Consider the following 112813-nt stretch of genomic DNA (forward strand, 5'->3'; position numbering starts at 1 on the left):
TTGTCGAGCGGATGGCGCATCAGCAACTGCGGATCGGGGTTGTCGACGTTCATGCTGACCCACAGCATGATCGCGGCGCCGTGTGAGTAGGCGACGGGATTGTCGTCTCCGCTGTCATAGATCTGCTGGACTGCCTCGTCGAAGCGACCGTCGAACTCGTTGCCGTCGATCGATCCAGGAATCCGAGCGGCCCGGTTTCCCTGCAGCCACTGCTGCGGCGCGGCGAAGTAGGTGGCGGCGCTTGCCTCCGGTTGGCCCTCATACACGCCGGCTTCGACTTCGCGGAGCCCGGACAGGACGGTGACCGGCTCGCGCAGGGCGTCGGCCATGGGTTGGGCGGTCTGCTGCGTCCGGATCATCGTGGAGGCGAAGATGCCGTCGTAGCGGTTGCCTGCCAGCTTCTGCGCGCTGGCGACCGCCTGTCCGCGCCCCAACTCGGTGATCGGTGGCCCCGGCGTCGAGCTGTCGATGAGGCCCGACGCATTCCCCGCCGATTGGGCGTGCCGCACGAACGTGAGGGTAATGGTCCGGTAGCCGCCAGCGGCCGCTGCAGGTGCGAGACCGAGTCCGGCCAGCACCGCGGCGACCACCGCAACGCATAGCAGTTGCACAGCTTTCCCTCGGCCCATGTTCATCCCGTCCGCGTAGTTTCGTTAGCGTGGCTACCCTCAACGATGACAGAGTCTCCGGCGTCCTGGACCGGCTGTACACCGCGGCTGACGAACAGCACGCGAAGGCGCGTGAGGCGGGCCCGCGCGATTTCGCCCGGCTCGCCGATGCGACCGCACAGGAGCGGGCCGACGCGCTGCGAGATGTCTACATGCCGGTGACCCGCGAGGCGGGCCGCCTGCTGTACTCCTTGGTGCGGGCAACCAGGCCCCAGGTCGTGGTGGAGTTCGGGATGTCTTTCGGCCTGTCCGCGCTGCACTTGGCCTCGGCAGTGCGCGACAACATCACCGGCCGGGTCTTCACCACCGAACTGAGCGCCGACAAGGTCGCCGCCGCGAAGAAGACCTTCGTCGAAGCCGGCCTGGACGACGTCATCACCGTGTTGGATGGTGACGCGCTGGAGACGCTCAAGGCGGTCACGGGCGACGTGGGATTCGTCCTGCTCGACGGGTGGAAGGAGCTCTACCTTCCGGTGCTCAAGCTGTTGGAGCCGCGACTGGTTTCGGGTGCGCTGCTGGTTGCCGACAACACCTCGATGGCCGACACCCAGCCGTACCTCGACCATGTGCGCGACCCCGGCAACGGATACGTGAGCGTGAACTTCCTGGCCCGCGACAGCGACAGCATGGAGATCAGCTGCCGCTCCTGAGCCGGGGGTTGACGCGATTTCCTACAAGCTGTAGGAAAGTTCCTACACAGTGTAGGAAGGTTGTGGGGCCATGAGCATGCGTGAGTGGTTGTCCTTGCCGAAGGCCGAGCCCGCCGAGGATTACGGGTTCTTCGGTCCCGATTCGGTGACGTGGAAGGTGTGGAGCTACCCCACCTCGCTGTCGATCGGATTCCAGCGCGCCGTGGTGATCGAGGAGCTCGACCCCGCACTCGTCGCGGCTGTCGACAAGACCCACGAGATCTACGCGCGGCCCCGAACCCGCTATGACCGAACCTTGCGCTACTTCGCCATGGTGGCGTTCGACGACAGCCGATCGACCGCCAAGGCCGCCGATGTGCTCGTCAAGATCCACTCCAAGGCCATCGGCGTCGACCCGGTCACCGGCACGACGTACAACGCGAACGATCCGGCTTCACAGCTGTGGATCCACCTGACCGCCTGGCACTCGATCTTGGTCGCGTACGAAAAGTACGGTCCCGGAAGGCTTGCGGCCGAGGAGGAGGCGAGGTACTGGGAGGAATGCGCGCGCGCAGCCGAGCTGCAGACCATCGATCCCGCCGATGTGCCGCTCAGCCGTGCGGGTGTGCAACGCTACTTCGAGGAGATGAGGCCGCAGCTGATCGGCTCCGATATCGCGAAGCAAGCGATGCGACACCTGCTGCGCGCCGAGGTGATGCTCCCGCAAATGCCGCTGTTGCTGCGGCCGTTCACCCAGGTGATCACCGCGTTCCTGCGGCGCGGCACGTTGGCGACGATGCCGCGATGGATGCGGGAGATGGCCGGGCTCAACATATCTCGTGTTCTGGATGCGGCGGTGGTACCGCCACTGCGAATGGCATTCACGGTCATCGCGATGAGCAAGCGCCTCCAGCTGCTTCTGCTCAGGCTGATATCCCCGGCCACCCTGCCGATCGGCGCGCGCGTCCTGCTGTCCACCCAGCCGGACAATCCGGTCACCATGACACCGCGTGAAGCGCAGGCGCGCTACGGCTATGACGCACCGAGCCAGGCGCACTTCGAATTCCGCGAGAAGCAACTGGTCCGCGTGTTCGGCGAGGGCGAGGCGCCCAGCGACGAGGGCATCGTCGAGTCTCAGCCGATCCTGGGCTCGATCGGCCGATGACACTGCCGCAGACCACCAAACACCATCGAGCCGAGCACCTCGGCCCCGAACGGCGACGCCCCCAAGTCCTCGACACCGCATTGAGCATCGCCGCCGAGGAAGGCGTCGCGAACGTGACGATGGGCGCCATCGCCACTCGTCTGGGGGTCACCCGCCCGGTGGTCTACGCCTGCTACGGCGGACGCGGTGAGGTGTTGACCGCCCTGCTCGAGCGTGAAACGGGCTTGGTGCTGACGAGTCTGGCCGGCATGCTGCCCCCGCCCCGCACCGGGTCGGTCGAGCAGATCTTCATCGACGGCTTCCGCGTCCTTCTCACCACCGTTCGTGAGCGCCGGGCCTCATGGGAGATCATGTTCGCCTCCGACCGAGATCCCGTCGTTGCCAAGGCGTTTACGCGCGGTCGCGCGCAGATCGGCAGTCAGGTCGAACTGGTGATGCGGCCCCTGCTGGAGAAATGGCAGGTCGAAGATGTCGATCGGGTGCTGGGCCCACTCACCGAGGTGTTCCTCGCGATCGGTGAGGCCGCTGTGCGCATGATGCTCGACGCCGATCAGGACCCAGAGGGCTTGGCCGACGTCTTCGGCAGCGCCGCCTACCGAGCGATGCGGGCCACGCGAAGGCAATCATGACCAACAAGGGATTGTTGATCCTCAGTGCCGGGATCCTGCTGTTGATCGGAGGCCTGATCGCGCTCTGGATGCCCGTCTTCATCGATTCCTACGATCAGTGGGGCTTTCAGATCAAGTGCGGCAACGGGTTTGGCTCCGCCCTCACGCAAGCTGCGATAGCCGACGAAGCATTGCACAGTGGATACGTCGGCGAGTGCAACAGCGCGCTGGCGGTGAAGCGCGCCTGGGCGATCCCGGTGACGACGATCGGTGCGCTCATCCTCGGCTGGGTGGTGATCGAACTGTGGCGGCACGCAGCAATCGTCACTGCGGATGACGACCGTCAGGTCTGACGTGCGCGAGCCCGGTACGCCGACGGCGTCTGCCCGCAGAACTGCGTGAAACACCGGGTGAACGCGCTGAGGCTCTCGAACCCGACCGCCGTCGCGGTCGCCTGCACGGACTGGTCCGGCGCCGCCAGCAGCGCCATGGCCCGCAACATCCGAGCGTGCAGAAGGTAAGTGCGCCAGGATAATCCGAGCGTCTCAGCGAACAGCCGCCGCAGCGTCCGCTCAGAGACCGACACCGCGCGGCTGACCTCGTCGGCGGTCACCGAGGCCAGGTTCTCCTTCGTGTAGGCCAGTGCGGCCGCCACGATCGGGTGCTCGGAGGTCGGCAGGCTCAACGGGGCCTCGTGGTCGAGCGCCTCGGCGACCAGGCTGGCCAGGGTCGAAAAGAATCCGTCGGAGATGTCATCACCGTGCGCCCGGTCGATCGGCCAACGCAGCGCGTAGATCATCATCTCCCGGATCAGCGGTGAAACCGCGATGATCCTGGCTCGGTCGCCGCCCGGGATCAGCCGCGGATCGAACATCACCGCGACGGTCTTGACGTCGGGGTTCATCACCGCCTGATGCTCGAGGCCTGCGGGGATCCAGGCGGCCTGCTGCGGCGGAAGCAGGTAGTGGGCGCTGTCGGTTTCCACCTCGACCACTCCATGCAGGGCGTATTCGATCTGGTGCACCTCATGGGAGTGCCAGCCGGTGATCAGCCCTTCGCCCTCGTAGAGGTAGCTTCCGGCCGGGGCACGACCGCCACGGCGCAACTCGATCACCGGTCTGGCCGATTCGACGCTCAAACTGCTGTTGGCCGTTCCGGCAAAATGTCTGTCCGAAAGCGCAGAGACGGTCACACCGCTAGACGGTACTACTGAACTATGAGAACCGACGACCTCATCCTGGTGAGCATCGACGACCATGTCGTGGAACCCCCCGACATGTTCCTGAACCACGTGCCGGCCAAGTACAAGGCCGAGGCGCCGATCGTCGTCACCGACGAGAAGGGCGTCGACCAATGGATGTACCAGGGGCGCCCGCAAGGGGTCAGCGGGCTCAACGCCGTGGTGTCCTGGCCGGCCGAGGAGTGGGGCCGTGATCCCGCCGGCTTCGCCGAGATGCGGCCAGGCGTCTACGACGTGCACGAGCGTGTGCGCGACATGAACCGCAACGGCATCCTGGCCTCGATGTGCTTCCCCACCTTCACCGGGTTCTCCGCACGCCACCTCAACATGCACCGCGAAGAGGTCACACTCGTCATGGTGTCGGCCTACAACGACTGGCACATCGACGAATGGGCCGGCTCCTACCCTGACCGGTTCATTCCCATCGCGGTCCTGCCCACGTGGAATCCCGAAGCCATGTGCAAAGAGATCCGCCGGGTGGCGGCCAAGGGCTGCCGCGCGGTGACGATGCCGGAACTGCCGCACCTGGAAGGGCTTCCGAGCTACCACGACGACGAATACTGGGGCCCGGTGTTCCGGACCCTGTCGGAAGAGAACGTGGTGATGTGTCTGCACATCGGCACCGGGTTCGGCGCGATCAGCATGGCGCCCAACGCACCGATCGACAACCTCATCATCCTGGCCACCCAGGTCTCGGCGATGTGCGCGCAGGATCTGCTGTGGGGTCCGGCGATGCGCAGCTACCCGGACCTGAAGTTCGCGTTCTCCGAAGGTGGAATCGGTTGGATTCCCTTCTATCTGGACCGCAGCGACCGGCACTACACCAACCAGAAGTGGCTGCGCCGCGACTTCGGCGACAAGTTGCCCAGCGACGTGTTCCGTGAGCACTCACTGGCCTGCTACGTGACCGACAAGACCTCGTTGAAGCTGCGTCACGAAATCGGCATCGACATCATCGCGTGGGAATGCGACTACCCGCACTCGGACTGCTTCTGGCCCGACGCCCCCGAACAGGTGCTGGCCGAGCTGAACGCCGCCGGCGCAGACGATTCCGACATCAACAAGATCACCTGGGAGAACTCCTGCCGGTTCTTCGGGTGGGATCCGTTTGCACGCACGCCACGCGAGGAGGCAACCGTGAAAGCGTTGCGTGCCAAGGGCGCTGATGTCGACGTGTCGATCCGCCCGCGCGCCGAGTGGGCCCGGCTCTACGAACAGAAGCAGCTCGCCAAGGCCTGATCACCCTTTCCCCACGAGCCGGCCGAGGCGAAGTTCTCGGTCAAGCCCACCGCGGGCGACGGAAAACCGGCTGCAGCAAGGGCTTGCGCTTTGAACGCTCGCCCGGCGGTGCTCAGCCGATGCTCGAACGAATGGTCAGTCTCCGGGGCACCACCCCAAACAAGCACCTCGGCCCGCTGGGACAACAGACCACGTGTATCACCCGACGCTGCGTCGGCGTAGCGCTTCGCGTCGATGGCCAGCACGCAGCGGTCATCGTCGAGCTCCGCCTCGGCCTCGGCGTCGAGCAGTTCGACGCCGAGGATCCGCAGCGTTCGGGTGTCGGACGGGTCTGCGAGTGCGGCGGTCACGCGCCAGCCGCCCATCACCCGGTCCACGATCAGGCCCGCGGCGTGGGCGGCGACATCCGCGGCGTTGGCCGCGACGACGTGCAGCCGGTAGGTCATCGCACCACCCGCACCGGCACGTGCGACCAGCCCGCGACGTTCTGCATGCTGACGCGTTCACATCCGGCCCAGTCCACCTCGTACCGGGGCATGAAGTCGAGCAGCTTATCAAGGGCGACAGTGCATTCCAGCCGAGCCAGCGCGGCGCCCAGGCAACTGTGAATGCCGTAGCCGAACCCGAGGTTCTGCGCCTTGGTGCGGTCCCGGTCGATGTCGAAGACGTCGGGATCCGTCCACGCCTGCGGATCGCGGTTCGCCGAACCTCCCACCAGGAATACCGGTTTGCCTTCGGGAATCGTGACGCCGTGCAGTTGGACCTCGCGCTGTGAACGCCGCACGTTGTACTGGGCCGGCGCCTCGTAGCGCAGCAACTCCTCGATCGCGGCGGGGATCTTGCTGCGATCCTCATACAGCATCTGCCACTGCTCGGGATGTTTGGCGAACATCACCGCCGCGTTGCCCACCAGCTTGGTCACGGTCTCCGCGCCGGCCCCACCGAGAAGCGTTGCAAATCCTGCGATCTCGGAGTCGCGCAAGCGGGTCGTCTGACCGTCCTCGCGCTCGACCTCTGCGGCGACGAGCCGGCTGATCATGTCGTCCCGAGGCTCGGCGCGGCGCTGTTTGATCAGCTCGTAGTACATCACCCAGGCCTGAGCCATCGCCTCGACGCCGGCTTCGGACATGTCGATCTGGCCCGGCTCCCGGTGCAATGAGGTGTCTATCCACAACCGCACCTGCTGTCGATGTTCGGCAGGGACACCGAGCATCGTGGTGATGATCTCAACCGGAAAGAACGCCGAGAAATCCTGCACCACATCGAATCCATCTGGATCCACCGCGCTCAGGTAGCGTTCGATCTGCTCCTCGACCATGTCGCGCATCGCGGCGATGGCTCGCGGGGTGAAGACCTTGTTCACCAGGCTGCGCATGTGGCGATGTTCGGGCGGGTCGATGGAGATGAGCATCTTGGCGGGCGCCTTCTGCCCGGTCCGCACCAAGCCGAGGTCGACGCCGTAGGCCGACGAGTACGTCTCGAAGTCCTTGAACGCAGCGGCGACATCGGCATGCCTGGTCAGCGCATAGAAGTCGTACTCGGTGCTGTAGTAGACCGGCGCTTGGACGCGCATGCGGCGGTACGTCTCGTACGGACCATTGAAGAAATCGGCCGAGAACGGATCGAACACCACCTGTGCCGTCGTCACCTGACCTCCGCTCGCCAACCAGCCGTCACCATTGCGGGACGACTAACTGTAATAGTTACAGTAGCGCAGATTCAAGTGTTGGGTTCAGACGGCTCCGGTGGGCCGCCTACCTGATCAGCGGATCGCGTGGCATCCCGAGGATCCGCTCGGCGATCTGATTGCGGGTGACCTCAGAGGTGCCGCCGGCGATCGCCATCGCCCGAGCACCCATGGCCATCTGGGCGGCGATCGCCGCGGGGCCATCCATCAGGGCCACGTCCGGCCCGAGCAGCGCACACCAGATCGCCGCGAACTCACCCATGTGTTCGGCGAGCTTCAGCTTGGTGATGTTGCCTTCCGGGCCGGGTCCCGCGCCCTCGATGCTGCGCACCGCGCGGCGCAGGTTCAGCAGCCGCATCGAATGGTCGTTGGCGATGAAGTTGCCGACGCGAATCTGGGCCCCTGCCAACGAATCTGGGTGCTCGGCGAGGATCGGGATGAGTGCGGTGGGGTCGACGCCGACGACGCCGGACCCGCTGCCGATGCTGACGCGCTCGTTGCCCAGGGTCGCCCGTGCCACCGTCCAACCGCTGTTGGGTTCACCAACCACGTCCTCGTCGGCGACGAACACGTCGTTGAAGAACACCTCGTTGAACTCCGAACCACCGCTGATCATCCGCAGCGGACGCACTTCGACGCCCGGCGCTTTCATGTCGATCAGCACGGTGGTGATCCCGGCGTGCTTGGCCGCATCGGGATCTGTGCGCACAGTGGCCAGGCCGCGGCGGCAATAGTGCGCCCCGCTGGTCCATACCTTCTGTCCGTTGATCTTCCAGCCACCGTCGACCCGCGTGGCCCGGGTCTTGATCGCCGCGGCGTCGGATCCGGCGTCGGGTTCGGAGAACAGCTGGCACCAGATCTCCTCCTTGCGCAGCGCCTTGTCGACGAATCGGTCGATCTGCGAAGGGGTTCCATGTTGGATCAGCGTGAGGATCACCCAGCCGGTGATGCCGTAATCCGGTCGCTTGACGCCTGCGGCCCGGAACTCCTGGTCGATGACCAGCTGCTCGATGGAATCCGCGGCGCGGCCCCACGGCTTCGGCCAGTGCGGCATCACGTATCCGGTGGCGATCAGCTTGTCGAGCTGGGCCGCCTCGTCGAGTTTCGCGATCTCGGCGACATCGGCTCGCACCGTCGCCCGCAGCGCCTCGGCCTCGAGCGGCAGATCCAGGCTGTTGGCCCGGCGCGCGCCCGCCACGGTCAGATCGAACACATCGGCTGCCGGCCCGTCACCACCCAGCACCGCGCGCACCGTCATGGCGCGGCGCAGGTGCAGATGCGCGTCGTGCTCCCAGGTGAAGCCGATACCGCCGTGCACCTGAATGTTGAGTTCGCTGTTGCGGACATACGCCGGAAACGCCTGGGCCGCAGCGGCAGCGGCCATCAGCTGGAACTGCTGTTCATCGTCCGAAGCTGCCCGCGCGGCGTCCCAGACCAGCGCCACCGCGGATTCGGCCGCCACGATCATGTTGGCGCAGTGATGCTTGATCGCCTGGAACGTCGCGATGGTGCGGCCGAACTGCTCACGCACCTTGGCATATTCGACTGCGGCGTCAACGCAGTCCGACGCGCCTCCGGCGGCCTCCGCGCCCAGCAGGACCCTCGCCCGGGCGATCGCCGCGGCGCGGGCGCCGGGCAGGATGTCGGCGTCGGACACCGCGACGCCGTCGAATGCGATACGGCCCGAGCGCCGGGTCAAATCCAGATTCGTCGGAACCTCCACCGACACACCGTCTCTGGCCCGCTCGACCACGAGCACGTCGTCGCCGCTCACCAGCACGAACAACTCGGCAGAACCACCGCCCAATACCACCCGCGCACTACCGGTGGCGACTGAGCCGTCGACCGCGATGCCGTCGGCGATACCGAAGCCGGCCGTCACCGTGCCGTCGATCAGACCGGGCAACAGCCGCGTCTTCTGCTCCGCAGTACCGGCCTGGTCGATGATCGACGAGGCCACCACGGTCGGCACGAACGGCCCGGGCGCGGCGGCGCGGCCGAGTTCCTCGACGACCACGACGAGCTCGGGCAGTCCGAACCCGGACCCACCGTGCTCCTCGGCGATGTGCAAGCCCAACCATCCGAGTTTGGCGAGATCGCCCCAGAACAGGGGCCGGGTCTCCTCCGGAGCGTCGAGCAGTTCCCTGGCGGCGGACCTGGCTTTCTGCGCGGTCAGAAAGGAGCGGGCGACCTCAGCGAGTTCGCGGTGGTCGTCGGTCAGTGCGATTCCCATGTTCAGCCCCTTCCGGCCATGACGCGTGTCACAGGATCAGCTTGACGTGTCGCCACACGAGGTCGACAACCGGGTCAGTGCGTGATCCGCCAGTCGGCAGCCTCGTGTTGCTGACGCCAGAACTCGTCGAATCGCCCGCCTGCGGCAAGCAACTCCTCGATCCCGCCGTCCTCGATGATGCGACCACCATCGAGGAACAGCACCCGGTCGGCATGACGGATGCTGGCCAGGCGGTGCGCGACGATCACGCGGGTGCGGGCCTGCAGGTCCGCGGTGAGGGCGTCGACCACGGCCGCCTCGTTCTCGGTGTCCAGTGCGCTGGTCGCCTCGTCGACAAGCAGCACCGGCGCGGGCTTGACCAGTGCACGCGCGATGCTGACCCGCTGGCGTTCACCACCGGACAGCGCCGCACCCGCCTCGCCGACCTTCGACAGCTCGCCGTCGGGCAACCGGCCGGTCAACTCGTCGACCCGGGCCAGCCGGACCGCGCCGGACAGCCGCTCGGCGTCGGCGGCCGGATCGCCCACCAGGATGTTCTCCCGGATCGACCCGTCGAACAGGTACGGGTGTTGGAACACCACACTTGTTGCGGCTCGCCGACTTTCAGGATCGAGCGTGGCGGCGTCCACGCCGTCGATCAGGACCCGGCCGGCAGTCGGTTGATGCAGCCCGGCGATCAGCGACAGGATCGTGCTCTTGCCCGATCCGGACGGTCCCACGATCGCGGTGGTACCGCCCGGCTCCAACACAAAACTGACGTCGGACAGCACCGGGGTGTCGCCGTAGCCGAAGCTCACGTTGTCGAACTCGATGCGCGGCGCGGACTTCGGGTCGCCCAGCCCCGCGGTGCCGGCGGTGAGCGCAGGGGCGTCCAGAACTTTGCGGATCCGGCCCAGGGTGGCCCGAGTGGACTCGATCGCCGGTGCCAGCTCGCTCAGCGCGCTGAAAGGTTCCAGGTAGCGGGCGATCACGACGATCAGCGCGATCGCCTCGGGCACACTCAACGACCCCTGCACGGTCAGCATCGTGGCCATGCCGGCGAGGAAGATCAGCGCCAACTGGCTGGCCAGGCTGAACAGCAACTGTCCGGGAATCTGCATGCCCAGCAACCGAACACTGGCCCCGTGCTGGGCGGCCAGCGCCCCACCGACCATGCTGCGGGCCGGCTCCACCCGGCGGGCTGCCCGCAACGCCTGCTGGGTGCGCGCGAACTCGATGATCCGTTCGGTGAACGCACTGTTGGTCTCGTCGGCGACGCTGTCGGCTTTACGACTCAGCCGGCCCGACGCCCACAGCGCACCGAGGAGCACCACCACACCGGCCAACGCCGCCAGACCCAGCGGCAGCGACACCGACAGCAGAGCCAGCGCGATGGCGGCCGGCAGCAGGATCGCACCGATCAGCGGGGTCAGCAGGTTGACCACCAGGCCGACGAGTTCCGGCCCGGTCGACGCGATCGCCTGGCGGGCTGTCGAGGTGTTCTCGGCCGTCAGCCAGTCCAGCCGAATGTTCGGCAGCCGGTCGGCGACGTCGTGCTGCGTGTTGTCCAGCATCGCGAAGCCCAGATCGAAGCCGAGCCGCGAGGTCGTGGTGTCGACGACCCAGCCGATCACGGTGGCAGCGGTCAGCCAGCCCAGCCACGGCCACGCGTCCTGGGGCGTATCGCTGAACAATGCGGCAACCAGCGGCACCAGTAGTACGGTGCCGACCGCGCGGATCAGCACCGAGAACAGCGTCAAAGCTGAATAGAGGCCCACCTTGGGCCGCATCGCAGCGGGTACGAGGGTGATCAGCGTGCGGATCATCGGGCAGCCTCCCCGGCAGTGACGGTGTCGCGGCGTCCGGTTTCCCACAGCTGGTGGTAGCGCCCGGCTTTGGCGAGAAGTTCCTCATGCGTTCCGGTTTCGACGATCCGGCCGCCGTCGAGCACCACGATCTGGTCGGCGTGGGTGATCGTGTGCAGCCGGTGTGCGATCACCAGCACCGTGCGATCTCTGGTCAGCCGGTTGAGTGCTTGTTGCACAAGGTATTCCGATTCGGGATCTGCGAAAGCGGTTGCCTCGTCGAGGATCAGCACCGGGGTGTCTGCGAGGATCGCCCGCGCGATGGTGAGCCGTTGTTTCTCACCGCCGGACAGGCTGGCCGCCGCTCCGAGCGGGGTGTCGTAGCCCTCGGGCAGCCGCAGGATGCGGTCGTGGATCTGGGCATCGCGCGCGGCCGCCTGGATCCGGTCGATGCCGGCGTCGGGATCGGCCAGCGCGATGTTCTCCGCGACGGTGCCTTGTACCAGCTGGGTGTCCTGCAGCACGAAGCCGACCCGACGATACAGTTCGTCGGCGGTGAGGGATCGAATGTCTTTGCCGCCCAGCCGGATCGCTCCGTCACCGACGTCGTGGAAGCGAGCCAGCAGCGCAGCCAGGGTGGACTTGCCCGAACCCGACGGCCCGACCAGTGCGGTCACGGTGCCCGGTTTCAGAGTCAATGAAACGTCGTGGATCACCGGGACGCCCTGCCGGTAGCCGAAGGTCACGCGATCGAAAGCAACGTCACCTGGGGCGTCGGGCACACTTTCCTCGGTGCGCACCTCGAGTTCGGACTCATCGAGCGTGTTCTGGATACGACGGGCGGCCAGCATGCCGCCGCGGATCCCGCCGAGCCCGTATCCGATGCCCAGCAGCCGGACCCCGAATGTGGTGCCGAGCAACAGGAACGGCAGCAGGCTGACCGGATCCATGGCACCGGCGATGATCATCGGGGTGCCGACGACAACGATCAGCCACACGAAGGTGGCCGGCCGCGTCACCAGATCCATCAGGGACTTCTTGCCGGTGAACGGGCGCTGCCACGCTACGAGGAAACCGATGTACTCGTCGAGCCTGCGCCGGAAGCTCGACGACGCCGCGCCGCCGAACACTCGCACCACCGGCTGTCCTTCGAGGTAGGCACCTGCCTCACCGCTCATCCGCTCGGCCCAGCGTTGCGACTGCCCGATCTTGGGTCCGGACTGGATCGTCATCACCGACATCAGCACGAGGTAGGTGAGCACCGGGATGAACAAGACCAGCGCCAACCGCCAGTCCACGGTGAACAGGTAGACCAGCACCGCAACCGGGGCGACGACGGCCGCGACCGCATCCGGGATGGCATGGGTTACCAGGTAGTGCAAGGACAGCGTGTCGTCCTGCACCAGTTGCTTGATCGAGCCCGATCCGCGTGCGGTGAACCAGCCCAACGGCAGCCTGGCCATCTTGGTGAGCAGCCGGGTGCGCAGATCGCGGGCGAAGCGGGCATCGATCCAGTGCAGCCACAGCGTGAGCGCGGCGGCCAGGAACGTGCCGGTGCCGAGCAGGCCGACGGCGGTGAGGCCGAGGGTCCACAGTCGGTCGGAGTCGGCACCCGACAGCAGCAGCCGGGCCAACTCGACCAGTAGCACGAACGGCGCCAGTTGGACGAGCGTGATCACGGCCTGCAGCACGCCGGAGATGATGAGTTGACTCTTCAACGGCGCCAGCAGCCGGCCCGCGGCTTGGGCTCGCCAGTTACCGCGGGCTGGCTGGACCGCGGCCGGCTTCGAAACGGGTTCGGCCGCAGCGGGTTCAGTCGGTTTGGCGGCTTTGGCGGTTTCGGCGGTTTCGGAGGAAGTGCTGTCGGCCGGCTCGTCGTCGCGCTTGGTGCCCATCGCGCGGCCCTCGGTCCAGTAGGCCTGGGGGTGCAACTCGGTCTTGGGAAACCCGAACTCGCCCTTCAACCTGGCGCGCAGATGTTTGAGGGAGCCGGCCTCCGGCGTCACCCAGCAGTACCAGTCCGACCAGTCCCGCGCTTCGATCGCGGCAGCCAACGACGTGGTGTCTTCACGGACCACCCAGTGCAGGCGCATCAACGGATGCTCGGCGATCGGAATGAGCAGGTCGCTCTCGTCATGCTGCTCGAGGTACACCTCGATCGGAATGTCCCGCGGGACAGCGCCGATGATGCCGTTGATGGCCGGGGTGGCCGCGGCGTCGCCGATGAGCAGGTAGCCGGCTGGGGGTTCCTCCGGAACGGTGAACCCGGGCGAACCGAGAGCCACCACCGGGACGGTGTCGCCCGGGTCGGCGGCCCGCGCCCATTGGGACGCCGGGCCCGACGGCTCGTGCAACACCACGTCGATGGTGAAATGCCCACTCTCGGGGTCTATTTCGGTCATCGTGTAGGCCCGCTGGAATTCAGTCTTGGAGCCTTCGGGGTCCGGTATCCAGAACCGGAGATAGGACGTCGGCTCGGCCACCGCATCTTCGAACACCGTGGGTGAGACCATCCGGATCCGCAGCAGATTCGGTGTCACCTGCTCCCTACTGACCACGGTTGCCTGGTGATCGCGCGCGCCGAAGCCGCGCAACATCACTCCCTGGAATCCGCGTGCCATCAGCGGTCCTCTCCCGTGGCGGTCAACTCCGCCACGATGTCGTCGATCTGTCTGTCCGGTTGCGTCGCGGTCAGCAATCCCCGGATCAAAGCGTTCAGTAGAAGCTCCACGTACTGCCTGCTGCTGAGCTGCATCCCGGCGGTGTGCACCGGACCGAGGGCGGCGTCTCCTGCGAGGCGTTCGGCGACCGTGTCGCGCTCGCGGACGAAACCCGCATCGGTGTGGCTGGCTTCGGCCTTGATCTCGTGCTGGGCCGCGAGCGCGATGGCCAGGACGGCCACCGAGCTGCTGAGCAATGCTGCGGCCTCGGCGGTGTAACCGCGTCGACCCAGAAGGGAAACCTCGTCGGCGAGCAGCCTCGCACCGGCCTCACCGCGCGGAAACAGCAGCTGCAGATAGGCCGCCAGGCCGGGGTGCTCGCGCGCGAACCCGTGCAACTGCATCCCGAAGGACAACAGATGTTCCTCGATGGTTTCATCGGGATCATCGGCGATTTCGAGTTGGGCAAGGAGGCTTTCCCCGACCAGCCGCTCAAGCTCCCACCGGCCGCCGATGTGTCGATACAGCGCGGTCGCCGAGACGCCGAGACGAGCGGCGACGGCGTTGACACTGAGCCGTCGCATACCCAGCTCACGCCCGGCCTCGACGATGTCGGCCACCGCGATGAGCGGCGGACGACCGCCGACGCGCGATGCGACATCGTGAAGTGCCACGGCTTACCCCCAAAAGGAAAGTTACCCCCACAAACTAAGGGTCACCTTACCGGTCGTCAACCTCCACCTATTCATAACGGAGCAATTGCTCTGTTATCGTGACGGCATGCCACGGCCGCGCCTCTACGAACCGGACGTCGTCCTCGACGCCGCCGAGTCGTTGGCCGTCGCCGCCGGGCCCGCATCGGTGACGGTCCGCGCGATCAGCGCCGCGGTGGGGTTGTCCAACGGCGCGATCTACCACACGTTCGGATCCCGGGCCGGCCTGCTGAGTCGTGCGTGGTTGCGGGCCGGGCGCCGGTTCCTGGCGCTGCAGCGCGAGTTGGTGGACGCGGCCCGGCCGGGCACCGACGCGATAGCCGCCGCTGCCCAAGCACCGGTAGCCTTCGCCGAACGCCACCCGGCTTCGGCCACCCTGCTGCTGCGGATGCGCCGCGAAGAGGTGCTCGACACCGAACTGCCCGGAGATCTGGCCGCCGAGCTTCAAGAACTCGAAAAGAGATTGGTGGAGTTGATGATCCACCTTGCCGACGGCGCCTGGGGACGCCGGGACCGGGCAGCCGTCGACACGGTCACCACCTGCATCGTCGACCTGCCGACGGCAATCCTGCTGCACCGCAACAGACTTGCCGACACCACCGCACGCCGCCATCTGTGCGCCGCGGTAGAAGCCGTACTGGCCGTCGGGCCACCACCACAGGGCACCTGGAGAAAGGGAACACCATGACACCTACACTGGATTACGACGGCGACATCGCCGTGCTCGACCTCGGGGACGACGAGAACCGCTTCTCGCCCGAGTTTCTCGACGAGGTCGACGCGCTGCTGGACGCGGTCCTCGACAAGGGCGCACACGGTCTGGTCACCACCGCGGACAGCAAGTTCTACTCCAACGGCCTTGACCTCGATTGGCTCGGCGCCCACAGCGATCAGGGCGCCTGGTATGTCGGCAAGGTGCAGGGCCTGCTGGCGCGGATCCTGACGCTGCCCATCCCGACGGCCGCGGCGGTGGTGGGGCATGCGTTCGGCGCCGGCGCGATGCTGGCCATCGCGCACGACTACCGCGTGATGCGCGCCGACCGCGGCTACTTCTGCTTCCCCGAGGTGGACATCCACATCCCGTTCACACCGGGGATGGCCGCGCTGATCCAAGCCAAGCTGACCCCGCAGGCCGCGGTCGCCTCCATGACGACGGGTCGCCGGTTCGGCGGTATCGAGGCACGTGAGCACGGCCTCGTCGACGCCACCGCAGGCGAAGGTTCGGTCACGGTGACGGCGACCGAACTGCTGCGCCCGCTGGGCGGCAAGGATCACGGCACGCTCGGCGCGATCAAGAAGACGATGTTCGGCCAAGCCGTTACGGCGCTGCAGACGACCTAGTGCGCACGTCTGTGCCACAGCGTTACTGGCGCACTTAGGGCCATCCATCGTTACGTCGAGGATGTGGGTCAGTATTGAGCTGCAATCCTAGGCGTAGATGCTGCGTCAGACCGGGATGGTCGTCCCCGTCTCACGTTCGGCGAATTGCACCACTTCGGCGGCGATTTCGTAGTCACAAGCGAGTGCTGACCGGCCGATCAGCACCGGACTACCACGCAGTCCGAACTTGCCCTCGACACCGACATAGCTGCCGGGTGGGATCGGCTCACTGATGCAGTACAGCGTCGGCGCTGCCCCGGCATCGATGTCGTTGGCGAGCATGTCGGCTACCGCGTTGACGCCGCGCTGCACCACCGACATCAGCGGCTTGTCCGAAACATTGGGCAGGTTGGAGGCGACCCAACCCGGGTGGGTCAGTTGAGTGACGATGGGCGACTTCGCTTCTCGCAGTCTGCGGTCCAATTCGAGGCCCCACAGCATGACCGTGAGCTTCGATCGGGCGTACGCGCCCAACACCGTCCACTTGTGGCGACGCAGGTGCATATCGTCCAGCCGCAGGGTGGCCGACCGGTGCGCGTCGGAGCCGACGTTGATGATCTGCGAACGAACGCGGTCGAACAACAGATTGGTCAGCGCGAACGGGCCTAGCAGGTTGGTGCCCAGCGTCATCTCGAAGCCGTCGACGGTGTCGGTTCGGGTCTGGCTGAGCGCGCCCGCGTTGTTGATCAGGATGTCGACGGGTCCTTCGAAGAGGGTCGGAAACGCCCGGACCGACGACAGGTCGGCGAGATCGAGCTTCACCACTTCCGTGGAGCCACCGATCTCGGCCGCCCGCTGTGCTCCCAGTTCGGTGTTGCGTACCGCGAGGATGACGTGCGCGCCTGCCCGCGCCAGCGCCCGGGCGGTGCCAAGCCCCACCCCGTTCGTCGCGCCGGTCACGATGACGCGCTTGCCGGTCAGATCGCCGAGCCGACTCGGCGACCATTTGCTTGTCTGCGGTGTCACAGGGGTGAGGCTAGCCGCCGGTTGTGAGCATTGACACACCCCGCCCCCGGCTGGTTAATTAGCAGTTCGAACCAGATGGGCAATCACCTTGGGTAACAGCGCGCGTGACATCGAGAACCTCATCTACACCTACGCCGAGCTGCTGGATGCAGGCGACCTGGACGGGGTCGCCGAGCTGTTCGCGCACGGCCGGATCTGCGGTATCGAGAACGGCCCACCGGAGACCGTCTTCACCGGAACCGCAGGCGTGCGGCAGATGTACGAGCTCGCGACCCGGATCCACGACGACGGGACACCCAAGACCCGGCACCACACCAGCAACGTGCGCATCGAGGTCGACGACGATCAGGGGACGGCCACCAGCCGGTCCTACTACCTTGTCACCCAAGCGACAGCCGAATTGCCGCTGCAGGTCATCGTCACAGGCCACTATCACGACACCTTCCACCGCATCGATGACGTGTGGTGGTTCGACTCCCGGACGATGTTCGTCGATCAGGTCGGCGACATGAGCCACCACCTCAAGTGGTGACTGCGCAGCGCGCGGCTTTCGATGCGGCGCAGGTGCTGTCGGCGGCGCAGCAGAAAGAAGGTCTCGAAGACTGGGGCCCGGTCCTGTTCGAGACCCCGCTGACGCATCTGCTGGCCGACTACGCGCGGGCCGACCTCAACGAGGTGGGCGTGCACATCCTGCGGTCCGGGATCGTGCACAGCCTGCGGATGAGACTCCGTGCCCAGGAATGGATCCGGCGGTTCCCGGCGATCGTGGAAGAGAAGATCGTCGCGCCCGTCGTGGTCGTCGGCATGATGCGCAGCGGCACCACACTGGCACAGCGCCTGCTCGCCGCCGACCGCCGCTTTCACTGCGCGTACGGGTGGGAGGTGGTCGAGGCGGCACCCAAACTCGGCTACCCCTTCGACGGCGAGGACCCCAGGATCGCGATCAGTCTGGCCAGGGAAGCCAAGTCCCGTGAACTGGCGCCGGAACTGTTCGCCATCCATCCGATGTATGCGCTCGAACCTGAGGAAGAGATCGTCTTCCTCTCCGATGCGTTTCTGTCCCACGTGCCGGAGTCAGGTGCACAGGTGCCCGCATACCGGTCCTGGATCGACGCACAGGATTTCACGCCCGCCTACGAATATCTGCACCGGATGCTGCAGTTTCTGCAGTGGCAGAAGCGCCGGCACGGCGATGCGACCCGCCGATGGGTGCTGAAATCGCCTGCGCACCTTGGCTATCTGGATACGCTCCGGCGCCAGTTCCCCGATGTTCACATCGTGCACATGCACCGCGATCCGCGCGACACCATCGCATCGGGTGCCAGCCTGAACGCAACGTTGCACGCGATGCATTCCGACATGGTCGACCGGCACGCGGTCGGTGCGCAGTGGCTGGAGAGGATGGGATGGGCGGTCGACCGCGCGATGACCACCCGCGACAGCTGGCCCGACGACTCCGCGCGGGTCACAGACATCGAATTCGCCGATGCCGTCGCCGACCCCATCGGGCAGATCGCCAGGGTTTACGACGCCATCGGACTGGAGTTGACCGCCGATGCTGAAGCGGCCATGCGACGCTGGCTGGTCGAGCGTCCCCGCGAGGCCACACGCCCGGTCTATGCGCTGCACAGCTATGGACTCAGCGATGCCCAGGTCGACGAGCGATTCGCGGCGTACACCGCGCGGTACCGCACTGACGCCCAGACCTCAAGGAGGAGCTAGTTGTCCGAACATCCGATCGCGTCCGCCGAACAGCACGAACAGGAGTTGGCGGCACTGGAGTTGACCGAGCACCCCACCGTCAAGGCCGCCTACCGCAGTGTCGCCGACACCTGGTTGAGCCGGGCCAAACCATCTGATGCGATGCGGGCGCGGTTCGCGGATGCCTTTGCCGAGGTGATGTTCTCGGCAGCGGTGTGGTCGTCGAACCAGGACAAGCTGCGGCCGAAGGTCAGCTGCATCACCCGGCTGGCTCATCCGGTGGATGGCCGGGCCATCCCCGGATCCCGTTGGGGCATCGACAATCCGGACAGCGTGTACCGGGTGATCCCCATCTCCGGCGATGAACGGTACGAGATCCGCGGCCGCGTAGGGGATCACCGGATGACGGAGAATTACTTCACGCTGTGGGACGCGAACATGGGAACGGTCGACGTGCTCAACGGCCGGACCATGGCGGTGGATTCCGACGGATCGTTCACCATCACGGTCGACTCCGAACCCGCCAACGGCCGGCCCAACCACGTGCAGTCCACGTCGGCTGCGCACGAGTTCTACATCCGGGACGTCCTGCTGGACTGGGCGCGTGATGATCCCAACCACTTCGCGGTCGAACGTCTCGGTGCGCCACCGGTGTCGGCGCCCCGCACGCTCGACGAGCAGGCCGAGGCCACCGCCGCCATGATGGCCTATTTCGCCGATTTCACCGGCAAGCTCAGCCACGGGGCCTACAAGATGCCGGCCAACCGTTTCAACCTGGCCTGGTCGGCCGACAGGGCCGGGGCCATGCGCAACCAGGTGTATGTGATGGGCCGGTTCGACCTGCTGCCCGACGAAGCCTTCGTCGTCGACGTGAACGACGGCGGCGCAGAGTATTTCACCGTGCCGCTGAGCAACATCTGGGGCACCACCTTGGACATCGTCGACCGCACCGGCAGCCTCAACAAAGCTCAGTCCACCCCGAACGCGGACGGCAGTTACACCTACGTCATCTCGGCCAGCGATCCCGGCGTGCGGAACTGGATCGACACCGACGGACTGACCGAAGGCATTCTGACGCTGAGGATGGCGGAGTTCGGGCCCGACGGTCCCCGGGAGGATCTCGGTGCACATGGCCGGGTGGTTCGGCTCGAGGATCTGACCGCCGAGGACCTGCAGCCGGTGACCACGCAGGAGCGTGCCGCCGAACTTGCCGCGCGACGCAGCGCGTATCTGCGCCGGCTACCCGAAGGGACAATCTGAGATGGCACGCTGGTTGGTCACCGGCTGCTCGACCGGTATCGGGCGGGAGATCGCCCACGCTGCATTGGAATCCGGTCACCAAGTAGTCGTCACTGCGCGGCGCGTCGAAACAGTGCAGGACCTCGTCGACGAGTTCGGCGAGCAGGCACGTGCCGTCGGGCTCGACGTCACCGACATAGGCCAGATCAGCGCTGCGGTGCAAGCCGCCGACGAGGCGTTCGGCGGGATCGACGTGCTGGTCAACAACGCAGGCCATGGCTACCTCTCGGCGGTCGAGGAGGGCGAGGACGCCGCGGTCCGGAAGCTGTTCGACACCAACTATTTCGGTGTCGTGGACATGATCAAAGCGGTACTTCCGGGCATGCGCGAGCGCCGCGCGGGCCACATCGTGAACATTTCGTCCATGACCGGGCTGGTCGCCAACCCGCCAAACGCCTACTACTCCTCGACCAAGTTCGCGCTCGAAGCATTGACCGAAGCACTGGCAGCCGAGGTCAAACCGCTGGGAATCAAGGTGACGGCCATCGAGCCGGGCGCCTTCCGCACCGACTGGGCGGCCCGCTCGATGCAGGAAACCCGCTCGGAAATCGACGATTACGCCGAGAATGTCGGCGCCCGTAAGACGCTGATCAAGCAGTTCGCCAATGATCTGCCCGGAGACCCGCGCAAGGTGGCCGCGGCGGTGCTGATGGTGACCGGCCTCGACGAGCCGCCGTTGCGATTGCTGTTGGGCCGCGACGTGCTCAAGGCTGTGCGCGACAAGCTTGCGGCGATGTCGGCGTCGATCGACGAATGGGAAGCTGTGACCCGCGACGTGAACTTTCCTAAAACATGACACCGGGGCTGGATGGCCGCGTCGCGTTCATCACCGGCGCCGCCCGCGGCCTCGGCCGGGCCTACGCGCTGGCGTTGGCGAGCGCGGGCGCCGACATCCTCGCCGTGGACATCTGCGCCGAGTTCGAGTCCACCGACTATCCCGGTTCCACTCCGGACGATCTGGCCGAGACGGTCAAACGAGTTGAGACCCTGGGCCGCCGGATCGTCGCCCAGCAAGCTGACGTGCGCGACGCCACCGCCATCGAGACCATCGTCGGCGAGGGTGTCGCCGAATTCGAACGCCTCGACATCGTCATCGCCAACGCGGGGATCATCCGGCTGACCGACAGCGACAAGCCGCATCAGGTTTTTCAGGACATCGTCGACGTGAATCTCGTCGGCGTCTGGAACACCGTGGAGGCGGCCATCCCCGCACTGATCGACGGTGGACGCGGTGGATCGGTGGTGCTGGCCAGTTCAACCGCAGGGATCAAGGCCGCCGGGACCGACCGGGCGGGTCTACAGGCCTACACCGCGTCGAAGCGCGCGCTGGTGGGACTGATGCAGGGCTGGGCCAATCAGCTTGCACCGCATTCGATCCGGGTGAACACCATTCACCCGAGCGGGGTCGCCACCGACATGATCCTCAACGAGACCACCATGGCGCTGGCCGCCGCCGAGGATCCGTGGCTCGCGGGCATGCAGAACGCGCTGCCGATCCCGTTGCTACAGCCCGAGCAGGTGGCCGGCGCCGTCGCGTGGCTGGTGAGCGACGCGGCGTCGTTCATCACCGGAACCACCTGGCCGCTCGACGCCGGCTTCACCGTGCGTTGAGCGCCGCAAAGTCGACGGGTGGTCAGTTACCCCAGCCGCGCTGGCCGTCCCAGCCACCGCAGATGCCGTTGATGCAGCCATGGCCCCAGCCACCCTGAACCGGGTTCCAGCCGCCGCAGCCCTGCCAGCCTGGTCCGCTGTCGCAGCCACCGCCGCCGCCGGCGTCGCCGCTGCCGCTCGGACTGGCGAGGACGACCTGATTGGTTCCGGTCAGGTCGGTGAGAGTGGTAGGTGCGTCAGCAAAAAGCGCCGCTGTCGGTCCGGCTGCAATCGCGGCTGCGGCTCCTGCTACGAAGACTGACCCCACAAGTTTCCGTATGGTTAGCATGACTCCATAATCCTCCGCTGTGAGCCTTCTGCCAAGTAATTTGTGAGGGCAGCCACTAGTTTTCGAGAAAGTAGTGGTCAGGCGGGTGTGTAGCGCAGCATCGTGACGGCGCTGTCGGGATAGTCGTGAAACACCGGACGCACCCGCATACCGATGCGCAGATCCTCGGCCGCCACATCGACCATCTCGGTGGAGAAGCGCGGGCCTTCATCCCATTCCACGACAGCAAGCATTTGCGGGACGGCGTCGGCGAAATGCGGGCCGACCGGTCGGCGCGCCACCGTGAACGTATACAACGTGCCCATCCCGGAGATCTCTCGCCACTGCAGGTCCGCGGCCAGCGTGCGCGGCGCCAGGACCCGCGGGTAGAACACCCACGCATCGGTGGACGGCGAGTACTGGATGACGATGCGATGTTCGCTCAACGCATCCCAGAACGGCGCGCTGGTAGGTGTTTTCACCGGCATGGGCCGGGCGAATCCGGTCATCAGTCGCCTTCCAGGATCAAGGTCGTCTGTTCGGAGAGGATGCCGCCGTTGCCGGAGACGAACGCCCGATCGCAGTGGGCTACCTGGGCAGCACCGGCACGACCCATGATCTGGCGGGTGGCGTCGCACACGTGATGCATGCCGCCTGCGAGTCCGGCCTGACCGAACCCGAGTTGCCCGCCCGCAGTGTTCAGCGGGAAGTCACCGCGGAAGGTCAGGTCATGATCGGATACGAACGCCATGCCCTTGCCCTTCTCGCAGAAGCCGGCATCCTCCAGGCTGAGCAACACCGTGATGGTGTAGCAGTCGTAGATCGACACCATGTCCATCTGGCCTCGGGTGAGCCCGGTCATTGCGAACGCCGTATCGGCTGCCCGCCGGATCGGGGTGTCGAGCAGGTTCTCGGCGTAGGTAGGGGTTTTGAACGGCACATGTTCGCCAAAACCTTTGACCCACACCGGCCGGTTGCGTGCGCGGGCGGCGACATCGGCGTTCGCGACGACGACCGCGGCGCCACCGACGCACGGCATCACGATCTCCAGCATGTGCAGGGGGTCGGCGATGACGGGGCTGGCCAGGACGTCTTCGATGGTCAGCGGTTTGTCTTTCCAGATCGCACCGTCGGTGTGGTTGGCGTTGACGCGCTGATCCACCACGATCTTCGCCATCGCCCGCTCGTCGTAGCCGTACTCGTGGGCGTAGCGCTGCGCGACCTGGCCGTACGGGCCGTTCTGACCGAGGTTGCCGTACGGGATCTCGAATTCGGCCTGCGGAGAACCGTATTGGTTGCTCGATGAGCCGAAGAACACCGCGTCGGTCAGCGGCTTGGGCTTGCGCTCCGAGGTCGCGGTGATATATCTGGCGGGCAGTGCGCACAGCACGACGTCGCAGATGCCGAGTTCGACGGCTGCGGCCGCGCGCCACACCATTCCCGCGGCACTGGCCCCGCCGAGGTCAACCATCTCCGCGAAGTTCGCCCGCACGCCGAGGTATTCGGCGACAGTCGAGGGTACGAAGATCTCCGACTCGCCCAGGTGCGAGGTGACGATGCCGTCGACGAGCTCGGCCGAAAGCCCCGCGTCATCGAGAGCAGCCGCCGCCAGCAGCGCCCACTGTTCGAGCGTGAACGGCGCCGGAGACGCTGCGCTCATCCGCTCGGGCGGCAACTCGACATAGCCGACGATCGCGGCCTCACCCTTTAATCCCATAACCGGCTCCTCATTTACGGGGCAAGCCCAGAATCATCTGGGCGATGATGTTGAGCTGAATCTCGGTGGTACCGCCGCCGATCAGCTCGGCCGGCAAGTCCAGATATGGCGCCACGACAGCTGGCTCGCTGTCCTGTTCGAGTGCCAGCCGCCCGGTGAGGCCCAGCGTGAGGGCCGCTGCTCGGCGGAGCATCACGTTGGTGGCGACCTTGGCGATGCTCGACGCCGGGCCGGGTGCCTGCCCGTCCAGCAGGCGCAGCGTCTCTCGCATACCGAGCGCCTTGAGTGCATTGGTGTATGCGTCGACCTCACCGATCGCGTGCAGTACCGGATCGCGATCCGCGCTCACCTCGGCGAGTTCCCGCAACGCACCAACCCGGTCGATGTGCACGTAGCCGCTTATCGCGACCCGCTCCTGGGCCATCGTGCTGATCGCCAGCTGCCAACCCGCCGTTGGCTCGCCGAGCAGCATCTCGTCGGGGATGAAGACGTCGGTGAGGAACACCTCGTTGAAGTCCGCACGCCCGCTGGACTGGATGATCTGGCGGAATTCCACTCCGGGCGAACGCATGTCGAGGATGAAGTAGCCGATGCCGCGGTGCTTGGATGCGGCTGGGTCGGTCCGCGCGAGCAGGGCTCCGTAATCAGCCCGGTGCGCAACCGAGGTCCAGATCTTGTGCCCGTTGATGATCCAGCCACCGTCGACGCGGGCCGCTCGCGTGGTCAGCGACGCGAGGTCCGAACCGGCACCGGGCTCGCTGAACAACTGGCACCAGGCCAGCTCGCCACGCAACGTCGCCGGTACGAACCGCTGCCGCACCTCGTCGGTACCGGCGGCGATGATGCTCGGCAGAATCCATTCCGCGATACCGATCGACGGGCGCTGCAAAGCACGCTTGCCGAATTCCTCATCCACGACGAGCTGTTGACGCACGGTGGCGTCGCGTCCCCACGGCGCCGGCCAGTGCGGGGCGATCAGGCCGGCGCCGGCCAGAAGGTCGCGTCGCGCGCCGGTGGCGAACTCCGGGCGGTCGTCCTGCCGGCCCGCTCCGTCGTCCACCAGTGTGAGCGCGGTGTCGAGGACGTCGCTCACGGAGGCTCGGAAGTCCGCGTCGGCATCCCCGAGGTCGACTGTCATATCGCGCGTGGCGATTCCGGACAGTTCACCCAACTGGCGGGTCCAGCGTGACACCGGACCGATCGAGGCGGCCAGGCTCGTGGCCCGGCGCCAATAGAGGTGCAGATCGTGTTCCCAGGTGAAGCCGATCGCGCCGAGCATGGTGAGCGCTTCGAGCACCAGACCGGGTGCGGGCGTCACCGCCATGACGGCGGCCGTGGCGGCCGCCAGCCGGTGCTGATCGGCGCTATCGTGTCCGACGGCACGTACCGCGTCCCAGGCCGCCGCGGTCGCCAGCTGGCTGTTGACCAACAGCATGGCGGCCTTGTGTTGCAGGGCCTGGAACGTGCCGATCGGCTTTCCGAATTGTTCACGGGTGCAGAGGTGTTCGGTGACCGACCGCACGCACCACTGCATGACGCCGGCGGCCGCGCACGCGGTCAGGGCGACGGTGAGGCTGACGATTCTGTCTTCGTCGAGTCCGGACAGTACCGCTGTGTGCGGCACCGGGTGGTCCTGCAGGTGCAGGATGCCGAGATCCGTGGTCAGGTCGGTGCCGGTGCGCGCCTCGAGATCGCATCCGGCGGGATCAAGCACCGCCCACAGCAGTGCACCGTCGGCACGGCGGGCAGGCACGATCACGCGCTGTGCCGAACAGATGCCCAGCGTCAGACCGGAGGAGCCGCTGATGCGCCAGCCGTCACGCTCGGCCACCGCGCTGAAATCGGAGTGCTCCGGCAACACCACGGTCGCGGTGGCTCCGGCCGCGATCTCTTCCAGAAGTGCTGTGGCGGGGTCGCTTTCATCTGCAATCGACACCACCGCGCCGGCGATCGCGGTGGCAGGCAGTGGTCCGGGCAGGAGTGCGGACGCGGCGGCTTCCAGGACACAGGCCATGTCGGCGAGTTCGCCACCCTGACCGCCGACGCTCTCCGGCAGGTGGACCGCGTGAAACCCGTTACCCACCAATTCATCCCACCAGGACGGTAGCTTGCCCTTCGCAAGCCCGTCGAAGTCGGCGCGGGTCGTGGCGACCGGCGCGTGGCGGTCGGCGAACCGGCGGACCGCTTCGCCCAGTTGTTCCTGTTCGGGAGTGAGTGCGATGGTCATGCGCGCCTCCTGGAGACGAAGAACCGGGCGGCCTCTGCGATGGCGTCCGGTGTCGGGCCGGGTTGCCAGCCGAGCTCCCGCACCGCCTTGCCGTGATCCATCGGCGACATCAGGTGCATCAACCGCACGGTCAGCGGACTCAGCTTGGTGTCACGACGGGCCAGACGCGCCACGCGCTCGGCGACAGCGCCGGCGGCTGCCAGTACCCGGATCGGCACACCACGCTGTGGCGGTTCGACATCGACTGCTGCACATGCGGTTTGATAGATCTGCTGGGCCGTCATGAAACGTTCCGACACGATGTAGCGTTCGCCGGGCCTGCCGTGTTCGCCGGCCAGGATCAACGCATCGGCAGCGTCGGCGATTCCGACAACCTCGGCGGCCGCCCCTTTGACATAGAACGGCAACTTGCCGCGCACCGCCGCGGCGACGAGCCCGCCGTGTGGTGTCGGAAGCCAATCCCCCGGGCCGTAGGTATTCGAAACGCACATCGCCACCGCGGGCAGTCCGTGTTCCCGGTGATATCGCAGCACCATCTGCTCGGCGAGCACTCGGGTGCGCACGTACTCACCGCCGACATCGAGCCAGTTGTTCGGCATCTCCTCGGTGGCACAGCCGGATTCAGCCAGCCCGATGGTGGCGATCGAGCTGGTGAACACGAACTTGCGCAAGTTTGCGTCGACAGCTACATCCAGGACGCGTTGCAGCCCTTCGACATTCGTGCGCCACAACGGTGCCGGATCGCGCAGCCAGGCCCGCGCGTCGACGACGCAGTAGTACACCACGTCACAGCCGGCCATCGCGGCGCGCACCGAGTCCTCATCGAAGATGTCGCCGTAGCGCCGCTCGACCGGCAGGTCGTCGATGCCCCGGGTGGAGCTGGTGCTGCGGATCAGCACCCGGACGTCGTCACCACGCTCGACCAGCCGCCGGGTGACGTGCGCGCCGAGGAAACCGCTGGCCCCGATGACCAGTTTCGTAGCAGTCATACGCCCTTGCGTTCATCCTCGTCCGCGATTCGCGAGACGGTCCGTCTCGTCTTGTGGGAGACTACGGTGCGTAGCTGTTGGTGTAAAGACACCCGAGGACGCCCAGATGACCACCGAAACCCAGCCCCCGCGCCGGCGTAACGAAAGGTCTCGGGTGGCTATCATCGAGGCCACCCGAGAATTGTTGCTGGACCGCGGTTTTGACGGGCTGAGTATCGAGGCGGTTGCGGCGCGGGCCGGGGTCGGTAAGCAGACCATCTACCGCTGGTGGCCGAGCCGGCCCGCCTTGGTCGCCGACGTCCTGCTCGAGGATGCCGACAAGATCCTGGCCACGATGCCGACCACCGACGACGTCACCGCAGACCTGGTCTCCTGGGCGGGAACGCTGGCCGCGGCGCTGACCACCAAACGGGGCTATGCCATGCTGCGCACCCTGACGGCCGCGTCACTCGAACACGAGGACACCGCGGCCCGGCTGCGCGCGGGTTTCAGCCGGCCACTGCTCGACTCCGTTCGGAGCCGACTGCTTGTCGAGGAGGTCGACGCGGATACCGCGCAAGCGGCCGCCGACGCCGTGTTGGGCGCGGTCGTCTACGCGATCCTGTCGGAGGGCCGAAGCTACTCGAAGCAGCGCGCCGAAGACACCGCCCGCATGATCGTGGCCAGTCTGCGCATAAGCCGTTAGGCCGGGGGGACCGCTCCGGGCGCGCGAACCACCATCGGGACCGCGGGAAAGTACGAAGCCATCTCCGAACGACACTTGCGCAGTGCCGCGGTGCCGTAGCCGCGCTTGCGGAAGTCGGGGTGAATCCAGATCCGGACGTTCACCTCGCCGCCGACAAGCTCGCCGAACACCATTCCGACCTTCTCGGTGCCCTCGACGGCCACGAACCACGCCGCCTCTTCGGCATTCACCCGGCCCAGCGCCGCGCCGATCTCGTCGTCGAGTTCGGCGGCGGGCGCTCCTGAGCCGTCACCGCTGGCGCCGACATCAGCAGTGCGAGCCGCAAAGATGTCGCGGTCGGCGGCGGCCGAGAACGCCCGCAACTCCAGCGTGTCCCCCGAGCTCGCCGGGCGTTCGCCCACCGTGAAGCTCAGCTGGCTGTTCAGGTCGTCGAGTTCGGCCGCGATCTGACGGCGGGAATCCTTGGTGATCTGCGCGAAGGACAACCCGATCACGGCCTCGGCGGCGGCCTGGGAGGTGCCGAGCAGGTCGGACACCGCGTCGATGGCGCCTCTCCGATCCTCGGCCTCCACGATCACGTCGAGCAATTCGTGCCGCCGGTTGAGGGCATTGAGCAGAGCGTCGGCAATTTCGCGCCGCGCCGCGGCCTTGTCGTGATCGGTCATAACTGTGAGCGTAGAACAGCGACCCGCTACGCACCTGAGGCCCGCTTCTTGACGGCAACGACGGCGTCGACAATCAGGAAAGCCAGCAGACTGAGCCCGAACAGCGGCAGGCACCAGCCGATCGCGACGGTCACGAGCGCCACAGTCGCGATACCCAGCGGCGGGAGCCGTCGGATCGAGCCACGCAGCGGGGGGCGCCCCACCGCCCATGCCGAGCCCCGGGTGGGACGGCGCTGCCACCACATCCGGTAGCCACGCACGATCACGGTGATGAGGCCGATCATGGTGAGCGCCAGGGCGATCTGGTTGGCTAGGCCGAACAGGAGACCCATATGGGCTTCGATCGTCCATTCGGTGAGCTTGGCCAGCAGGGGCCAGTCCGCGAAGTCGACCCGGTCGGTGATCGCCCCGCTGTGCGGATCCACGGCGATGGAGTCGTAGCGGGTCGGCCAATTGCGCTTGCGCTCAGCGACTTTCCAGGCTTCGCCCGATTCTGCCGGTGGGTTCAGCCACATCGGGCCTTGCAACCCGGCCGCTTCGGCGGTGCGCAGCACGGTGTCCGCGCCGTGCAGTGCGGTTTGGCCGCCGGCGTGACCGTGATGGGGCGCGGCCGCGGTACGTCCGCCGGCCAACGCGGTCTCGACGCTCGGTGCGGTGGTGTTGAGCTGGGTCTGAATGCCGTTGACCGTCTCACCCGCATACCGCGACCAGGTGATACCGGACACCGACAGGCCGAGCAACACCACGACCGTCCACACCCCGACCGCACCATGCCAGGACATCGTGCGTCGTCGGCCGGTGACCGCGCGGTCCGGTACGACGAGGCGACGCCCACTGTCGCGCCGCTGTAGGAGCCACAGTGCCAGCCCGGCGAGGGCGATCACCCACATCCAGCTCGCCGCGAGCTCGCTGTAGTTGCGTCCGAGCGCGCCGAGGTGGAGGTTGCGGTGCAACTCGTCGAACCAGGCCCGTACCGGCATCCACTGGCCGTATGTGGTGAGGGCACCCCGGACCTCACCGGTGTAGGGGTCGACGAAGACCGTGCGGGAGTAGTCGGGTGGCACGTCGTCGACGATCAGGCGCACCTGGGTGGTCTCGTCGGGTTCGACGGGTGGCCGGATGCTTTCGACGGAACCTTCGGGGTGCGCGGCGCGGGCCGCGACGAGTTGATCGGCCAGCGGCAGACGGTGCTCGCCGACCTGGTCGACGGTCAGCTCGTGGCGGAAGACCATGTTGTCGATCTGCGGGATGAGCGCATACAGCAGGCCGGTGACAGCCGCGATGAGAATGAACGGGCCGACGAAGATGCCCGCGTAGAAATGCAGCCGTACGAGCAGGGGGCGGATGGCGTTGGGTTTGACGGGTGGGGGTTCGGTGCGTAGTTGATCGTCAGGGGTCGTGGTCATGGGAAATGCCTTCGCTCAAGGGAAGCGCGCAGCCGGGCGCGCAACGGGCAACAGCCCGTCGGCAATCCGGCGGGCTTTAACGGAAGCGAGCGCGCGCTAAACGCGCGCAGCGGGAAAACGCGGGCGGTGCCCGCATTCCCAGACCGGTGCGCAGCAGAACAGGCCGCGCCACCACCACGTTCGACGGCCACCAGACCGCTCGGCCGGAAGGCCGAATCCGGGCCGCAGTGAAGATCCGCAGCCAGCACAACACTGAGCCGCAGACCACATAGAGGTATTCGACGGCGCCGATCAACAGGCCAAGCCCGATCGCAGCGCCGATGTGCAGCGCCAGCATCGGCGCGGTCAGCAGCGCGGTGGCGTGATGGTGACCGCCGGTCATGGAAAGCGCCAGGTGGCCGAGGGTTTGACCGGCACCGAGACCCGCGATCAGCAGGGCCGCCTTGGCGGGCCGCGTCTGCGGGCTGAATCCGGCCACCGCTGCGCCAAGCGTCGCGCACAGCGTCAACAGCACGACCAACGGACTACTGGCCGGCGCTGCACCACCGGCCGCGGTGTGCGCCACCGCCGCGGTCAACGCCGAGCACGCACCGACCAGGCCGCCGCGCATGCGCGCAGCGTGGTCGACAGGCGTGCTCACCTGCGGAACTTTACCTGCCAGGCACGTTGGCTATCACGGCGAGCGCTTCGGCCACCTCGGCGAGCGGTCGTGTGGTGTCCAGTTCATGCGTCGCACCCGCACGCAGCAGTGGTTCGGTCTCGTCGATGTCACGGAAGATCTTGGCCAACTCGGCGGCGGTCTTGCCGAAATCGTTGCCGGTGCGGGTCCGTACGCGGTGAAGTATCACCTCTCGAGGTGCGGTTAGGAGCACGACCGCAGTAAACCTCGGATAGAAGACAATCTGATTGGCCACCGTTCCCTGGACGAACAGCGGGCCGGTACGCGGCCGGTCGAGCAGCGCGTGGATGTACGACTCACGCCACATCGGTTCACCGTCGACCGTGTGTATCCAGTCCCCATAGTCGGTGTCGACGGTTTCGTAGCCACGCGTGGCCAGCTCGGCCAGGACGGTGGACTTCCCCACGCCCGACATGCCGGTGATCAGGATCGCGGTCACGTCCGCAGTGTCGCATCCGGTGGTGTCGTGCCCCCGGCCTAGTGTGACCCCTCGTGTACGACCAATACGAGCTGATCGCCGCCGAGTATGCCGAGACCTTAGTCGACGACTTCGATGCCAGACCTTTTGATCGACGCCTGGTGGAGTCATTCGCCGACCTTGTTCGCCAATCTGGCGGCAGCGACGCTCTGGACGTAGGCTGCGGACCCGGCCCGGCCGCCGCCGAACTCAGCCGCTGCCTGAACGCCCAGGGCATCGACGGATCCGCAGCGATGGTTTCCATTGCGCAACAGCGGTATCCGCAGATTCGCTTCCGGGTGGCCGACATGTTCGCGCTGCCCTTTCCTGACCGCACGTTCGACGCAGTGTGTGCCTGGTACTCGATCATTCATACGCCGACCGATCGACTCCCCCAGCTTTTCGAGGGTTTCAGCAGAGTGCTGACCGACCCGGGCTGGCTGTTGCTGGCCTTCCAAACTGACGCGCCCCCTTCGGTTTACGATGAAGCATTCGGTCGTCAGGTGGACATGACCTTCTTGCGGCACGATACATCCGCGGTGTGCGATGCCCTGCACACCGCCGGGTTCACCGTGTACGCAACAGCGAGGCGTGAGCGCCAAGAGCAGCTCAACGAGATCACCGCTCAAGCCTTCGTCATCGCACACCGGACGGCGTATCAGGTTGGTTGACAGTCGGTTTCGCCGTCGTCCTTGTTGGGTTCGGTGAGGTAGGTCTGCGGGTGATGGTAGTTGTTGATGCGGGATTGGCCGATGTCCAGCAGGGGTGGCGGGATCCATTCACAGCGCCCGTTGTGGGTGATGCGGGTGGTCCACTTGCCGGGCCCGACCAGACGCTGATCCGGCCCACACCCCAGGGCAAGTTCAGTGATATCGGTCAGCCCACCCTTGGCGAAATCGGTATCGGCATGATGGGCCTGACACTGATAACCACCCGCAGTACACCCCGGCCGCGTACAGCCCCGATCCCGCGCGAACAACAACAACCGCTGCCCCGGGGTGGCGATCCGTTTGGTCCGACCGAAATACAACGGCACATTCGACGCCGCGTCGAACACCGCCAGATAATGCCAGGCGTGGGCGGCCAGCTTGATGACGTCGGGGATCGGCAGTTTCGATCCGCCGGCGGTGACCGCGATCCCCGCCCCGGCTTCCAGTTCCTGCAGGGTGGTGGTGACGATGATCGACACCGGCAACCCGTTGTGCTGCCCCAACTCCCCCGACATCAACGCATGACGCCCCACCGCCAGAAACGCATCATGAGTGCGCTGCGGGATGCTGCGGGTATCGGCCTGGATGGCTTCCTCGGACGGCACCCCACTGATGCAGGGGGTTTCATCGTCGGGGTTGCACATCCCGGGCGCGGCGTATTTGGCGCGGGCCGGTTCCCACGTCGCACGAAACTCCGGGGTCACCCACCCCGACACCTTCGACAACCCATCGGGCTGCTGCGGATGAAACGTCAGGCCCCGCTTGCGCTCAACCGGAACATCGATCGGCTTGTCGCCATCCTGATCCAACAAATACAACGCCTCATTGACCGTCTGACCCAGCGTCTCCGGGGTTTCGCGGGCGGCGACCGCCACCAACTTCTCCTCAAACCGCTCCCGGCGTTGCTGGTCGACCCAGTCCGGGCATTTGGTGAAAAACTTCTCCAACTCCTCCACATGATCGGGGGTCACCCAACCCCCCGCCTGCGCCGCCGCGGTCGCCGCACGCCGCGGCGCCAGCACCTCACCGGTCACCGACGTCCGCGGGCCCAGGTTGATCGCATCGCGAAACCGCCGCCGCGCCTCATCCCCGGAAATCCGCAACCGGATCCGCATCACCTCCGGCCAGGACTTCGCCCCGATCACCGCCGGGGTGGTCTGCTCGGCCAACGCCGCGATCGCCGCATGCTCGACCACCGGCACCACATTGCGCACATCCTGAACCCCGGCACACACCTGAAGCAGATCGGCCGCCGACAACGACCCCCACGGCAGGCCCCGCACACCCTCTATCGCTGCGCTCAACGCGGCGAGCCTGGCAGCCACCGTGGAATCCATGCATCGAACACTAGTTCGAACTACTGACAGAATGCGCGGGAAACTCGCGAGCGTGCGCAAAATGCCGCTCCCACACGGCATGTCGACCAACAGACACGCACGCTCGCCGGAGAAGGTCACCGGAGAAAGTAGCAAGAGAAAGTTGCTTCTGGCCCAGGTCGACCGGCCCGCTCCGGCCGGAGCCGTACGCTGGCGATGTGGTTGACCTCCGTCCCGACCTCCATCCCGGCATAGCCGTCCTGGCTCCCCTGCTGGGCACGTGGGCGGGCCCCGGCGCCGGTGAGTACCCGACGATCGAGCCGTTCGACTATCTCGAGGAGATCACCTTCGGCCACGTCGGCAAGCCGTTCTTGAGCTACAGCCAACGCACCAAAGCCCGCGACGACGGCAGACCCCTGCACGCCGAGGCCGGATACCTCCGGGTGCCGGCTCCAGATCGGGCCGAATGGGTGCTGGCGCATCCGACCGGCATCACAGAGATTCAGGAAGGCACTCTGACGGCCGACGGAGACAGCATCGCGATGGAGCTGACGGCGACCACGATCGGCCTCACCGGGACAGCCAAGAACGTGACTGCGCTGGCCCGCTCGATCAGGGTGGTGGGCGACGAGTTGACCTACACCGTGCGGATGGGTGCGGTCGGGCAACCGCTGCAACACCACCTGGCCGCGACGCTGCACAGGAAGCAGGCATGAACCAAATATGAGCACTGACGGCACGATCGCCGTCCCCGCTGATCTCGACGCGGTAACCGCGATCGGCGACGAGGACCACTCGGGCATCGACCCCTATTCGATCGAGCGGATCTGGCAATCGGTGCGGTACTGGTACCGCGCCGGCATGCACCCGGCCATCCAGGTGTGCCTGCGGCACAACGGGAAGGTTGTGCTGAACCGTGCGATCGGACACGGCTGGGGCAACGGTCCCGACGACCCGCCGGACGCCGAAAAGATCCCCGTCACAACGGAAACCCCGTTCTGCGTGTATTCGGCGGCCAAGGCGATCAGCTCGACTGTGGTGCACATGCTCGTCGAGCGTGGGCATTTCTCCCTGGACGACCGCGTCTGTGATTACCTGCCCAGCTACACCAGCCACGGCAAGGATCGCACCACCATCCGGCATGTGATGACGCACAGCGCCGGCGTACCGATCCACACCGGACCGCGCCCGGACGTCACACGAGTCAACGACAGCGCGTACACCCGTGAGCAACTGGCCGCACTGAAGCCGGTGTACCGGCCCGGGCTGGTGCACATCTACCACGGGCTGACGTGGGGACCGCTCATCCGGGAGATCGTCTCGGCGGCCACCGGCCGCAGCATCCGCGACATCCTGGCCGAGGAGATCCTCGACCCGCTCAAGTTCCGGTGGACCAATTACGGCGTTACGCCAGAAGAGGTTCCGTTGGTCGCGCCGAGCCATGTCACCGGCAAGCCACTGCCTGCGCCGATCGCAGCGGCCTTCCGGGCCGCGGTGGGCGGCACCCCTGACCGGATCATCCCGCTCAGCAACACTCCGCTGTTCCTGACCAGCGTCGTGCCATCGTCAAGCACCGTATCGAATGCCGAAGAAATGTCTAGATTCGCCGAAATCCTGCGCCGCGGAGGCGAACTCGACGGCGTTCGCATCATGACCCCCGAAACCCTGCGCGCTGCAACCACCCCGCGCCGCAGGATGCGGCCGGACGTCGCGACCGGCCTCAAGCCGATGCGCTGGGGCACCGGTTACATGCTGGGGGGCAAACGCTTTGGGCCGTTCGGCCGCAACACGCCCTCGGCATTCGGCCACACCGGGCTGGTGGATATCGCAGTGTGGGCCGATCCCGCACGCAGCCTGTCCGCCGCAATCGTCAGCAGCGGCAAGCCCGGCGCCCACCGCGAGGCCAACCGCTACCCCGCGGTGCTCAACCGCATCGCGGCCGAGATCAACTGAATCAGCGCAGCTTCTCGCCGTAGACCCGCTCGACCGTAAGGGCCATCAAAACCCGGCGATCGGACACCATGACCGATCGGTACTCGTCCCAGTCGGGGTGTTCGCCGGCAGCCTTGCGGTAGTAGTCGACGAGCGCCTCGACCTCGGGGCCGTGCGGGTCGGCGCCGGGCCCGGTCAGCGTCACCGGACCTTCGGCGGTGGCCCATGCCCAGCCGTCGGCACTGGTCACCTCGAGCGCGGCGCGCGGGTCGCGACGCAGGTTCACGGTCTTGGCGCGCCCCTCGGTCATCGACACGTAGATGACGTCGGACGCCGGGTCGTATGAGGGCGTCACCGGCGACAGCTGCGGGACCCCGTTGGCTTTAATGGTGGCGAGTATGCCCAGCCGGGCCTCGGCCAGCAGCGAGCGCGGATCGAATGAGGTGGCAGTCACATGTGTGGGCAACTCTCGACAGTGGGCCGCTATTCCGAACGGAGTCGACGATGACTGACGAACCCATCCGCGACGACCTCGCGGAGATGTTGCGGCGCCGGGCGTTGACGCAGGACGCGGCCCGCCCGGATGCGGTAGCGCGCAGACATGCCGCCCACGGCAGAACCGCGCGCGAGAACATCGCCGACTTGATCGACCCGGAATCGTTCGTCGAATACGGCCGGTTCGCCATCGCGGCGCAGCGGCGACGCCGCGACGAGACAGACCTGATCGAACGCACCCCGGCCGACGGCCTGGTGGCGGGCACCGCGCGCATCGACGGCCACGCCTGCGCGGTGCTGTCGTACGACTACACGGTGCTGGCAGGGACCCAGGGCGCGCTGGGTCACCGCAAGAAGGACCGGCTGTTCGAGATCATCGAACAGCTGCGGCTGCCCACGGTGTTCTTCGCCGAGGGTGGCGGTGGCCGCCCGGGCGACACCGACTATCCGACGGTGTCCTCCCTGGAGGTGCGTGCCTTCAAGTTGTGGGCCGCGTTGTCGGGCGTGGTGCCGCGGATCGCCGTGGTCAAGGGCCGTTGTTTCGCCGGCAATGCGGTGATCGCCGGGGCCGCCGACCTGATCGTCGCCACCGAGGACACCTCGATCGGCATGGGCGGGCCGGCGATGATCGCCGGTGGCGGGCTGGGCGATGTGGCACCTGACGACGTCGGACCGATCTCGGTGCAGGCGCCCAACGGTGTGGTCGACGTGGTCGTGCCAGGCGAGGCAGAGGCCGTCGCCGTGACCAGGGAGCTGCTCGGCTACTTCCACGGACCCACCGAGTCGGGTCGTCAATCGGATCAAACCGCCTTGCGCACAATGGTTCCCGAGCGTGCCCGGCGCGCCTACCACGTCGGGCCGATCATCGAGACCCTTGCCGACGCGGAGTCCGTCACGTTCCTGCGGGAGAAATTCGCACCCGAAATGGTGACGGCACTGGCTCATATCGATGGTCGGCCCGTCGGGATCATCGCGAACAACACCAGAGTCATGGCCGGAGCGATCACAGCCGCCGCATCGGACAAGGCCGCGCGCTTCCTGCAGTTGTGCGACGCGTTCGGGCTGCAGGTGGTCTCGCTCGTCGACTGCCCTGGCTACATGGTCGGCCCGGCCGCCGAGGCCGAGGCCCTGGTGCGCCGCGGGTCGCGCTTGCTGGTGGCAGGCGCGACGCTCAGCGTGCCTTTGGTGGCGGTGATCCTGCGGCGCGGCTATGGGCTTGGCGCACAGGCGATGTGCGGTGGAAGCCTGCACGAACCGTTGCTCACGGTGGCATGGCCGGGTGCGCATCTGGGGCCGATGGGATTGGAAGGTGCGGTCCGGTTGGGCATGCGTAAGGAGCTCGAGACGATCGCGGACGACGACGCCCGCGAGGAAGCCGTTCGCGACGCCACCGCGGCTGCCGAGGAGAACGCCAAGGCGCTCAATTCTGCGGCGCTGTTCGAGATCGACGACGTGATCGACCCGGCGGAGACCCGCTCGTTGATCGCCGCGACCCTGGCCGCAGCCGCGCAGCACGAAAGGCCTCGCCCCAGGCGGTTTGTCGATACGTGGTGATCACAGCTCGAGGTACATGACGTGCAGTCCAACCGGGCCGTGCGTACGGGAGCGGTAGGCCTTGGGGATTGTGCCGACGATTCGGAACCCGAAGTCCTGCCACAGCGCCACAGCTCGCACATTCGTCTCCACCACGGCATTGAACTGGATTGCTGCGTAACCGTTTTCGAGATGCCAATCGATAACCCACTGCGCCATGGCCCGCCCAACCCCGCGAGCCGTCGCATCCGGATCGACCATGAAGCTCGCCGTGCCGACGTGATCACCACGGCCGGGCTTGTTCGGGCCCATCCTGGCCGTACCGACAATTGCGTCGTCGACCACTGCCACGATCGTGTGGCCCGGCGGCGGCGCCAGCCACACCTCTGCGATCTGCGCGTCGGTCAGGTCTTCGGGATAGGTGTAGCTTTCGCCGTCGGCCACTATGGCCCGGAAGAACGGCGCGATCTCAGCGATGTCATCGGTCGTAGCGGCGCGGATCTCCACGCTGTGACCCTATGACGACCGTTGACTACACAGCGTAGTAGACGTAGCGTCCGCAGTATGCGGCAGTGGAGTTTTGCGCAGTGGGGGCTGCTGGTCATCTCGCTGTTTCACGTGATCCAGGCGATCGTCGGGTACATCGCCGAGCCCAGCTTCGAGACGGGCCCCGACGCGCCGACCGTGCAGATCTTCGGGATGGATTACAACGGCTGGCACGCGGTGGCAGGCCTTGCGCTGTTCGGTCCGGGGCTGGTGTTGTGCTGGCGCAAGTCATGGTCGGTGCTCTACCTGATGCTGGCCGCGGTCGCCGGCGCCGTGCCTGGAATCTGGGCCTTCTTCTCGAACCAGGTCGCATACATCTTTGCCTTCCCGAACAACATCACCGACGCGGTGGTGCATCTGGTTACCGCCGCGGTGATGCTGGCGATCGCGGCAATCCAGGTCCGTCGCGACGGAGGGCTGCGAAACTCGTTAGCCGAGCTACGCCCGCGACGGTGATGGCAAGCGGTTAGCTGGCCACTTCTCCCGATAACAATTCGGTCACCGTGCAGATCACGATCAATTAAGGGTGACCGCCGGAATCTGAGAGTTTTCAAGATCATCCGTCGGATATCGGTGATATTGAGTCCCAATTCACTGCCCTAGGACGTAACGCTGCTCCGCAGGTAGCGAGGCCGTCGAGCGGTTGGCGTTTTGCTCCGCACGGACGCGGTTACGGTCGATTCAGGCGGGGAAACAGCGACCGAAATCGCGACCCATTCAAATCCGAAGGAAATGATCATGAAATACACTGGTATCACTGCGCGCCGTGGAATCGCCGGCGCCTGCGCTTCCGGTCTCATCGGGGGCGTCGCCGCAGCAATCATCGGCGCACCGGCGGCGAGCGCTGCGCCGGACTGCAGCGCAAGCGGGCTGGCTAACACCGTCAGCTCGACCACCGGTGCTGCCCGGGCGTACCTCGACACCCACCCGGGTGCCAATCAGGCGGTCACCGCTGCGATGACGCAGCCACGTGCGCAGGCGTCGGAGACCCTGCGTGGGTACTTCACCGCCAACCCGGCGGAGTACTACGACCTGCGGGGCATCTTGGCGCCCATCGGCGATACACAGCGCGAATGCAACGTGACGGCGCTGTCACCGGAACTGTCCTCGGCTTACAACGAGTTCATGGCCGGCTGATCGAGTAACGGACCGCCGCCACGGCAAGTGCCATGGCGGCGGTCGTCTCGACTACCGGCTTGTCGTAGCCGGAACCGCCCGTCATACCGTCTAGGAATGGCGAACAGGTTGCAAGGTTTCCGGCGGCGATCCGTTGCCGGCCGTCCGCGGACCCGCACTCGTAAGACCAGCCCGTCACCGCTGGAACCGGAATGGACACCGGAACCGGCGCGCTATGGCGTCGGCGTGCACCGCAACGTCGCGATACCGACCTCCGACGGCACCGTTTTGCGGGCCGACGTCCACTACCCGACCGACCCGTCTGGCGCCCCCGCGGCCGGACCGTTCCCGGTACTGCTGTCCATCACGCCGTACGGAAAGAAGGCCCCGCCACCGGCCGCGCAGATCGGCGGTGGCGCCACCCCGTACCTGATCAAGCGCGGCTACATCGAGGTGATCGCCGACGTGCGCGGCACCGGAGTGTCCGGCGGCTCATTCGAGATGCTGGGCGTCGAACAGGTGCAGGACGGCGTCGACCTGGTCAACTGGGCCGCCAAGCTGCCGAACTCCAATGGCCGCGTCGGCATGTTCGGCATCTCGTATCTCGCGATGAATCAATTGCTCACCGCCGCCGCGGTCGGCCCGGAATCGCCGTTGAAGGCCATCTTCCCGGTCATGGCCGCCAACGATTTCTACCGCGACGTGGTCACCATGGGCGGCATACCGCACATGCGCACGGTTCGGGCGTACGGCGCGGTTTACTCACTGCTCAACGTCGTCAACCCGGTGTTGGAGTTCGCCAACCGCGGTCGACATGAACGTCCGCGGGCCGGTGGCTGGTCCGCGGTGCGCCAGCGCGGGCGCGATCAGCGACAGTTCTTCAAGACGATGACCGCCGACGCCGCGCGCGGTGGGGACACCGCATTCGACGGGCCGTTCTGGGACACCATGCGCGCCGGCGATGTGTTGCCCAAGATCATCGAGAACGGCGTGGCCGTCTTCCTCATCGGCGGCTGGCACGACGCGTTCCAACGCGGTGCACCGCTGAACTACACCCTGCTGCAGAATGCGGCGGCGGGCCGGCCGGTCAATGGACCGATGGAGCTCGGCCAGCCCGTTACTGACCGGATCCAGCTGATGATGGGCCCCTGGTACCACGTATCGGATCTCGACGGGCTGCATCTCAACGCGTTGCAGCTGCGGTGGTTCGACTGGTGGCTCAAAGAATCGGCCGACGCCGAGGTGACGGGCCCGCCACTGCGGTTCCAGGCGATCGGCAGCTCGCAGTGGTTTCACACGCGGGAGTACCCGTTCCCTGAGGCCACCCCGACGCGGATGTACCTCGCCGAGGGCGGCGGCCTGACCGCCGATCCTGCCGGTGAGGTCACCGAAGCGCCGTTGCGCTATACCGCACGCGGACCGATTTCCGGGCGCAGCCTGGAACAGTGGAGCCTCGGCATGGGCAGCTTCATGGCATCCCAGCGGGGCCGGCAGATCCGCTACGACCTGGACCACAGCCGACTGCAGCGGGAGGCGCTGACCTACACCACCCCGGAGTTCAGCAGTGCCCAATTGATCGCCGGCCCAGTCACTTTGACCGTTCACGCAACCGCGAACACAACGGAGACGCTGTGGGTGGCGTACTTGGACGACGTGTCACCGGCAGGAGTGAGCCGTCCGCTGACGCAAGGCGCACTGCTCGGGTCGCATCGCGCGCTGGACCGGGAGGCGTCGTGGTACCTGCCCGATGGGACAGTGTTGCGCCCACAGTATTTCAGTACCCGTGCGGCGGCTCAGCCCGTCGTGCCGGGCGAGTTGACGCGCTACGACCTCGAGATATACCCCACCGCGGCGATGATCGAGGCCGGACATCGCCTACGACTGACGCTGACCACCTACGACTTTCCACACCTGGTCCCCACCAAGCCGGCACGAGCAGCGCTGGCCGGCGGTGTCTACCGGGTACAGCAGGGCGGCGAGTCGCCGTCGCGCCTGCTGATCCCGCTGGCCGACCCGGCGGCGTTCACTCCGAGCGGGTCGCCCGAAAGTAGGTGAGCTGCCCGATCAACCGTCGATGTTCGGATGCTCCGACAGCACAGTCGAATCCAGCCACTTCGAGTAGGCGCGGTATGCCGTCGCTTCGGACATCGACGATGTGCAACCGCCCACCGGGCTTCAGCACGCGGAACAGTTCCGCGGCGGCGGCCGCGGTCTTCGTGTCCTCATCGAGGTGGTGCAGCATCATCGAGGACAGCGCCAGGTCGAACTCGCCGTCACCGAACGGCAGGTCCTGGGCATAGGCCCGCTCCAAGCGGATACCGCTCATCCCCTTGATTTTTCGTTGTGCACGCTTGAGCGCACGCGGGTCCGGGTCAGTACCGGTGACCTCGATTGCGGGGCACGAACGCTTGAGGCGGGTGGTGACGTTTCCAGTGCCACAGCCGATTTCGAGGACGCGCTGGCCGGCTGCGAGATCTGCCTGCGCCACGAGCGCGTCGTACGCCCGGCCCATGCCCAGCACGCGGGTCAGCAGATCGTAGGCGGGCAGGAACGCGTCGTGACCGGTGGCGGGCAGGTAGTCGTGCCGGTTGGCCAGGAAATGAGGACGATGTTCGGTCATAGACCCAATCATCCAGCCGGTGCCTGGGCGATAGTTGGGCGAAGATCGGCAAAACTAGGACTATCTTCGGTCATGTGCCCGACGTTGCCCGCTTGGTCCGCCACCGCGGCGGCGTTCCTGTTTACCGGTACTGGACGGACCGAGACGCCCCGCCGGTGTCGTTGGTTCGAGGCGGTCAAAGCGACCTGATCGAGCACCGCCCGCATATCCACGACTTCCCCGTGCTCTGGTACGTATCAACCCAGGGGGTCGTCTACGTCGTCGCGGCCGGTGAGGTGATCGTCCCCAGTCGAATGACGACCGATACCGAAGGCGTCGGGGTGTTCTTCGACCCGGAGGCGATCGGGCACGGCAACAGCTCGCCGTGGCCGGCCTGGCAAGCGCATCCGCTGCTGTTCCCGTTCATCCACGGCCAGTCGGGCGGGCTTTTGCAACTCAGTGTGCCGCTAGATCGACAGCCAGTCTGGGACAACATGCTCCGGTCCATCGAGGCCGAACTTGCCGACCGCCGGGAGGGTTACCGGCAGGCCACCCTCGCCTATCTGACCGTGTTGCTGATCGACCTGGCCAGACTCGCCGGCGATGTGGTCGGCGACCTACGCAGCAGCGGCGAGCCACTGCTTGCCCAGGTTTTCGAGGTCATCGACCACCGCCTGTCCGAACCGCTGTCGCTGCGCAACGTCGCCGACGAGGTCGGCATGACTCCCGGGCACCTCACCACGCTGGTGCGCCGACGCACCGGACGCACAGTCGGCGAATGGATCGCCGAGCGCCGCATGAGCCGGGCACGCGAACTGCTGGCCGACACCGACCTCCCGGTGGCGGATATCGCGCTGCAAGTCGGGATGGTCGATCCTGGCTACTTCAGCAGACAGTTCCGCAAGACGCACGGCGCGTCGCCCCGGGAGTGGCGGCACGCAGGCGCCTGAATGACTCAGAACCGAATCACCTTGATAACAGGCGGGTTACGCCAGGCGCGGCCAAGGTGATCACACCGTAGGCATTGTTAGCGTGCCGGTGTGAAGCGGATGTTCATCGGCAGGTTGGCGCAACGCGTGGCGGCTTTGACGGGGGCGGTATTGATGCTGCCCGCGCTCAGCATCACGGCGCCCGCGGCGGCATATTCTCGGGAGGGCCTCCCGGTCGAGTACCTGGAAGTGCCGTCGCCGTCGATGGGCCGCGACATCAAAGTCACCTTCCAGGGCGGTGGACCGCATGCTTTGTACCTGCTCGACGGACTACGCGCCCAGGACGACGCCAACGGCTGGGACATCAACACCGCCGCCTTCGAGTGGTACCACGAGTCCGGCATCTCAGTGGTGATGCCAGTCGGCGGTCAGTCCAGCTTCTACACCGACTGGTACCGGCCGGCGGCGGGCAGCGCAGGCACCACGACGTACAAGTGGGAAACCTTCCTGACCCAGGAACTCCCGTCCTGGCTGGCCACTAATCGCGGGGTGCAGCCCACGGGCAACGCCGTGGTCGGACTGTCGATGTCGGGCGGCGCCGCGCTTACCCTCGCGATCTGGCATCCGCACCAGTTCATCTTCGCCGGCGCGCTCTCCGGCTTTCTCAACCCGTCACAAGGGTTGTGGCCCACCATGATCGGGTTCGCCATGAAGGACGCAGGCGGGTACAACTCGACCGACATGTGGGGGCTGACCAGCGACCCAGCCTGGCGTCGCAACGACCCGACGGTCAACATCGGGCGGCTCGTGGCGAACAACACCGCGGTGTGGGTGTACTGCGGGAACGGCACGCCTTCCGATCTCGACGCTCCCGGCGGCAGTTTCGGCACGCTGTACAGCGCGCAGTTCCTGGAGAACATCACCGTCAACTCCAACAAGGAGTTTCAGCAGAAGTATGTGGCCGCAGGTGGCCGCAACGCGGTGTTCAACTTCCCGCCCAACGGCACACACGGCTGGAATTACTGGGGATCGCAGCTGCAGCAGATGAAGCCGGACATGCTGCGAGTCCTCGGCGTCGGGGCCACCCCCGCTGCGCCGCCCGCACCCGCTGCGCCGCCCGCACCCGCTGTACCGGCCGCACCGGTTGTCCCGGCCGCACCGGTTGTCCCGGCCATGCCTGTAGTGCCGGCCGCCATGCCCCCTATTCCGTAGCCGCGCCGGCAGCAAGCAGCATCCCGGCCAAGGTGGCCGCGGCTGGGTTCGGCGTGGCCGGCTGCGCCAGGTAGATCCGCCAGATGATCGGTGTCGCCAACTGCACGGCCGTCAGTTCCGGGAACCGCGCCGCCTCACTGGCCGGCATGACCGCGGTGCCGAGACCGTTGGATATCAACGCTGCGGCGACGGTGTAATCGCTGGGCATCTCGTATGGCGTGCGGGCCAGTACCCCCTCCGACGCGAAAGCCTCGTCGATCAACTTGCGGATGCCGAAACCCACGGGAAACCCGATGAGGTCCTCGGCGGCGAGTTCACCGATCTGCACCCGGCGATGCGCCGCCAGCCGGTGATCGCCCCGGCACGCGAAGACCATGGGCTCGGCCGCGAGTTCGCGCATGTCGACACCCGAAGGGAAACGGTCCGGGGCCGAGATCAGCGCCAGGTCGAGCGTGCCGCCGGCGATCTCCGTCAGGTACGCCGACGACCCCGCCTGGCTCAGCCGCACCCGCAACCGGACATGCGGATGGTCGCGGTGGAATCGGCCGAGCACACCCGTCACGTCGAGCGCACCGAATGTCACCAGAGAACCGAAATCAACTGTGCCGGAAAGGAATCCCCGATACTCGCCGAGTGCATCCGTTGCCAGGCGGGCGCTGTGCATGACCTGCCTGGCGTGATCGCGAAACCGTTCACCGGCCGGGGTCAGGCGGATCCGCTGACGTGATCGATCGAAGAGGTCCACCTCGAGTTCGTCCTCGAGTTTCTTCACCGACGTCGACAACGCCGACTGCACGACGTGCACACGATGAGCGGCCCGGGTGAAGCTCAGTTCATCGGCCACCGCGATGAAATACTCCAGCTGACGCAGTTCCACGTCATCAATGTAGAAGATGATCACTATCAAAAACGATCGTTGGACTTGATAGCGCGCAGGCAGTGTCATTGAGGCATGACAAAGGCCCCGCTCAAACTCGTCGCATCCACACTGATGGCAATTGCTGCGCTGGCCGCCCCGGCCGCACATGCCGGCCCCGTCGATGGGCCCACCGCAGGAGTGTCACGAACGGAGCTGCAGCGCGTGCCCGCTCCGACGCCGGGCTTCGAGATCATCCAGACCCGTTTCGAGATCCCGGCCGGCAAGGAGTCCGGCAGGCACAACCATCCCGGACCGGAAGTGTGCTACATCGTGCAGGGCGACGTCGACATCATCTTCGACGATCGACCCGCACTGCACCTGCACTCCGGTGACCCGTTCCTGATCCCGACCGGGGCGATTCACAACGCCCGCAACGTCGGCACGGTCCGGACGCTCATGTTGTCCACCTATGTGGTGCCTGCCGATCAGCCTTTGGTGGACATGCACTAGGCCTCCCGCACGCCCCCGTAGATGCCGCGCCTGACGATCCACGCCTGCAGAATCCGGTCTATTGACCAGGCCGGAAACCGGAATGCAAACCCGTTGGGCGCGAACACTTCCAGACCGTCGGGCTGCGGGCCGAGCACCGAACCCCACCGGCTCGCAGGTGGACTGAACGCTCGCATCCGGCCACCGGTGAAATAAGCGGCTACGTTGCGGGCAACCAACCCGTCGGCCCGATTACGGGCCGACGACCGCAGCGGATCGGTGGCCGCCACGTCGCCGACCGCGAACACCCCCGGTGCGCCCGGCACCTGCAACTCGGGCGTCACCCGCACGAAGCCGCGATCGTCGAGAACGCCGGCCGGAAGCCACCCGGTGTTGGGCCGGACCTGACCGATCGCCCACAGCACAGCGTCGGCCTGCACCGGCGGCTGTCCGGTGCTCCAGCAGACCGGATCGGACGTGATCGCGTCACAGTCGAAGCCGGCCGGAACCACCGCGCGGTGGCCAGGGTGTAGCGCTACACCGGCAGCGACCAGCCTGCTCTCCACACGGCCGCGGGCCCGCCAATGATGGTGCGGTAGCAGCGTTTCGCCCGGGAAGTACAGTTCGACGCGGGTACCCGGCCACCGCATCGCGATATTGGCCGCACTGCTCACGGCCGCGGCGCCGCCACCGATGACGGCGACCGAACAGGCGGAACCCAGCCGGTCGTGCGCAGCGCGCAGCCCGGCATCGACCTGACCGGTCGACTGCAGAACAGGTTGGCGCCAAAAGCCGTTGGTGACGCCCGTGGAGACGATGAGCGCGTCGAAGTGCTCGTCGCGCATCCGCCCATCGGCGTCGCGCACGGTGACGGTACGGGCCGCCAAGTCGGCTCCGGTCAGGCTGCCGTGCACGGTGTGCACTCGATCCAGCCCGCGGAACCGGTCGAATCCGATCCAGTAATCGCGGGCCCAGTCATCCGGGCGGGCCAACCGGATGCCGAGTTCCTGACCGCTCACCAGGCCGGGTTTTACCGAGATGCCGACGACGTCGAAGCGGCGGGCCAGCCGGATCGCGGCGAGCACGCCGGTATCTCCGAGCCCGGCGATCACCACCCGCTTTCGGTCCACGATCCGTGACGCTACCGCCCGCCGGTCGGTGCCCGGACCCCGTTCCTTATCGTGACTGGATGAGCAGCGTCGCTGATGCGGACCGGGTCGCCGACCTCGCCCGCCAAGTCGTGGCCGACCACGACCCGAAGAACGTCCCGATCCCGGAGTACCTGGCCGCCTGTTACGACGCCGGCCTGTCCTGGGTCCACTTCCCGGAGGGCCTGGGCGGCCTCGGCGTATCGCGCGGTCTGCAGGCTGTGGCGGATCGTATTCTGCAGGGCGCAGGCGGGCCGGTGCCGCTCGGTCTCAATCCGATGGGATACGGCATGGCCGCGCCCACGATCCGTGAGCACGCACAGTCCGAAGACCTCAAAAGGTCTTGGCTGCGGCCGCTGGCCAGCACTGAACACATCTGGTGCCAGCTGTTCTCCGAGCCAGGCGCCGGATCGGATCTGGCCGGGCTGGCCACGTCCGCCGTACGCGACGGCGACGACTGGATCCTCAACGGCCAGAAGGTGTGGACCAGCCTGGCGCACCGCGCGCGGTGGGGTCTGCTGCTGGCCCGCAGCAACCCGGATGTGCCCAAGCACAAAGGCCTGACCTACTTCGTCCTCGACATGCATGCGCCCGGGGTCGAGACGAGGCCGCTGCGCCAGATGACCGGTCAGGCTGAGTTCAACGAGGTCTACATCACCGACGCCCGCATTCCGGACGCGCACCGGCTGGGCGAGATCGGCAACGGATGGAACGTCGCGATGACCACGCTCATGAACGAGCGCAGCGCACTCGGCGGCAGCGGCAACCGCCGGGGCGCCGGGACCATCTCCGAAGCAGTGTCACTGTGGGCGTCCCGTCCGGATCTCCAGACTCTGGTGCTGCGCGACCGGCTCACCCAGCTGTGGCTGCGCTCGGAGGCACAGCGCCTGACCGCCGAACGCTCGCGAGCCGCCGCGACCGTCGGCGGACCAGGTCCGGAAGGGTCGATCGGCAAGCTCGTGGGTGCGGAGCTCAATCAGCACATCTACCAGTGGTGCATGGATCTGCTTGGGCCGGAGGGCATTCTGTATCACGGGTACGGACTCCACGACAGTGACGACGAATCCGATTGGCGCGGACCCATCCAGCAGCGGTTCCTGCGCAGCAAGGCCAACACGATCGAAGGCGGTACGTCCGAGGTGATGCGCAACATTCTGGGTGAACGAATCCTCGGGTTGCCCGGCGATCTGCGTGCCGACGCCGGCATGCCGTGGAAGGAGATCCCCCGTGGCTAACAACAGCCAAGAGTTTGCCTTCACGGACGAACAGGCACAGCTTCGCGCCGCGGTGCGCAAGTTCTGCGCCGAGAACTTCGACGAGCAGACCGTGCGGACACTCATGGAGTCCGCACCTCGCTTCGACCCGAAGGTATGGGCGCGCTTGGGATCTGAGCTCGGAGTGCTGGGCCTGGCGGTTCCCGAGGCCGACGGCGGTGCCGGCGGCACGCTGGTCGATCAGGCTGTCGCAGTCGAGGAAATGGGCGCGGCGCTGGCCTGCGGGCCGATGTTCGGCACGGTCTACCTGGCGATCCCGGCGCTGGTGGCCGCATCCACGGGACCGGTGCGGAATGAGCTTCTCGACGCATTCATTGGTGGCACGCGCACCGCCGCATTCGCGGTGCCTGACCGGGCCGGCGCATTCGACCCCCAGGCGGTGACCGTCACCGGAGACGGCACTCTCAGCGGGACGGTCGAGCACGTCATAGACGGCGGTGCTGCGGACGTCCTGTTGGTGGCCGCCACCGGAACCGACGGCGTCGCTCTGTATGCCGTCGACGCAGCCGACGTGGAACGCACGCCATTGGTGACACTGGATCTGACCAGACCGCAGGCCACCATCGTGCTCGCCGACGCGCCCGCGCGATTGGTGGCCGGCGCCGACGAAGCCGAGCGCGTCATCACCCACGCACTGCAGGTCGCCTCAGCTCTGCTGGCTTCCGAACAGGTCGGGGCCGCACAGCATCTGCTTGATCTGTCGGTGGAGTACGCGAAGTCGCGGCTGCAGTTCGGCCGGCCGATCGGGTCGTTCCAGGCCGTCAAGCACCGACTGGCAGACTGCCTGGTCGACCTCGAGCATGCGCGGTCGGCGGCCTATCACGCGGTGTGGGCGCTGACCGACGGTTCCGACGATCCGGCGCTGGCTGCGAGCATTGCGCAGGCCACTGCTTCGGCGGCGTTCGCCAAGATCGCTGCAGACGCCATCCAGGTGCACGGCGGTATCGGGTTCACCTGGGAACACCAGGCGCACCTGTACTTCAAGAGGGCCACCACCGACGCCGCACTGCTCGGCAGCGCCGAGGCACACCGCTCCCGGATAGCCGAGCTGGTGCTCGACGAGGCGGTTGCAGACCGGGCACCAAGAGTCGCCACAGGCCGACAATGAAGCTGCGCCGGGTACGCACCGCCAGCGGACTGCAGGTGGAATCCCTGGATTCCGAAGGGAACTGGGGTCCGGAGGCTGATCTCCCCCCACTCGGTGGCCGGGTGTTCGACGACGTGTGGCAGCTGGCGGCTGCGGATCGCCAGCTCGAACACAGCGAGCACCTGCTGCCGTTTCAGCCGTTGTCGTTCCGCGACTTCATGTTGTACGAACAGCACAACATCGACGCCGCGCGCGGATTGATCCGGCGGTTCCATCCGGGTCTGTCCCGGATCACGTCGGCGTTCGAACGGGTGACCGGCCGCCCGGTGCCACAGTTCAAGCCGAAACCGCTGTTCTACCAACAACCCATCTACTACATGTCCAATGCCCAGACGTTTGTGCCGACCGGAACCCCGGTCGCCGTACCTGACTATTCGCAAGCCCTGGACTACGAACTGGAGATCGGATTCGTCCTGGCCGCACCATTGTTCGACGCCACCCCGGCCGAGGCAACCGCGGCGATCGGCGCGTTCGTGGTGCTCAACGACTTCAGCGCGCGCGACGTGCAGCGTGCCGAGATGCAGAGCGGCCTCGGCCCGCAGAAGTCGAAGCATTTTGCCAGTTCGATGTCGGACACCGCGGTGACGGCCGACGAGATTCTGTCCCGCATCGATGCCCTTACCGGCTCCGTGCTGATCAACGGTACGGTGGTCCGCTCCGTGGACAGCTTGGGAATGCAGCACACCCTCGGCGAGGTGCTGGCACATGCGTCGCGCAGCGAACAGCTTTATCCCGGCGAGCTTTTCGGTACCGGAACCCTACCCGGCGGCAGCGGGATGGAAACCGGCAACTGGCTGCGGCCGGGTGACACGCTGACGCTGATCCTCGACGACATCGGCCGCATCGAGCACGCGATCCGCTAGCGGGTGACGGCGTCGATCGCCTTGTAGATCCGCTGTTCGCTCACCGGTCGCGGCGTGCCGAGCTGCTGAGCCCACAGGCTGACCCGCAATTCCTCGATCTGCCAGGCGATCTCCTGCACATTCGCGGCGGCCGCGCGGGCAGGCGACAGCGCTTGGAGCAGCTCATCGTAGGCGTCCTCCACGGCGTGCACGCGGGCCATTCGCTCCCGGTCGGCACCGACGGCCTGCGGCAACCGCTCCAACCGGCGGGCTATCGCCGTGACGTACCGCGTGAGGTCGGCCAACCGGGCGACACCGGTTTCGGTGACAAAGCCTCTGGGCAGCAACCTATCCAGCTGTGAGCGGATGTCCGCGATCGCGTCGGCGTGCGCGGGTGGCGGCTTGTCGGGTAGGGCCAGGCTCACCTCGTGCGCGGCGGCCAGCACCTTCTCGACCCGGCTCACCGCGGCCTGGGTCGTCGGGCCCAGTTCTTTGGCCGCACGCTCAGTCAGCGCGGTGAATTCGGCTTTGGTCCATATCGGCTTCCGTAGCAGAACATCAGCGGCGGCGTCTGCGCAGTCGTCGAGCAGCGCGGCCAGCGTGCCGTCGGGATTGGAGCTGAGCGCCAACCGGGCTCGCGGATTCAGACCGCGCTCGATCGCTTTGACGGGCGACGGCACGCTCAGCCGCAGCAGCCGCCGAAGGCCGGGACCCATGGCCGCGGCCTGTTCAGGTTGGCTGGCAAACACCTTGACGTCCACGGCGTTTCCGTTGTCCACAAAGGCCGGATAGCCGCGGACGGTGTGTCCGCCGCTCACGTTCTCGACCGTGCGCGGCAGTTCGTCGAGATCGTCTGGCCACCGCGTCAAGCCTTGGCGTTCGAACTCACCCGCGACCGCCTCGGCGACAGCCTGCGCCACCGGAACCGCCAACTGTTCACGCAACGTGTCGATGTCCTTACCGCGGGCGACCTCGCTGCCGTCGGCCGTTTCGACGGCGAACGTGACCCGCAGATGCTGCGGAATCTTGTCGAGGTCGAAAGCCTCGATCGGTACGAGAATGCCGCTGCGCCTCCGTAGTTCGCGTTGCACGGCATCCAACAGGGAGCCCGAGCCGGGGTCCAGGTCACTCAGGATCGCGCGAGCGGTGTCGGGGGCGGGTACGAAGTTGCGGCGCAGCTCCTTTGGCAACGACTTGATCAGCGCGGTCACCAGTTCCTCGCGCAAAGCCGGTACCTGCCAGGCGAATCCCTCACCGCCGAGGCGGGCCAGCACCCCCACCGGGACGTGCACCGTGACGCCGTCGTCCGCGGCGCCGGGCTCGAAGCGGTAGCTCAGCGGCAATTCCAGGTCGCCGGTCTGCCAGGTGTCGGGATGATCGTCCGCGTCGTCGGTGCGGAGCAGGTCGTCACGGGTGAACGTGAGCAGATCCGGAGTCTTGTGCCGCTGCTTTTTCCACCATCCGTCAAAGTGGCGTGCCGAAACGACTTCTGCCGGGATACGCGCGTCGTACCAGGCGAAGATCTCGTCGTCACCGACCAACAGATCGCGGCGGCGGGCACGCTCCTCGATCTCCTCGAGTTCGGCACGCAGGCGGGCGTTGTCGCGGAAGAAGTGATGCCGGGTCTGCCAGTCACCTTCGACCAGAGCGTGGCGGATGAACAAATCGCGGCACAGCTCTGGCTCGATCTGCGCGTACCCGACCTTCCGGCGTGGAACCAGGGGCAGCCCGTAGAGCGTGACCCGCTCGAACGCCATCACCGCGCCGCGTTTGGCCTCCCAGTGCGGTTCGCTGTAGGTGCGCTGCACCAAATGGCCGGCCACCCGCTCGATCGCCTCGGGTTCGGCACGGGCCGCTATGCGGCCGAACAGCCTGCTCGTCTCCACCAGATCGGCGACCACGATCCAACGGGGCGGCTTCTTCGTCAACACCGAGCCGGGAGCCAGCACGAACTTGGAGTTACGCGCGCCCTGATAGTCCCTGGTCTCGCCCTCGCGCAGCCCAACATGGGAAAGTAAACCGGCCGTGAGCGCGGCGTGGAAGCTCGCCGGGTCTGCGGGCTCGTCGCTCTCGCGGATTCCGATATCACGGGCGATACTACGTAGCTGCCCCACCAGGTCCTGCCACTCCCGGATACGGAGGTAGTGCAGAAACTCCTCGCGGCACATTCGCCGGAAGGCATTGCCGGAGAGCTCGTTCCGCTGCTCGCGCAGATAGTTCCAGAGATTGAGGTAGGACACGAAGTCCGAGTGCTCGTCGGCGAACCTGGCGTGCTTCTGGCGGGCTGCGTCCTCCCGGTCGGTCGGCCGCTCCCGCGGATCTGGAATCGACAGCGCGGCGGCCAGCACCAGCACCTCGCGCACACAGCCTTCGGCGTCGGCCTGCAGGATCATGCGTCCGATCCGCGGGTCGAGCGGGAGGCGGGCCAGGCGTCGTCCGACATCGGTGAGCGCACCAGAAGTGTCGAACGCACCGAGCTCCTGCAGCAGCTGGACCCCGTCACGGACGCTGCGCGCGTCCGGCGGATCGAGAAATGGAAACTCCTCAATCTCACCCAGTCCCAGCGCCGCCATCTGCAGGATGACTGCGGCAAGATTGGTCCGCAGGATCTCCGGATCGGTGTAGCGGGGCCGGGATTCGAAGTCGGCTTCGGAGTACAACCGGATGCAGACGCCAGGCGCAGTGCGTCCCGACCGGCCCGCCCGTTGCGCGGCCGAAGCCTGGGATATCGGCTCGATAGGGAGTCGCTGCACCTTGGTGCGCCGGCTGTACCGCGAGATGCGGGCGGTGCCGGGGTCGACGACGTAGCGGATGCCGGGGACGGTCAGCGAGGTTTCGGCGACGTTGGTGGCCAGCACCACCCGTCGGCCGGTGTGGCTGGGTTGGAACACGCGCTGCTGTTCGGCCGTGGGTAGCCGAGCGTAGAGCGGCAACACCTCGGTATTGCGCAGGTCTTTCAGAGCTTCTGCGGTGTCCCGTATTTCACGTTCGCCCGACAGGAACACCAGCACGTCGCCCGGGGGCTCGGCTTCCAGCTCGTGGACCGCGTCGAGGATGGCCTCCGTCTGATCGCGGATCTCGTTACGGACGATCTCGTGGTCGGGGTCGTCGGGATCCTCTGAGTCATCTTCGACCGCAGGCACTTCCAATGGCCGGTACCTGACCTCGACCGGATAGGTCCGCCCCGACACCTCGACAATCGGAGCGTTGTCGAAGTGCGCGGAAAAGCGTTGGGGCTCAATCGTTGCCGAGGTGACGATGACTTTGAGATCAGGGCGACGAGGCAGCAACTCGCGCAGGTAGCCAAGGAGGAAGTCGATGTTGAGGCTGCGCTCGTGCGCCTCGTCGAGGATCAGGGTGTCGTAGCGCAACAGCCGGCGGTCACGCTGAATCTCGGCGAGCAGGATGCCGTCGGTCATGAGCTTGACCAACGTCCGATCGCTCGCCTGATCGGTGAAGCGCACCGTGTAGCCGACGGCCTCGCCCAGCGGCGTGCCGAGTTCGTCGGCGATGCGCTGGCCGACGGTGCGAGCAGCCAGCCGGCGCGGCTGGGTGTGGCCGATGGTGCCGCGGATGCCGCGGCCGAGCTCCAGGCAGATCTTGGGCAACTGCGTCGTCTTGCCTGATCCGGTCTCCCCGGCCACGATCACCACCTGGTGCTCGTTGATGGCCTTGGCGATCTCGTCGCGGCGTTCGCTGACCGGCAGGTCGGGATAGGTGATGGTCGGGACGGCCGCCTGCCGGGTGAGGATGAGTCCTTCGGCGGCTGAAATCTGCTCGGCGATCTTGCCGACGTCGCCGTCGCGGAGATTCTTGAGCCGGCGGCCGAGCCGGGCGGCGTCGCGGATGGTCAGACCGTCGAGACGCGCACGCAGCTCACGCAGCTCTTGACGTTCGGACACTCAAGCAAGGGTAATGGGGGTGCGCGTCAGGCCGAGCAGTCGCTCACGAGGCGCCGGCCGCTCGCCGCCACGACGCCAGGTCACCCCACTCATCCGGCTCGTCGATCGGATGGGCGTCATAGGCGCGGTAACTGGCGTCGACCTTGGCGGACCGACGGCGGGCACGCAACGCCTCGAGTCGCCTTGGGCATGGTCGAGCCATGTCGCAATCGTCCCACTACGACGGCCAGGGTGTCGACGCGGAAGAATGCCGACTGTGACCGACTACGTGATCCCTCCCGCACCGCAGGCGTCGCTTCCAGTCAGCACCGGAGCCGGGCGCTTTCCCATCCGGCGGGTGTTCTGCGTCGGCCGTAACTACGCGGCGCACGCCCGAGAGATGGGCAAGGATCCCGACCGTGAACCGCCATTCTTCTTCATGAAGCCGGCCGACGCGGTGATCGATGCCACCGGCACGGTGCCTTATCCGTCGCTCACGTCGGCGTTTCACCACGAGATAGAGCTCGTGGTGGCGCTAGGAGCAGGTGGCTGCAACGTGGCGCCGGCCGACGCGCTGAACCTGGTCTGGGGCTACGGCGTCGGTGTCGACCTCACCCGTCGCGACGTTCAGGACGAAGCCAAGAAGCTGAGCCGGCCGTGGGACTGGGCCAAGGGCTTCGATGCGTCGGGGCCGTGCACCCCGATCCACCCGGTCGCAGAAGTCGGACATCCGGACAGCGGCGAGATCTGGCTGCGGGTCAACGGCGAGCTCAAGCAGCACGGCGACCTGAAGGATCTGATCTGGTCGGTGCCGGAGGTCATCAGCGCCATCTCGACGGCCGTCGAGCTCGCGCCCGGCGATCTGATCTTCAGCGGGACGCCGGCTGGGGTTGGTCCGATGGACCCTGGCGATGTGGTCACCGGCGGGGTCGAGGGCGTCGCGAAGTTCACCTTCACTGTCGGAGATAGCGCATGACGCGGACGCGAGGAGCAGATAGATGACCGACCGAGAAGACATCACCGACGTACTGGTCCGGTACGCGACGGGGATCGACCGCCGGGACTGGCCGCTTTTCCGCACCGTGTTCACCACCGACTGCACGCTGGACTACGGCGAGATCGGCACGTGGTCGGGGGTGGACGCTGTCACCGACTTCATGGAACAGACCCACGCACTGGCCGGCCACACCTTGCACCGGATGAGCAACCACGTCATCACCGTCGACGGTGACACCGCCGCAGCCCGGACCTACGTCGACGCACTGATCATGGCCCAGGACAACAACTCCGGCGTCAACGCCGCCGGGTTTTACGACGACGAACTGGTCCGGACCACCGATGGTTGGCGTATCGCGCGCCGACGATTCACCTCTGTCCGGGTGGTTGGGGTCTAGCGGCCGCATCCAATGCTGGGCCGCGCCCGGCCGGGTATCAGCACTCCACATCAACAAATACCGTCATGCTGGTAACGGTGGTGACGAGGTCGTTACCGGCTCCTGGAGCGCCCGAGTCGGTGTGCGAATAAGTATGTCCGGGACGGACCGCGCTCACGGAGCAGTTTTCGAGTGGCGCGGAGCCGACCTTGTTCAAAATGACTTGATATCCCCGTGCTCGCAGTTGATTGACGACCTGCGTGACCGTTTGCGGGCCGGTCGGTGCCGCGTAAGCCGCACCACCCGAAATCAGCGCGGCCACAAGAAATCCCACTAGCGTCGCCGAGCGAACCAAGTTTCTCACAAGTGTTCCTTTCATGCCGGTTCACTTGAGATATACGCTGGCACAAACGTTTTGGTTCACTACGGTCCTCGTGCTCCAGCTCATCGCCGTTTCGACGCAGTGGGTCGACTCTTGCCGCCCCGCGAATGGTCAGCGTTCCGTTGTGGCCAGCACGGTGTTGTTGGCGTCGACGACGTTGAGCTTGCGTAGTTGCGGCATCGGAATCGATGTCGATCCGTGCACCACCCCGGACCCGCTGGGCATGCCGGCCCAATTCGCGGCCGGTTCCATCCGGCCGCGATCGTCCATCGTGCGTAGCGTGAAGACGCCCTCAGCTGGCAGCTTCTTGAGGTCGAGGGAGATGGCGGTGCCCCACGGCATGGGCGTCAATGTCACCATCCCACCAACGTCACCGGTGATCGCGTTCACGGCATAGGTGCCAACACCCGCGGGCGGATCCTCGCCGGGGATCGTCACCGTAGCGACGCCGATCGCGACCGCCGCAGCAGCACCTGCCAGAGCCGCCCCCGCCGTCCACCACCGGCTGCTTCGGCGCGCAGACCGGTCGCCAACACCATCTTTCAGCTCGACATCCAGGTCGGCGGGATCGACGTTCGTCAACAACGCGGGCAGTGCGGCGCAATCAGAAAGGTCGCGCCGACATTGTGGACAGTCGCCCAGGTGCTCTTCGAACTGCCGCCGTTCATCGGCGTTCAGGCCGCCCAGCACATAGGCCCCGAGCAAGACGTGCGGTTCGTCATCGTTCATGGCATACCCGTTCATAGCAGTCCCATTTCGTCGAACACCGCCCGCAGCGCCCGCACGGCATGGTAACTACGGGACTTGACCGTTCCCACCGCGACACCTAGTCGATCAGCCGCCGCGGCTAGCGTCATGTCGTCGAAGTACAGCGCCTTGATCACCTCTTGATGGTCGGCACTCAGTCGGCGCACCGATTCGGTGAGCAGGATCCGTTCCAGCGATTTGTCGACACCGTCGTCGGCCGCAACAGTGACATCACGGTCGGTCAGCACTTCCGGTCGCCGTGACTTGGCGCGCCACTGATCGACGAGAGCGTTGTGGGCGATCGAGAACAGGAAAGACCGCGGGTTGCCGTGCTCCGTGTCGATCCGGTCGATGTTCTTCCACGCCCTGACGAAGGTCTCCTGCACAATGTCCTCACGGTGTTGGGAATCTGCGACATAGCCGGCGACAAATCGGCGCACCGCGTCGACATGTGCCGCATACAGCGTGGTCAACACCTGACCGTTGGAGCCGCGGCGCGGGCCGACGGCGCGCCAGCGACGTGGACGACTGCCTGGCCTTGGCATCCTTAGTACCGCGCCATGGCCACCGCACGGAAGGAATCCCGGGGGTTCCCGTCGCAGCCACGCCGTCGATGCACCCTCCCACCGTGCGCCTTGCTAAGGCCGCGGTCAACGTGCTCAGGTCGTTCACTCACGGTTGTATCGATGTCGGGGTTTCAACTGGCTCAGTGCATTTGCCCGGCCGCTGCTGATGACGCGTCCGGAATGTCATCCGCCCGAGCATCCCGTCGCGCAATGTCAGGGTGTGCAGCAGGACCGCCGAAACGTGCGCGGCGATCACGACGACGAGTGTGTAGGCGAGCACCGAGTGTCCGTCTCGCAGAAGCGCATACAGACCGGCGTCGACTGGAACGATCGACGGCAACCGAACAGGACCGATGACGACGGGCACACCAGCAGCTGCCAGCATGGCCCAACCCACCAACGGCTGAGCCAGCAGCGCTACATACATCAGCCGTTCGGACACGACAACTACCCGGCGTTCCCATCGCCCCACCGTCGCGGGCCAAGCCGGTGGGTGGTGTCGCAGCCGGTTGATGACGCGGGCGATGACGATGACGAATATCAGTGCCCCGATGACCTTGTGCATCATCAACAGCGTGGCGTAGTCGGCCAGTGCATTGGCCAGCGCGAAGCCGACGATGAGCGCGGCGAAGACCAGGACGGCAGTCAGCCAATGAAAGAGCCGGGCTGACACGTGGAATCGATCTGTGATCTGTGTGCCGGTCACAGTGACACCTCGTTCACCTGGACCGCCGAAGGGGTCGCAGTCTCGCCGGACCTTCGCCGGAATGATGCCGCATACACCGCAGACCGCGCAGACAACAACGGATCCTCAGACGGTTCGATACCATCGGGCAGCACCATCGGGTCGAAGTTGACATCCCTGGCGTTTCCTGGCCGCTCGGTGTCGACGGAGTCGAGCACCACGGTGCCGACCTCGACCACCCGCCGCTCCGCCGGCCAGGCCGTCGTCGCGTCCCGCAGGTCGTCGGACGGTTCCCCCACCGTAACCAGCAACCGCCAACGCAACGGACCCGACCGGATGTCTCGGATCAGGTTGTCGAACAACCAATTCGGTCCATGCCCGGGTTTGGCCGGCGCACCGCTCGCCGACACCGGCGCCAGCGACCAACGCACCGGCGTGCGATCGCCGGCCGCACTGATGAAGAAGAACGCGTTCAACCCGCGATAGGTGCTGTCCCCAAAGCCTGATGCCGGCGGTTGACTTTTGATGATCGCCATCGCCCGGGCGGTTTCGGGGTGTGCTGCGAGGAACCGCGCCATCGCATCGGGTTCGGGTTTACCGGTGTCGGGTGCCGGCTTCGACGCCAGCAATCGGTCATAGAACCCTTGCACCGAGTTGTCCGGGAAAACGGGGCTGTCCAACATTGCCGTCCGCCACTGGTCGGCGCCCGGATATCCGAACGCCAGTCCCAACCCCCGGCTTGCGCTCACATTGTCCGACACCGCCGGATTGCCGCCAGGCAGCGAAAACCGCCCCACCACCGGCGTGCGGCCGCTGCGGAACACCGTCGCGCGGCTCAACTCCACCCCATTGCCGTTGGAATCGAAGTATCCGGCCACCGCCACGCCCTTGGCGTGATTGCGCCGAAATCCCGGATGCGATCCGTGAACCAGCCGAAAAGCATCGATGAACGCCTGCGGCGTCAACCGGCCACCTGACCCAACCGGTCCGCGCGCATACAGAACCGCACCCAAATCGACGGCCAGGAAACCGCCGACTGCGGCCAGACCAAGAAGGACGCCGCGGCGATCGATCGGAGCGGCGGCCCACGACGATGGAATCAGTCTCGGTTGCTTGTTCACGCCAAGGTGTACGCCTGTGGCGCCACTTCGGTTCACTGCCAGAACACCGAAACTGTAGTCAGGGACAAATTCAGCGCGGATTCTGTCCCTGAATGCAGTTTCGGTGAGATGCCCTTCGAAAACCCACCGGGCCCGCTAGCTGGGATTCACGTTTCTTCGGTACCGTCGAAAACGTGGCCGCCGTCAGGTGGGCCCGTGCCCGCGATGAGCTCGTCCCGGTCGTGCACCGCACGACCGGTGTGGATCGCTTCGGCCGGGACGTGCTGCAAGTCCTGCAGCGGGCGGTCCCATTCGACGGGGTGGGCCTGTGGACCGTCGATCCGGCAACCTTGCTTCCCACCGGCCTAATCGTCAGGCGCGGCCTCGACCTGGATTTGTTGCCTCGGTTCATCGAGATCGAGCTAGGTGAACCGGACTTCATCAAGTTTCGTACCCTGGCGCGGCAGGATCGTGCCGCCGCGAGTCTCAGTGACGCGACCCGAGGTGATCTCGACCGGAGCGTCCGCCATTGCGAGCTCATCAGGCCGCAAGGATTCGACGACGAACTTCGCGTCGTGTTCTCGGACTGGGCAGGGGCGTCGGGGGCCGTCTGCCTACTGCGTGAACCCGGGCGACACCCCTTCGAAGCCCGGGAGGTTGACTTCCTCGCGTCGCTTGCGCCCCTGGTGGCCGAAGGGCTGCGCCGCGCCGCCATCCTCGGTGAGGTCGCGACGGTCGAGCAAGGTGGAACCGCTGTCGTGGTCCTCGCCCCGGACAACTCCATCGAGACGGCCACCACGGGAGCCGAGCGGCTGCTCGCTGACCTCGGCAACGATGACACACCAGGTGGCCAGCTGCCGGTTGCAGTGCTTGCCGTGGCCGCACGGGCGCGGCGCATCGCCCGCGATGATCACACCGATCTTGACCGGCGCGCACCCCGCTCCGACATGTTCGCCCGGGCGCGCGTTCACACCGCACAAGGGAACTGGGTCACCGTGCGAGGGTCGGTGCTGGGCGACGATCCGTACTCCTCGGTCGCCGTCTTGATCGAAGAGGCCCGGCCGCCCGAGCTCGCACCCCTGATCGCGGACGCGTACGGCCTCACCGACCGCGAACGCCGCGTCACCGAACTCGTCGCTCAAGGCTTGTCCACCAACGAGATTGGGCAACGTCTGCACGTCTCCAGCTACACCGTCCAGGACCACCTGAAGTCGATCTTCGACAAGACTGGCGCCGGCTCGCGGGGCGAGCTCGTCGCTCGCCTGTTCTTCGACCACTACGCGCCGCGTCTACAGACCACCGAACCGGACTGAAGCCCCGACTGCCTCGGATCTGCCTACTTGATCCCGACCACCATCGAGTCGGGGCCCACCAGGTGTTCGACGTAGCTTTCGCTGAAGCCGGCCTGTGCCATCCAGCCGCGACAGTCTGCACCGGTAAAGTCGAAGCCAAGCCCTTCGACCAGCATGTTGAGACTCATCAGGAGCCCAAATCGGTTCTCGCGCCGGTCGTCGTCGATGATCGCTTCGTGGACGATCAGGGCCCCGCCCTTGTGCAGCGCGGCGTAAGCCTTCTGCAGGAGTAGATGCTTTTGGTCGAGGTCCCAGTCGTGAAGGATGTGACCCATCAAGAGCACATCGGCGCTCGGCAGCGGGTCGGCGAAGAAGTCACCGGGGGTGAAGTTCAGGCGATCCGCGAGCGCGAATTCGGCGACATAAGCGTTGAAGATCGGCTCCACGGGAGGCAGGTCGAAGCCGCCGCCGGTCAGGTGTTCATGCGCAGTCGCGATCGCGACCGGGACGGCGCCTTGGGCGCACCCGATGTCGATCACGCTGCCGTAGTCGCGCCACGGGAACTTGGCCGCAAGCGCGTCGCCCGTCGCGCGGCTGAGTCCGCTCATTGCGCGGGTGAACTGCGCGAGCCTTTCGGGATCGGCGTACAGGGTCTCAAAGAAGTCGCCACCCGTCTTCACCTCGCTCTGCGGCTGCCCGGTCCGCAGTCCCTCGGTCAGCGATCCCCAGAACTTGTACAGGCGGGCGTTCGCCATTTCCAGTAAACCGCCCATGTACGTCGGCTTCGCCGGATCGAGGAAGAGGTCGGTTTCTGGGGTGTTTGAGTACCGGCCCTCGATGCGAGCGAGCATGCCAAGCGCGACCAGGGCGTCGAAGAAGTCCCTTGCACTTCGTGGATGCAGGCGGAGTCGCTCGCGAAGTTCCTCGGCATCCAGTGAGCCGGCCTCGCTGAGCACTGCGAACACTCTCAGCTCGACTGCGCTCAGCAGCGTCTTGGAGCCCCAGAACGCAACTCCCAGTTGCAGGATCGCGTCGGGGTTCAGGGCTTCGGCCTGCCCGGCCGCCGCCGACCGCACGTTTGCTTCGCTCATCGGACACCTGGCTTCGCTTCAGACTCATCGCCGGGGACGGTTTGCCTCGCTCTTCACAGGTTCCAGCACGTCGGCGCCCGCATCCATCCCATATTTCTGGGATTCAGTTCGTCCGCGCGGATGGTCTGGCCCGCGGGTGGGCCGGAAACTCGGTCGGAGAGGCACCGGTGAACTGGCGGAAGTCGCGGATCAGGTGGGCCTGGTCGGCATAGCCGCACTCGACGGCGACCTGGTCCCAACGTGCGGGTGGGTGGTTGGCCAGGCGGCGCCACACCGCATCGAAGCGGACCAGGCGGGCAGCGGTCTTGGGCGCCAGGCCGACCTGTTGCCTGAACCGGGTGATCAGGTGCTTGTGGCTCCAGCCGATCTCGGCGGCCAGTCGATGGATCGGAAGCTTGCCGCCGGTGGCCATCAGCCGCCGCCACGCCCAGTCGACCTCAGGTGCGGGCTCCGGGCCGTCCTGGGCCCACCGCAGCAGGTAGGCGTCCAGCAGTTCGAATTGTCGCCGCCGGCTTGGTGTCTCGCGCAACTGGTCGGCCAGGCGCCGGATGCCTGCGCCCAGCACGTCGGTCAAGTCGACGAGTTGGCCACTGAGGGCCTGCATGGGCACTCCCCCCAGCAGCCGGTAGGCGCCCAGCGGCGTCAGCCACTGCTGCATGCAGGGGTGCGCGGAGTCGCCCACGGGAATGGGGTGGGAGATGCAGAAGTCGCGGGCGCCGATGAGGAGCTCCGGTGTGCGCCAGTCTGAGTCGTTCAGTTTCACGACGATGCCGACGGCGGCGGTGGCCGGCGAGACGAGGTCGTGGGGTGGCGCGGCCGGTTCAGTGAAGCCGGCATAGTCCCGCGCGAGTAGTCCTCGCAGTTGCGGGTGCGGTGCGCCACCGCGTGGCGTGCCAACCCGTTCGGAGACCAGGACGATTCTGGTCCCGGGCGTCCGCATGTGTCGTCTCCCTGTGCGACTTCGGATACATTTCGCAACCTCGTCACGAGGTTAATTTTCTTCAAGATACCGCCGATCGCGGTGCTTATCGTTGCTCGTAGGGCCTTGGTCCAGCACGCCCGAGCTTTCGAAGGAGAAGACAGGTGGACCTCAGCACCCGGAATCCCCTCCCGCTGACGGCGGACGGCGTCACGGCCGAGTGGCTGAGCGCAGCGCTCGGCAGCAGCTACCCCGGCGTGGTGATCAGTCAGATCGAGCCCGTACAGAACATCGAGGGCACCGCAACCAAGGTTCGCCTCCGGCTGGCCTTCGACCCGACCGCCGATCGCGACGGATTGCCCGACCAGTTATGCGTCAAGGGCGGATTCGGTGAGTATCGCGAATATCTCGGCGGTATGGGTCTGTACAGGGGAGAAGTCCGCTTTTTCAACGAGATCGCGCCGATATACGAACTAGCCTGTCCGGCAAGTTATTTCGGCCTTACGCAAACCGATCCCGTCCAAGGCATCGTCGCACTGGAGGACCTCAACGCGCGCGGTGTCTCTTTCGCCCGCGCGACGAGGCCGCTGAGCATCACGGTCGCCATGGCGGGCCTTGACGCTCTCGCCGCCCTGCACGGTCAGTCATGGAAGGACAACCGCCCGTGGCGACTCGGTGTGGAACCGCTCTTGTCCGAGGCCACCGAGCCGATCGTCCAAGATTTTTTCACCGCATTGCCGCAGCGGTTCGCTGCACCGCGTGGCTTCGCCGCTCCCGTTGCCCTGCATGACCCCGATCGGCTTCGCGCGGCGTACGCGGCCTATCGGGACTGGGTACAGCGCGCCGCTCTGTGCGTGGTTCACGGCGACGCACACATCGGCAACGCCTACGTCGAGCCCAGCGGGCGCGTGGGTTTCGTCGACTGGCAGACCGTCGCGATCGGGCACTGGGCGCACGACGTGAATTATTTCCTCGTCTCCGCGCTCGACGTCCCCGACCGGCGGGCCCACGAGCGCGATCTACTCGTTCACTACCTCAAGGCGCTCGCCACATTCGGTGTGACCGCTCCCGGACTGGACGAGGCGTGGGACGACTACCGCCGGGCCACGGTCCACGGCTTCCTGAGCTGGCTGTGCAATTTGGACCAGTGGCAGCCCGCCGAGGTGAACACCGCGACGTACGCACGCTTCGGCATGGCGATGATCGATCACGACACCTATGCCGCCTGGGGGGTGTGATGCCACCGAATGTCATGGTTGTCCTCATTGTCGCGGTGATCGCGCTAGCCGGATGCGACAGCTCCTGCACACAATCCGAAAGTCCCCGTGCCACTGGGCAGACCGAGGCCTCGGCGGTGCAGGCAGCGCCCGACACATCGATCGCGCCGGCGCCGGTGGATCGGGAGGTTCACGAGCGCACAGCTTTCCACTCGCCGAGCGGCAACGTCGGCTGCCAGATCAGCCCGACAAGCGTGCGGTGCGACATAGACCAACGCGATTGGTCCCCGCCGCCCCGCCCCGCCGATTGCACCCTCGACTACGGCCAGGGCATCTCGATCGGAATCGGTGAGCCGGCTCAGTTTGTCTGCGCAGGAGACACCGCCCGCGTACTTCCCCCGTACGGGGGTGCCGGTGAGCCGCTGCCCTACGGCGAGGCGATTGCAGCCGGACCGATGCGCTGCGAGAGTGCCGAGTCGGGGATGACTTGCCGCGATATCGGCTCCGGCCGCGGCTTCTCGATCTCCCGCGAGGCGTATCAGCTGTTCTGACCCGGTCCTCCACACGGCTTGACTTCAAGTCGACTTGAACGCCCACACTGCAGTTATGACCGCGGGAACATCCGCCAAGTCAGGATGGAGGCATTGGCTTCCGCCGGCGGTCGCGACCGATCTGCCGGTGCTAGCCATGTTGACGCTGGCGTCGCTGACCGTTCCGGTGTTCTGGGCGCACCTGGCCACCGGCCTCGCGCTGATCGCCGTCGTCGCGGTGCACTTGTCCACACGACCGCGCCGGCCGTTGCGCGGGCTGCGGGCGGGCCGCCGGTTCGCATATGCCGTGTTCCTCGTGGTGGCGACGGTCACAGCGGCAACCGGGCTGTTGCGGTGGGCCGGCGTTCCACCCGAGTACGTGTGGCACGGCGGAATCAGTTATCTGCTGCTCGGACTTGTGGTGGTGCACCTGTGGTGGGTTCGCCGAGTCCTGCGGTCGCGGAGTCAACGTCGCGGAGTCAACGCGAAAGGAGAGCATCGTGAATAACGAGCGGTTCGATACGGTCGTCATCGGCGCTGGTCAGGCGGGGCTCGCGATGGGGTACTACTTGGCTCGGCAGCGTTCCAGCTTCGTCATCGTCGATGCGGGCGAGCGGATCGGCCAGTCGTGGGATGCCCGCTGGGACTCGATGCGGCTGTTCACCCCGGCGCACTTCACCCACCTACCCGGTCTGCGGTTTCCGGGCCGGCGCCGATACCTGCCGTCGAAAGATGAGATGGCCCAATACCTTCGGTCATACGCGGCTCGGTTTGCGCTTCCGGTCCGACTGGGCTGGCGGGTCGACCAGCTCACTCGTGACGGCGGCGGCTACGTCATCTGGTCGGCCGGCGGGAATCTGCGGGCGGGCACCGTGGTGCTCGCAACGGGCCCCGCGATGCGTCCGCGCGTGCCGGATGTTGCCGACGAACTCGATCCGGCCATCCTGTCCATGCACTCGGTCGAATACCGCAACCTCGAACAACTGCGGGACGGGCCGGTGCTCATCGTGGGAGCCGGCAACTCGGGTGCCGAGATCGCGCTGGACGCGGCCCCCGGGCACGACGTCGTACTCGCCGGGCGGGACACCGGCCGCCTGCCCATGTCAATTGGCGGGCTGATCTATCGAGTCATGAACCAGATGTTGACCACCAACAACCGCTTCGGGCGGCGGTTGGCGGCCGGTGTGAATGCGGGCAGGGGCACTCCGTTGGTTCGGGTTCGGCCGGGTGAGCTGACCGAAGCGGGCGTCGCACGCGCGCCGCGCGTGGCCGGGCAGGTCGACGGGCGTCCGCAACTCGACGACGGACGCGTGCTCGACGTTGCCAACGTCATCTGGTGTACCGGCTACCGACCGGACTACTCCTGGGTTTCGCTGCCGCATTTCCCGCGGACTGAGCAGCCGGCTCATCAGCGGGGTGCAGTCCTCGATCAGCCCGGCTTGTATGTCCTCGGGCTGCCGTTCCTGTTCCGGATGGCCTCGTCACTCGTCGGCGGTGTCGGCGTCGACGCCAGGCACATCGCCCACTGCATCGCACGGGAGGCCAGGCCCGGTCATGCCGTGTCAGGCGACCAGTACTCCAGCATTTCGGCGAACGTGTCGAACGCGGGCTTGGACACCCCGTAGGCCGCCTCGAAGTGGATGCTCAGCGGGAAGCCCAAGTCGGCCACCCCGTCGATCACCCGCTTGTAGAGGTCCAGCAGCAGGCGGCGCTTCTCGGCCGGCTCACGCTCGGCGAGCTTGGTGACGAACTCCTGTTCGGCGGCGACAGCCTCGTTGCCCGCATCCTGGATGAGCCAGTTGATCAGGCCGACCTTCGACTCCATCTTCGGCACGAAACCGAACGAGAGCAGGATCTCGGGGCGATGCTCGGTGGTCTTGGCGAATTCGGTGAGGAAGCCGACGACGGTGTCCGAGTAGAGCAGCTGGGTCATGCCGTAGGTGGCGCCCTGGTCGCATTTGAAGTTGAACCGGCCCTGCTCGCCCTCGCGGGTCGGGATGAGGATCACCCCGCGGTTGGGCACCAGATCTTCATAGATCGACAGCGCGTCGGTGGGCGCAACGCCCTCGCCCTCGCCGTCCTTCATCGTCCGGGGTACTCCGACGAATGCGATGCCATCGAACGCTGCCGCGCTCAGATCGGTCAGCCGCTGCCGCAGCGCCGACTTGTCCAGGAACGGCGTCACCTGGGTGCACAGACCGCGCATCCCGGGCAGCTCAGGCCGCAGGATCGACCAGTAGTCGAGGACGTCCATGCGCGGCTTCATCTCGATGGGACGGTCATCGTCCTCGTCGATCATGCCGGGGATCATGACGTGCCGGATCCGGCCCTCGATGCCGGCCTCTGCGGCCAGCGCGAGCACCTTGTGGGCCTCCTCGACCGGGTACTGCGGACCCCGCTCGAGGCTCGGCGGCACCAATTCCAGGGCGATGGTGTTCAGGGGCACCTGCTTGCTCCACATCTCAACGACATACCTACACGGCGGGCGGGCGACGCTGCCCGCGTTCCGCCGGACCAAACCACACTACGGACCGTCCTTGGCAGCGTGGTCAGCCACGTCCGGATAGCAACCGTGATAGACCTCCCCCATGGCTGAACGCGTCTCCTTTCCCAGCTCCACCGGCGAGATGCTGGCAGGTTCGATCGATCTGCCCGACGGCGCGGTGCGCGGCTGGGGCGTGTTTTCGCACGGCTTCACGCTGGGCAAGAACTCGCCCGCGGCCTCACGCATCTGCAAGCAACTGGCCGGTGACGGCATCGGGATGCTGCGGTTCGACGCGCTCGGGCTGGGCGAATCAGAGGGCGACTGGGGTGACGGCTCCTTCACCCACAAGGTCAACGACATCATCGAGGCCTGCAAGTTCATGGCCGAGCGCGGCACGCCTGCCGACATCCTCATCGGCCATTCGTTCGGCGGCGCCGCGGTGCTGGCGGCCGCCCGGCAATCCCCCGGGGTGAAGGCCGTCGTCACCGTCGGCGCGCCGATCGACCCCGTTCACGTCGAGCACCAGTACGACGCCTGCCTCGAGCAGGTGCTCGCCGAAGGCAGCGGCCAGTGGATGGTGGGCGGGAAGACGCTGACGCTCAAGCGGTCCTTCGTCGAGGACGTCCGCGCCGCGCACCTGCACGACAAGATCAAGGCGCTGAAACTGCCGCTGTTGATCCTGCACTCGCCGACCGACAACACCGTCGGCATCGAGAATGCCAGCGCGATCTTCCGCACCGCGCGACACCCACGCAGTTTCGTCTCGCTTGAGGGGTCCGAGCATCTGCTGACCGGGCCCGGCCAGGCGCACCGGGCCGGGCGCATCATCGGCGCTTGGGCCGACGCCTATCTCGGTGAGAACTGAAGCGCGTGCGATAGCTTCGCTACATGCCTGACGCAGCCACCCAGATCGCGTTCATCCAAGCCACCTGGCACCGCAACATCGTCGACCGGGCCCGCGACGGATTCACCGACCAGATCCGCACCAAGGGCTTCACGGACGACGCCCTCGAGTTCTTCGAAGTACCGGGGGCCTTCGAAATCCCGCTCACCGCAAAGCGTCTCGCGGGCACCGGCCGTTATCGGGCTGTCGTCGCCGCCGGCTTGGTGGTGGACGGCGGGATCTACCGGCACGAGTTCGTGGCCGGCGCGGTGATCGACGGCCTGATGCGGGTGCAACTCGACACCGACGTGCCGGTGTTCTCCGTAGTGCTGACGCCGCATCATTTCCACGAGCACGACGAACACGTCGGCTACTTCACCGAGCACTTCGTCAAGAAGGGCGCCGAGGCCGCCAATGCGGTGGCCGCCACGCTGGAGTTGCACGCGTCCCTCGGTTAGACGCCGATTGAGCGCCTAGCGTTGAGTTGAACGCCGGGAGCCCCAACAACACCACCTGCCGGAAGCGATCGTTCGACGTCAGCCCACGACCCGGCGAACGTGCCCGGCCATCAGGTCGTACATCTGCCGGGTGACGTCTGCGGCGCTGCTCATGATGTTGTAGCCGTGGTCGACGCCCGAGACCTCGTGGTACTCGGCCAGCGCGCCTACGGCCTCCAGTTTCTGGGCGTAGCGCCATGCTTCGTCGCGCAGCCGGTCGTATTCGGCGGTGACGATCAGCGCCGGGGCAATCCCCTCGATCGCGTCCGCGTTGTTCCCCCACACCGGTGAGGCCAGGCGGTCACGGCGCCGCACGGGGTCAGGAATGTAGGCCGTGTTGAAGACGTCTCCCATCCACGGCTTCAGCACGGCCTTGGGGCCGAGCGGCGAGTGCTTGTCCTTGGTCGGGGTGACCAGATCCAGTGGCGGGTAATGCAGCAGCTGCAGTTTGATCTCGGGCCCGGCGTTCTCCAACGCCAACCGCGACGCCGCGGCCGCGAGACTGCCGCCTGCGCTCTGCCCGCCGACACACAGCCGGCTGCCGTCCCAGTCCCGTTGTTCCGAGGCCGCCCAGCACACGACGTCGTAGATCTGCTCGACCGGTGTGGGGAACCGCCGGTGCGGCGCCAGCGCGTAATCGGTGTTGACCACAACGACATTCGCACGGGCAGCCAGATAACGGCACCACGGGTCGTCCTGTTCGGGATGTCCGACGACGAAGCCGCCACCGTGCACGTTGACGTACACACCGGGCTTCTTCCCGTTGACTGTCGGGTGATAGATCGTGGCCGTTACCCCACCGTGCCGGGTCGGAATGGTGAGTGACGTTGTACGGCCGACTATTTCAGGAAAGCTGACGCGCTTGCTCGGTGCCGGGCGCACAGTCGCGGCGAACACCCGCGCCCACGCATCGGCGACCCGCGGCTTGGAGAGTATGGACACAGGACCTTCCCGAGGTAGACGGCGTTCTCGCCGCGGGCGACATCAACGGTAGTACCCAACAGCGATGCCGCGCAGTCGATCGTCAGCCGGTGGGCACTGCAGACCTACGCAGCGCTTGCGCGCTGATCGGATTTCCGATGCTTCGCCAGTCCGAACCTGGCGACCGTGTTGACGAACTGCGCGAGATCTTCGGCGCGGTCCACGCTGTTGTTCTGAACCGCCATCCATCGCCCTTCGCTGCGCGTGAGGGTGAGCTGGTCCACCGGTTCATCGAACACCGTCGTCCGGAAGGCCGGCGTGTCGGCGTCCTGCCAGTCGTGGACGATCTGGACCTGCAAGCGTCTACCGTCGCGATGGCGCACGCGAACCTCGGTAGCGGTTTTGGAGAGTGCGATGGTGCCGGTGGGATAGGCCCCGCCGATTCCCACCTGGATCGCGCCGTCGAGTATCGGAACGGTGAGCAAGATGGTCCCGGTCCTGAGCTCATCGAGAAGTCGATCAAGATCGGCCGCAGAGGGCCGCGAGCGATCAGACATAACTTTAATGATTATCATTTTCATGTGCGTGACGCACATGTGCCTGCTCAGCCGGTCAGCCGTCCGCACTTCCGCTTCCACCCACCTCAGCGGCCAGCGGCGGTGGCAATGGCGTCGACGGCGCCGGAGTTTCCTCGGCGGCAGGCGCGCCCGGGCCGTGGAAGTCCACCATCGATTCCTCCCGGATCACCCGCTCGCCCGCGCTGAGCACCAGAGATTTCGAGGTCACCAGGTACTCGATTCCGGCGTTCTCTGCGACGAAGGAGCCGTCGTCGGACCGGTCGGCCCCAACGATCAGCCTGGCGCCGTCACGCAGCCGCACACCGCGGTACTGGTACTCGCCGTCCGACACCTCGCAGATGGCCACGCGCGAGTTGTCGGTGCTGCCGAACAACACCGTGGCGTCCGCGGAGGCACATCGCGCCGTGGAGTCGACGTAGCCCCGACCGTCGCTGGTAGGGGCGGCGTGTGCCGACGGCACTCCAAAACAGAACACCAGACCCGTCGCCGCGGCGACGGTCAAGCAACGGGCGGAAACCTTCGAAACCAACATCGCCACCACTGAACCACGACTTTGCTGCTGACGGGAGCGTCAACGCCAAGACACTATGGAATCGTTAGCCGCTCGAGACCGGCGCGGCCGCGGCTCGCGGTCAGGGTTGCAGGCTCCGCAACGTCCTGCGCACGTAGTCGTCGAGCAACTCGTCGCTGGTCGGCCAGCCATGGGTGGTGACCAGCAGCGCGTAAAACCCGAGCAGGAAGAACACCGCGCTGTTCACGGGGTTCACGTCGGCGGCCACATCGCCGCGCTCTTGTGCCTGTTCGATCTCCTGGGCCACCCCAACGATCACCGGGTGATCCTGACCGGCTTCAGCAGGCGGTCGGGTTTGCGAAAAGTGCAGCGCCAGAAAATCTTTGAACAGCACGGCGCCTAGCCGCCGTTCCAGGCGCACCACCAGGCGCATCGACTCCCGTAACGCCGCCTCGAGATCATGCGGCTTCTTGAGAAACTGGGCGAACTGCTTGGCGATGCGCTCTTCCTCGCGTTGCTCCAATTCCAGCAGCACGTGCTCCTTGGTGGGGAAGTGGAAGAAGAACGTGCCGTGGGCGACGCCCGCGGCGGCCACGATCGCGCCGACGTCGGCGTCGGCCATACCGGCGCGTTTGAATTCGGCGATCGCCGCGCCCATCAGCCGCTCCCGGGTCTGCAGACGCTTCGCCTCACGCGCCGACATCCCGTCAGCCACCGCCATGCCCGTCCTTCTACGTCGACTCGATTACCGGGTGACAGTATCGCCCGGCTACGGGACCGCCGCCGCGTCACGCAGGATCTCCTGCAGCCGGTCCAACGGATCACCGGCACCCGGATCGAGCCGGGCCTCCGATTCGGTTGACCTCGCACCGCCGGACGGGGGCGGCGCAGTTGGCGGGGGTACTGCCGCAGGCGGCGGTGGTGGCGGAGGTGGCGGGGCGACGCGGACGGCGTCGAGCTTGCCGTCGAGCCGGGCCAGCGCGTCGTTGCGCACCGCCCGGCGCTCAGGGTCCGGATCAGTGTTGCCGGCGAAGCAGCCGTCCGGGGCCTGCTCGACCACTGTTCGTGCGGCGATGTACCGCGCGGCCGCGGTCTCGTTGTCGAACACGGCGGCGGCGGTGTCCCCGAGCGCTTCCCGGACAAGTGCCAGGTTGACCCGAACCGGGCACGATTCGCCCGAGTCGGTCCGCGCCAGCGCCTCGGAGAAGTGTCGGTCGGCTTCGGGCAGTCGGTTCTCCAGCACGGCGCGGGCACCGTCGGCGTAGTACGCCCTGGCCGGCTCGATCACGTTGAACACGCGCAGCATCGCGATGTCACCTCCCATCGCCGCGCTGTCCCGGTCGGCGAAATCGGAGACGACGGAGTTGCCCGCGACAACGACGGATATGCACTTGGCGATCGCGAGAAGAAGGACCACGGCGACCGGTGCCGAAAACACCAGCAGCCGACGCCGCAACCGGAGGCGGTCAGGAGTCACGCCTGCACCTCCACATCGACCGGCCGGGTGCGGCGGAACTCCCGCAGCACCAGATAGAGCTCCATCAGGACGAGGACGGCCGCCACACCGGCCAGCGCCCAGTAGAGCTCGATCCGGGTGGCGACGGTGGCCACGCTCGGCGACCGAGCCTCGGAACCGTCGTCAGGCAGGACCTCAGCCAACGGCACCGTGTCGGACCGCAGCACGAGGGGCACTCCGATCTGCTCGGCCACCACGCGCAGCGTCGGGACCTCGGCGCTGCCGTAACCGAGCACCGCACCACCATCGACCGAGTTCTCGGGCAGGTCGAATTCGCGTTGCGGCGCTTCGGATCCGGCTGCTCCCGCCCCGAGGTAGTACACGAGGTTCTCTGCCCGCGGGAACTGTTGGACGGCGCTGATGAGCTGGTAGCGCAGCACGTTGCCGGCCGCGCCGACATTGACATCGGGTGTTGCGGGGTACGGGCTCAGCGCGGCGATCACCGGCCGCAGGCTCCAGGTGTCGGCGGACAACGGCCAATCCAGGGAAGGGCGCGACGCGAACGAGATCACGGCGAAGCGGGCGTTGGGATACCGGTCGATCAGGGCGGCGATGTCCTTGCGCGCCGCGTCCATCCGGGATGCACCGCCGACGTCGCGCACCGACATGTCCGCCGACCGGTCGACGACCACGAACACGTTCGGCTCGCGGTCACCGGCCGCCGTAGCCGCGGCCTGGTCGTCGTCGCCGATGGACGGACGAGCGGCAGCGACGAGCACCAGTAGCGCCGCCAAAGTCAGTCCGGACCAACGCAATACCGCTGCGCGGGTGAGCTCGGGCCCAGACTGCCTGCGCAGTGCGGCGATCCGGCCGGCGATGATCGCCACCGCGAGTGCAGCGAGAAGTAGCGGGGGGAGGACGGGCTGGAAGGTCACCGGCGCACCACCACCGACCACAGCGATAGCGCGGTCAACGCCAGGAGCGCCACCGCCAGCGGGATATCGGGGGATTCCGTGGTGGTGGTGGCGACGGTCTCGCCGCCCGACGACGCTTGCGGCGGATGCTGCCTGATCTCCGTCAGATGTGCGGGCACATTGGCGGCCCCGGCATACGCCCGACCACCGGTGCTGCGGGCGAGCGCCGCCAACGCCCCGTCGCCGGAGTCAGTGGTGAGAACATTGATCTGGACCCCTGCCGTCACCGCCACGTCCCGGATGCGTTCCTCGGTGAACAACTGAGGCCCGGCGCGCGTTGCTTCGGGGCCGACGTAGATCAGCGAACGGCGTTGCGCGGTCTTCTCTTCGAAGGACGGAAACCCCGTCAGGCACAGTGCCAGCACATCCCCGGCGTTCTCGGCGTAGTCGACATAGGACACCGGCGACACGAAGGAGGCCCCGTCGTCCCGCTGCCCGTCCGACTGGGTATAGGCACCGAATTGTGCTGCAGCATATTGATAATCGCGGGTGAGCGGAACGACACGGCGGTTGGCGGACGTGAGGCCGATGCGGTCGGCGCCGAACGACGTGACCCGCTCGGCGAAGTACCGCAACGTCGCGCCGACCGCTGCGTCGGTAACCGGTCCGCCCACACACACCATGATGTCTTCGGGCTGGGCGGCTTGGGTGTTCCGTGCCGAGGACGGCAGTCCCGTCGGGCGGGCCGCAGCGAGCGCTGTGGCCGTGAAGATCACCACGAGTAGCGCCATGGCCACGAATGCGGAGATCGTCCGAAGCCGTAGGGCGCGGACGTATTCCGGTAACCGCGTGAGGCGCCCGGTGTTGGCCAGTGGTTGCGGCTGCTGATCATGGTGAGGCAGCAACAGCGCGAATGCCACGCAGCCGGCCAGGGCCACGCAGCCGATGATCGCGACGAGCCACCACTTCAGGTCCATGTGCGGATCAACTCCTCGGCGGAGTCGCCGGCCGCTGCCACGTCGACGGTCGAAAGATGGTTGAACTGTATGTCGGTCAAATCGGACAGGACCGGCGCCGCGGGCGCGAGTGCACTGGCGGCGATATCGTCCACCTGCATGTACTGGGCTCGAATACCGGTTGCCGCGTGCAGGAACGTACGTAGCTCCCGGCTCAGCGCCGCACCGGCGGGAGCGGCCGCGAGATCGCCTGTCCGATACTGGTTTCCGATGGTGCGCACGGCCCGGGTCGCCCTGCGCTTGATCAACTCGGCACGCGCGGGCCCGACAACGGGCAGGTCGCGCAGGCGACGCCCCGGCACGGTCAGCACGAATACCGCGGTGTACCAGGCGATCAGAATCAGCAGTAGCACCACCGCGAGCCACAACCACGACGACGAGTAGGGCGCCGGGCCGATCACGTGGCGCAGCAAGTCATCCGGCACGGGCGTAGACCCCGGTCAGCTCGGTCAACGCTGGCCTGATGCGCGCACTGCCGGTGACCCGCGCGTGCGGTGTGCGGTGTGTCGTCAGAAACTCCGACAGTTCCTCTCGCCGTTGATGTTCAGCCCGCCGGTACGCCTCGACGACGCGCGGTCCGAGGGCGTCCCCGGACAGCAGCAACCTGCCGTCGACCACCTCGTAACCGGTGCTCGTATCCTCCGATGAGCGCACCGCCGGCATGTCGGACACCATCGCCCACAGCACGTCGTGCCGAGCGGTGAGCGATCGGAGCACCTCTGCCAACCGGTCGGTGATCTCCGGCTCGTCGGACACCACGAACATCAGCAGCGGGTGCCGGTAGTGCCGGGCCACCCACTCGAGCTGGACCAGGATGTCGCTCGGGCCGGGCTTGGTTGTCGCATGGTGGTGCACCCGGTGCAACATGCTCTCGATGTGGGTTTCGCCGCGCCGCAGGCGGATGTCGACGCAGCCGCGGCGGTCACCCAACACCATGCCGATCTCGTCGGACCGCGGCAGCGTCATCAGCCCGATGCCGCCGATGATGTTGAGTGCGACATCCCTTTTCAGTTCGCCGGACGGGGCCAGCGCCGCGGTGTTGCGGCCCGCATCGACCGCCACCAGGATCTTGTGGTGCTTCTCCGAGACGAACCGTTTGATCAGGGTGTGGCCCGAGCGGGCGGTCGCCTTCCAGTCGATGTCGCGGACGTCGTCCCCGGGAACGTAGGGCCGCAGCTCATCGAACTCCAGACTGCGGGTGTGGATCAGGGCGTAGCGGCCGCCCTCCAGCAGACCACCGGCGTCACGCCCGATGTACGCCTTGGCAGCGTCGAGGTGCTTGCCCATGGTTACGGCACCCGGACAGTATTCAGCACCGCCTCGACAATCACATCCGGGGTGATCCGGGCGCTGGCGGCCTCGAATCCCAGAATGAGGCGGTGCCGCATCACGCGATGTGCGAGCCGGGCGATGTCGTCGGGCACGACATGTCCGCGACCGCGCAGGACGGCCAGGGCGCGGGCGGTTCTGCAGAACGCGATGGTGGCGCGCGGGCTGGCACCGTATTCGATGAGCCTGGCCAGGTTCGCGGGCAGGTACTTCTCGGGTTCCCGCGTCACACCGGCCAGCCGGCTCGCGTACTCGATCAACGTGCGATCCATATGTACCGACCGGACGATTTCCTGGACGCGCCGCACGTCGTCGACGCCGACGACGGGTGCAGTGGGGTGGTCCCGCTCATACATCCCCGCGTCCATCCGCGCGATCATCTCGACCTCATCGTCGACCGTCGGATATTGCACGAGTTCCTTGAGCATGAACCGGTCGGTCTGGGCCTCCGACAGCGGATAGGTGCCTTCCTGATCCACCGGGTTCTGGGTCGCGATGACGAGGAACGGTTCGGGGATCGGGTATTCGACACCCGCGATGGTGGTCTGGCGTTCCTGCATCGCCTCGAGCATCGCGCTCTGCGTCTTTGCGCTGGATCGGTTGATCTCGTCGAGCAACACGATGTTGGCGTGCACCGGGCCGAGCTGTGTGGCGAACGAATTGGTGGCAGCCTCGTAGATCTGGGTACCGATGATGTCGCTGGGCAGCAGGTCGGGGGTGCACTGGATGCGGCGGAAGGCGCCGTCGATGGATTCGGCGAGCACGCGCGCCGCGGTGGTCTTCGCCAGCCCCGGGACACTCTCGATGAGCAGGTGCCCGCCGGCCAACAGGGCGACGAGTATCGACTCGCGCAGGTGGTTCTGGCCGACCACCTTGGCAGAGAACGCCGAGGTGATCGCCCCCACGATGTGCTGGGCTTCGGCCACCTCGTGCTGGTCAAGCTGTAATCGCGGTGCTGTCATGGGTCCTTCCGATAGAGGCTCCTCCCCTGCCGTATGTACCCAGACTTTGCTGATGTCATACCTGCGCCGCACCGCCGGTGGACATCCGGGGCCACCAGAACCAGCGGCCGAGCAGCACCGCGATCGGCGGGACCACGAAAGTGCGCACCACCATCGTGTCGATCAGCAGTCCGATACCGATGGTCGAGCCGACCTGGGCGATGGTGACCACACTGCCGCCGAGCATCGCAAACATGGTGAGCCCGAATACGATTCCCGCGACGGTGACGACCCCTCCGGTGCCTGCGAATGCCCGGATGATGCCCGTCCTGGTGCCGCCGCGGACTTCGTCGCGCAGCCTCATCGCCAGCAACAGGTTGTAATCCGCGCCGACGGCGACCAGCGCGATGAACGCCAGTGCAGGCACCGCCCAGTGCAGCGGCTGGCCGAGCAGGTATTGCCAGATGGCCGTCGCGGCGCCCAGGGCCGACGCATACGAGATCGTCACGGTGGCCACCACCACGCACCCGGCGACCGGGCTACGCAGCATGGCGGTGACGATGACGAAGACCAGGATGAGCGTGGCGATCACGAGCAGGGTGAAATCGTGTTGAACGAATGTGATGAGTTCCGCGGTGGCGGTGCCGACGCCGGTCAGGTTGACGACGCTCGCGGCCAACGGAGTGTCTTTTTGCGCTTCGCTCGCGGCAACGCGGATCTCGGCCGACCGCTGCGCGCCGTCGCGCCCCCACGAATCGCCGTCACCGTAGACCAGGAGCCGGGTCGCGTGGCCGTCCGGCGAGAACACCATGTCCATCACCCGGCGGTACTGCGGGTCGTCGAAAGTGCTGGCCGGCAGGTAGAAGCCGCCCTCGGCGGTGCCCTCGAAATCGGCGCTCAACTGCGACAGGTAATCGGTCAGCTGCTGCATCTGGGGCGCTACGCCGTCGAGGCTGGACTGCAGGGTTTCGGTGAGGCCGCGCAGTTGCGTCAATGCGTCGCGCATCGTCCCCACTGCGCCGGCGGCTCCCTCGAGTGATCCGGTGGCATCGGCGGCTCCCTCGCGCAGCGCTCCGGCCCCGCCCGCGAGCTGGGTGGTCGAGGTGACCGCCTCGTCGAGCGGCGTGACGAGGCTCTGCACCGCCGCGCAGATCGGGTTGGCGGCGCAGTTCGGGGTGCCTGCGACGAACTGGCGCAGCGGGTCGACGTAACCCGAGACCCGCTCGAGGTTGTTCTGCAGGCCGGTCATGCCCGCGCCGATACCCGCCGAGCCTGAGCCGACATGTGCCAGGCCTGCGACGGCGCCGTCCAGCCCATGTTGGAGGTCGTCGAGTGCTGAGTCGAGGCTGCCGACCGCGGTTTGCACCGTGTCCACGGAAGTCATTCCGGCGCGGGCGGATTCGGCGGTGTCGTCGAGCTGGTTCCCGATCTGACCGGCCTGGTAGGTCAGCGCGCCCTGCCGGATCGGCACCCCGGCCGGCCGGCTGGCGGATTGGACGGTGCGCACTCCACGCACGTCGAGGATCTCGCGGGTCACCCGTTCGATCGCGATGAGGCCCGCGGGGGTACGCAAATCGTGATCGGCTTCGATGGAGACGATCTCGGGCAGCAGCCGGTTGTCCGGGAAATCCTGCACTGCTTGATATCCGCGGCTGGATTCCGTGCTGGCGGGTTGTGCGTCCAGTTCGGCGAAGCTGACGTTGATGCCGAGCAGCGGCACCATGCACACCAGCAGAAATCCCGTCGCGACGACCAGGATGGGCCCGGGCCAGCGGGCCACCGCAGTGCCGATTCTGCGCCATCGCCGGCTCACCGTCGAACCTCGCGGCTCCAGCCAGCCACGCCTGCTGCCCCAGCCGATCAACGCGGGCGCAACGGTCAGCGATCCCAGCATCGCCACCAGAATGCCGATGCCACTGGGTATCCCGGCGCTGCGCAGGAAGCTGACCTCGGCGAAGCTCAGGCAGAACAGGGCGGTGGCGATCGTCGCCGACGAGCCGGCGATCACGGGCGCGACGCGACGATAGGCGTCGGCCAACGCGGCGTCCGGAGCCATGGCGGCGCGGCGGTTCTCGTGATAGCGGCCGAGTAGGAAGATTCCGTAATCGGTTCCCGCGCCGAGCACCATCGCCGACATCAGCGACACCGAGAACACCGATACCTCGATCAGGCCGTGTTCGCCGAGCAGCGCGACCAGTGGCCGCGCCGTCCCCAGCGACAGGCCGACGGAGACCAGCGGTACCGCGGCGGTGATCGGCGAGCGGTACACCAGCAACAGGAGCGCGGCGATCAGCCCCACCGTCAGTACCGTGATCTTCGCCAATTGCGCGTCCAGAGCACCGAATTCGTCGACGACGCTCGCGCCCGGCCCGGTCACGTGGATCCGCAGATCTGCGGGGGCGGCAACTGAGGCCACCGCCGCCCGCAATGCGCCGACGGCCTCGGTGGCAACACTACTGCCGAGTTGACCGGACAATCGCACCATCAGGTACGCCACCCGATGGTCCGGGCTCTCGAACAAGGTCGCGGCGGCAGGGTCGTCCCACAGGTCCACAAGGGACTCCACGCCGGCGGTGCCGTCGCGGAGCTTGGCCGACAGGGCGCGGTAGTAGGCGCGGTCGGTGTCGGCCAGCGGGCGGTCCGCATCGAGGACGACGTAGGCGACGTTGTTGCTGTCCGAGTCGCCGAACAGCGCGCCCATCCGTTGCGCCGCCTGGGTGGCACCGGAATCCGCCGGGAAGAACGACCGGGAATGCCCGCTGATGACGTGTTCGAGCTGGGGCACCGCCAGGTTTCCCAGGCCCGCCGCGGCGCACCACACCAGCATGACCAGCACCGCGTACCGGCTTGTCAGCCGCGCCACCCTCAGCAGCACAAGATCATCCCCTCACCGGGAGCCCTCGCTATAACAATGTTATTGGGAGGTATAACATTGTTATGGCAGGATGTCCAGAGAGATGGGAACACGCGAGAGTCTGATCGAAGAAGGCCTGCAGGTCCTCGAAGAGGACGGGCCCGAGGCGCTCAGTGCGCGTCTGCTCGCCAAACGGATCGGCGTCTCGACGATGGCGGTCTACACCCATTTCGACGGGATGGCCGGACTCTATGAAGCCCTGGTGCGAGAGGCTTTCGTCCAGTTCGGCGATTACCTGAGCAAGCGACCCGCCACCGCTGACCCGGTCGCGGACCTCCTCGCGTCCGGCCTGGCCTACCGCGAGTATGCACTCACCTATCCGCAGCGCTACCGCCTGATGTTCGGTATCACCGCGCCGGGGATAGTGCTACCGATGGGCCGTGACGTGACCGTCGACGGAAATCCGGCGGCGATGCCCGAGATCAACACGGTGTTCGCCCAGATACCCGCCTTCGTACGACGGTGCATGGCCGACGGGGCCATCGACGACGGCGATCCCGTGGCCGTCGCTGCCCAGATCTGGACGATGATGCACGGCTACGTCCTTGGCGAGATCATCGGCGTCTTCGGCGCGGGCGGCGATGGCGTCGGCCGCGTACTCGCGCCGCACATCACCAACCTGCTGGTCGGCCTCGGCGGCGAACGCGAGCGCATTCAACGGTCGTTTCTGGGCCTGGACCCGCCGAGCACCCCACCGAGGCGCCCCACGCCACCCGCGGCCGGTGCCGTCCGCCGGGGCCGGCGGCCTACTCCGCCCGCAGGTTCAGCACACTGATATCCGGCGGCGCACCGACCCGCACCGGCGGGCCCCAAAACCCTGCTCCGCGACTGACATACAACTGCGTGTCGCCCACGGTGGACAGCCCGGCCAACGATGGTTGCACGGCCTTCACTATGTAGTGGAACGGCCACACCTGGCCTCCGTGCGTGTGCCCGGACACCTGCAGGTCCACCCCGCGGGCCGCGGCTTCGGACACCATCACCGGTTGGTGGGCCAGCAACACCGTCGGACGCGACGGGTCGACTCCACTCAGCGCACGGTCGAAGTCCGGCGGCTGTGAACTCGACTCACCGGCAATGTCGTTGACCCCCACCAGATCGAATGCCGCTGCGCCGCGCCGAATCTGCGTGTTCTCGTTCTGCAGCAAATGGATACCGAGTCGCTCCAGCTCGTGCAGCCACTCCGAGGTGTCGTCCACGAAGTACTCGTGGTTGCCTGTGACGAAGAAGGTTCCTTCCCGAGAAGCCAAGTCCTGCAACGGTTCGGCAGCTCGACCCAGCTCGTTGACTGTTCCGTCCACGAGGTCGCCCACGATCGCCACGAGATCCGGCTCGGTCTCGTTGATCATCCGGACGATCCGTTCGGTGTGGGCGCGCCCGGCAAGCGGGCCGAGGTGAATATCCGATACCACGGCGATCCGAAACCCATTGAACGCCGGATCAAGTCGACGCAGCCGCAGCGGAACCTGCAGCAGATCCGGCGGGCCGAGTGCGTTGGCCATCCCTACCCCGACCAGACTGGCCGACGCCACGCCGGCGGCCACCGCGCTGGTCCTGGCGAGGAACACCCGGCGGTTCACCGCCGTCGGCGGCGGTTGCACCTCGGGATCCGACGCCGGCTTCGCCCAACCCCGCAGCGCCAGCCGGATCGGTTCCAGCACAAGCAGGGTGAGGAACAGATATACGACGAGCGCGAACCACACGTAGCCCGGCCACGCCAGCCACACCGACTCGGCCAGCCCGATGACCCTCGGCAGGATCAGCGCCGCGAACAACAACGCGGTGAGCGTCAGAAAGACCGCGGTGAGTACCCGTCGTGCGCGTCCCGGCCGGGTGGTGTTCCTGACCAGCCGTACCCAGACGTAGAAATGCATCGACCCGAGGACAGCGACGAGCACAACGATGAACATGCAGTTCCTCTACGGGTCGATGTCCGACCAGCTTATTTTGCCGCCAATCGTCAGCGGGCAGCGCGCTGCACGAGTTCGTCCATCGCCGAGGGATCGTCGTTGTCGACGATCGGGAAACCAGATCCCGGTTCGCCTTCCCAATGCAGTTCTATGCCCGGATTGTGCACGTCGGAGCCGTCGGCAAGGAAGAAGTGCGGGCTGCCCTGGACGTCGTCGACGTGTTCGCGGTAGCCGCGCATCATCTCTGCACGGGCCGCTCCCTCGTCGAGATCGCGACGCAACGCGTCGGGATCGACACCGGAGCATCCACCGGCCACGTCGACGATCTCATGCAGCAGCGAGATCGGCCTGCTGTCGGTGAAGAACGCGTGCCGCAATGCCATGTCGAGCTGCTCGGCGGCTTGCGCGGACTGTCGCTTGGCCGCGTGGACGGCCTCGTTGGCCAGCAGTGCGGTAATGGGCCAGGTTGATGCGTCGCCCTGCCAGGGTTTCCAACCGAAGTCCGGCGCCAGCGCACCGACCACCGGGATCTCGCTGTCGATGAACCGTTTGGGGATGGGGAACTTGTTGACATCTTCGAGCAGGAACAGTTGATGATCCACGCGGACCGCGTCGGTCAAACCCGCGCTCTCGCGGGCTTGGTAGAAGCGATGCAGTGCCACCGTCGACCAACCGCAGACCACGTCGGTGAACACGGCAACCGTTCCTGGTCGCACCTTTATCGTCATGGCGTCGGAGTTCCCGACGCGGTGCGCCCCAAACAAGGCGGGCGTTTGGACTGCGCCGATACGGGAATACCGCTGCCATGCCGGTCGCCGAGTTCGAGGAATTCGTCGGGCTTCTCAACTATCCGATGTTCATCGTCACCGCGCGAGCCGACGACCGGATGGGCGGCTGTCTGGTGGGTTTCGCCACCCAGTCGAGCATCGACCCGCCCACCTTCCTGATTGGGCTGTCATCGAAGAACCACACGTTCTCTGTCGCACAGGCGGCGAACCACCTCGCGGTACATCTGATTTCGCGCGATGACGCCGAGTTGGCGCGGTGGTTCGGTAGCGAAACCGGCGACACCGTCGACAAATTCGAGCGGTGCAGCTGGCATCTGGGGCCGGGAGACGCCCCGATCCTGGATGCGGCTGCCGCCTGGTTCGTCGGATCCATCGAGCGCCGCTTCGACCTCGGTGACCATGTGGGGCATCTGCTGACACCGATCGCCGGGCACACCTCCGAACCAGTGCCTGATTGGGTGACGTTCGCCGACGTCAAGGACGTCGACCCCGGGCACGGCGCCTGAGCGCCCGCCGTCCGGTCAGTCGGCTTCGCCGTACTCGTCGAACCAGTACGCGAGCTTGCCCCGCCGGCTGACGGCGCGCAGCCTCGATTCGGCCGCCGCGCGCGTCTTGCTGGTCGTGACGATCAGCAGTTCGTCGCCCGTCTCGATCCGGGTGTCGGGCAGTGGGACGAAGGTGTGGCCGTCGCGGATGATCAGCGTGATCACCGACGGGTCGGGCAGCCGCAGTTCGAGGATCGTGACGTTGTGCAACCTCGACGACGGCTGCACGGTCATGGTGAGCAATTCCGCGTCGAGCACGTCGAGCGGTGCGGCCTCGACCTGGATCTCGCGGGTGGATTCCCGCGAGAACAGCCCGAGTAGCCGCGCGATCGGGCGCAGGCTGGGGCCCTGGACCAACGTGAAGACCACTACGAGGACGAACACGATGTTGAGCAGCCGATCGCTGCCGGGCACGCCCGCCACGATCGGAAAGGTCGCCAACACGATCGGGACTGCGCCACGCAGCCCGGCCCAGGACAGAAAGAGCTGCTCGCGCATCGGAACGCGGAATCCGAAAAGGGATCCCACTACCGACAGCGGCCGGGCGACCAGGAGTAGCACGAGCCCGATGACGATCGCCGGAACGATGTCACGGGCCAGCTCGGTCGGGTCGACAAGCAAGCCGAGGATCACGAACAATCCGATCTGCGCCAGCCAGCCGAGCCCTTCGGCGAACGACCGGGTCGCCGACCGGTGTGGCAACCCCGAGTTGGCTAGCACCACCGCGGCCAGATACGCGGCGATGAAGCCGCTGGCGTGGACGGTCCCGGCGGCGGCGAACGCAACCATGCCCAACCCGAACGTCGCGATCGGGTACAGGCCGGAAGCGGGCAGCGCGATGCGGCGCTGCCCGTGGGCGCCGAGAAATCCGACGGCTATTCCGATCGCGGCGCCGGCGACCAGTTCGTACACGATCACCCCGATCGCGCCCTCCGGATCGAACACGAAGGGCACCACGCTGAACATCAGCACGAGAATGACGGCCGGCGCGTCGTTGAAACCGGACTCGGCCTCCAGCAGCCCGGCCAGCCGGCGCGGCAACGGAAGGACCCGCAGCACTGAGAACACCGCGGCCGCGTCGGTGGAGGACACGATGGCGCCGAGCAACAACGCCAGCTGCCAGTGCATGCCGAGCAGCAGGTGCGCACCCGCGGCCGTCACGACCGTGCTGATGACCACCCCGATCGTCGCCAACGCGCCCGCGGGAGCCAGCACCTTACGGATGTCGGCGAAGCGGGTGGTCAAGCCGCCTTCGACCAGAATCACGGCCAGCGCCGCGGTGCCCACATTCCTGGCAAGTTCGACGTTGTCGAAATCCAGCCCGAATCCGTCCTCGCCGACGGCGACACCGACGAACAGGAACAGCAGCAGGCTGGGAAACCCCACGCCGGTGGCCACCCGGGTGCCGACGATGCTGACCAGCAGCACGAGGCCACCGATCAGCAAGGTCAGGTACACCTCGTGCAGGCTCATTCAGTTCCCGTCAGATGTGCTTTCGGCAGCGGATGCCAGTAAATCAGTCAAGATAACTGGGTGGCGGACCGAAAGATGCGAGTCGGGATTGCCGGCGCAGGCAACGTCGGCCGGTCCGTCGCGCGGGAACTCCTCGACTACGGCCACAAGATCTTGTTGATCGAACGGAACCGAGGCAGTTTCGAACCCCACGCCGTCCCCGATGCGGACTGGCTCAATGCCGACGCGTGTGAGCTGACCGCCTTGGAAGAGGCCGGCATTCAAACCTGCGATGTGCTGATCGCGGCAACCGGGGACGACAAATCCAACCTGGTGGTCGGCCTGCTGGCGAAGTCCGAGTTCGGCGTGCCCAGGGTGGTGGCCAGGATCAACGACGTCCGCAACGAGTGGTTGTTCAGCCAGGCGTGGGGTATCGACGTGGCGGTCTCGACACCGGGCGCGATGGTCGCGGGGGTGGAGGGCGCCATCGACGTGGGTCACCTCGTGCGGCTCATGCGGCTGCGCGAGGGCAAGGCGGATCTGACGAAACTCACCCTGCCCGAGGACAATCCACTCGTCGGTCAGCGAGTGGACTCATTGCAACTGCCGCCGAGCACGGTTCTGGTCAGCGTGCTGCGAGGTAGCGACGTGATCCTTCCGCAGCCCGACCACATCCTCGAAGCCGGTGACGAGATGTTGTTCGTCGCGGAATCCCGGGGTGCGTCGGTCGTCGACTGATCGGCCATCAGGCAGGCTGGTCATCAAGATGACCGCCACAACTCCCCTGCTGCGCGCCGAGCGCGCCGACCCCGATGAGCTGTTCGCCTCGTTCGCCGCGTGGGCGGAGGCGAATGGCACAGTGCTGTACCCAGCGCAGGAAGAGGCGTTGATCGAGTTGGTCAGCGGGTCGAACGTGGTGCTCGCGACACCCACCGGGTCCGGCAAATCGCTGGTCGCCACCGGGGCGGTGCACGCGGCGCTCGCCGGCGACCGGACCAGCTTCTACACCGCACCCATCAAGGCCCTCGTCAGCGAGAAGTTCTTCGCGCTGTGCGACGTGTTCGGCGCGGCCGATGTCGGCATGCTCACCGGCGACGCCGCGGTCAACTCGGATGCGCCGATCATCGCCTGCACCGCCGAGGTGCTGGCCAACATCGCGTTGCGCGAGGGCGCCGATGCGGATATCGGCCTCGTCGTCATGGACGAGTTCCACTTCTACGGCGACCCCGACCGCGGCTGGGCGTGGCAGGTACCGCTGCTGGAACTGCCCCGTGCCCAGTTCTTGCTGATGTCGGCGACGCTCGGCGACGTCACGTTCCTGCGCGAGGACCTCACCCGGCGTACCGGGCGGCCGACGGCATTGGTGGCCAATGCCGAGCGGCCCGTTCCGCTGTTCCACTCGTATGCGACGACGCCGATGCACGAGACGATCGGCGACCTGCTCGACACCAAGCAGGCACCGATCTATGTCGTCCACTTCACCCAGGCCTCGGCGTTGGAACGCGCCCAGGCACTGATGAGCGTCAACGTGAGCACCAAAGAGGAGAAGGCCGCGATCGCCGACATGATCGGTGCGTTTCGGTTTTCGTCGGCCTTCGGGACGACGCTGTCGCGGCTGGTGCGGCACGGGATAGGCGTGCATCACGCCGGCATGCTGCCCAAGTACCGGCGGTTGGTGGAGCAACTCGCCCAGGCCGGCCTGCTCAAGGTCATCTGCGGCACCGACACCCTCGGCGTGGGTATCAACGTGCCGATCCGCACCGTTGTCTTTTCGGCCCTGTCGAAGTACGACGGGACCCGCACCCGGCTGCTCAATGCCCGCGAGTTCCATCAGATCGCGGGGCGGGCCGGCCGCGCCGGATACGACACCGCAGGCACCGTCGTCGTGCAGGCCCCCGACCACGAGGTGGAGAACCTCAAGCAGTTCGCCAAGGTGGCCGACGACCCGAAGAAGCGGCGAAAGCTGGTGCGCCGCAAGGTGCCCGAAGGCATGGTGCCGTGGAGCGAGAAGACCATGACCCGCCTGATCGAGGCTGTCCCCGAACCGCTGACCAGCAACATGCGGGTGTCGACGGCCATGATTCTCGATGTCGTAGACCGGCCGGGCGATCCCTTCATCGCGATGCGCCGGTTGCTCACCGACAATCACGAGCCACGCAAGCGCCAGCTGAAGCACATCCGCGAGGCGGTCGGGATCGCGCGTTCGCTGCTGCAGGCCGGCGTGCTGGAGCGGCTCTCCGAACCAGAGCCCGATGGTAGGCGCTACCGGTTGACCGTCAACCTGCCGCCGGACTTCGCGCTGAACCAGCCACTGTCGACGTTCGCGCTTGCCGCCGTGGATGTGCTTGATCCTTCTTCGGAAACCTATGCGCTGGATGTCGTTTCGGTCATCGAGGCGACGCTTGAGGACCCCCGGCAGATCCTCGCGGCCCAGCTGAACAAGGCTCGGGGCGAGGCAGTGGCGGCAATGAAGGCCGAGGGCATCGAATACGAAGAACGCATCGAGTTGCTCGACGATGTCACTTACCCCAAGCCGCTGGAGGAAATGCTCGGGCACACCTACGAGGTGTACCTGCAATCCAATCCATGGGCCGCCGACGGGAGGCTGTCGCCGAAGTCGATCGTGCGCGAGATGTGGGAGCGCGCCATGACGTTCCGAGAGTATGTGAGCGTCTACGGGTTGACCCGTTCCGAAGGTGCGGTGCTGCGTTACCTGTCCGACGCATTCAAAGCATTACGGTCTGGCGTGCCCGCCGCGGCCAGGACCGAGGAACTCACCGACATCGTCGAATGGCTCGGCGAGCTTGTGCGCCAAGTCGATTCGAGCTTGCTCGACGAATGGGAACAGCTGACCAATCCGGATGAGCCGCACGACGTGCCCGTGGCAGTACCGGCCCGCCCGCGCCCGCTGACCGGCAACGAGCGAGCGTTCACCGCGATGGTCCGCAATGGGTTGTTCCGGCGGGTGGAGCTGTTCGCGCGGCGCCGCTGGTTCGACCTCGGCGAGTTGGACGGCAGCTCTGGCTGGACGGCCGACCGCTGGGCAGAGGTCGGCGACGAATACTTCACCGAGCACTCCGACGTGGGCATCGGCGCCGACGCCCGCGGCCCTTCGTTGTTGATCATCGACCGACAACCGGGCGTGTGGCGGGTCCGGCAGATCCTCGACGACCCGGCAGGCGACCACGACTGGGGCATCGACGTCGAGGTGGACCTGGAGGCCTCCGACGAGGAGGGTGTGGCGGTTATCCGGCTGGTCGACGCGGGCCGGATGGACTGAAGCAGCGCCGCAGCTACCCCGCTGCCGGCAGGCGAAGATGGCGGGTCACCGCTTTCGGGCCTGTCGTTGAGTTCGACATCAGGGCTGTGGAGATCGCGCATCAGCCGGAATTCGCAGCCATGGTGTCGATCTCAACGCCAGGGACCACCAACAGGGTGGGGATCGCCATACCGAGGCCGTGCCGATCGCACGATCACCGAAACTGCAACCATGGACAGAATCTGGCGATTCTTTGTCCCTGACTTCAATTTCGGCGCGGCGCTCGACCTTTGGACGCGGGCGCCCACCTGAAGTACTGCTCATCGCTGACTTTTCGGTCACCGGGATTGGGGCTGTAGGCCCTGGCCGAGCGTACGTGTGTGCATGAACCCTCCTCAGAGTTCCGGGATTTCGATCCCGTATTTCTCGCGAGTGATGTCTTCGGGCTGCGGGCCACCCCGCACTCCGGTGTCGAGCGTGTCTATGGCGGCGAGTTGTTCAGCGGTGAGTTCGAAGTCGAAGACGTCGAAGTTCTCCCGAATCCGGCCCGGCGTCACCGATTTCGGGATCGCCTGACGGCCCTGCTGCAGATGCCACCGCAGCATCACCTGTGCAGGCGACTTGCCGTGCGCGGTCGCGATCTCGCCGATCACCGGATCCTCCAACGTGGACCCGTGGGAGCCGTCGCGGTAGAACGTGATGCCGCCGATCGGTGACCATGCCTGGTTGAGAATGCCGAGTTGGTCGTCGATCTCGAGCAGGTCGGTCTGCCGGAAGTAGGGGTGCACCTCGATCTGGTTGACCGCGGGCACCACATCGGTCTCGGCCAGCAACCGGTCGAGGTGGGGCGGCATGAAGTTGGAAACTCCGATCGCGCGGACCTTGCCGTCGTCGTACAGCTTCACCAGCGCCTTGTAGGCGTCGATGGTCAGATCGAACTCGCGCGGGAACGCCTGGTGCAGGATCAGCAGATCGATCGTGTCGACACCGAGCTTGCCTGCCGCCTTGTCGAAGGCGTGCACGGTGGTGTCGAAGCCGTAATCCGTGATCCAGACCTTGGTTTCGATGAACACGTCGTCGCGGTCCAGGCCGGAGCGGCGGATCGCCTCACCGACCTCCCGCTCGTTGCCGTACATCGCGGCGGTGTCGACGTGTCGGTAGCCGGTCTCCAACGCGACGCCGACGGCCGCGATGGTCTCGTCCGGCGGGGTTTGATACACGCCGAAGCCCAGCGCGGGCATGGTCACGCCGTTGTTGAGGGTGAAGGTGGGAATGATCATGAATGTCTCCTCTTCGCGCAAGCGCTCTCCGCCCGACTCGTTGAGGTCATATTTGGCCATCGGTTAGTCCGTCTTGCGGGTCTGCTGGTAGAGCGCCAGCTTCCACTTCCCGTCCACCCGGTGATAAGTGCTGGACATGGGGCCGACGAAGGCCGGTTCGTCGCCCTCGCGATACGCGGTGCCGGTGTAGACAAGCGCGACATTGTCGTCATCCAACGTGACCAATCGGACGTCGTCGATGTCGTAGGTGCGCCACGGCGGCGCTTGCGCCAACGCCCCGACGACGGCGTCACGGTCCATCACCATGCCGTTGGCGAGCACCATTACCGCATCGGGCAGCATGATTTCACCGTAGAAATCGGCGCCGGTCGAGTTGCACAGCGAATCCCAACCCGCGCGTTCGAGGTACAAGAGCGTGTCGCGCACCGAATCAGACATGGGTGTGCAGTACCCGCTTGCCGCGGTTTGTAGGCGTCCGAATGACAGCCGTTAATCCTGTTGAAAGAGTGGCTCAAGTGATTATTGGGTATCTTGGTACCCAAGGCATCGAACGTCGAGGAGAAACATGCCTGTCGGCAGCGCGGCTCGGCGCAAGCGCAGCAGGGCAGGTGTAGCGGTCGCAGGGGTCGCTGCACTTGCCGCGCTGAGCACTGTCGCGGCTCCCGCGGCGTTGGCGGCCCCGAAATGCACTGACATCGAAGTCGTCTTCGCGCGCGGCACGGACGAGCCCGCGGGCATCGGTGTCGTCGGCCAGTCGTTCGTCGACACGCTGCGCCCCATGGTGAAAGGGTCGACTGTCGGAAGCAACGCGGTGGAGTACCCCGCGTCGTGGGATTTCTGGGAGGTCGCGGCCGGCGCTACCGATATGAGCAAGCGGGTTCAGGCAACCGCCGCCCGTTGCCCCAAAACTCAGATCGTGATGGGCGGCTACTCCCAGGGCGCTGCCGTGGTGGACGTCGTCGCCACCTCACCGATCGCCGGCCTCGGGTACAAGGCACCGCTGCCCGCCGCCGTCGTTCCGCGCATCGCGTCGGTTGTGGTGTTCGGCAACCCGGCGGCGCGCCTCGGCCAGCCACTGACCCGCATGAGTCCGGTCTTCGGTTCGAGGACCGCCGATCTGTGCGCGCCCAACGACCCCATCTGTTCGCTCGGCAGGGATTTCAACTCTCATGTCCGCTATCCGCAGTCCGGGCTGGTGAAGCTCGCGGCCCAGTGGGTCACCCGACACATCAAGCCGCGCGACTAAACGGTGACAATCTCGATCAGGGTGTCCAGGCCAATGAAATCGGCCCCGTTGCGCGTGTAGAGCCGGGCCGAATGCGCGTGGGCGGTGGCCGCGATCAGCAGGTCCATCGATCGTGCCCGCGGCTGGCGACCCGCGTCGTCGACGGCAGCCGCTATCTGTCCGTAGCTGGCTGCCACCGCGTCGTCGAGTGGGAGCGTGTCAAAGGTGCGTTGCAGCGCCAGCAGACGACGTAGACGCTCGGCGCGCACCTGCCGTTCTTTGGCCACGAGAACTCCAAAGTGCATCTCCGCGAGGGTGATTGAGCTGACAGCCAGATCGCCGTCGAGAGGCTCGATATCGGTGGCGATCACCACGCTCGTGTCGAGGATCGCTCTCACACGACTCCCCACGGGTCGCGTAGTTCATGCGAGATCAAGTCGCGGTCCGCGTCCCAGTCCGGGTCGCTCGGGCCCCGGAACAGGTCGGCGATGTCGGTCCATTTTCTCCATGCTCGAGGTGCTGCGGGCACCAGGCGGGCACTTGGCCTGCCTGCGACAGTGATAGTGAACTCCTCGCCTTCTTCGACCCGGCGCACGAGATCGGAGGCGTCCTGTCGCAGCTCACGCAGACCCACACTTTCCATACACCGAACTGTAGCACATGTGCTACGGGTTGCCGTCTGCGGCGACCTCTACCCCATCGCGCCCGTTTCGAGCTCGCGCAGCGCGGTCCTCAGCCCGCGGCGCTTGCCGGTCCGCGGATCCACCCCGAAGCTTTCCCTCATCCCGGCCCGGACCCGAAACTTCAGCTCCGAGTGGGTTTCCGGCGCATCGTCGGACGTGGCCTTGAGAAGCTTGTCGGGTAGCGCCAGCTTCAGAATGGTCCAGAAGGATTGAAAGTATTGGCGCGGAAGTGATCCCGTTGTGTACGGGATGTCGTATTTGTCGCACAGGGCACGCACTCTCTCACTGATCTCCGCGTACCGGTTGCTGGGCAGATCGGGGAACAGGTGGTGCTCGATCTGGTAGCACAGATTGCCGCTCATGAACGCCATCAGGGGCCCGGCGTGAAAGTTCGCCGAGGCCAGCATCTGCCGCAGGTACCACTCGCCGGGCGTCTCGTTCTCGAATTCTTCCCGGGTGAACTTCTCCGCGCCGTCGGGGAAGTGGCCGCAGAAGATGACCAGGTACGCCCAGTAGTTGCGCACCAGGTTGGCGATCGCGTTGGCCTTCAAGGTGTGCTTCCAGTTCGGTCCGGACAGGGCCGGGAATATCAGGTAGTCCTTGCCCACCTGCTTGCCGACCTTCTTGCCGATCACCCGCAGGTCCTTACGCACCTCGGCCATCGACTTCTCGCCTTTACGGAACTTCGTCGTCTCCAGCCCGTGTGCGGCGACACCCCATTCGAAGAGTGTGCCGAGCAGCAGGTTGTAGATCGGGTTGCCGATCATCCACCGCTCCCAATGCTGGTCGCGGGTCAGGCGCATGATGCCGTAGCCGATGTCGTCGTCGAGTCCCACGACGTTTGTGTACTTGTGATGGATGAAGTTGTGGGATTTCTTCCAGTGCACACTCGGTGAGGTGGTGTCCCACTCCCATTCCGTCGAATGAATCTCCGGGTCGTTCATCCAGTCCCACTGCCCATGGGTGATGTTGTGCCCGAGTTCCATGTTCTCGATGATCTTGGCGGTTGCCAGCATGCCGATTCCGGCGTACCGAGCGATCCGGTTTCCACTGGCGAACAACGCGATTCGCCCGCCGGCAGCCAATGCGCGTTGAAGTTGAATCGTCCGCCGGACATAGCGAGCGTCGCGCTCGCCCCGCGATTCCTCGATATCGGTGCGGATCGCGTCGAGTTCTCGGGCGAGCGCCTCGACATCCTCGGTTGTGAGGTGTGCGTATTGCTTGATGTCGGCGATGGCCATGTTTCTCCTAGACGGTTCTCCTAGACGTTCAAGGTGCAGTCCCCTGCAGCCGTCGAAATACAGGTGTTGATGCGGTCGCCCGCGCCGTGTTCCTCGCCGGACCGGAAATCCCGGACGTGCCCGGATTCCAGTGGCAGGACACATGTTTGGCAGATACCCATCCGGCAGCCGAATGGCATCTGGATCCCCACCTTCTCGCCGGCTTCCAGAATCGATGTGGCGCCGTCGATCTCGATGGATTTGTCGGAGAAGGCGAATGTGACGGTGCCGCCCTCTCCACCTTTGTCGGTTCTGGCGATGACGAACCGCTCCGTGTGCAGGCTGTCGGCCCGGCCCGCGTCCTTCCAGATGGCTTCGATGGTGTCGAGCATCGCCGGCGGGCCACACGCCCAGGTCGGGCGCTCTGTCCAATCCGGAACCATGTCGTGCAGCGCAGCACCGAGGTCCAGATGGCCGTGGGCATCGGTCAGGTGCAGGTGCAGTCGGTATCCGCTCTGCTCCTGATCGAGCGTGCGCAACTCGTCGTGAAAGATCACGCTGTCTGCGCACGGCGCGGAATGGATGTGCACGATGTCGGGGTTGTGGCCGCGGAGCTTGACGGCTCGCAGCATCGCCATGATCGGCGTGATGCCACTGCCGGCCGACACCAGAAGCAGCTTGGCCGGCGGCGGGTCGGGCAGGGCGAAGTCGCCTCGGGGAGAAGCGAGCCGAACGATCGTCCCGGGTTTCACACCGTTGACCAGGTGGGTCGACAGGAACCCTTCCGGAGTGGCTTTGACGGTGATCGAGATCAGATCTGCCTCACGTCGGGGTACCGATGTGAGCGAATAGGACCGCCAATGCCAACGGCCGTCGATGTGCAGGCCGATTCCCACATACTGGCCCGGTTGGTAGTCACCGGAGAATCCCCAGCCGGGTTTGATCGTCACGGTGGCCGAGTCCTCGGTCTCCTTGCGAACGTCGACTACCTGTCCGCGCAGTTCACGGGCTGACCACAGCGGGTGGAGCAGCTTGAGATAGTCGTCCGGCAATAGCGGTGTGGTGGCTCTTGCCACCAACCCGCGCAACACGTTGACCTTCGGTGTGGAAGCGGTTTCGACATGCCGCGCCGGCTTCTCGCTCCAGCGCCACAACCCGCGCAATGTGCGGGTCATGAAGCCTCACCGCCCCCGGGCAGGAAGTCCGCGATTGGTGAACACATGTACGCCGACTACCCGACCGGGCCTGAATTCACACGTGCGACTCGCGATCGATTTCCACGGGATACAGAGTGTGGGTGCCGCGAAGACCCTTGAGTTCGACTGCCCGCGGATCGCCCAGCCGAATGTCGTCGAGATCCTGGATCGCGGCGCCCACCGGCTCGCTGACCAGAATCTCTCCCCCGTCAGCCTGATCGGCAATCCGCGCCGCCATCGCGACGTCGAGCCCGAACAGGTCCTCACCTCGACGGACCGATGTACCCATGTGAACCCCGATCCGTACCCGGATTTCCTCCCAGCGGGCCGGGTCCTGCTCAAGAGCCCGCTGCACATCGGTGCTGAACCGCACCGCGTTCTCGGGATCGGCGAACGCGATCATGAAACCATCGCCCTGGGTCTTCACCACGTGGCCGCCGTGCTTGTCGACCCGTGTCTGAACGAGCTTGTTGTGCCGTTGCAGGAGCCTGACCCACGCGCGGTCGCCCATCGCTTCGTTGTATTGCGTCGAGCCCTCGATGTCGGAGAAAACGATGACGACGCGCCCGTCGGCGGTGAGCCGGGCAAGGTCCGGACGCTCCACCTGCGCCCAACCCGCCAGGTCCTCGATCGAATTGCGCACGGTGGCACCGAGGCCCTTGTTGATGAGCATGTCCGCGGTCTGAAAGACCGTCTTGATCGCCAGTGGCGCAACGCCGCGCCGGCGACGGCGACGACGGTCCTGTTCGGACCGCACCCGGTCGAGCTCGCGTCGAGCACTCGTCAGCTGGCGCCTGCTCACGATGAACAACACGAGGAACGTGACGAACGCCGCGAACAGCAGTACGACGGCCCCCAACAGAATGGACTCGGCGGTGGTCGGCGTCGGCACCCGCTGATTATTGCGGCCGGCCTACTTCCAGGCGAATACCGGCTGTTCGAGTTGATCGACCGGGTCGGGGCGGCCTTCCAGGCACAGCCACCGTACCTGGAGCAGCACGGCACCCGTCGGTGCGTGGATGAGGTCGTTGCCCAATGGAATCTGCACTACCGGGAGCCGGCTCTCGGGAATGTCGATGAACCGGGGCGAGTCTTCGCGCTGCAGTTGGTGCAACCCGACGCGGTAGGCCGCCACCACCTCATCGGGTGCCGGATGAATGTCGAGCCGACCGCCGCCCCAGATCACCACCGGTGTGATGACATATCCGGACCGCGTCGGGTAGTCGTCGAGCAGGCCCAGGACGGACGACTCGGACAGCCTGATGCCGACTTCTTCATCGAGTTCCCGCAGTGCGGCGTCGACCGCGGTTTCGCCCGGGTCCAGTCTGCCGCCCGGCAACGCCCACTGTGCGGCGTGCGAATTGAGGCGAGAAGCCCTGCGGCACAGAAGAAATGCGGCACCGCCGGACACATCGATCATCCGTCCGTCGAGGCCGGGCTCCGGCATCGGCCGCCCGCCGATCCAGTCGTCCACCGGAGCCGGATCCACCCGGTCCTCACCGACCTCGGAGTCGACGAGCACCACCGCGACGGCTGCGTGCCGCTTCGTCGCGTCGGTCACGGCGCGCCGGTCATGGCTCGCAAGATGCGTCCTGATCTGATCTCGGAGTGCCTCGTCATAGGGGATCGTCACCGCTCGACCATAATCAGGTGCCGGTTCAGGAACGCCCGTCAGGTCTTTGGTTCGCGTGGTACGACGACGGGTGCCTGCGCATCGCTTCGGCAAGTTCGCGGGAGTTGCGCCGCGCCGCACGCCAGACGGGATGGGATTCCAGGTCGATCACAGTTCCGTTGGTGGCATCAGTCATCTCAATGCCTTCCGTCAAAATTCCGGACACTTTGTCCATTCACCAGGATGCCCGGCAAAGCTGAGGTGAGACCGTCAGATTTGCCGTGAACCAGCTGAGGATTGTGTTCGCCTGAGGTCGAGGACTGTCAGAGCTAACTCAGGCAGGCGATTCGTGGGTGAGAGCCCGATAGCCGTGCGCGCCTGTCCGGTCGACTGCGGCCTTGACCAAGCCGAACACCAGACCTTGCATCGCTGCGGCCGTCAATGCCTTTGCCGTGGATCGTTCGAGGTCCTTGGGATCCGGTGGTGGTAGATCCGGCTCTTCGACGTGCTTCCAGATCTGTTTGAACAATGCGCTTGCCAGCAGACCGCCGGCCACACTCGTCGCCATGGAGAGCGGCAGATAGAACATCTTCGCGCTTCGGCTCACGGGGCACCTCCTCGGAGTCGGGATGAGTGTGGATACCCGAATGCACGGGGGTTGTAACTGCGCGTCGGGTTTCGACCGACCCACTGCGGGGCACTGCTGTGAAGTAGTCGAACGCCTGCAGGAGGGCCTGATGACCACCCAACCGAACCCCACCAGGGAAGCGTCAATACCCCAACTCGTCAGTCAGATGCAGGAGCAGACGTCGCGGCTTGTGCGTGACGAGCTGCGACTGGCTCAGCAGGAGTTTCAGCAATCCGCTCGCCACGCCGGAATCGGAGCCGGCCTGATCAGCGTGGCCGGATTGCTGGCCGTACTCGGTCTCATGACGGTGATCGCAGCAGCCGTCGCCGCGTTGTCGCTTGTCCTGCCGGTCTGGGCCGCCGCGGTGATCGTCGCCGTCGTGCTGTTCGTCTGCGCCGGAATCGCTGCACTTGTCAGTCGCAAGCAGGCCCAACAGGTACCGCCGCCGGCCGCCGATGCGGTCGACAGCGTCAAGCACGACATCCAGGAAATCAAGGAGGCGCGACATGGCCGATGACCGACTCCCGCAGGAGCCCGGGCCGGATGCCGGAATCGACGAACTGCAGTCCGATATCGAAAAGACCCGCAGCGAGCTGGGCGAGACGGTCGGCGCCCTGTCCGACAAGCTCGACGTCAAAGGCCGCGTTCAGGACAAGGCCGCCGATACCAAGCATGCGGTCGCCGAACGCGCCCACGTGGCGACCGAGGCCGCGAAATCCAAACCGGTCGTGCCGACGGCGGCAATCGTCGCCCTTCTCGCCGCTATCGGCTTCGTGTGGTGGTGGCGGCGGCGCTGAGACGGTGCCCTCGAAAGGAAAGGTGGCGACGATGCCGAATTCATCGATCAAGAACGAGAAGATGTACGAGGAGTTGCGAAAGGAAGGCAGCTCAAAAGAAAAGGCAGCGCGGATCTCGAATGCCGCTGCGGCCCGCGGGAAGTCGGCCGTGGGCAAGAAGGGCGGCAAGTCCGGAACGTATGACGACTGGACCGTGCCGGAACTGAAGAAGCGCGCGAAACAGCTCGGCATCTCGGGCTACTCCGGCCTGACGAAGAGCAAGCTCGTCGCCAAGTTGCGCAACCACTGAAACGGGTACTACCAGTAGGTGGATTCGATAGCCGGGTTAGCGGATTGGTTCATCACCACCGAGGAGCGCGATAACCCGGCCACCTCGTTGCCGGACTGGTGCACCGGCAATCAGGTCGAGCCGCTGATACACGGGTCCGCCTATTTCGACCGGCTCGCCACCGAGGTCAGCGAACTGCAGCGCGGCGACCATCTGTTCTTCACCGACTGGCGCGGCGACCCCGACGAGCAGGTGCGCGATGGCGGACCCACCATCGCCGAGCTGTTCTGCCACGCGGCCGAGCGGGGCGTCGTCGTCAAGGGCTTGATGTGGCGCTCGCATCTGGACAAGTTCGCCTACAGCGAGGAGGAGAACCAGCATCTCGGCGACGCGATCGAGGCCGCCGGTGGGGAGGTGTTGCTCGACCAAAGGGTACGCATCGGTGGTTCGCACCACCAGAAGTTTGTGGTGCTGCGCCATCCCGGCACACCCGAACGCGACGTCGCTTTTGCCGGCGGCATCGACCTGTGCCACTCACGTCGCGACGACGCGGAGCATCGCGGCGATGCGCAGGTGATGCGGATGGGCCGGCAGTACGGTGAGCGCCCGCCGTGGCATGACGTTCAGTTACAGATCCGGGGGCCGGCCGTCGGAGCGTTGGATCACACGTTCCGGGAACGCTGGACCGACCCGGCGCCACTGGACATGCTCTCGCCGATCGCCTGGATCACCGACAAGCTCCGCCACGCGGATCTGAGTGTCGGCGAACTGCCGCCCCAGCCGCCCGACCCGCCGCCGTGCGGTCGGCAGGCGGTGCAGGTGCTACGGACCTATCCGGACGCACACTTCGAGTACGCGTTCGCCCCACGCGGCGAGCGCAGCGTCGCGCGCGGCTACACCAAGGCGGTGCAGCGGGCGAGGCGTCTGATCTACCTGGAAGACCAGTACCTGTGGTCCAGGCGAATTTCACGCCTGCTTGCCGAAGCGCTCGCGGCCAATCCGGACCTGCACCTGATCGCGGTGGTGCCACGGCACCCTGACGTCGACGGCCGGCTCGCGCTGCCACCCAACCAGGTGGGGCGCCAGCAGGCCATCGAGACCTGCCGGGCGGCCGACCCGCGCCGGGTGCACGTCTACGATGTCGAAAACCACGTGGGCACACCGGTTTACGTGCATGCCAAGGTCTGCGTCATCGACGACGTCTGGGCATGTGTGGGTAGCGACAACTTCAACCGGCGGTCCTGGACGCACGACAGCGAGTTGTCGTGCGCGGTCCTCGACGACATCCGCGACGAACGCGAACCCCGGGATCCGGCAGGTAGCGGCGACGGTGCCCGGGTGTTCGCCCGCGACCTGCGGCTGCGATTGCTACGCGAGCATCTTGACCGGGCACCAGACGGCGGCGAGGACGACGACCTGCTCGATCCGGTTTCGGTGGTGGCGGCGGTCGCCGCATCGGCGCAGGCGCTGCAGGCCTGGCACGACGGTGGCCGGGCCGGTCCGCGTCCGCCGGGAAGGTTGCGGCCGCATCAACCCGAGCGGCTCGGCCGGCTCACCCGCGCGTGGGCCGACCCGGTGTATCGCGCTGTCTACGACCCCGATGGCCGGTCCTATCGCGATCGGCTGCGCAGGCGTTGGTAATCCAGCGTTGACTGACGTTAGAAGTAACACCATTGATGTTGAATATGTGACTTTTGCTGTGATAACGTCGGCTTCGCTATGACGTGGATTACAGGAGGTGGCCGTGCCCGTACAGTCGCGCCGCACCAGCAATCACTCCCACCGGCGTTCGGAGATCGTTGAATTCGTCCGGGCCCGCGGGTGGGCCCGCATTGACGAATTAGCCGATCAGTTCAGCGTGAGCACGATGACGATCCATCGCGACCTCGACCACCTCCACGCGCAGGGCATGCTGCGGAAAGTGCGGTCAGGCGCCGAAGCCCCACCGAGCGAGGCATTCGAACGCAACATCGAATTGCGAAAGGCGCTCAACCTCACCGAGAAACGAGCGGTGGCGAAAGCGGCATTCGACTGGGCAGCGGGTCAGGTCGAAATGCAGGCCGTAGCAATGGATGACAGCACGACCGCATTGCAGGTGCTACCCCAGCTGTCCGATCGACTGCCACTGACAGTGGTGACCAATTTTCTGCCTGCGATCAACGAGCTGTCCACAGACCCACGGGTTCGACTCAACGCCATCGGCGGGGACTACGTCCCCGAGTTCTCGTCATTCGTCGGATCTCAGGCCGTGCGAGCGCTGCGCGACATGCACTACGACGTCCTGTTCATGTCCGTGCCCGCGGTGTCCCGCGGGATGTGTTTCCATCCGTCCAGTACCGCGGCCGAGCTCAAGCGCGCGTTCATGGAGAGCGCCGAGCTGCGCGTACTACTCATCGATCACACCAAGCTGGCTCGTCGCGCCATTCACCGAATCTGTGCGCTGGAGGATTTCGATGCTGTCGTGATCGATACAGGTGCCGGCGCGGACGAGATAGAGCAGTTGGCGGCCGGCGGCGCGAACATCGTTGTGGCACAGCTTGATAGGGCGACGGTAGCGGAACGGGAACTCACCGGAGCGCAACGATGACGTCACCACTCGTGATCGCGGTCGATTGCTCAACGACAGCGGCGAAGGCGATCGTCGTGGATGCCAAAGGTGAGGTGGTCGGCAGCGGTGCACAGGCCCTCGACACCCGCAGTCCGGCGCCGCACTGGTTCGAGCAGCATGCGCCAGATTGGTGGACGGCTACCGACCAGGCCGTGCGGCAGGCCCTCGGCGAGATCCCCGATCGAAGCGCCGTCGCGGCTGTGTGTGTGACGCACCAGCGTGAGACCTTCGTCTGCCTCGACGCCGACGAGAAACCGATAAGGCCGGCCATCCTGTGGATGGATGGCCGCGCCGACGCTGAAACCCGAAGGTACGGAACGCAACGCGTCGAGCTGCTCTCGGGCAAGCCCGCGGACATCACCCCCGGTCTCTACAAACTGTTGTGGCTACGCGACCACGAGCCTGACACGATGGCGCGTTGTCATCGGATCGCCGATGTCCACACCTATCTCGCACACGCCATGACGGGGCGTTGGGTTTCCAGCACTGCGTCGGTGGACCCGTTGGCGTTGATCGACCAGGCCACCGGCGACTACAGCAGCGAATTGCTCGAACTCGCCGGACTGCACCGTGCTCAGCTGCCCGACCTCGTTCCCACCGGCGCCTCGCTCGGGCCGTTACGGTCCGAGATCACCGATGCCTGGGGTTTGGACCGTGACGTGGTGATGGTGGCGGGTACCGGCGATGGCCAGGCGGCCGGGCTCGGGCTCGCCGTCACCGACCCCGGGGTCGCCTATCTGGTGCTCGGGACCGCGGTCGTGATCGGCAGCGAGACAACGTCATACCTGCCCGCGCGGGCGTACCGTTCGATGATCTCGGCGATCCCCGGCCACACCACCGCGGAGACATTCAGCTCGTCTGGCACGTACCTGCCGACCTGGTTCCGCACCGAGTTCGGCGATCCTGAGCTCGCCGGTGCTCCCGACCCGGAACTCGAACGCGATGCCGCGGCACTGCCATTGGGTAGTGAGCACCTCCTGACACTCCCCTACTGGAACGGCGCGCAGACGCCGCACTGGGACAGCCAGGCTTCCGGTATCACACTCGGCTGGCGCGGCTGCCACACCAGAGCGCACTTCTACCGCTCCCTGCTTGAAGGCATCGCCTTCGAGTTGCGGCTGCAACTCGATGGACTCGAGGCCGCACGCGGCGAACGCGTCGAGGTGCTGCGCGCGATGGGCGGTGGTGCGCGCAGCACGTTGTGGACACAGATCCTGGCCGACGTGTTCGACCGACCGCTGGAGGTCTGCGCATCCGGCGAGGTGAGCGCGCTCGGCGCCGCCGCGGTCGCATTCGCGGCGATCGGTGAATACAGCTCGATTTCCGAGGCCGCGTCCGCCATCGCCAGGACTGACGCCGTGGTCGAGCCACGCGAGGACGCGGCGGCCGGCTACGCGCAATTGCGCACCTTGTATCAACGCCTCTACGCCGAGACCCGAGGCCTACTCCACAACCTGCACGAACTATCGCAGGACCACAACACCCAAGGAGATCAACAATGAGAGCGGCCATGTTCTACGGGCCCGGGGACTTGCGACTGGAAGACGTTGCAGCTACCGAACCGGCACCCGGCGAGGTGCTGGTGGACGTGAAGGCAGCGGCGACCTGCGGAACCGATCTGAAGTCGTACCGCCGTGGCCACCCCAAGCTGTTCCCTACCCTGCCTTCCCGTTTCGGTCACGAGTTCGCAGGCATCGTGTCGGCCGTCGGCGACGGAGTCGACAAGTTCGCCGTCGGTGACCGCGTCGTCGCGGCCAACACGGCGCCGTGCGGTCACTGCTGGGCGTGCACGCGCGGTCGTCAAAGCCTTTGCGAGAACCTGGAATTCCTCAACGGCGCCTTCGCAGAACAGGTGATCATTCCGGCGGCCATCGTCGAGCGCAACACCTACCTGCTGCCCGATGATCTCGACTTCGCCTCCGCCGCACCGCTCGAGCCGCTGGCCACCGTCGTGCACGGCATGGATGAGACCGGAATCCAGCTGGGCGACACGGTCGTGGTGCACGGCGCGGGACCGATCGGCCTGATGTTCGTGCGACTGGCAACCCTGCGCGGTGCCAACGTGATCTCGGTCGACCAGTCGCCGTGGCGGCTGCAACAGGCCAGCCAAGCCGGAGCGGTGGACACCGTTGACCTGTCCGAAGTTTCGGATTTCGAGGACCGCGTCGCGATGATCAAAGCGCGGACCCCGCACGGACGCGGCGCCGACGTCGCCATCGAGGCCGTCGGGCTGCCGCAAGTGTGGGAGCAGACGGTGCGGACCCTGCGGCCCGGCGCGACGGCGGTGCTGTTCGGCGGGACGCCAAAGGGTGCGCCGTTTTCCGTCGACTCCTCCGCCATGCATTACGAGGAGTACACGCTCAAGGGCGTCTTCCATCACACGCCCAACTATGTCCGGATCGCGGTGGAGCTGTTGGCCAGCAAGAAGGTGGACGGGTCGATGCTGGTGACCGAGCGTCGCCCCTTGGAGGCGTTGCTGCCGAGCCTGGAGGACATGGCCGCCGGCCGCGGATCGAAGTATGTGCTCGAGCCATGAGACTGAGCACTGAACGTCATCAGGTCGTCGAGGCTTGCCGGTTCCTGAGCCGTTCCGGGCTTGTGGTGGGGACGGCGGGCAATGTGTCGGTTCGGGTCGACGACCTCGTGGTGATCTCTCCCAGCGGCGTTGACTACGAAGCGATGGCGGCGCGCGACGTCGGGATCCACGACCTCGACGGCAATGCGGTCGATGCGGCTCTGCAACCCTCCAGCGAGCTTGCGCTGCACCTGGCGGTCTACAAGACAACCGAGCACACCGCAGTCGTGCACACCCACGGACCGGCCTCCACCGCGCTGTCGACGGTGGTCGATGAGGTCCCCGCATCGCACTACTACTCGGCCATGTTCGGCGGCGCCGTCAGGGTCGCGCCGTACGCCACCTTCGGCACTCCACAGCTGGCGGACAACGTGACCACCGCACTGCGTGATCGCACCGCTGCACTGATGGGAAACCACGGCGCCGTCCTCGTCGGTCGGGCGCTGCCGAAGGTGCTGAGCCTCGTGCCCTACCTCGAGTACATCTGCGATGTACAGCTTCGGGCGATGGCCAGCGGGGCGCCCGTGCGCGTACTCGACGGCGACGAGCTCGCCGAAGTGGGCCGTCGGCTGGCCGGTTACGGTCAACAGGCAACTCGCGACTGACAGAATCGCGATGGCGTCACCAATATCCGAGCATGCGTCCCGCCGCTACCGCCGTCAGCCAGCTGGCGAGGGATACCCCGGCGAACACCGCCAACTGCCGCGTTTCTGAACGCGTCAGCTCTCGGGTTGTGTGTGCCCGCCACGCTGCGGTACGGCGCAACAGCATGACATTCGCTATCCCAAGTCCGATGGCGCAGAACTTCACCAGCAGAACCGGATTCTGCTCGTAGTCGAGGGCATTGGCCGCGAGCAGGCAGGGACCGCTGAGGGCGGCGACCGCGAATCCCGCCGTCGCCACCGGTGCCGCGACCGTGGTGATCGCCGGAAGTGACGCACTGCGCCACACCCCGAGTAGCCGGAGATCGAGGATCAGCACCGCACCGAAAAGCGTTGCCACACCCAGTATGTGAACAAGATTGACAATCGGATAGGTCCACGGCCCGGAGTCACGCATCAGCGTGCCGAGTGCCGACGCCTCCAGCCAGGCCAGCACGTCATGCATGGGCCGCGGGTGTCAATTGCGGTCGGGGTAGACGTCGAAGACCTTGCCGTCCCACGTCAGGCGCTCGGCCTTCATCTCCAGCGTGGCCTGATCTCGATGCCGGTGCCCGCTGGCCGTAACCTCGTCGCCCACCGGGACGGTGTCCTCGTTCAGGCCGGCACGGGCAGTGCGCGACGACGGCGCGAAGACGATGTCCCACAGCGCTTCACCGGCTCGGATCTGCGCGGTGGCATGTGGTCCCGCGAGGCTGACGGCTGTCTCGAGCGTGCCCCTGAGTTCGAACTGCGAGTCCTGATAATCGGCCCAGCCGTGGTGGGCGCTCACCGGCGCGGCAAACGTCAACGCGCCGACAACGGCGACACCGGCGCACAGCACTGTCAACCTGGAGTCCCTGAGCATTTTCGGACCTCCCTGTGGGCGATCGTACTCCCGTGACGAGCCCCGTCTTGGGACTCAGGAGTCGTCGGCCCGCTCCGACTGCCGCTGCTGCTTTTCGGCGTCGGCGAGGCCCTCTAGTCGCTCAGCCCGACCACGCTTCTCGGCGGCTGCGCCTCGGGTGGCCTGGGCACCGTTGCGCTTTGCGTTGGCGTCGGCCGTCGCGCGCTGTTCTGCCGCGCGGACATCGGCCAACTTCTCGTCGCGTGCGGCTTCCGCTGACTTCTTCCGGTGAGCGGCGACCTCGTCGGCTTGCCGTTTGACGGCTGAGGTGCCCTTCTGGACCCGCTCTGCCGCAGTGCGTTTGCGCTCATCGGCTTCACTGCGGGCTTCCTTGATGTGTTGCCGTGTCTCTTCGCGGGCCTTTTGCACCTCCTCGCTCGCGTCGTCGGAGACCGAGGCGAGGTCGGCGTCGGCGTGCTTGAGTTTCTGGCCGGCGCGTGCGTCGAGTTGAGCGGCACGGCCAAGCGTCTCACTGCGCTCACGCAGGGCGATACCGCGCTGCTCCAGTTCCGAATCACCCAGTACACCACCGATACTCGCGTCGAGCGTCCCGAGGGAGCGCTCGTAGACCAGTCGTACAGGGGCTTCCTCGCCGAACCTGGAGAGCACCCGGTCGTCGATCAGTTGCAGTGGGATCCGGGCCAATCGGTACTGCATCCGCAATACCGCCGTCGGGATTTCGTTGACTTTCACGGTTGACTCCTATGTCTCTCGGCGCCTACTGACGCTCGGTGTTTTCGGCGATGCGGTCGGCCTGCTCTCTGAGCCGGGCAGCTTCGACCTTGGCGGTGGCCGCTTCCCGGACCGCGTCCTGATGCTCGTCCAGCGCATCGGCGACATCGGCTTCCGCAGCGCCGACCTCCGCACGCTCCTGCGATTTGGCGTTCTCGACTTCACTGTGCGCCTCGATGTTGGCGCGCGCATTCGTGTCGGACGAGAGTCGTCGTCCGGTCTGTTCGGCTGCCTGTTTCTGCGCCGCCTGCTCGACGTTTACCGAGCTCTCGACGGCGGCGGTCTGAGCCTGCACCGTGCCACGGGCGGCGGCGCCCTGCCGTTTCGCTTCCGTCGCCTCCGCGCGAGCCTCGTCAGCCTCGGCATCCGCGACGGCCTCGGCGTTGTTGGCAGCTCGGCGGTCTTTCGCCGCCGACCTCTCAAGCTGGCCCTCGGCTGTCAGCGAATCGTTGTTGGTGATCGCGCCGGCAACCTCTTTCGCCGCGCCTTTGACGGAGTCGATCAAACCCTGACGTGTTTCATCTGCTTTGCCGTGTTTGGCCATCTCACTCCCCTTCGGTTCTCTGGCCAGGAGGCATACCACCGGGGCCGCCAGATGAAACCCTTCGTGGGCCGCACCACAGCCCATCTGCGGTGATTGGAAATGTGTCCAGGGGGTAGCCCGGACACTGTGACTTCGACCGTCAGCGACATCATCACTGTGCTCGACCCGCGGACCGGCGACGTTGTCAGCCGGGTGCCGATTGTGGAACCCGCCGACTGCGACGAGGCGGTCGGGCGAGCGAGCAGCGCTTTCGCACCGTGGGCCAGGACCGCGCCCGCAGAGCGAGCCGCCGCGTTGGCAGCCGCCGCCGGTGCCGTCCAAGCCGCCGCCGACGAATTGGCCGAACTCAACGAACACGAAACCGGAAAGCCGCGCGGGGATTCGCTGGGCGGGGTGGAAGCCGGCGTCGGGACGCTGCGGCAGTACGCCGAACTGGGGCCGCTGCACCGCGGGGCGAGCCTGCAGGGCTCATGGTCGGCCACCGATCTGATGGTCCCGCAGCCACGTGGCGTGGTGACGGTGCTGACGCCGTGGAACGATCCCGTGGCCGTGGCCGCGGGACTTCTCGGCGCGGCTCTCGTCACCGGGAACGCCGTCGTCCACAAACCGAGTGAGCGCTGCCCGCGGACGGGCAGGCGGTTCGCAGAGATTCTCGCCGCCCAACTGCCCGATGGGGTGCTGGAGATCGTCGACGGCGACTCATCCGTCGGCGCCCGACTGGCTGCAGACCGCCGGATCGACGTCGTCGCACATGTCGGAAGCAGCGCGACCGGCAGGGCCATCGCGCGCGCCTGCGCCGAACGCGGCGCCAAGGCGCTGTTGGAGAACGGCGGCAACGATGCGTTGATCGTCGATGCCGGTGTCGATCCGGGGTGGGCTGCTGAGCAGGCCGCACTCGGGGCCTTCGCCAACGCCGGGCAGATCTGCGTCTCGGTGGAACGCATCTATGCCGTCGAGCCGATCGCCGAGGAGTTCGTCGGCGCATTGCTCGAGGAGGCCCGGGCATGGGACGGCCGGATCGGCCCCCTCGTCGACGAGCCTCACCGCGTCCAGGTGCACACGCATGTCATGGATGCGGCGCACCGCGGGGCGCGGGTCCTGTTCGGCGGAGAACCGCGATCCGGTCCCGGCACCTACTATCCCCCGACAGTGTTGACGGGCTGCACGCCCGAGATGCTCGTCATGCGGGAGGAGACGTTCGGTCCGATCGCCCCGGTGCGGGCGGTACCGGACTTCGCCACCGCGATCGCCGAAGCTGCCGACGACCGCTATGGGCTGGCCGCCACCGTGCTGACAAGCGACATGGCCCATGCCCAGGACGCGTGGCGGAGCCTTCCCGTCGGAACCGTGAAGGTCAACGACGTGTTCGGAGGTGCGCCCGGCGGCGCGTCGGAACCCCGGCGGGCCAGCGGATCCGGGTTCGGATTCGGACCCGAACTCCTCGACGAGATGACCGCGATGAAGGTGGTGCATTGCTCGCCGCCCGGCAGATGATTCAGAACCGCGAACAGGGGAACGCTTAGGGCATGGCCAAATATCGAGTTCTCAATCCCCATGGTGAAGTCGTCGACACGAAAGACATCGAGAGCGCCGGCGACGCGCACGCCTGGTTCGTCGATCAGAAGGCCAAGCCCGAGTTGGGCTGGCGGATGGAAGTGCTGTCGGCAGACGGTGACTGGGCCTTCTTCGACAGCAGCGAAGGCGACCGCAAGTACTGACAATCGGTCCGACAGATGACAACCCGCTGTGCATTCACGGTGGACGACATATAACAGAGACGGTGAGGACCTGCCCGTACTGCGGCGGTGACGTCGACAGTGATGGCCGTCGACGTGTTCTGCCCACATTTCGCTCATGGCTTTCACATCCTCGAAACCATCACAGTTTCAGGAACATTCGCGATACTCCGACGTCGGCCACACCACGGCCGTCACCGTCAAGGACGGCAAAGGCGAGATCCTCACCACCACTTCGCTTGGGCGGGGCAAGGCCGGCACCGCGCATTGCACGTTCTCGTTCAGCTTTCCCATCACCGAAGGCCAAGATCGTTACGTCGTTTCGGTCGGACGCCGCGGCGAGTTCGTCTACACGTTCGAACAACTTCAGGCCCGCGGCGTCCAGATTCACGTCGGTGACTGATGCCGCAGCTCAGTGCCCGCTTATGCCTGGCCCGGACGGGGTATGCCAAATGGCGCCCGCCACAGTCCCGCGGGCGTACGGGAGGCATCGATGACCACGGAGGCAACCTCACACGCGCATGAGGACGAGCAGTCCGCCGGCAAGCTCAGCCGCAAGATCACCGGGCCGCTGCTGTTTCTGTTCATTCTCGGCGACGTGCTGGGGGCGGGGATCTATGCGCTGATGGGCGTGCTGGCAGGCAAGGTCGGAGGTGCACTGTGGGCGCCGCTGCTTTTAGCCCTGGTGCTGGCCCTCTTCACGGCGGGCTCCTACGCCGAACTCGTCACCAAGTATCCGAAGGCCGGTGGCGCCGCAGTGTTCGCCGAACGTGCCTTCCGACAGCCGCTGGTCTCGTTCCTTGTGGGCTTCTGCATGCTCGCCGCCGGGGTGACCAGCGCGGCCGGCCTGTCTCTGGCCTTCGCCGGCGACTACCTCGCCACCTTCATCGACGTGCCCGCGGTCCCGGCGGCGATCGTCTTTCTCGCCCTGATCGCAGCCCTCAATGCCCGCGGCATCAGCGAGTCGGTGAAGAGCAACGTCGTGATGACCGTCATCGAACTGACCGGTCTGCTCATCGTCATCATCGCGGGCGCGGTGATGGTGGGCGGCGGGCGCGGTGACGTCAGCCGCCTTGTCGAACTCCCTGCAGGGTCGCAGCCGGCCCTGGCAATTCTGGCCGGGGCGATCATCGCCTACTACTCGTTCGTCGGATTCGAAACGTCGGCCAACGTGGCCGAAGAGATACGCAATCCCAGCAAGGTGTACCCAATGGCCTTGTTCGGTGCCCTCATCACGGCTGGGATCGTCTATGTTCTGGTCGGTATCGCAAGTGCCGCCGTGCTGCCACCGAGCGAGCTGTCGCAATCCTCCGGCCCACTTCTTGAGGTCGTCTCCGCATCTGGAATAGGAGTACCCGACTGGGTCTTCAGCGCGATCGCGCTCATCGCCGTCGCCAACGGCGCCCTGCTGACCATGATCATGGCGAGCAGACTCGCCTTCGGCATGGCCGAACATCACCTTCTCCCAGCGTTTCTCAGCGGTGTGCTGCCGCAACGCCACACCCCGTGGGTGGCGATCGTCGCCACGACCGTGGTGGCGATGGTGCTCACGTCGATCGGTGACCTCTCCACCTTGGCCGAGACCGTCGTGCTGCTGCTGTTGTTCGTATTCCTCTCGACCAACGTCGCTGTGCTGGCGCTGCGGCGGGACACCGTCGAACACAACCACTTTCGGGTGTGGACGGCTGTTCCGGTGCTCGGTGTGGCCTCGTGTCTTCTGCTGCTGAGCCAGCAGACGGCGAAGGTGTGGCTGTTCGCGGCGGTGCTGGTGGCCAGCGGCGCAGCGCTGTACTTCGTGGCTCGGGTGGTGACGCGGCGCAAGACGGTGCGCTCGTGACGTCACGTCCCTGACTGGTACTGAGCCACCCGCTCGGCGTATTCGTCGAGCAGGCGCAGTGATTCGTCTCGCGGCACCGACGGCAGTAACAGTGCGAGCTGGTCGAAGCCCATGTCATCGGCGGCACGCCAGTAGTCGGTGTCGACGGGTGTACCGAACATCGCCAGCGGGACGTCGTGGCCGGCGCCGTCGCGCATCTGACCGATGCGGGTTGCCAGCATCTCCGGAGGCAATGGATTGGAAATCCAGCCCGCGCCATGGCGAATGACCCGCTTGACGGTGGCATCGGAGTTGCCGCCTACGAAGATCGGCGGGTGCGGTTGTCGAACCGGTTTGGGGCGGCAGTACGACAGCTCGAAGTCGACGTACTTGCCGTGGTACTCGGCGGGTTCGGTAGTCCAGAGGGCCTTGATGGCCTCGATGCTCTCGTCCAGCCGCGCGCCACGGGTCTTCGGATCGGTGCCGTGGTTGCGCATCTCCTCGAGGTTCCAGCCTGCGCCGACACCGAAAACGAAGCGGCCACCCGAGATCAGGTCGATACTTGCGGCTTCCTTGGCGGTATGGATCGGATCCCGCTGAATGAGCAGGGCCACCCCGGTGAACAGTTCGATTCTGGAGGTCACGGCGGCCGCCGCGGCGAGCGTGACAAACGGGTCCAACGTTTTGTAGTACGGCGACGGCAGTTCACCGCCGCCCGGATAGGCGGACTCCCGGCTTGCCGGGATGTGGCTGTGCTCAGCGACGACGAAGGAGTGGAAACCCCGCTCCTCGATCGCGCGGGCCAGCGACACCGGATCGATACTGTCGTCATCGACGAACGTGGAGATCCCGAATTTCATCTTGCCCTCCTCGGGGTCGAGGCTACTCCCGGCCCGCACACGCGCCGCCGTCGTCGCAGCCTTACCTGGCAGGTAATTGATTCCGCGCGTGGGCCGGACGACGCTGGTGTCATGCCTGATTCCGTACCTGCCTACGCGGTGGCCTATCTACGCGACGTCCAACTCGGCGACGAGGTTATTCGATACATGCGTGAAATCGACGACACACTAAAGCCTTTCGGTGGGGAGTTCATCGTGCACGGCGGAGACGTCGACGTACGCGAGGGCGACTGGGGGGACGGAGCACTGGTGGTGATCCGGTTCCCCGACATGGAGTCCGCATCGCGCTGGTACGAGTCCGAGGACTACCAACGCATCCTTCCGTTGCGGGCAGACAACTCCGACTCCATCGCCGCACTCGTTCAGGGCGTGGCACGCGGCCACACCGGCGCCAAGCGCGCTGACGAGCTGATGGGGTCCTGAGTCGCTCAGTCGCGGTCGTCGGGCTCGGTGAGCTCGGGTGCATTCTCCCGCGTCGCCATGCCGCCTTCGCGGCCGTGATCCGCGGGGCCCGGTCGCCCGCCTTTCGGTTCCTCGCCTTGTTCGTCCTGTGTTTTCTTGGCCATGGCGCGCTCCTTCCACCCGCGATGTATACCCGGACCGGGCGCTTCTTCAACCGATGCGGCCGGCGCGCCGCACAGCCGGCCAGGTGAGGCAGAATCGGGCGGGTGACCAACCCGCCGTGGGGACATCAACCCACGAGCCGACCCGGCAGTGCGCCTTCGCCGTTCGACGACGCCACGATCCAATTTCCCCGCACCGCCGCAGCTCCTCCCGAGCCTGCGCCGCGGCGTACGCACCGCGGGCTCAAGGTCGTGCTGATCGCCGCGCTCGCCCTGATCTTGGTCCTGGCCGGTCTGGGGGCAGCTGAGTGGTACGCCCGGAACCGCGCCGAAAGCGTCGTCTCAGCGACGATGGAGTGTCTGATGGGAGACACGGCGACGGTCTCGCTACCCGCGATGCCGCCGTTCCTTTGGCAGCACCTGACCGGCAACTACACCACCATGGACATTCACACGGCCGGGCAGCAGATCCGCGAAGCCAAGGGTATGCAGTTCGACATCACCATCCGCGATCTGCGGCTCGAGGACGGCGTCGGTAGTGGTGGCACGATGCGGTCACTCGACGCAAACGTCACCTGGAGTTCCGAAGGCATCAAAGAATCCCTTCAATCGGCGATCCCCCTTCTGGGCCAACTGATCAACGACGTGACCACCAACCCCGACGACGGCACGCTGGAACTCGAAAGCCTCCTGGCCAACGTGACGGTGAAACCGAAGGTCAGCGAACAGGGCGGTATCGGGTTGGACATCGTCGACACCACCGGACCCGGAGTGATTGCTGTCAGCGATCTACAGCCCATGCTCGATGCGTTTCTGGCGAGCCAGACCGACAACTTCCCCATGGGCGTGCACGCCGGCGACGTCGACGTCACGGAAACCGGTGTGGCAGCCCATTTTTCGACTGACAACGCCACCATGCCCGCCGGTGGGGAAGACGACTGCTTCGCGAAGTGACTACCCGGTTGAACTGTCGTTGCCGCGTCGATACCGCACCGCCGCCAGTTCGACCGCCACCAACAGCGCGCCCGTCGATCCGGTGGCGTCGCCGATCGGCCGGCCGAGGATCTTCTCTATTCGATGGAGGCGCTGGTACATCGTCTGCCGGTGAATGTTCAGCTTCTTGGCAGCCGCCGCCCGCGACCCGGTTCGAAACAGCACGGTCAGCGTTGTGAGTAGTTCGGCGGATCGATCGACGATCAGCATCGGGCCCAACACTGATCGCAGGAATCGGTCCACTGCAGCCGAATCGACTGTTGAAAGCAGATGATCGATTGCGACGTCCCGGGCAAGGCCGACGAATTCGGACTCAGTGGACAGTAGTGCCGCCGTTGCAGCTGTCGCCATCTTCTCGGCCAGGTCGGGGAGGTCGCGGGTGGGCTCGGCTACGCCGATCCGCAACGCGCGCGGGAGCGGCGACGAATACAGCGAAGCGACGAGTCCGTCTGTCACCGAAGCGGCGTCCTCGCGACCGTCGAACCGCACGATCGAGCGGTGCCGTCCGTCGCGGATCTCCGAGAGCACGGGCCGATCGTCGCGGCGCAGCACCGCAGAGAGTTCCGCGACCTGCAACGGCCCGTCGACGCTGAGCGCCACCACACCGACGTACCAACCGCCGGGTGCGAACCCCAGCTCGCGAGCGGTGCGCCGCAAGGCCGCCTCAGTGTCGGCGCGCAGTGCGGGTGGGCGGCCAGTGTCCTCGGCGAGGGCCATTAGCCTGAACACTTCGCGCAGATGCTGATCCGAGCGCGTCAGGGGTCGCCAGCGCAGCAGAGCCAACGCAAGCGACTCCGGTGCGCGCCGACAAACGGCAGTGACCATCTGCAAGTCCACGCCGGCGCGCGGCAGCACTTCGAGCGTCGCGATAGTGACACCGGCGGACTCGATCGCCGCGACGTGGGCGTAACTGCGCGGGCGGGGGTCACCAACCTCCACCGATGCCAACACAGCGCCCGACACGGATCGCACCGCGATCGAGCAACCACTGAGCGCGCTGAGCCTCGACACCATGTCATCGAGGTCGCCCTGCGCTGCCAGAACCCCGGCGAGCATGTGTGTGACCTCGTCGTTGAACTGCAGCGCGCGGACCGACTCGTTGACCAACCGGCTGTTGATGGCTCGGGTGACCTCAACGAATCGCACCACTTCGGTCAGCTCGATCAGCGGGAAGTCACGGGCGTTCGCCCGTGCCACCAGTGCGGCGGGCAGTGGCCCGACGCGTGGACGCTCGACGGCCAGACCGGCCGCCCCCGCGTCGGCGAGCGAATCGATGTAGGCGTGCAATTGGGAGGGCGTGGAGTCACCCAGGATCACACCGGCCACCAACAGCAATTCGCCGCCGCTGAGCAGCTCTGCGATATCGAGGACCTCACTGGTGTGCACCCACCGGATCGCGGTGTCCAACCGGCTCCAGCCGGCCAGGACCTGCGGTCGCGCCGCCGACAGCGCCGGGTCGTCGAGGACCTCCCGCAGGCTCAGCGACGTCGTCGAGGGCAACACTGAGACCTCTCGGTTGTATGTGCGAACTGTATATAGACCCCGGAAAGTTGTAGACCGAATGTCTATCACCGATTCTGGGTTGGTGCGCGCAGGATTGACTAGCGCACCGTCGCGCCCCTGTGCCTGCGCCCGAAGAACGGAACCGTCATGTCGGCTGTCACCACCGGGGAACCCATCCCCGGCACCACTGAGCATTTGGAGTCCGAGCTCACCGTCATCCCCGAATCCAGCAGGACCACCGACGTGCGTGGCCAGTTCTGGATCTGGGCGGGCGCCAACATCGCGCCCATCAACTGGGTCCTGGGCGCGCTTGGGGTTTCGATGGGCCTTGGACTGTTCGAGACCATCGCGGTGCTGGCGGTCGGCAACGCCATCGGCATGTCGCTGTTCGGTTTGTTTGTGGTGATCGGGCAGCGCACCGGTGTGACCGGAATGGTGTTGTCCCGGGCGGTGTTCGGACGCCGGGGTGCCTACGTGCCCGCGGCAGTGCAGGCTCTGGTGTGCATGGGGTGGTGCGCGGTCAACACCTGGATCGTCCTGGATCTGGTGATGGCGCTGCTGGGCCGCATCGGTCTGGTCGATCCGGACAACGCCGAGCATGGGGCACGAATCGCGGTGGCGGCGATCATCATGGTCATCCAGGTGGTCATCGCCTGGTTCGGCTACCGGGTGATCGCGGCGTTCGAACGCTGGACCGTTCCTCCGACGGTCGCCGTCCTGGTGGCGATGACAGGTGTCGCGTGGTTCGCTCTCGACGTCGACTGGGGGTACGCGGGCGATGCAACGCTGACGGCGGGAGAGCACATCGCTGCCCTGAGCGCGGTGATGACTGCGATCGGAATCGGTTGGGGCATTACCTGGTTGGGCTATGCAGGCGACTATTCGCGGTTCGTGTCCACCTCGGTTCCGGCACGCAAGCTATTCTTCGCCAGTGCGTTGGGGCAGTTCATCCCCGTGGTCTGGCTCGGTGCTCTCGGTGCGACGCTGGCTACGCTGAGTTCATCATCTGACCCCGGCGAAATCATCGTCGACGCCTACGGCGTACTTGCTATCCCGGTGCTATTACTGGTCGTTCACGGACCGTTGGCAACCAATATTCTCAACATCTACACCTGCACCGTCTCCACTCAGGCGCTTGACATCCGCGTCGACCGTCGGGTGCTCAACCTTGTGATCGGCGCGGTGGCAATGGCAGTGGTCGTGGTGTTCGTCCTCAACGGTGACTTCGCCGCGACCATCGACGCCTGGCTTATCGGCATCGTCGGCTGGCTGTCACCGTGGGCCGCCGTGATGCTGGTGCACTGGTTCTTCGTCGCGCGCCAGCAGGTGGATGCCCACGCGCTCGTGGCGCCACCCGGAGCCGGCCTACTGCCGGCGGTACGGCCGACAGCCCTTGTCGCACTCGGCGTCGGCATTGTCTTCACCTGGCTGTTCATGTACGGGATGACACCGCTGCTGCAGGGTCCGGCGGCCGCCGCGCTCGGCGGCGTGGATCTCTCCTGGCTGGCAGGCAGCATCACCGCGGGTGTCAGCTACATCGCCCTGGAGTCGATCAACCGCCGGCGGGTGCAGCAGTGACTGCGGCCTATCTGATCGACGGGGCGACGGTCCTGACCATGGACCACGCCACATGCGCCAGTCCCGTCACTCGTTCCATACGGATACGTGACGGCGAAATCATCGAGATCGCAGCAACTCTCGACAAGCAGCCCGGCGACATTGTGCTGAATGGTCGGGACCGCCTCGTCGTGCCCGGATACGTCAACGCGCACACCCATTCCTGGGAGGCGTTGTTCCGGGCACGGCTGGACAACCTGCCCCTCGAGCACTGGATGCTGCTGTCGTACCCGGTACTGGGTCTGGCGCCACTGTCGCCGGACCTCATCCGGCTACGTTCCCAGCTGGTGGCCATCGAATCCCTGCGTAACGGTGTCACCACTCTCGTCGACGATGTGCTGGAGATTCCGGGACAGACCGAGGACCAACTCGCGGCGGTGTTCGAGGCATACCGCGACATCGGCATCCGGGGCAACATTTCCGGCCACGTGATGGATCGACCGTTCGTCGACCACTTCCCTTTCCTGGCCGACGCATTGGACCCGGACGCGCGCCGCGAGCTCGATGCTTTGGCGGTCGTTCAAGGCGACGAGTATCTCTCCTACGCCAGGGCGTCGGCGGAGCGGTACGCCGACTATGCCGACGGGCGCTTGCGGTTCATGCTGGGCCCGTCGGCCCCGCAACGCTGTACCCCCGAGCTTTTGGTCGGCATCGACGACATCGCCAAGGCGTACGACCTGGAGTACCACATCCACGTGCTCGAGACGCGAACCCAGGCGGTGACCGCCGCCGAGTTCTACGGCAAAACGATGGTCGAGTATCTCCACGCGCTCGGGGTGCTGGGTGAGCGCGTGACGATGGCGCACGGAATCTGGCTGACGGACTCCGACGTGGAGGTTCTCGCCGACACGGGAACCTCGGTGTCCCACAACCCCATTTCCAACCTCAAGCTCGGCTCCGGTATCGCGCCGTGGCGCAAATACCTCGACGCCGGGGTGAATCTAGGAATCGGTACCGACGGCATGTCGAGCAGTGACACCGCGCGGATGTCCGAGGCGGTCAAGGCAGCCGCGCTGCTGCACAAGGTCACCGGACCCGACTATCGGCAGTGGCCGACTGCACAGGAGGTGCTGACCGCCGGAACCCTCGGCGGCGCTCGGTCAGCGCGACTCGGGGACACCGTCGGCAGTGTCGAGGTGGGCAAGCGCGCCGACCTGGTGTTCTACGACATGAACTCTCTCGCGTTTACCCCTCGCAACAAGCCCGAGCTGCACCTGGTCTATTCGGAAAACGGATCATCGATCGACACCGTGATGATCGATGGCCGAATCGTGTTGCAGGACAAGAAGTTGACAACAATCGACGAACGCTCCGTGCTCGAAGAACTCCAGGCGCGCGGACCTGAACTACGCCAGTGGCAAGACCACCTGGAGAAGCTCAATCGCACCCTGCTGCCGGCGTTCGATCGCCAGTACGCCGATGGCATGTCCAGTGCGGTTTCCGTCGACCGCTACAGCGGCCGGGGAGAGTGCTGGGTCAACTGATGTCATCGGGGCGGGCATGAAGCGTCTGCCACTCAGGGTCGACCCACGTCACGCCCTCGGCGAATCGCTGCTCGTACTTCTTTGTGAAGTCTGCTCGCTCGCGGACGCTTGAGTGCACGCGCGCCCCCTTTGGAATGGGCCTGCGGCGGTAGCCGAGGAACACCCAGATCCATCCCATCCGGTGCACGCGGCCGTCGGCCTTGAGGTCGTCGAACGCGCGCTTGTAGGCCCCACGCTTCAAGATC

121 protein-coding genes and 1 pseudogene (2 of these 122 running past the window's edge) are annotated in these 112813 nt (G+C 66.2%); 56 read left to right on the top strand and 66 right to left on the bottom strand.

Annotated features, from left to right (window positions below):
• A protein-coding gene (locus tag ABQF30_RS13060) for a histidine phosphatase family protein (protein WP_448464240.1) crosses the window boundary here: on the bottom strand, positions 1–635 show its 5' portion. The gene continues 73 nt to the left of window position 1, outside the view; 635 of the gene's 708 nt are visible here — the first part of the coding sequence; it begins with the start codon at positions 633–635; its stop codon lies off the left edge, out of view.
• A gap of 23 nt (positions 636–658) precedes the next feature.
• On the opposite strand from ABQF30_RS13060, the gene ABQF30_RS13065 reads away from it, so the two are divergent.
• The 4 genes from ABQF30_RS13065 (at position 659) to ABQF30_RS13080 (ending at position 3423) form a co-directional block, all read left to right on the top strand.
• Positions 659–1318, top strand: coding sequence for an O-methyltransferase (locus tag ABQF30_RS13065; RefSeq protein WP_448464242.1), 660 nt, complete (start codon positions 659–661; stop codon positions 1316–1318).
• Between the two features lie 70 nt (positions 1319–1388).
• Positions 1389–2462: an oxygenase MpaB family protein gene (locus tag ABQF30_RS13070; RefSeq protein ID WP_448464244.1), complete on the top strand. Its 1074-nt coding sequence runs from the start codon at positions 1389–1391 to the stop codon at positions 2460–2462.
• Entirely contained in the window at positions 2459–3091 is a 633-nt protein-coding gene (locus ABQF30_RS13075) for a TetR/AcrR family transcriptional regulator (protein WP_448464246.1), read from the top strand. The genes ABQF30_RS13070 and ABQF30_RS13075 overlap by 4 nt, the downstream gene beginning before the upstream one ends.
• Positions 3088–3423 carry a hypothetical protein gene (locus ABQF30_RS13080; RefSeq protein WP_448464248.1) on the top strand — a complete coding sequence of 112 codons (336 nt, stop codon included), beginning with the start codon at positions 3088–3090 and terminating at the stop codon, positions 3421–3423. Before ABQF30_RS13075 ends, ABQF30_RS13080 begins: the two co-directional genes overlap by 4 nt.
• Here the strand turns inward: ABQF30_RS13080 and ABQF30_RS13085 are convergent.
• A complete protein-coding gene (locus ABQF30_RS13085) occupies positions 3414–4262 on the bottom strand; it encodes an AraC family transcriptional regulator (RefSeq protein ID WP_448464250.1) in 849 nt (282 codons plus the stop codon). The genes ABQF30_RS13080 and ABQF30_RS13085 overlap by 10 nt on opposite strands.
• Positions 4263–4286: 24 nt before the next feature.
• Here ABQF30_RS13085 and ABQF30_RS13090 point away from each other — a divergent pair, with 24 nt between their 5' ends.
• Complete coding sequence (locus ABQF30_RS13090) at positions 4287–5549, top strand: amidohydrolase family protein (RefSeq protein WP_448464252.1); 1263 nt, start codon at positions 4287–4289, stop codon at positions 5547–5549.
• Here ABQF30_RS13090 and ABQF30_RS13095 read toward each other — a convergent pair.
• The 6 genes from ABQF30_RS13095 to ABQF30_RS13120 form a co-directional block, all read right to left on the bottom strand.
• Positions 5519–5995 carry a hypothetical protein gene (locus tag ABQF30_RS13095; protein ID WP_448464254.1) on the bottom strand — a complete coding sequence of 159 codons (477 nt, stop codon included), beginning with the start codon at positions 5993–5995 and terminating at the stop codon, positions 5519–5521. The two genes, ABQF30_RS13090 and ABQF30_RS13095, sit on opposite strands and share 31 nt — an antisense overlap.
• Positions 5992–7197 carry a cytochrome P450 gene (locus tag ABQF30_RS13100; protein WP_448464256.1) on the bottom strand — a complete coding sequence of 402 codons (1206 nt, stop codon included), beginning with the start codon at positions 7195–7197 and terminating at the stop codon, positions 5992–5994. The genes ABQF30_RS13095 and ABQF30_RS13100 overlap by 4 nt, the downstream gene beginning before the upstream one ends.
• 106 nt (positions 7198–7303) lie before the next feature.
• Positions 7304–9469, bottom strand: coding sequence for an acyl-CoA dehydrogenase family protein (locus ABQF30_RS13105; protein ID WP_448464257.1), 2166 nt, complete (start codon positions 9467–9469; stop codon positions 7304–7306).
• A 74-nt stretch (positions 9470–9543) separates the two neighbouring features.
• Positions 9544–11274 (bottom strand): ABC transporter ATP-binding protein, encoded by a 1731-nt coding sequence (locus ABQF30_RS13110; RefSeq protein WP_448464259.1) that lies wholly within the window; start codon positions 11272–11274, stop codon positions 9544–9546.
• The gene (locus ABQF30_RS13115; RefSeq protein WP_448464261.1) at positions 11271–13874 is read right to left on the bottom strand and encodes an ABC transporter ATP-binding protein/permease; all 2604 of its coding nucleotides are present in this window, start codon (positions 13872–13874) and stop codon (positions 11271–11273) included. Before ABQF30_RS13115 ends, ABQF30_RS13110 begins: the two co-directional genes overlap by 4 nt.
• Positions 13874–14587, bottom strand: coding sequence for a TetR/AcrR family transcriptional regulator (locus tag ABQF30_RS13120; protein ID WP_448464263.1), 714 nt, complete (start codon positions 14585–14587; stop codon positions 13874–13876). The genes ABQF30_RS13115 and ABQF30_RS13120 overlap by 1 nt, the downstream gene beginning before the upstream one ends.
• 106 nt (positions 14588–14693) lie before the next feature.
• On the opposite strand from ABQF30_RS13120, the gene ABQF30_RS13125 reads away from it, so the two are divergent.
• Both ABQF30_RS13125 and ABQF30_RS13130 read left to right on the top strand, forming a co-directional pair.
• Positions 14694–15314: a TetR/AcrR family transcriptional regulator gene (locus tag ABQF30_RS13125; protein ID WP_448464265.1), complete on the top strand. Its 621-nt coding sequence runs from the start codon at positions 14694–14696 to the stop codon at positions 15312–15314.
• A complete protein-coding gene (locus ABQF30_RS13130; protein ID WP_448464267.1) occupies positions 15311–15967 on the top strand; it encodes an enoyl-CoA hydratase-related protein in 657 nt (218 codons plus the stop codon). Before ABQF30_RS13125 ends, ABQF30_RS13130 begins: the two co-directional genes overlap by 4 nt.
• Before the next feature lie 105 nt (positions 15968–16072).
• Here ABQF30_RS13130 and ABQF30_RS13135 read toward each other — a convergent pair whose 3' ends face one another.
• Positions 16073–16972, bottom strand: a complete 900-nt coding sequence (locus tag ABQF30_RS13135) for an SDR family NAD(P)-dependent oxidoreductase (RefSeq protein ID WP_448464269.1) — start codon at positions 16970–16972, stop codon at positions 16073–16075.
• Positions 16973–17060: 88 nt separating this feature from the next.
• On the opposite strand from ABQF30_RS13135, the gene ABQF30_RS13140 reads away from it, so the two are divergent.
• From ABQF30_RS13140 to ABQF30_RS13160, 5 genes are read left to right on the top strand one after another with little or no spacing between them, the layout of a single operon-like run.
• Positions 17061–17504, top strand: coding sequence for a nuclear transport factor 2 family protein (locus tag ABQF30_RS13140; protein ID WP_448464270.1), 444 nt, complete (start codon positions 17061–17063; stop codon positions 17502–17504).
• Complete coding sequence (locus ABQF30_RS13145; RefSeq protein ID WP_448464272.1) at positions 17501–18694, top strand: sulfotransferase family protein; 1194 nt, start codon at positions 17501–17503, stop codon at positions 18692–18694. The genes ABQF30_RS13140 and ABQF30_RS13145 overlap by 4 nt, the downstream gene beginning before the upstream one ends.
• Positions 18695–19933 (top strand): hypothetical protein, encoded by a 1239-nt coding sequence (locus ABQF30_RS13150; RefSeq protein WP_448464274.1) that lies wholly within the window; start codon positions 18695–18697, stop codon positions 19931–19933. It abuts the gene before it with no gap.
• A 1-nt stretch (position 19934) separates the two neighbouring features.
• Positions 19935–20768 (top strand): oxidoreductase, encoded by an 834-nt coding sequence (locus ABQF30_RS13155; protein WP_448464276.1) that lies wholly within the window; start codon positions 19935–19937, stop codon positions 20766–20768.
• A complete protein-coding gene (locus ABQF30_RS13160; RefSeq protein WP_448464278.1) occupies positions 20765–21583 on the top strand; it encodes a mycofactocin-coupled SDR family oxidoreductase in 819 nt (272 codons plus the stop codon). The genes ABQF30_RS13155 and ABQF30_RS13160 overlap by 4 nt, the downstream gene beginning before the upstream one ends.
• A 22-nt stretch (positions 21584–21605) precedes the next feature.
• Here ABQF30_RS13160 and ABQF30_RS13165 read toward each other — a convergent pair whose 3' ends face one another.
• The 5 genes from ABQF30_RS13165 to ABQF30_RS13185 all read right to left on the bottom strand — a co-directional run bounded on the left by ABQF30_RS13165 (position 21606) and on the right by ABQF30_RS13185 (position 26823).
• Positions 21606–21911 carry a hypothetical protein gene (locus ABQF30_RS13165; RefSeq protein ID WP_448464280.1) on the bottom strand — a complete coding sequence of 102 codons (306 nt, stop codon included), beginning with the start codon at positions 21909–21911 and terminating at the stop codon, positions 21606–21608.
• A 77-nt stretch (positions 21912–21988) separates the two neighbouring features.
• A complete protein-coding gene (locus ABQF30_RS13170; protein ID WP_448464282.1) occupies positions 21989–22399 on the bottom strand; it encodes a Zn-ribbon domain-containing OB-fold protein in 411 nt (136 codons plus the stop codon).
• The gene (locus ABQF30_RS13175) at positions 22399–23607 is read right to left on the bottom strand and encodes a thiolase family protein (RefSeq protein WP_448464284.1); all 1209 of its coding nucleotides are present in this window, start codon (positions 23605–23607) and stop codon (positions 22399–22401) included. Before ABQF30_RS13175 ends, ABQF30_RS13170 begins: the two co-directional genes overlap by 1 nt.
• Positions 23608–23617: 10 nt before the next feature.
• Positions 23618–25834: an acyl-CoA dehydrogenase family protein gene (locus ABQF30_RS13180; RefSeq protein ID WP_448464286.1), complete on the bottom strand. Its 2217-nt coding sequence runs from the start codon at positions 25832–25834 to the stop codon at positions 23618–23620.
• Positions 25831–26823, bottom strand: coding sequence for an NAD-dependent epimerase/dehydratase family protein (locus ABQF30_RS13185; RefSeq protein ID WP_448464288.1), 993 nt, complete (start codon positions 26821–26823; stop codon positions 25831–25833). The genes ABQF30_RS13180 and ABQF30_RS13185 overlap by 4 nt, the downstream gene beginning before the upstream one ends.
• Before the next feature lie 106 nt (positions 26824–26929).
• Here ABQF30_RS13185 and ABQF30_RS13190 point away from each other — a divergent pair, with 106 nt between their 5' ends.
• Positions 26930–27508 carry a TetR/AcrR family transcriptional regulator gene (locus tag ABQF30_RS13190; RefSeq protein WP_448464290.1) on the top strand — a complete coding sequence of 193 codons (579 nt, stop codon included), beginning with the start codon at positions 26930–26932 and terminating at the stop codon, positions 27506–27508.
• Here ABQF30_RS13190 and ABQF30_RS13195 read toward each other — a convergent pair.
• From ABQF30_RS13195 to ABQF30_RS13210, 4 genes are all read right to left on the bottom strand, one after another.
• Positions 27505–28173, bottom strand: coding sequence for a GNAT family N-acetyltransferase (locus ABQF30_RS13195; protein ID WP_448464292.1), 669 nt, complete (start codon positions 28171–28173; stop codon positions 27505–27507). The genes ABQF30_RS13190 and ABQF30_RS13195 overlap by 4 nt on opposite strands.
• Positions 28174–28199: 26 nt before the next feature.
• Positions 28200–29579: a PepSY-associated TM helix domain-containing protein gene (locus ABQF30_RS13200; protein ID WP_448464294.1), complete on the bottom strand. Its 1380-nt coding sequence runs from the start codon at positions 29577–29579 to the stop codon at positions 28200–28202.
• Between the two features lie 76 nt (positions 29580–29655).
• The gene (locus tag ABQF30_RS13205; RefSeq protein WP_448464296.1) at positions 29656–30219 is read right to left on the bottom strand and encodes a hypothetical protein; all 564 of its coding nucleotides are present in this window, start codon (positions 30217–30219) and stop codon (positions 29656–29658) included.
• Positions 30220–30229: 10 nt separating this feature from the next.
• Positions 30230–30697 carry an AAA family ATPase gene (locus tag ABQF30_RS13210; protein WP_448464298.1) on the bottom strand — a complete coding sequence of 156 codons (468 nt, stop codon included), beginning with the start codon at positions 30695–30697 and terminating at the stop codon, positions 30230–30232.
• Positions 30698–30750: 53 nt separating this feature from the next.
• Here ABQF30_RS13210 and ABQF30_RS13215 point away from each other — a divergent pair, with 53 nt between their 5' ends.
• Positions 30751–31386 carry a class I SAM-dependent methyltransferase gene (locus tag ABQF30_RS13215; protein ID WP_448464300.1) on the top strand — a complete coding sequence of 212 codons (636 nt, stop codon included), beginning with the start codon at positions 30751–30753 and terminating at the stop codon, positions 31384–31386.
• Here the strand turns inward: ABQF30_RS13215 and ABQF30_RS13220 are convergent.
• Entirely contained in the window at positions 31374–32762 is a 1389-nt protein-coding gene (locus ABQF30_RS13220) for an HNH endonuclease signature motif containing protein (RefSeq protein WP_448464302.1), read from the bottom strand. The genes ABQF30_RS13215 and ABQF30_RS13220 overlap by 13 nt on opposite strands.
• A 197-nt stretch (positions 32763–32959) precedes the next feature.
• Between ABQF30_RS13220 and ABQF30_RS13225 the strand changes: the two genes are divergently transcribed.
• Positions 32960–33457: a peroxynitrite isomerase gene (locus ABQF30_RS13225; RefSeq protein ID WP_448464304.1), complete on the top strand. Its 498-nt coding sequence runs from the start codon at positions 32960–32962 to the stop codon at positions 33455–33457.
• A gap of 7 nt (positions 33458–33464) precedes the next feature.
• The gene (gene lipE / locus ABQF30_RS13230; protein WP_448464306.1) at positions 33465–34694 is read left to right on the top strand and encodes a lipase LipE; all 1230 of its coding nucleotides are present in this window, start codon (positions 33465–33467) and stop codon (positions 34692–34694) included.
• A 1-nt stretch (position 34695) separates the two neighbouring features.
• Here lipE and ABQF30_RS13235 read toward each other — a convergent pair whose 3' ends face one another.
• Complete coding sequence (locus ABQF30_RS13235) at positions 34696–35127, bottom strand: PPOX class F420-dependent oxidoreductase (protein WP_448464308.1); 432 nt, start codon at positions 35125–35127, stop codon at positions 34696–34698.
• 50 nt (positions 35128–35177) lie between these two features.
• Here ABQF30_RS13235 and ABQF30_RS13240 point away from each other — a divergent pair, with 50 nt between their 5' ends.
• On the top strand, positions 35178–36722 hold the full coding sequence (locus ABQF30_RS13240) for an acyl-CoA carboxylase subunit beta (RefSeq protein ID WP_448464310.1): 1545 nt from the start codon (positions 35178–35180) through the stop codon (positions 36720–36722).
• Here the strand turns inward: ABQF30_RS13240 and ABQF30_RS13245 are convergent, their stop codons facing one another.
• Entirely contained in the window at positions 36723–37208 is a 486-nt protein-coding gene (locus tag ABQF30_RS13245; protein ID WP_448464312.1) for a GNAT family N-acetyltransferase, read from the bottom strand.
• A gap of 57 nt (positions 37209–37265) precedes the next feature.
• On the opposite strand from ABQF30_RS13245, the gene ABQF30_RS13250 reads away from it, so the two are divergent.
• From ABQF30_RS13250 to ABQF30_RS13260, 3 genes are all read left to right on the top strand, one after another.
• The gene (locus ABQF30_RS13250; protein WP_448464314.1) at positions 37266–37703 is read left to right on the top strand and encodes a DUF4383 domain-containing protein; all 438 of its coding nucleotides are present in this window, start codon (positions 37266–37268) and stop codon (positions 37701–37703) included.
• Between the two features lie 282 nt (positions 37704–37985).
• A complete protein-coding gene (locus ABQF30_RS13255; RefSeq protein WP_448464316.1) occupies positions 37986–38384 on the top strand; it encodes a heme-binding protein in 399 nt (132 codons plus the stop codon).
• 96 nt (positions 38385–38480) lie between these two features.
• A complete protein-coding gene (locus ABQF30_RS13260) occupies positions 38481–40418 on the top strand; it encodes a CocE/NonD family hydrolase (protein ID WP_448464318.1) in 1938 nt (645 codons plus the stop codon).
• Here ABQF30_RS13260 and ABQF30_RS13265 read toward each other — a convergent pair.
• A complete protein-coding gene (locus tag ABQF30_RS13265) occupies positions 40387–40983 on the bottom strand; it encodes a class I SAM-dependent methyltransferase (protein ID WP_448464320.1) in 597 nt (198 codons plus the stop codon). The two genes, ABQF30_RS13260 and ABQF30_RS13265, sit on opposite strands and share 32 nt — an antisense overlap.
• 74 nt (positions 40984–41057) lie before the next feature.
• Here ABQF30_RS13265 and ABQF30_RS13270 point away from each other — a divergent pair, with 74 nt between their 5' ends.
• On the top strand, positions 41058–41912 hold the full coding sequence (locus ABQF30_RS13270) for a helix-turn-helix transcriptional regulator (protein WP_448464322.1): 855 nt from the start codon (positions 41058–41060) through the stop codon (positions 41910–41912).
• 90 nt (positions 41913–42002) lie between these two features.
• Positions 42003–43103 (top strand): esterase family protein, encoded by a 1101-nt coding sequence (locus ABQF30_RS13275; protein ID WP_448464324.1) that lies wholly within the window; start codon positions 42003–42005, stop codon positions 43101–43103.
• Here ABQF30_RS13275 and ABQF30_RS13280 read toward each other — a convergent pair.
• A complete protein-coding gene (locus ABQF30_RS13280; RefSeq protein WP_448464326.1) occupies positions 43093–43980 on the bottom strand; it encodes a LysR family transcriptional regulator in 888 nt (295 codons plus the stop codon). The two genes, ABQF30_RS13275 and ABQF30_RS13280, sit on opposite strands and share 11 nt — an antisense overlap.
• Positions 43981–44055: 75 nt before the next feature.
• Between ABQF30_RS13280 and ABQF30_RS13285 the strand changes: the two genes are divergently transcribed.
• Complete coding sequence (locus ABQF30_RS13285) at positions 44056–44472, top strand: cupin domain-containing protein (protein ID WP_448464328.1); 417 nt, start codon at positions 44056–44058, stop codon at positions 44470–44472.
• On the opposite strand, the gene ABQF30_RS13290 is transcribed toward ABQF30_RS13285, so the two are convergent.
• Positions 44469–45581: an FAD-dependent oxidoreductase gene (locus tag ABQF30_RS13290; RefSeq protein ID WP_448464330.1), complete on the bottom strand. Its 1113-nt coding sequence runs from the start codon at positions 45579–45581 to the stop codon at positions 44469–44471. The genes ABQF30_RS13285 and ABQF30_RS13290 overlap by 4 nt on opposite strands.
• A gap of 59 nt (positions 45582–45640) precedes the next feature.
• Between ABQF30_RS13290 and ABQF30_RS13295 the strand changes: the two genes are divergently transcribed.
• The 3 genes from ABQF30_RS13295 to ABQF30_RS13305 are packed head-to-tail and all read left to right on the top strand — an operon-like array spanning position 45641 to position 48883.
• Complete coding sequence (locus tag ABQF30_RS13295) at positions 45641–46834, top strand: acyl-CoA dehydrogenase family protein (protein WP_448464332.1); 1194 nt, start codon at positions 45641–45643, stop codon at positions 46832–46834.
• The gene (locus ABQF30_RS13300; RefSeq protein ID WP_448464334.1) at positions 46827–47981 is read left to right on the top strand and encodes an acyl-CoA dehydrogenase family protein; all 1155 of its coding nucleotides are present in this window, start codon (positions 46827–46829) and stop codon (positions 47979–47981) included. The genes ABQF30_RS13295 and ABQF30_RS13300 overlap by 8 nt, the downstream gene beginning before the upstream one ends.
• Entirely contained in the window at positions 47978–48883 is a 906-nt protein-coding gene (locus ABQF30_RS13305; RefSeq protein ID WP_448464336.1) for a fumarylacetoacetate hydrolase family protein, read from the top strand. Before ABQF30_RS13300 ends, ABQF30_RS13305 begins: the two co-directional genes overlap by 4 nt.
• Here ABQF30_RS13305 and hrpA read toward each other — a convergent pair.
• Both hrpA and ABQF30_RS13315 read right to left on the bottom strand, forming a co-directional pair.
• Complete coding sequence (gene hrpA, locus ABQF30_RS13310) at positions 48880–52764, bottom strand: ATP-dependent RNA helicase HrpA (RefSeq protein ID WP_448464338.1); 3885 nt, start codon at positions 52762–52764, stop codon at positions 48880–48882. The two genes, ABQF30_RS13305 and hrpA, sit on opposite strands and share 4 nt — an antisense overlap.
• A 43-nt stretch (positions 52765–52807) precedes the next feature.
• Positions 52808–52942: pseudogene (locus tag ABQF30_RS13315) on the bottom strand (type II toxin-antitoxin system antitoxin MazE5); the annotation flags it as partial.
• A 78-nt stretch (positions 52943–53020) separates the two neighbouring features.
• Between ABQF30_RS13315 and ABQF30_RS13320 the strand changes: the two are divergent.
• Positions 53021–53719, top strand: a complete 699-nt coding sequence (locus ABQF30_RS13320; RefSeq protein ID WP_448464340.1) for a fumarylacetoacetate hydrolase family protein — start codon at positions 53021–53023, stop codon at positions 53717–53719.
• Positions 53720–53741: 22 nt separating this feature from the next.
• Positions 53742–54137, top strand: a complete 396-nt coding sequence (locus ABQF30_RS13325; protein WP_448464342.1) for a nuclear transport factor 2 family protein — start codon at positions 53742–53744, stop codon at positions 54135–54137.
• Between the two features lie 37 nt (positions 54138–54174).
• Here the strand turns inward: ABQF30_RS13325 and ABQF30_RS13330 are convergent, their stop codons facing one another.
• The 5 genes from ABQF30_RS13330 to ABQF30_RS13350 form a co-directional block, all read right to left on the bottom strand.
• Positions 54175–54495, bottom strand: a complete 321-nt coding sequence (locus tag ABQF30_RS13330; RefSeq protein WP_448464344.1) for a hypothetical protein — start codon at positions 54493–54495, stop codon at positions 54175–54177.
• Positions 54496–54609: 114 nt separating this feature from the next.
• Positions 54610–55227, bottom strand: coding sequence for an anti-sigma factor family protein (locus ABQF30_RS13335; protein WP_448464346.1), 618 nt, complete (start codon positions 55225–55227; stop codon positions 54610–54612).
• An 11-nt stretch (positions 55228–55238) separates the two neighbouring features.
• Complete coding sequence (locus ABQF30_RS13340) at positions 55239–55790, bottom strand: sigma-70 family RNA polymerase sigma factor (RefSeq protein WP_448464348.1); 552 nt, start codon at positions 55788–55790, stop codon at positions 55239–55241.
• A 127-nt stretch (positions 55791–55917) separates the two neighbouring features.
• Positions 55918–56517: a cytochrome b gene (locus ABQF30_RS13345; protein ID WP_448464350.1), complete on the bottom strand. Its 600-nt coding sequence runs from the start codon at positions 56515–56517 to the stop codon at positions 55918–55920.
• On the bottom strand, positions 56514–57617 hold the full coding sequence (locus ABQF30_RS13350) for a catalase family peroxidase (protein WP_448464352.1): 1104 nt from the start codon (positions 57615–57617) through the stop codon (positions 56514–56516). The genes ABQF30_RS13345 and ABQF30_RS13350 overlap by 4 nt, the downstream gene beginning before the upstream one ends.
• Before the next feature lie 173 nt (positions 57618–57790).
• Between ABQF30_RS13350 and ABQF30_RS13355 the strand changes: the two genes are divergently transcribed.
• Complete coding sequence (locus tag ABQF30_RS13355; RefSeq protein WP_448464354.1) at positions 57791–58909, top strand: helix-turn-helix transcriptional regulator; 1119 nt, start codon at positions 57791–57793, stop codon at positions 58907–58909.
• A gap of 23 nt (positions 58910–58932) precedes the next feature.
• Here the strand turns inward: ABQF30_RS13355 and ABQF30_RS13360 are convergent, their stop codons facing one another.
• Together ABQF30_RS13360 and ABQF30_RS13365 are read right to left on the bottom strand one after the other, a co-directional pair.
• A complete protein-coding gene (locus ABQF30_RS13360; protein WP_448464356.1) occupies positions 58933–59979 on the bottom strand; it encodes a methyltransferase in 1047 nt (348 codons plus the stop codon).
• Positions 59980–60082: 103 nt separating this feature from the next.
• The gene (locus ABQF30_RS13365; RefSeq protein WP_448464358.1) at positions 60083–60919 is read right to left on the bottom strand and encodes an AraC family transcriptional regulator; all 837 of its coding nucleotides are present in this window, start codon (positions 60917–60919) and stop codon (positions 60083–60085) included.
• Between the two features lie 143 nt (positions 60920–61062).
• Here ABQF30_RS13365 and ABQF30_RS13370 point away from each other — a divergent pair, with 143 nt between their 5' ends.
• From ABQF30_RS13370 to ABQF30_RS13385, 4 genes are read left to right on the top strand one after another with little or no spacing between them, the layout of a single operon-like run.
• Complete coding sequence (locus ABQF30_RS13370) at positions 61063–62136, top strand: phosphotransferase (RefSeq protein WP_448464360.1); 1074 nt, start codon at positions 61063–61065, stop codon at positions 62134–62136.
• A 14-nt stretch (positions 62137–62150) separates the two neighbouring features.
• Positions 62151–62666, top strand: a complete 516-nt coding sequence (locus ABQF30_RS13375; protein WP_448464362.1) for a DUF6636 domain-containing protein — start codon at positions 62151–62153, stop codon at positions 62664–62666.
• A gap of 55 nt (positions 62667–62721) precedes the next feature.
• Positions 62722–63153, top strand: coding sequence for a hypothetical protein (locus ABQF30_RS13380; RefSeq protein WP_448464363.1), 432 nt, complete (start codon positions 62722–62724; stop codon positions 63151–63153).
• On the top strand, positions 63146–64270 hold the full coding sequence (locus ABQF30_RS13385; protein ID WP_448464365.1) for a flavin-containing monooxygenase: 1125 nt from the start codon (positions 63146–63148) through the stop codon (positions 64268–64270). The genes ABQF30_RS13380 and ABQF30_RS13385 overlap by 8 nt, the downstream gene beginning before the upstream one ends.
• Here the strand turns inward: ABQF30_RS13385 and ABQF30_RS13390 are convergent.
• Positions 64198–65106: a mycobacterial-type methylenetetrahydrofolate reductase gene (locus tag ABQF30_RS13390; RefSeq protein ID WP_448464367.1), complete on the bottom strand. Its 909-nt coding sequence runs from the start codon at positions 65104–65106 to the stop codon at positions 64198–64200. The two genes, ABQF30_RS13385 and ABQF30_RS13390, sit on opposite strands and share 73 nt — an antisense overlap.
• 127 nt (positions 65107–65233) lie before the next feature.
• Here ABQF30_RS13390 and ABQF30_RS13395 point away from each other — a divergent pair, with 127 nt between their 5' ends.
• Both ABQF30_RS13395 and ABQF30_RS13400 read left to right on the top strand, forming a co-directional pair.
• Entirely contained in the window at positions 65234–65995 is a 762-nt protein-coding gene (locus ABQF30_RS13395; protein ID WP_448464369.1) for an alpha/beta hydrolase family protein, read from the top strand.
• Between the two features lie 23 nt (positions 65996–66018).
• A complete protein-coding gene (locus ABQF30_RS13400) occupies positions 66019–66471 on the top strand; it encodes a 6,7-dimethyl-8-ribityllumazine synthase (protein ID WP_448464371.1) in 453 nt (150 codons plus the stop codon).
• Positions 66472–66549: 78 nt separating this feature from the next.
• Here the strand turns inward: ABQF30_RS13400 and ABQF30_RS13405 are convergent, their stop codons facing one another.
• From ABQF30_RS13405 to ABQF30_RS13455, 11 genes are all read right to left on the bottom strand, one after another.
• On the bottom strand, positions 66550–67452 hold the full coding sequence (locus ABQF30_RS13405) for an alpha/beta hydrolase (RefSeq protein ID WP_448464373.1): 903 nt from the start codon (positions 67450–67452) through the stop codon (positions 66550–66552).
• 104 nt (positions 67453–67556) lie between these two features.
• On the bottom strand, positions 67557–67988 hold the full coding sequence (locus tag ABQF30_RS13410) for a hypothetical protein (protein ID WP_448464375.1): 432 nt from the start codon (positions 67986–67988) through the stop codon (positions 67557–67559).
• Between the two features lie 55 nt (positions 67989–68043).
• The gene (locus ABQF30_RS13415) at positions 68044–68541 is read right to left on the bottom strand and encodes a hypothetical protein (protein ID WP_448464377.1); all 498 of its coding nucleotides are present in this window, start codon (positions 68539–68541) and stop codon (positions 68044–68046) included.
• 100 nt (positions 68542–68641) lie between these two features.
• Positions 68642–69241: a TetR family transcriptional regulator gene (locus ABQF30_RS13420; protein ID WP_448464378.1), complete on the bottom strand. Its 600-nt coding sequence runs from the start codon at positions 69239–69241 to the stop codon at positions 68642–68644.
• A gap of 48 nt (positions 69242–69289) precedes the next feature.
• Positions 69290–69997, bottom strand: a complete 708-nt coding sequence (locus ABQF30_RS13425; protein ID WP_448464380.1) for a hypothetical protein — start codon at positions 69995–69997, stop codon at positions 69290–69292.
• Positions 69994–70911 carry a VWA domain-containing protein gene (locus ABQF30_RS13430; protein ID WP_448464381.1) on the bottom strand — a complete coding sequence of 306 codons (918 nt, stop codon included), beginning with the start codon at positions 70909–70911 and terminating at the stop codon, positions 69994–69996. The genes ABQF30_RS13425 and ABQF30_RS13430 overlap by 4 nt, the downstream gene beginning before the upstream one ends.
• Complete coding sequence (locus ABQF30_RS13435) at positions 70908–71867, bottom strand: hypothetical protein (protein WP_448464383.1); 960 nt, start codon at positions 71865–71867, stop codon at positions 70908–70910. The genes ABQF30_RS13430 and ABQF30_RS13435 overlap by 4 nt, the downstream gene beginning before the upstream one ends.
• On the bottom strand, positions 71858–72331 hold the full coding sequence (locus tag ABQF30_RS13440) for a hypothetical protein (RefSeq protein WP_448464385.1): 474 nt from the start codon (positions 72329–72331) through the stop codon (positions 71858–71860). The genes ABQF30_RS13435 and ABQF30_RS13440 overlap by 10 nt, the downstream gene beginning before the upstream one ends.
• Positions 72321–73193 carry a DUF58 domain-containing protein gene (locus ABQF30_RS13445; protein ID WP_448464387.1) on the bottom strand — a complete coding sequence of 291 codons (873 nt, stop codon included), beginning with the start codon at positions 73191–73193 and terminating at the stop codon, positions 72321–72323. The genes ABQF30_RS13440 and ABQF30_RS13445 overlap by 11 nt, the downstream gene beginning before the upstream one ends.
• Positions 73194–73195: 2 nt before the next feature.
• Complete coding sequence (locus ABQF30_RS13450; RefSeq protein WP_448464389.1) at positions 73196–74197, bottom strand: AAA family ATPase; 1002 nt, start codon at positions 74195–74197, stop codon at positions 73196–73198.
• Between the two features lie 55 nt (positions 74198–74252).
• Positions 74253–77039 carry an MMPL/RND family transporter gene (locus ABQF30_RS13455; protein WP_448464391.1) on the bottom strand — a complete coding sequence of 929 codons (2787 nt, stop codon included), beginning with the start codon at positions 77037–77039 and terminating at the stop codon, positions 74253–74255.
• A gap of 94 nt (positions 77040–77133) precedes the next feature.
• On the opposite strand from ABQF30_RS13455, the gene ABQF30_RS13460 reads away from it, so the two are divergent.
• The gene (locus ABQF30_RS13460) at positions 77134–77865 is read left to right on the top strand and encodes a TetR/AcrR family transcriptional regulator (protein WP_448464393.1); all 732 of its coding nucleotides are present in this window, start codon (positions 77134–77136) and stop codon (positions 77863–77865) included.
• Here the strand turns inward: ABQF30_RS13460 and ABQF30_RS13465 are convergent.
• Complete coding sequence (locus tag ABQF30_RS13465; RefSeq protein ID WP_448464395.1) at positions 77837–79000, bottom strand: metallophosphoesterase; 1164 nt, start codon at positions 78998–79000, stop codon at positions 77837–77839. The genes ABQF30_RS13460 and ABQF30_RS13465 overlap by 29 nt on opposite strands.
• A gap of 50 nt (positions 79001–79050) precedes the next feature.
• Positions 79051–79728, bottom strand: a complete 678-nt coding sequence (locus tag ABQF30_RS13470; RefSeq protein ID WP_448464397.1) for a DsbA family oxidoreductase — start codon at positions 79726–79728, stop codon at positions 79051–79053.
• 77 nt (positions 79729–79805) lie between these two features.
• On the opposite strand from ABQF30_RS13470, the gene ABQF30_RS13475 reads away from it, so the two are divergent.
• Positions 79806–80294 carry a flavin reductase family protein gene (locus ABQF30_RS13475; protein WP_448464399.1) on the top strand — a complete coding sequence of 163 codons (489 nt, stop codon included), beginning with the start codon at positions 79806–79808 and terminating at the stop codon, positions 80292–80294.
• A gap of 15 nt (positions 80295–80309) precedes the next feature.
• Here ABQF30_RS13475 and ABQF30_RS13480 read toward each other — a convergent pair whose 3' ends face one another.
• The gene (locus ABQF30_RS13480; protein WP_448464401.1) at positions 80310–81806 is read right to left on the bottom strand and encodes a potassium/proton antiporter; all 1497 of its coding nucleotides are present in this window, start codon (positions 81804–81806) and stop codon (positions 80310–80312) included.
• A gap of 75 nt (positions 81807–81881) precedes the next feature.
• Here ABQF30_RS13480 and ABQF30_RS13485 point away from each other — a divergent pair, with 75 nt between their 5' ends.
• The gene (locus ABQF30_RS13485) at positions 81882–82523 is read left to right on the top strand and encodes a potassium channel family protein (protein WP_448464974.1); all 642 of its coding nucleotides are present in this window, start codon (positions 81882–81884) and stop codon (positions 82521–82523) included.
• A gap of 28 nt (positions 82524–82551) precedes the next feature.
• Positions 82552–85065 carry a DEAD/DEAH box helicase gene (locus ABQF30_RS13490; protein ID WP_448464403.1) on the top strand — a complete coding sequence of 838 codons (2514 nt, stop codon included), beginning with the start codon at positions 82552–82554 and terminating at the stop codon, positions 85063–85065.
• Between the two features lie 374 nt (positions 85066–85439).
• Here ABQF30_RS13490 and ABQF30_RS13495 read toward each other — a convergent pair whose 3' ends face one another.
• Entirely contained in the window at positions 85440–86324 is an 885-nt protein-coding gene (locus tag ABQF30_RS13495) for an aldo/keto reductase (RefSeq protein ID WP_448464976.1), read from the bottom strand.
• A gap of 63 nt (positions 86325–86387) precedes the next feature.
• Positions 86388–86762, bottom strand: a complete 375-nt coding sequence (locus ABQF30_RS13500) for a nuclear transport factor 2 family protein (protein WP_448464405.1) — start codon at positions 86760–86762, stop codon at positions 86388–86390.
• A gap of 127 nt (positions 86763–86889) precedes the next feature.
• Between ABQF30_RS13500 and ABQF30_RS13505 the strand changes: the two genes are divergently transcribed.
• Positions 86890–87570: a cutinase family protein gene (locus ABQF30_RS13505; protein ID WP_448464407.1), complete on the top strand. Its 681-nt coding sequence runs from the start codon at positions 86890–86892 to the stop codon at positions 87568–87570.
• Here the strand turns inward: ABQF30_RS13505 and ABQF30_RS13510 are convergent.
• The 8 genes from ABQF30_RS13510 to ABQF30_RS13545 all read right to left on the bottom strand — a co-directional run bounded on the left by ABQF30_RS13510 (position 87567) and on the right by ABQF30_RS13545 (position 92867).
• The gene (locus tag ABQF30_RS13510) at positions 87567–87947 is read right to left on the bottom strand and encodes a type II toxin-antitoxin system VapC family toxin (protein WP_448464409.1); all 381 of its coding nucleotides are present in this window, start codon (positions 87945–87947) and stop codon (positions 87567–87569) included. The two genes, ABQF30_RS13505 and ABQF30_RS13510, sit on opposite strands and share 4 nt — an antisense overlap.
• A complete protein-coding gene (locus tag ABQF30_RS13515; protein WP_448464411.1) occupies positions 87944–88192 on the bottom strand; it encodes a type II toxin-antitoxin system Phd/YefM family antitoxin in 249 nt (82 codons plus the stop codon). Before ABQF30_RS13515 ends, ABQF30_RS13510 begins: the two co-directional genes overlap by 4 nt.
• Before the next feature lie 48 nt (positions 88193–88240).
• A complete protein-coding gene (locus tag ABQF30_RS13520) occupies positions 88241–89473 on the bottom strand; it encodes a fatty acid desaturase family protein (protein ID WP_448464413.1) in 1233 nt (410 codons plus the stop codon).
• 20 nt (positions 89474–89493) lie between these two features.
• Positions 89494–90627, bottom strand: a complete 1134-nt coding sequence (locus ABQF30_RS13525; RefSeq protein WP_448464415.1) for a ferredoxin reductase — start codon at positions 90625–90627, stop codon at positions 89494–89496.
• Positions 90628–90703: 76 nt separating this feature from the next.
• Positions 90704–91540 (bottom strand): adenylate/guanylate cyclase domain-containing protein, encoded by an 837-nt coding sequence (locus ABQF30_RS13530; protein ID WP_448464417.1) that lies wholly within the window; start codon positions 91538–91540, stop codon positions 90704–90706.
• Between the two features lie 21 nt (positions 91541–91561).
• Positions 91562–92281 carry an NUDIX hydrolase gene (locus tag ABQF30_RS13535; RefSeq protein ID WP_448464419.1) on the bottom strand — a complete coding sequence of 240 codons (720 nt, stop codon included), beginning with the start codon at positions 92279–92281 and terminating at the stop codon, positions 91562–91564.
• Positions 92282–92306: 25 nt separating this feature from the next.
• On the bottom strand, positions 92307–92456 hold the full coding sequence (locus tag ABQF30_RS13540) for a hypothetical protein (protein WP_448464421.1): 150 nt from the start codon (positions 92454–92456) through the stop codon (positions 92307–92309).
• Positions 92457–92594: 138 nt separating this feature from the next.
• Entirely contained in the window at positions 92595–92867 is a 273-nt protein-coding gene (locus tag ABQF30_RS13545) for a DUF4235 domain-containing protein (RefSeq protein WP_448464423.1), read from the bottom strand.
• Between the two features lie 130 nt (positions 92868–92997).
• Here ABQF30_RS13545 and ABQF30_RS13550 point away from each other — a divergent pair, with 130 nt between their 5' ends.
• The 8 genes from ABQF30_RS13550 (at position 92998) to ABQF30_RS13585 (ending at position 99741) form a co-directional block, all read left to right on the top strand.
• Positions 92998–93405 carry a phage holin family protein gene (locus ABQF30_RS13550; RefSeq protein ID WP_448464425.1) on the top strand — a complete coding sequence of 136 codons (408 nt, stop codon included), beginning with the start codon at positions 92998–93000 and terminating at the stop codon, positions 93403–93405.
• Positions 93395–93685 carry a DUF3618 domain-containing protein gene (locus tag ABQF30_RS13555; RefSeq protein WP_448464427.1) on the top strand — a complete coding sequence of 97 codons (291 nt, stop codon included), beginning with the start codon at positions 93395–93397 and terminating at the stop codon, positions 93683–93685. Before ABQF30_RS13550 ends, ABQF30_RS13555 begins: the two co-directional genes overlap by 11 nt.
• A gap of 31 nt (positions 93686–93716) precedes the next feature.
• Positions 93717–93974: a DUF7218 family protein gene (locus tag ABQF30_RS13560; RefSeq protein WP_448464429.1), complete on the top strand. Its 258-nt coding sequence runs from the start codon at positions 93717–93719 to the stop codon at positions 93972–93974.
• A gap of 27 nt (positions 93975–94001) precedes the next feature.
• Positions 94002–95594 carry a phospholipase D family protein gene (locus tag ABQF30_RS13565; protein WP_448464978.1) on the top strand — a complete coding sequence of 531 codons (1593 nt, stop codon included), beginning with the start codon at positions 94002–94004 and terminating at the stop codon, positions 95592–95594.
• Positions 95595–95697: 103 nt separating this feature from the next.
• Positions 95698–96540 carry a DeoR/GlpR family DNA-binding transcription regulator gene (locus tag ABQF30_RS13570; protein ID WP_448464431.1) on the top strand — a complete coding sequence of 281 codons (843 nt, stop codon included), beginning with the start codon at positions 95698–95700 and terminating at the stop codon, positions 96538–96540.
• Positions 96537–98063, top strand: a complete 1527-nt coding sequence (locus ABQF30_RS13575) for a xylulokinase (RefSeq protein ID WP_448464433.1) — start codon at positions 96537–96539, stop codon at positions 98061–98063. The genes ABQF30_RS13570 and ABQF30_RS13575 overlap by 4 nt, the downstream gene beginning before the upstream one ends.
• Complete coding sequence (locus ABQF30_RS13580; protein ID WP_448464435.1) at positions 98060–99097, top strand: zinc-dependent alcohol dehydrogenase; 1038 nt, start codon at positions 98060–98062, stop codon at positions 99095–99097. Before ABQF30_RS13575 ends, ABQF30_RS13580 begins: the two co-directional genes overlap by 4 nt.
• Positions 99094–99741, top strand: a complete 648-nt coding sequence (locus ABQF30_RS13585) for a class II aldolase/adducin family protein (RefSeq protein WP_448464437.1) — start codon at positions 99094–99096, stop codon at positions 99739–99741. Before ABQF30_RS13580 ends, ABQF30_RS13585 begins: the two co-directional genes overlap by 4 nt.
• Positions 99742–99757: 16 nt before the next feature.
• On the opposite strand, the gene ABQF30_RS13590 is transcribed toward ABQF30_RS13585, so the two are convergent.
• The 4 genes from ABQF30_RS13590 to ABQF30_RS13605 are packed head-to-tail and all read right to left on the bottom strand — an operon-like array spanning position 99758 to position 101957.
• On the bottom strand, positions 99758–100243 hold the full coding sequence (locus ABQF30_RS13590) for a DUF6644 family protein (protein WP_448464439.1): 486 nt from the start codon (positions 100241–100243) through the stop codon (positions 99758–99760).
• Positions 100244–100255: 12 nt separating this feature from the next.
• Positions 100256–100642, bottom strand: a complete 387-nt coding sequence (locus tag ABQF30_RS13595) for a DUF6152 family protein (RefSeq protein WP_448464440.1) — start codon at positions 100640–100642, stop codon at positions 100256–100258.
• A gap of 54 nt (positions 100643–100696) precedes the next feature.
• Complete coding sequence (locus ABQF30_RS13600; RefSeq protein ID WP_448464442.1) at positions 100697–101374, bottom strand: IF2 family translation initiation factor; 678 nt, start codon at positions 101372–101374, stop codon at positions 100697–100699.
• A gap of 25 nt (positions 101375–101399) precedes the next feature.
• On the bottom strand, positions 101400–101957 hold the full coding sequence (locus tag ABQF30_RS13605; RefSeq protein WP_448464444.1) for a CsbD family protein: 558 nt from the start codon (positions 101955–101957) through the stop codon (positions 101400–101402).
• 126 nt (positions 101958–102083) lie between these two features.
• Here ABQF30_RS13605 and ABQF30_RS13610 point away from each other — a divergent pair, with 126 nt between their 5' ends.
• The 4 genes from ABQF30_RS13610 to ABQF30_RS13625 all read left to right on the top strand — a co-directional run bounded on the left by ABQF30_RS13610 (position 102084) and on the right by ABQF30_RS13625 (position 105530).
• The gene (locus tag ABQF30_RS13610; RefSeq protein ID WP_448464446.1) at positions 102084–103451 is read left to right on the top strand and encodes an aldehyde dehydrogenase family protein; all 1368 of its coding nucleotides are present in this window, start codon (positions 102084–102086) and stop codon (positions 103449–103451) included.
• Between the two features lie 32 nt (positions 103452–103483).
• On the top strand, positions 103484–103675 hold the full coding sequence (locus ABQF30_RS13615; RefSeq protein ID WP_448464448.1) for a hypothetical protein: 192 nt from the start codon (positions 103484–103486) through the stop codon (positions 103673–103675).
• Positions 103676–103811: 136 nt separating this feature from the next.
• Positions 103812–104096, top strand: coding sequence for a hypothetical protein (locus ABQF30_RS13620; RefSeq protein WP_448464450.1), 285 nt, complete (start codon positions 103812–103814; stop codon positions 104094–104096).
• A gap of 90 nt (positions 104097–104186) precedes the next feature.
• A complete protein-coding gene (locus tag ABQF30_RS13625; protein ID WP_448464452.1) occupies positions 104187–105530 on the top strand; it encodes an APC family permease in 1344 nt (447 codons plus the stop codon).
• A gap of 2 nt (positions 105531–105532) precedes the next feature.
• Here the strand turns inward: ABQF30_RS13625 and ABQF30_RS13630 are convergent, their stop codons facing one another.
• Positions 105533–106369, bottom strand: coding sequence for an LLM class F420-dependent oxidoreductase (locus tag ABQF30_RS13630; RefSeq protein ID WP_448464454.1), 837 nt, complete (start codon positions 106367–106369; stop codon positions 105533–105535).
• Between the two features lie 111 nt (positions 106370–106480).
• Here ABQF30_RS13630 and ABQF30_RS13635 point away from each other — a divergent pair, with 111 nt between their 5' ends.
• Positions 106481–106831 carry a DUF1330 domain-containing protein gene (locus tag ABQF30_RS13635; RefSeq protein WP_448464456.1) on the top strand — a complete coding sequence of 117 codons (351 nt, stop codon included), beginning with the start codon at positions 106481–106483 and terminating at the stop codon, positions 106829–106831.
• Positions 106832–106836: 5 nt separating this feature from the next.
• On the opposite strand, the gene ABQF30_RS13640 is transcribed toward ABQF30_RS13635, so the two are convergent.
• Entirely contained in the window at positions 106837–106974 is a 138-nt protein-coding gene (locus tag ABQF30_RS13640) for a hypothetical protein (RefSeq protein ID WP_448464458.1), read from the bottom strand.
• A gap of 102 nt (positions 106975–107076) precedes the next feature.
• Here ABQF30_RS13640 and ABQF30_RS13645 point away from each other — a divergent pair, with 102 nt between their 5' ends.
• Positions 107077–107925 (top strand): LmeA family phospholipid-binding protein, encoded by an 849-nt coding sequence (locus ABQF30_RS13645; protein ID WP_448464460.1) that lies wholly within the window; start codon positions 107077–107079, stop codon positions 107923–107925.
• Here the strand turns inward: ABQF30_RS13645 and ABQF30_RS13650 are convergent, their stop codons facing one another.
• The gene (locus ABQF30_RS13650) at positions 107926–109464 is read right to left on the bottom strand and encodes a PucR family transcriptional regulator (RefSeq protein WP_448464462.1); all 1539 of its coding nucleotides are present in this window, start codon (positions 109462–109464) and stop codon (positions 107926–107928) included.
• Positions 109465–109614: 150 nt separating this feature from the next.
• On the opposite strand from ABQF30_RS13650, the gene ABQF30_RS13655 reads away from it, so the two are divergent.
• Positions 109615–111045: a cytosine permease gene (locus tag ABQF30_RS13655; protein ID WP_448464464.1), complete on the top strand. Its 1431-nt coding sequence runs from the start codon at positions 109615–109617 to the stop codon at positions 111043–111045.
• A complete protein-coding gene (locus ABQF30_RS13660) occupies positions 111042–112568 on the top strand; it encodes an amidohydrolase family protein (protein WP_448464466.1) in 1527 nt (508 codons plus the stop codon). Before ABQF30_RS13655 ends, ABQF30_RS13660 begins: the two co-directional genes overlap by 4 nt.
• Here ABQF30_RS13660 and ABQF30_RS13665 read toward each other — a convergent pair.
• On the bottom strand, positions 112561–112813 hold the 3' end of the coding sequence (locus ABQF30_RS13665) for a T6SS phospholipase effector Tle1-like catalytic domain-containing protein (protein WP_448464468.1). Its footprint extends 809 nt past the window's final position; only the last 253 of its 1062 coding nucleotides appear in the window; the start codon falls outside the window, past its right edge; the stop codon is at positions 112561–112563. The two genes, ABQF30_RS13660 and ABQF30_RS13665, sit on opposite strands and share 8 nt — an antisense overlap.

Source organism: Mycolicibacterium sp. XJ870, from assembly GCF_053483975.1.

Bases quoted from the DNA above. Each gene is read 5' to 3' on its own strand.
- ABQF30_RS13655 (WP_448464464.1), top strand. From the start codon at position 109,615: ATGTCGGCTGTCACCACCGGGGAACCCATCCCCGGCACCACTGAGCAT.
- ABQF30_RS13175 (WP_448464284.1), bottom strand. From the start codon at position 23,607: ATGGGATTAAAGGGTGAGGCCGCGATCGTCGGCTATGTCGAGTTGCCG.
- ABQF30_RS13190 (WP_448464290.1), top strand. From the start codon at position 26,930: ATGACCACCGAAACCCAGCCCCCGCGCCGGCGTAACGAAAGGTCTCGG.
- ABQF30_RS13495 (WP_448464976.1), bottom strand. From the start codon at position 86,324: ATGATCATTCCCACCTTCACCCTCAACAACGGCGTGACCATGCCCGCG.
- ABQF30_RS13415 (WP_448464377.1), bottom strand. From the start codon at position 68,541: ATGTTGGTTTCGAAGGTTTCCGCCCGTTGCTTGACCGTCGCCGCGGCG.
- ABQF30_RS13560 (WP_448464429.1), top strand. From the start codon at position 93,717: ATGCCGAATTCATCGATCAAGAACGAGAAGATGTACGAGGAGTTGCGA.
- ABQF30_RS13375 (WP_448464362.1), top strand. From the start codon at position 62,151: ATGGTTGTCCTCATTGTCGCGGTGATCGCGCTAGCCGGATGCGACAGC.
- ABQF30_RS13195 (WP_448464292.1), bottom strand. From the start codon at position 28,173: ATGACCGATCACGACAAGGCCGCGGCGCGGCGCGAAATTGCCGACGCT.
- lipE (WP_448464306.1), top strand. From the start codon at position 33,465: ATGAGCACTGACGGCACGATCGCCGTCCCCGCTGATCTCGACGCGGTA.
- ABQF30_RS13130 (WP_448464267.1), top strand. From the start codon at position 15,311: ATGACACCTACACTGGATTACGACGGCGACATCGCCGTGCTCGACCTC.
- ABQF30_RS13435 (WP_448464383.1), bottom strand. From the start codon at position 71,867: ATGGACCTGAAGTGGTGGCTCGTCGCGATCATCGGCTGCGTGGCCCTG.
- ABQF30_RS13640 (WP_448464458.1), bottom strand. From the start codon at position 106,974: ATGGCCAAGAAAACACAGGACGAACAAGGCGAGGAACCGAAAGGCGGG.
- ABQF30_RS13325 (WP_448464342.1), top strand. From the start codon at position 53,742: ATGACCGACCGAGAAGACATCACCGACGTACTGGTCCGGTACGCGACG.
- ABQF30_RS13115 (WP_448464261.1), bottom strand. From the start codon at position 13,874: ATGGCACGCGGATTCCAGGGAGTGATGTTGCGCGGCTTCGGCGCGCGC.
- ABQF30_RS13395 (WP_448464369.1), top strand. From the start codon at position 65,234: ATGGCTGAACGCGTCTCCTTTCCCAGCTCCACCGGCGAGATGCTGGCA.
- ABQF30_RS13445 (WP_448464387.1), bottom strand. From the start codon at position 73,193: ATGGGCAAGCACCTCGACGCTGCCAAGGCGTACATCGGGCGTGACGCC.
- ABQF30_RS13110 (WP_448464259.1), bottom strand. From the start codon at position 11,274: ATGATCCGCACGCTGATCACCCTCGTACCCGCTGCGATGCGGCCCAAG.
- ABQF30_RS13635 (WP_448464456.1), top strand. From the start codon at position 106,481: ATGCCTGATTCCGTACCTGCCTACGCGGTGGCCTATCTACGCGACGTC.
- ABQF30_RS13555 (WP_448464427.1), top strand. From the start codon at position 93,395: ATGGCCGATGACCGACTCCCGCAGGAGCCCGGGCCGGATGCCGGAATC.
- ABQF30_RS13090 (WP_448464252.1), top strand. From the start codon at position 4,287: ATGAGAACCGACGACCTCATCCTGGTGAGCATCGACGACCATGTCGTG.
- ABQF30_RS13165 (WP_448464280.1), bottom strand. From the start codon at position 21,911: ATGCTAACCATACGGAAACTTGTGGGGTCAGTCTTCGTAGCAGGAGCC.
- ABQF30_RS13240 (WP_448464310.1), top strand. From the start codon at position 35,178: ATGACTGACGAACCCATCCGCGACGACCTCGCGGAGATGTTGCGGCGC.
- ABQF30_RS13585 (WP_448464437.1), top strand. From the start codon at position 99,094: ATGAGACTGAGCACTGAACGTCATCAGGTCGTCGAGGCTTGCCGGTTC.
- ABQF30_RS13410 (WP_448464375.1), bottom strand. From the start codon at position 67,988: ATGTCTGATCGCTCGCGGCCCTCTGCGGCCGATCTTGATCGACTTCTC.
- ABQF30_RS13615 (WP_448464448.1), top strand. From the start codon at position 103,484: ATGGCCAAATATCGAGTTCTCAATCCCCATGGTGAAGTCGTCGACACG.
- ABQF30_RS13540 (WP_448464421.1), bottom strand. From the start codon at position 92,456: ATGACTGATGCCACCAACGGAACTGTGATCGACCTGGAATCCCATCCC.
- ABQF30_RS13285 (WP_448464328.1), top strand. From the start codon at position 44,056: ATGACAAAGGCCCCGCTCAAACTCGTCGCATCCACACTGATGGCAATT.
- ABQF30_RS13465 (WP_448464395.1), bottom strand. From the start codon at position 79,000: ATGTTCATCGTTGTGCTCGTCGCTGTCCTCGGGTCGATGCATTTCTAC.
- ABQF30_RS13390 (WP_448464367.1), bottom strand. From the start codon at position 65,106: ATGTGGAGCAAGCAGGTGCCCCTGAACACCATCGCCCTGGAATTGGTG.
- ABQF30_RS13070 (WP_448464244.1), top strand. From the start codon at position 1,389: ATGAGCATGCGTGAGTGGTTGTCCTTGCCGAAGGCCGAGCCCGCCGAG.
- ABQF30_RS13365 (WP_448464358.1), bottom strand. From the start codon at position 60,919: ATGCGGACGCCCGGGACCAGAATCGTCCTGGTCTCCGAACGGGTTGGC.
- ABQF30_RS13330 (WP_448464344.1), bottom strand. From the start codon at position 54,495: ATGAAAGGAACACTTGTGAGAAACTTGGTTCGCTCGGCGACGCTAGTG.
- ABQF30_RS13490 (WP_448464403.1), top strand. From the start codon at position 82,552: ATGACCGCCACAACTCCCCTGCTGCGCGCCGAGCGCGCCGACCCCGAT.
- ABQF30_RS13500 (WP_448464405.1), bottom strand. From the start codon at position 86,762: ATGTCTGATTCGGTGCGCGACACGCTCTTGTACCTCGAACGCGCGGGT.
- ABQF30_RS13265 (WP_448464320.1), bottom strand. From the start codon at position 40,983: ATGACCGAACATCGTCCTCATTTCCTGGCCAACCGGCACGACTACCTG.
- ABQF30_RS13255 (WP_448464316.1), top strand. From the start codon at position 37,986: ATGAAATACACTGGTATCACTGCGCGCCGTGGAATCGCCGGCGCCTGC.
- ABQF30_RS13580 (WP_448464435.1), top strand. From the start codon at position 98,060: ATGAGAGCGGCCATGTTCTACGGGCCCGGGGACTTGCGACTGGAAGAC.
- ABQF30_RS13525 (WP_448464415.1), bottom strand. From the start codon at position 90,627: ATGACCCGCACATTGCGCGGGTTGTGGCGCTGGAGCGAGAAGCCGGCG.
- ABQF30_RS13170 (WP_448464282.1), bottom strand. From the start codon at position 22,399: ATGACCGGATTCGCCCGGCCCATGCCGGTGAAAACACCTACCAGCGCG.
- ABQF30_RS13080 (WP_448464248.1), top strand. From the start codon at position 3,088: ATGACCAACAAGGGATTGTTGATCCTCAGTGCCGGGATCCTGCTGTTG.
- ABQF30_RS13400 (WP_448464371.1), top strand. From the start codon at position 66,019: ATGCCTGACGCAGCCACCCAGATCGCGTTCATCCAAGCCACCTGGCAC.
- ABQF30_RS13185 (WP_448464288.1), bottom strand. From the start codon at position 26,823: ATGACTGCTACGAAACTGGTCATCGGGGCCAGCGGTTTCCTCGGCGCG.
- ABQF30_RS13250 (WP_448464314.1), top strand. From the start codon at position 37,266: ATGCGGCAGTGGAGTTTTGCGCAGTGGGGGCTGCTGGTCATCTCGCTG.
- ABQF30_RS13260 (WP_448464318.1), top strand. From the start codon at position 38,481: ATGGCGAACAGGTTGCAAGGTTTCCGGCGGCGATCCGTTGCCGGCCGT.
- ABQF30_RS13380 (WP_448464363.1), top strand. From the start codon at position 62,722: ATGACCGCGGGAACATCCGCCAAGTCAGGATGGAGGCATTGGCTTCCG.
- ABQF30_RS13595 (WP_448464440.1), bottom strand. From the start codon at position 100,642: ATGCTCAGGGACTCCAGGTTGACAGTGCTGTGCGCCGGTGTCGCCGTT.
- ABQF30_RS13460 (WP_448464393.1), top strand. From the start codon at position 77,134: ATGGGAACACGCGAGAGTCTGATCGAAGAAGGCCTGCAGGTCCTCGAA.
- ABQF30_RS13335 (WP_448464346.1), bottom strand. From the start codon at position 55,227: ATGAACGATGACGAACCGCACGTCTTGCTCGGGGCCTATGTGCTGGGC.
- ABQF30_RS13420 (WP_448464378.1), bottom strand. From the start codon at position 69,241: ATGGCGGTGGCTGACGGGATGTCGGCGCGTGAGGCGAAGCGTCTGCAG.
- ABQF30_RS13470 (WP_448464397.1), bottom strand. From the start codon at position 79,728: ATGACGATAAAGGTGCGACCAGGAACGGTTGCCGTGTTCACCGACGTG.
- ABQF30_RS13630 (WP_448464454.1), bottom strand. From the start codon at position 106,369: ATGAAATTCGGGATCTCCACGTTCGTCGATGACGACAGTATCGATCCG.
- ABQF30_RS13360 (WP_448464356.1), bottom strand. From the start codon at position 59,979: ATGAGCGAAGCAAACGTGCGGTCGGCGGCGGCCGGGCAGGCCGAAGCC.
- ABQF30_RS13475 (WP_448464399.1), top strand. From the start codon at position 79,806: ATGCCGGTCGCCGAGTTCGAGGAATTCGTCGGGCTTCTCAACTATCCG.
- ABQF30_RS13180 (WP_448464286.1), bottom strand. From the start codon at position 25,834: ATGACCATCGCACTCACTCCCGAACAGGAACAACTGGGCGAAGCGGTC.
- ABQF30_RS13200 (WP_448464294.1), bottom strand. From the start codon at position 29,579: ATGACCACGACCCCTGACGATCAACTACGCACCGAACCCCCACCCGTC.
- ABQF30_RS13105 (WP_448464257.1), bottom strand. From the start codon at position 9,469: ATGGGAATCGCACTGACCGACGACCACCGCGAACTCGCTGAGGTCGCC.
- ABQF30_RS13305 (WP_448464336.1), top strand. From the start codon at position 47,978: ATGAAGCTGCGCCGGGTACGCACCGCCAGCGGACTGCAGGTGGAATCC.
- ABQF30_RS13220 (WP_448464302.1), bottom strand. From the start codon at position 32,762: ATGGATTCCACGGTGGCTGCCAGGCTCGCCGCGTTGAGCGCAGCGATA.
- ABQF30_RS13160 (WP_448464278.1), top strand. From the start codon at position 20,765: ATGACACCGGGGCTGGATGGCCGCGTCGCGTTCATCACCGGCGCCGCC.
- ABQF30_RS13125 (WP_448464265.1), top strand. From the start codon at position 14,694: ATGCCACGGCCGCGCCTCTACGAACCGGACGTCGTCCTCGACGCCGCC.
- ABQF30_RS13605 (WP_448464444.1), bottom strand. From the start codon at position 101,957: ATGGCCAAACACGGCAAAGCAGATGAAACACGTCAGGGTTTGATCGAC.
- ABQF30_RS13625 (WP_448464452.1), top strand. From the start codon at position 104,187: ATGACCACGGAGGCAACCTCACACGCGCATGAGGACGAGCAGTCCGCC.
- ABQF30_RS13485 (WP_448464974.1), top strand. From the start codon at position 81,882: ATGCGAGTCGGGATTGCCGGCGCAGGCAACGTCGGCCGGTCCGTCGCG.
- ABQF30_RS13095 (WP_448464254.1), bottom strand. From the start codon at position 5,995: ATGACCTACCGGCTGCACGTCGTCGCGGCCAACGCCGCGGATGTCGCC.
- ABQF30_RS13550 (WP_448464425.1), top strand. From the start codon at position 92,998: ATGACCACCCAACCGAACCCCACCAGGGAAGCGTCAATACCCCAACTC.
- ABQF30_RS13520 (WP_448464413.1), bottom strand. From the start codon at position 89,473: ATGGCCATCGCCGACATCAAGCAATACGCACACCTCACAACCGAGGAT.
- ABQF30_RS13295 (WP_448464332.1), top strand. From the start codon at position 45,641: ATGAGCAGCGTCGCTGATGCGGACCGGGTCGCCGACCTCGCCCGCCAA.
- ABQF30_RS13575 (WP_448464433.1), top strand. From the start codon at position 96,537: ATGACGTCACCACTCGTGATCGCGGTCGATTGCTCAACGACAGCGGCG.
- ABQF30_RS13590 (WP_448464439.1), bottom strand. From the start codon at position 100,243: ATGCATGACGTGCTGGCCTGGCTGGAGGCGTCGGCACTCGGCACGCTG.
- ABQF30_RS13480 (WP_448464401.1), bottom strand. From the start codon at position 81,806: ATGAGCCTGCACGAGGTGTACCTGACCTTGCTGATCGGTGGCCTCGTG.
- ABQF30_RS13450 (WP_448464389.1), bottom strand. From the start codon at position 74,197: ATGACAGCACCGCGATTACAGCTTGACCAGCACGAGGTGGCCGAAGCC.
- ABQF30_RS13620 (WP_448464450.1), top strand. From the start codon at position 103,812: ATGGCTTTCACATCCTCGAAACCATCACAGTTTCAGGAACATTCGCGA.
- ABQF30_RS13340 (WP_448464348.1), bottom strand. From the start codon at position 55,790: ATGCCAAGGCCAGGCAGTCGTCCACGTCGCTGGCGCGCCGTCGGCCCG.
- ABQF30_RS13075 (WP_448464246.1), top strand. From the start codon at position 2,459: ATGACACTGCCGCAGACCACCAAACACCATCGAGCCGAGCACCTCGGC.
- ABQF30_RS13155 (WP_448464276.1), top strand. From the start codon at position 19,935: ATGGCACGCTGGTTGGTCACCGGCTGCTCGACCGGTATCGGGCGGGAG.
- ABQF30_RS13515 (WP_448464411.1), bottom strand. From the start codon at position 88,192: ATGGAAAGTGTGGGTCTGCGTGAGCTGCGACAGGACGCCTCCGATCTC.
- ABQF30_RS13505 (WP_448464407.1), top strand. From the start codon at position 86,890: ATGCCTGTCGGCAGCGCGGCTCGGCGCAAGCGCAGCAGGGCAGGTGTA.